Consider the following 115343-nt stretch of genomic DNA (forward strand, 5'->3'; position numbering starts at 1 on the left):
GGGACACGGTCTGCGAGGTGATCAGGCGCCCGCAGTTGTAGCAGTGCGGCTTGCCGATCCGGGCGAAAAGGAGACGGAGGTAGTCGTAGATCTCGGTCACCGTCCCCACCGTGGAACGGGGATTTTTGCTGGTCGTCTTCTGCTCGATGGAGATCGCCGGGGAAAGCCCCTCGATCGACTCGACGTCCGGCTTTTCCATCTGCTCCAGGAACTGGCGGGCGTAGGCGGAAAGCGATTCGACGTAGCGCCGCTGCCCTTCTGCATAGATCGTGTCGAAGGCGAGCGTCGATTTGCCCGACCCGGAGATCCCGGTGATCACTACCAGCTGGTCCCGGGGAATCTCGACGTCGATGCATTTGAGATTGTGCTCGCAAGCACCCTTGATGATTATTTTGTCCGTTGCCATCGTGCTCCCACTACTGTATTCTTCTGGGCCGTCGCGGCCAGCCTCCTAATATAACACATATCCTCATGAAATTGACGAGGTTTCCCGAAGCCCGCGTCATTCAAGACGTTACGGCTCCCGAAGGTCACAACTGCGCGCCGGTACGCGGCAGGGGAACGGCCCCCGGGATGGCCCGGGAGGGAATCACCATCCCCCCCGTGCTATTTGCTTTCAGTTTTCCCCCTATCTGCCGATACGTTGGTTGAGTCGCATCCGGCGACCCCGTCAATTTCTTCAGCGAGGTAAATCAATGTTCCGCCGTATCTCCGTCCTTATGCTTGCCGTGACCCTGGTGCTCCCCGTATCCCTCCAGGCACAGGACCAGCCGGCTCCCGAGCCGTCCAATGCCCAGGAGGCCCAGGCGCTCAAGGAGACCGACCACAAGCTCCACGCGCTCGCCCATCCGGAGGCTGCCGCCAAGGAAACCAAGAGCCAGCCGGCGGCGAAAAAGAGGGTAAAGGCGTCCTACAAGAAAAGCGCGCTGCGCAAGAAGGGAAAAGGAGCCAAAGGCCGGAAGATGCGGAAGAAGTCGGCGGGCCAGCCGGCGTCCGCCCAAGGGCGGATGAGCCAGGCCCGGGTCCGCGAGATCATGGCGACCACCCGCGACTTTTCCGGAGCCGACCTGACCGGCCTCAACCTCGTCGGCATGGACCTGCGCCAGGCCAACTTCAGCAGGGCCAAGATGCGGCAGGCAAACCTGGAGCGCGCCGACCTCTCCGAGTGCGACTTCGAGCTCGCCGATCTCAGCCAGGCGAACCTGCGCAGCGCCTCGCTGCACATGGCCCGCATTCACGGCACCGTCCTGGACGGCACCAAACTCGACGGCGCCATCTGGGTGGACCGGACCGTATGCCGCAGTGGCTCGGTCGGAAAGTGTCTGGAGTAACGCCAGCCCCCCCGCCCATACCTTCTTTTCCGGCGTCCGAAGGGATCAGCTGAGTCCCTCGGACGTTCCGGACCCGCTGCCAAGATTTTTGCTGGTAGCTTCTTTACCCCCTCCCCATTTCCCCCTGCCGTGACGCTGCATTCCCCGTTTTCCCCCACCCCCGTGGCTGATTTTTCTTTCAACCCTGCCGATCATAGGCGGAGCCCCCCATCCAGTCAACATCATGATTTCACAGGCATTTTGCCAAAGGCCACGCAGCTGGCATTTTTCCTGTAACTACTCTAAATACCGCGGTCCCGAGGCCGGCGGCGGCCAAAGGTGAGCCCGACCGCAATCGTTCGGGCATCGACACCTGCGGCACAGCAGACGGCGTAGTGCTTTGCCGCGGTCGATAGGAGAAAGAGAATGGAACGTTTGCCCGTGGAAGGATGCCTGCTTTGGGTCGAAGACAACGAGATCACCCGGCAGTCCGTAGTCACCGCGCTGGCCCACAGCTTCCCCGCCCTGACTGTCGTCAGTGCGAAAAACGGTGCGGAGGGCCTGGAGCTTTTCCGCCGTCACCACCCCGACCTGATCCTGACCGACCTGGATATGCCGCGGATGAACGGCATCCAGATGGCCCGCGAGATCAGAAGGTTGGGCTTTGCCGGAGAGATCATCATGGTGACGGCACGAAGCGAGCCCGAACTGAACAGCATGCTCGGCAAGGACGGCATCAACTACGTCATCGCCAAGCCGATACTGCTCCGCGAACTGCTGATCGCGGTGGCCCAGAGGTTGCCCTCGTCATTACATCAGAAGCTGGCTTCTTGAGATTGATGGAAGGGCCTGCAGGAGGCGCTGGAAGATCACCGTACCGGGACCCGAGCCGGCCGGCATAACCACGATCTCACCCTCACCGCTTCTTTTCCCGTAGCTCGCCACCGATTAAGGGATCTTGCTTCCCTTGCTCTTTTTCACCTTCAGGCGGACGTTGAAAGTCTGGCGCTTGAGCCCGAGCATGGTGGCGGCGGTTCCCTGGTTGCCGTTGGCCGTCTTCAGCGCCAGCCGCACCAAAAGGTCCTCCGCCTCCCGCAGGGTCGGGAAGTGCCCCCAGATCTCCTCGACGAGTCGCTGGGCGGCCGCGTCGTTGCCGGCCGGGACCGTCGCCAAAACGGCAGGCGGGTGCCCGGTCGTCATCCCGGCGCGAAAGGGCGCCTGTGAGATCATCCTCCCCTGGCAGCGCGCCACCGCGTCCGACACCATACCCTGCAGTTCCCGTATATTGCCCGGGAAATGGTAGGTCGCGAGCAGCTCCAGGAGCTCTTGCGGATAGCTGGGGGGAGGGGTGCCGAGCCCCTCGGCGGTCCGGGCGATGAAGTGCTCCAAAAGAAGCGGTATGTCCTCCTTGCGCTCCCGAAGCGGGGGGAGCGCCACGTGGTGCACGTTGAGACGGTAGTAGAGGTCGTTTCGAAACTTGCCGGCGGCCACCAGCTTTTTCAAATCGCGGTTGGTGGCGCAGACGATGCGGGCCTCGCTGCGACGCGGGGTGTCCGCCCCGATCGGGTAGTATTCCGATTCCTGGAGCAGGCGCAAAAGCTTTACCTGGGATAGCTCCCCCAGGTCCCCGATTTCGTCCAGGAATAAGAGCCCTCCCGCCGCCCGGGCGATCAGTCCCTCGCGCGGCTGGTCCGCACCGGTGAAGGCGGAGCGCTTGTGGCCGAAGAGGGCGTCGGAAAACATGGCATCGTCCAGTCCGGCCACGTTGATCGCCACGAGCTCTCCCGGCGAGCCGACCAGGCGGTGCAGGGCCCGGGCCACCAGCTCTTTCCCGGTCCCCGATTCCCCGGTGATCAGGACCGGCTGCGGGGAGCGGGCCAGGACCTCGAGATACTGGAACAGCGAGCGCATCTTACGGCTGCGGGTGACCAGGTCGCTAAACGCCTCCGGATGGTCCAGGCGGTCCTGAACCAGGTGATCGCGCAGGTCGTGGACCTGGGCCATCATCGCCTTCCACTCGAAGGCCTGCCTGAGCACGGTCAGGAGCCGCTCGTTCTCCACCGGCTTCACCAGGTAATCGAAGGCTCCCAGTTTCATACATTCGACCACCCGCTCCGGCTCGTAGGCCGCCGTCACGACCACCACGGGGACCTGCGGAAAGCGCTCCCTGAGCTCGGGGAGAAGCTCCATGCCGTTGGGCTGGGGCATGAAAAGGTCCAGGATCACGACGTCCACGGCGCCGCCGGCCAGGTGTTCCAGGGTACGGCGGCTGTCCGACTCGGCGACCACCTGTTTCACCCCGCTGAGCTTCAGGGTCGCGGTATACGATTTGAGGATCTGCGGCTCATCGTCGACGATGAGTACCCGTCCGGGGTCGGCAATTATCACAGTTCACCTCATGCGTTGGGATGGGCGGTTTCCGGGACCGGCGCCAGGCGGAGGGTGAAGACGGTCCCTTCCCCCGGAACGCTCTGAAAGTCGAGGGTTCCCCCGGCGTCTTTTACGATGTTCGCGCTGATGGCAAGACCGAGCCCGGTCCCCCCCTGGTCGAGCCTGGTGGTGAAGAACGGCTCCATGATCCGCTGCGCCACTTCGGGGGAGATACCGCATCCGGTATCGGCGACCTGGATCAAAACCTGGCCGCTGCCCGGATCACACGAAGTGGTAACCCGGATCTGGCCCTGCGGCCCGGAGAGGGCCTGCGCCGCATTGGCGATCAGGTTCATCACCACCTGCTCCAACTGCAGCCGGTTCCCTCTGACCCGCGGCAGCCCCTCACCCGGCTCGATGCGGAAGTTCCGCGTGTAGCGGGCCACGTAGTGGTTGAGGATGGCGCAGGCCAGGGAGACCACCTCGTTCACGTCCACCGGGACTTCGCTCCCGGTCCGGTCGTCGCGGCCAAAGCGCTTGAGGTTCTCCACGATGCTGCTGATCCGCTGCGCCCCGTCCAGGATGCCGTCGAAAAGCTCGGGGAGGATGCCCCTCATCTCACCGTAGGAACTCTGTCCCACCGGGAAGTCGCCGGTTTCCCGGTAGCGCTCCTCGAGCAGCGGCGCGATGTCGTCCCACGCCCCCTTGAGCAGGCGCGCGTTGAGCATGATGTAGTTGCTCGGGTTGTTCACCTCGTGCGCCACCGAGCTGACCAGCATCCCCAGCGAGGTCATGCGGTTCGCGTGGATCAGGCGTCCCTGCATCTGCTGGGCTTCCTCCTCGAGGCGGACCCGGCGGGTGATGTCGTGGAAGGTGGTGTAGAGGATCTTCTCCCCGCGCAACTGCACGACCTTGCCCCGGAAGGAGAGCAGGCGCTCGGTCCCGTCCGGCAGCGCCAGGGTCAGCCGCGGGATCTGCAGGTCGCCGCCGTGGTCCCGCAGCTCGTCAAGGGTTTCCTGCAGGGTGTTGCCGCCATCGCGGCTGCAGAACCGGGTCACCCCCCGGGCGCGGCAGGTATCGCGATCGCAGTCGAAGATGATTTCGGCCGCAGGGTTGACGTCCCGAATGGCGCCGTCGCTCTGGGAGAAGAGGATGATCCCGTCGTCGTTTTGCTCGAAGATCCTCCGGAAGCAGTCCTCGCTCTCCGAGAGGGCCTCCTCCGCCTTGCGCCGCTCGGCAGCCTCCTGTTCCAGCCGGGCGACCGCAGCGGTGAGTTCCTCGGTGCGCCGGGCGACCTTCTCTTCCAGGGCTTCCCGGTGACCGAGGAGCTCCCGCTCCTTGCCCCGGTAGTCTTCGAGAAGCTGCAGCAGCGGTTTCTGGACCGAAAAGTAGAGGATGGGAAAGAGGATGGTGACCAGGGAGGTGGCGTCGATAAAGTTCGCCGCGACGACGGACAGCTGCGGCATGCGGGACAGGGCGATCATCACCGCCATCTCGATGGCGAAGACGCTCAGGATGAGGATTGCCATCAGCCGGATCGGGGCGAAGATCAGCTTGGTGCGTTCCGGGCGGGCGGCCGCGGGTTGAGAACTGCTCATCCTCTCCCTCCTTCCGCAATCGGAGATCGTAATTGCAAAAAAGCCCCGGAAATTTCTCCCCGGGGCTTCTGGTTTAGGTCATCTCGGATCGCTCGCGCGCTCGGACAACTTAGATTTTGACCACGTTGGCAGCCTGCAGACCTTTCGGTCCCTTCTGGACTTCGAAGGTAACCTGATCGCCTTCCGCCAAGGACTTGAACCCGTCGCCCTGGATCGCGGAGAAATGCACGAAGACATCCTCGCCGTTATCCTGCTCAATGAACCCGAAACCTTTGCTGTCGTTAAACCACTTCACTACACCTTTTGCCATTACTGCGTTCTCCTTGATGCTTCTTCCTGTTTACTGTTACGTGCCTTGAGGTCGAAAAACCCCGGCCACTGCTTGATGATAAGCAAGTGGCCGGGGAGGTGTCAAGCTAATTACTCCTCGCCGTACTTGAGGTCGGCCATCTTCTTGTAGAGGTCGAAGCGGCGTGCGGTGAGGATGGTGGCGCGCTCCATGAGGGCCGCGGCCGCATCAGGGTTGTTCTTCTTGAGCACGCGGAAGCGGTTCTCGCCGTAGCAGAACTCCTCCAGGGAGATCGACGGATCCTTGGAGTCGAGCTGGAGCGGGTTTTTGCCCTGCTCGGAAAGATCCGGGTTGTAGCGGACCAGCGGCCAGTGACCGCAGGCAACCGCCTTCTTCTGCTCGTCGACGGCGGTGGTCATGTTGATGCCGTGGGCGATGCAGTGGCTGTAGGCGAGGATCAGCGACGGGCCGTCGAAGGCTTCCGCTTCCATGAACGCCTTGACGCACTGGGCCGGGTTGGAGAGGGCGACCTTGGCGACGTAGACGTTGCCGTAGGCCATGGCGATCATCGCCAGGTCCTTCTTGGCCTGCGGCTTGCCGCCCGCGGCGAACTGGGCCACCGCACCCATCGGGGTGGATTTGGAGGCCTGGCCGCCGGTGTTGGAGTAGACCTCGGTGTCGAGGACCAGGAGGTTCACGTTCTTGCCGGAGGCGATGACGTGGTCCAGGCCGCCGTAGCCGATGTCATAGGCCCAGCCGTCGCCGCCGACGATCCAGACCGACTTCTTGACCAGGTAATCGGCCAGGGTCTGGAGCTGCTTGGCGGCCTCGTCGGTGCGGCCGGCGATCGCCTGCTTCAGCTCGGCGACGCGGGCGCGCTGCGCCTCGATGCCGGCCTGGGTGGACTGGTCGGCACCCTTGATCGCCTCGATGAGCCCTTTGAGCTTGTCGTCGCAGTTGCAGGAGCAGCCGCAGCCGGCCAGCCGGTCGAGGAGCTCGAGGGCGAACTGGTTGTGCTTGTCCACCGCCAGGCGCATGCCGAAGCCGAACTCGGCGTTGTCCTCGAACAGGGAGTTGGACCAGGCCGGGCCGCGGCCGTCGGCGTTCTTCGCCCACGGGGTGGTCGGCAGGTTGCCGCCGTAGATCGAGGAGCAGCCGGTCGCGTTGGCGATGAGGGCGCGGTCGCCGAAGAGCTGGGAGAGGAGCTTCAGATACGGGGTCTCGCCGCAGCCGGCGCAGGCACCGGAGTACTCGAAGAGCGGACGGACCAGCTGGCTCCCTTTCAGGGTGTCCAGCTTGATCAGGGAAGGATCGGTCTCCGGCAGCGACAGGAAGAAGTCGTAGTTGGCGGCTTCCTGGGCGCGCAGCGGCGCCTGGAACTGCATGTTGATCGCCTTCTTGTTCGGGTCTTCCTTGGACTTGGCCGGGCAGTTGTAGACGCAGGCGCCGCAGCCGGTGCAGTCTTCCGGAGCAACCTGGAGGGAGCACTTGAGCCCCTTGAACTCGTTGCCGCGGGCGTCGGTGGACTTGAAGGTCGCCGGGGCGCCTTTGAGGGCGGCCGGATCGTAGATCTTCATCCGGATGGTGGCGTGCGGGCAGACGAAGGAGCAGATGCCGCACTGGATGCAGAGCTTCTCGTCCCAGACCGGGATGTCGACCGCGATGTTGCGCTTCTCGTACTGCGAGGTGCCGGTCGGGAAGGTGCCGTCAGCCGGCATCTTGGAGACCGGGAGGTTGTCGCCGTTGCCGGCGATCATCATGGAGGTGACGTCCTTGACGAAGGCCGGGGCGTGGGCGCCGACGACCGGCGGCTTTACCAGCTTGCTGGTCGCGGCGGCGGGGACCTTGACCTCGAAGATGTTCTCCAGGGCGGCGTCCACCGCCTTGTTGTTCATCTCGACGACCTTCTCGCCGGACTTGCCGTAGCTCTTCTTGATCGCGTCCTTGATCGCGTCGAGCGCGGTCGCCAGCGGAATGATCCCGGAGATCTTGAAGAAGGCGGTCTGCATGATGACGTTGATGCGGGCGCCCAGGCCGAGCTTCTCGGCAAGCGCGATGGCGTCGATCACGTAGAACTTGAGCTTTTTCTCGATGATCTCTTTCTGCACCTCGACCGGCATGTTGTCCCAGACCTGCTCCTTGTCGAACGGGGAGCAGAGGAGGAAGGTCGCCCCCTGCTTGGCCTTGGCGAGCATGTCGTACTTCTCGAGGAAGGAGAAGTTGTGGCAGGCGACGAAGTCGGCCTGGTCGATCAGGTACGGGGAGCGGATCTCGTTCTTGCCGAAGCGCAGGTGCGAGGTGGTGACCGAACCGGCCTTCTTGGAGTCGTACACGAAGTACGCCTGGGCGTTGTTGTCGGTCAGCTCGCCGATGATCTTGATGGAGTTCTTGTTGGCGCCGACGGTGCCGTCGGAGCCCAGGCCGAAGAACATCGCCGAGTAGGTGCCGGCGCTCTCGTTGGAGAAGTTCGCATCGTAGGGAAGCGAGCAGTCGGTGACGTCCTCCTCGATCCCGATGACGAAGTGGTTCTTCGGGGTGTCGAGCTTGAGGTTGTCCAGGACCCCCTTGGCCATGCCCGGGGTGAGCTCCTTGGAGCCCAGTCCGTAGCGGCCGCCGACGATGACCGGGTAGCTCTTGAACGCGGTTTTACCTTCGGCCATCGCCTCGCCGATCGCGGTGCGGATGTCGAGGTAGAGCGGCTCGCCCAGGGAGCCCGGCTCCTTGGTGCGGTCCAAAACGGCGATCTTCTTGACGCTCGCCGGCAGCACGGCAGCGATCGCGTCGACCGGGAACGGACGGAACAGGCGGATCTTCAGGACCCCGACCTTCTCACCTTTGTTGGTGAGGTTGGCGACGGTCTCCTGGAAGCAGTCCGCGGCGCTCCCCATCACCACGACGACGCGCTCGGCGTCGGGGGCACCGACGTACTCGGCGACGCGGTACTGGCGGCCGACGACCTTGGCGAAGCGGTCCATCTCCTCCTGGACGATCTTGAGGCAGGCCGGGTAGTACGGGTTGACCGTCTCGCGCCCCTGGAAGTAGACGTCCGGGTTCTGGGCGGTACCGCGCATGACCGGGTTGTCCGGGGAAAGGGCGCGGGTGCGGTGGGCGGCGACCAGCTCGTCGTTGACCATCGCCTTCATGTCGTCGAAGGTGAGTTCCTCGACCTTCTGCACCTCGTGCGAGGTCCGGAAGCCGTCGAAGTAGTGCATGAAGGGGACCCGGGCGCGCAGCGTCGCCGCCTGGGCGATCAGCGCAAAGTCCATGACCTCCTGGACGTTGTTGGAGCAGAGCATCGCCCACCCGGTGGAACGGGCGGAAAGAACGTCGGAGTGGTCACCGAAGATGTTCAACGCGGCCGCCGAGATGGCGCGGGCCGAGATGTGGAAGACGGTCGAGGTGAGCTCGCCGGCGATCTTGAACATGTTCGGGATCATCAGGAGCAGACCCTGGCTCGCGGTGAAGGTGGTGGTCAGTGCGCCGCCCTGGAGCGCGCCGTGGACCGCGCCGGAGGCGCCCCCTTCGGACTGCAGCTCGACGACAGTCGGGACGGTGCCCCAGATGTTCTTCTGACCGCGGGCGCTCTTCTCGTCGGAGATCTCACCCATGACCGAAGACGGGGTGATCGGATAGATGGCGATGACCTCGTTGGTCGCGTGCGCCACGTGGGCTGCGGCAGTGTTGCCGTCAATGGTTACCATTCTGCGGGACATTCATTTCCTCCTGTTTTGGATTAGCGGATATATGAAGCCTGAAACGACCTGATATGCATGCTGCTCAAATTAAACGGTGTCTCACTCGCGCCTCTACAGCTCCGAACGCCCTTCGACGGCCCGCTGGACCGTGGCCGCGTCCACGTACTCCAGGTCGCTGCCGATCGGAATCCCGTGCGCCAGCCGGGTGACCCGGATGTTCAGAGGCTTGATGAGCTTCGTCAGGTAGAGGGCCGTGGCCTCTCCCTCGACGGTAAAGTTGGTGGCGATCAGCACCTCCTTTACCCCTTCCGCGGTGAGACGCTCCAAAAGCTCCGCGATGCGCAGATCGGCGGGGGTAACGCCGTTTAACGGGGAGAGCGTCCCCTGCAGCACGTGGTAGCGCCCTTTGAAGGCGCGGCTCCGCTCCAGGGCCAAAAGGTCCTGGGGCTCCTCCACGACACACAGGGTGGAGCCGTCCCGGTCGCCGGAACAGATCCAGCAGGGATCTTCCTCGGTGATTGCGAAGCAGACCGAACAGAAGCCGACTTTGGCCGCAACCTGCTTGAGGCTCTCGGCCAGGGCTTCGATGTTCCCGGGGGATTTCAGCAAATGGAAGGCAAGCCGAAGTGCGCTTTTTTCACCTACGCCGGGGAGTTTTTTGAGCTCGCCAAGGAGCCTGGTCAAAGAGTTCGAGAACTGTAGCATATTCCTTCAGCCGATAAAACAAGTTTTTAAATACCAATTTAGGTCAAAAAAATTTAGGCGGGTCAACCGGGGCGGGCACCTCTGTAAATGCAGAGTAGCCCGCCGCCGGAAGCCCGCCGCGGAGACTTACCGGCGTTTGATTAGAAAAGGCCGGGAATGCTCAGTCCGCCGGTGATCTTGCTCATTTCCTCGGCCATCGCCGCATGGACCTTCTTGAGCGCCTCGTTCACCGCGGTCATCACCAGATCCTGCAGCATTTCCACGTCTTCCGGGTCCACCGCTTCCTTCTTGATGGTGAGGGAGAGGATCTGGTTCTTGCCGTTGACAACCACCGTTACAGCGCCGCCGCCGGTGGTTACCTCGGCGGTTTTCTCCGCCGCCTCTTCCTGCAGTTTCCCCATTTTCTGCTGCATCATCTGCGCCTGCTTCATGATCTGCGCCAAACCTTTGGACATCGTTTCCTCCGCTGGGAAGCGCGGCCGAACCGGCTCCCCTGTATGTATTTATTTAATATGCTACCGAACGGTATCAGTGAGCAAACGTGATCGCCTCCCTTTGCGAAGGGGGGCTGGGGGGGAATTTGCCTCTTACACAGCCCAGGGAAGCCCCATCCTCATCCTGTCCCTCTCCTGGAAGCAGAGGGGGCGCGAGGATCAGCCCTGGCCGTTGCATAAGGGAAAGGCGGAAATAATAAACAGTTCTATCCTTCCTGCGGCCCTTCCTGGGGGAGCTCCTGGGGGAGCTCCTCCACCTCGGCGATCTCGCCGTCGAAAAGCTCCAAAGCCGCGGCCACCAAAGGATGGGCCTCGGCTTCGGCCATCAGGACCCGCTTCCGCTCGGCGTCCTCAAGGCTTTTTTTTTCCGAGAGGCTCTGGGGCGCGTCGGTTGCGTCATCGTCCAGGGCGACGATCTTGAGGGTCGGCTCAACCCCGAAGTGTTCCAAGGCAAGCGCCTTGAGTTCCCGCTGCTTGTCCAGGTCCAACAGTGTTTTCAACTCGAAGCTCCCCGCGGCCCCGCCGATCTCCAGGTGCTTGCGGGAGATGCTGAGGGGACGGACCTGCTCCAGCAGGGAGGCCGACAGCGGCTTTTTCACCTTGACGAAGCGGACCAGGCTCGCCCAGAGGGCCTCGCCTTCCAGACCCTCGACCGCGCTCCCTGCTGAAAGGGCAGCCGACTGGCCCGCTGGCGGGGACTGGCTCCGCAGGTGCCGGTCCCCCTCATGGGGAGCTGCCGGTGCAGCCGCCGGTGCGGCGGGAGCTTGGGATGCGTAGGCCGGTGCCGCCGGACGCGGCGGGGCGGCGGGACGGGGTACGGAACGTCCCCCGGCGGGTGCGGCGGGAAGGGCACCCCCCTCCAGCGCCTGCAGCCGGGCCAGGATCTCCTGAACCGGAACCGCGGGGCGAAGCTGCGCCATGCGCAAAAGGGCCAGCTCCAGGATCAGCCGCGGAAAGCTCGCGTGCGCCATCTCCCCCTCGGCCTTCAAGAGGACCGCCAGGTGGCGCTGCAGCTCGTCGAGATCTTTTCCCTGGGCCAGCCCGGAAAGCTCCTCCAGCTCACCCTCGGAAAGCTCCAAAAGCTCCCCGTCGCCGCGCAGTGCGGTCAGGATGGCGAGGTTTCTAAACTGGTCGATCAGCTCCTGGCAGAACTGCCGCATGCTGTAGCCGAAGGAATCGACCCGCGCCACGACCTCCAGGGCTCCCCGGGGCTCGTTGCCCAAAACGGCGCGGCACGCCTCGATGAGGAGCCGGCGGTCCACCACCCCGAGCAGGTTCGCGACCACCTCGTCCTCCACGGTATTGCCGCAGAAGGCGAGCACCTGGTCCAGCGTGGAGAGGGAGTCGCGCATGCTCCCGTCCCCCTTGCGGGCCACCAGGGCGAGCGCCTCGTCGCTGATCGCGACCCCTTCCTGGTCCACGATGAAGCGCAGCCGCTCCACGATCCGGGTCAGCGCGATCCGCTTGAAGTCGAAGCGCTGGCAGCGGGAGAGGATGGTGATCGGGACCTTGTGCGGTTCGGTGGTGGCAAAGATGAACTTGACGTGGGGGGGGGGCTCTTCCAGGGTCTTCAACAGGGCGTTGAAGGCGCTCGTGGAGAGCATGTGGACTTCGTCGATGATGAAGATCTTGTAGCGGGAGCGGGAGGGGAGGTACTTGATGTTCTCGCGCAGCTCACGGACGTCGTCGACGCTCGTGTTGGAGGCGCCGTCGATCTCGAAGACGTCGACCGAGTTCCCCTCGGTGATTTCGAGGCAGGCGGAGCAGGTGTTGCACGGCTCGGTGGAGGTGCCGCTTTCACAGTTCAACGCCTTGGCGAGGATGCGCGCGGAACTGGTCTTCCCCACCCCCCGGGCGCCGGTAAAGAGGAATGCGTGGGCGACCCGCCCCCCCTCGATGGCGTTTTTCAGGGTCCGGCTCACGTGCTCCTGGCCTACCAGGTCGCTGAAGGTCTGGGGGCGCCATTTTCGGGCCAGCACAAGATAGGACAAGGGGACGTACCTCGTGAAACGGTTGGAGCGGAAGGGGAAAGGAAGGGGGTTGCGGAAAGAGCTGATAGCTGGGCACCCCCGCGGCACACGGGGGCGGTTGCTGCCGCTGCTTCCTTCCGGACCTGACGGGGTTCACAACCTTCCGTTGCGCGGGACCCAGCTATCAGGTCTATCCGCAAGGAGTAATTTTATTATGGCGGAGAGAGAGGGATTCGAACCCTCGGTACGCTATTAACGTACACACGCTTTCCAGGCGTGCTCCTTCAACCACTCGGACATCTCTCCACAGGAAGCCAGATATATACTATGCACGCTCCTCTTTGTAAAGCGTTTTCTTTAACTAGAGAGTTTCGCCGACCCCCGGCTTCTTTCTTTCAATGATCGAGCGGAGCAGACTCTGCTGTTCCTTCTGCTGCAACATCTGCTTTACCATGAGCTCGCGGACCGACAGGAGCTCCTTTTTGAGCGCTTCCGCGTTGCGCACCAGGTGCCGCGCCCGGGGATCGCTGCGGACGTAGGGGGAGAGGAGATTTACCGCCTCCCCGATCTTGCGGCTCACCAGGACCCGCTCCCGGTAGTCGTCCAGGGCGCCGGTCTTGAGCCTTTCTTCAAGGGCATCGAACTCCGCCGCGAAGTAGTTCAGGACGTCGGAGTATATGGCGTCGTTGTCGTTCATGGTTGCACCTTTGATCTGCTTTTTGCGCTGGGACATCAGTTCCATGACGTAGCTATTCGGCACGATTTCTTTTTACTTAAATGAGTTTTTTCCGTGCAAACAAGATTTTCCCCGGGCGATGCTGGACGAACCGGCCTCCGTTTTGCTATCCTCACTCCCTGGCACAAAAACCTTGTCTCGATCACCCCCCGGAGAAGATGACCCAGAAGAACTCCCCCCAGTTGGACCGACTGCACGCCCTTTTAACCGGGGAACAGGCGCTGGTGAGCGCCCCCGCCCTCGAAGGGAGCGCCCCCGCCTATCTGCTGTCGCAGCTGTTGCGCGAGGGGTCCCGGCCGCTGCTCGTCATCACCTCGGACCAGGACGCCGCCGACGAATTGGCCGCAGAACTCCGTTTCTATGCGGACGACCCGGCGACGGTGCTCCCGTTCCCCGCCTGGGACGTCGCCCCCTTCGAGGGGGGATCGCCCCACCCGGATCTCACCGGCGAGCGGCTGAACGCCCTCTTCGCCCTTTTGGAAGGAAGGGTGCGCGCCCTGGTCCTGCCGGTGGCGGCCGCGCTGCAGCGGGTCCTCCCGGTTCATACCCTGGGCGAGGTCTCCCACTACCTGGTGACCGGGGAGGAGGTCGCGCGGGAGTCGCTTTTAGAAAAGCTGGTGAAGTTGGGCTACCTGCACGCCCCGCTGGTCGAAGACCGCGGCTCCTTCTCGGTGCGCGGCGGCATCCTCGACATCTTCCCTCCCGACCTCCCCCGCCCGGTCCGCATCGAGTTCTTCGGCGACCAGGTGGAAAGCATGCGCTTTTTCGACCCGCTCACCCAGCGCTCCCTGGAGCCCCTTTCCGAGCTGGTGCTGCTCCCCTCCCGGGAGGTGGTCCTCTCCGAGGAGGTGCTCAAGGCCTTCGCCCCGCGCCTGAAGCGGCGCTGCGACGACCTCGGCATAGCGGCCGACCGGCGCCGCGAGCTCCTCGACCAGCTGCAGCACGCCATCTACCCCCCGGGGGTGGAATACCTCCAACCGCTGTTTCACCCCGATCTGGAAAGCGTTTTCGACCACGCCAAGGGGGCGGTCCGGGTCCTGGTCGATCCCGCCGCCATCGAAGACGAGGTGGCCCGCCTGGAGACCGCCGTCGCCGACGGGCTGCGCCGCGCCGAACTGCGCGACGCCATCGTCTGCGACCCGAAGGAGCTTTACCTTTCCCGGCAAGCGTTCCAAACCGCCCTGGAGGGAGGGGCGCGGCTCTTGTTCCCGCGCCTGGAGCTTGCCGGCGAGGGGGGAGAGCGGGTGCTCTTCTCCTGCCGCGGCAACCAGGATCTGAAGCTCGAGCACGGGGCCGAAGGGGAGCGGGCGCTCGCCCCGCTCGCCGAAAAGCTCAAGACCGAGCTCGCCGCAAAGAACCGGGTTATCATCCCCTGCCACCAGCCCGGCCAGGCGCGCCGCCTCTTTGATCTCCTCTACGGCTACGACCTCCCCCTGGAGATCGCCGAAACCCGCTTCCCCGACGCTTTGGCCGGCGAGGGGCTGGTGCAGCTTCTGATCGGCGGAATCTCGCGCGGCTTCCGGCTCGCCGAGGAAAGAATCGCGGTCATCGCCGAGGAGGAGATCTTCGGCAAGCGGGTCAAGCGGCGCGGCATCTCCGAGGCGCGCAAGAAGCAGCTCCTCACGTCGCTCGCCGAACTGCGCCCCGGCGACTACATGGTGCACATCGATTTCGGGGTCGCGCTCTACCGCGGCCTGGAGCACCTCTCGCTCACCGGCCTGGAGGGGGACTTCCTCCTTCTGGAGTACGCCGGCGGCGACAAGCTCTACCTTCCGGTGGACCGGATCAACCTGGTGCAGCGCTACGTCGGCACCGAGGGGACCGAACCGCGCCTGGACCGGCTCGGAGGCGCCGGCTGGGAGAAGGCGAAGCAGAAGGCACGCGCCCAGGTCCAGGAGATGGCCGCGGAGCTTTTGAAGATCCACGCCGCCCGCGAGGTGCAGGAGGGGTACCGCTTCTCCCCCCCCGACGAGACCTACCGCGAGTTCGAGGCCTCGTTTGCCTTCGAGGAGACCCCGGACCAGGCGCAGGCGATCGACGACGTCTTGACCGACATGGAGAGCGCGCGCCCCATGGACCGCCTGGTCTGCGGCGACGTCGGCTATGGCAAGACCGAGGTCGCCATGCGCGCCGCCTTCAAGTCCGCCATGGACGGCAAGCAGGTCGCCGTCCTGGTGCCGACCACCGTGCTCGCCCAGCAGCACGCCGAGAGTTTCTCCGCCCGGTTCAAGGAGTACCCGATCCGGGTCGAGATGCTCTCCCGTTTCCGCAGCCGCGAGGAACAGAAGCAGGTCCTGGAAGGGGTAAGGACCGGCGCGGTGGACGTCGTCATCGGCACCCACCGGCTGCTCCAGAAGGACATCACCTTCAAGGATCTGGGGCTCCTCATCGTCGACGAGGAACAGCGTTTCGGCGTGACCCACAAGGAAAAGCTCAAGCAGTACCGCGCCGTGGTGGACATCCTCACCCTGACCGCCACCCCGATCCCGCGCACCCTGTACATGTCGATGATGGGGATCCGGGACCTCTCGATCATCGACACGCCGCCGGTGGACCGGCTCGCCATCAAGACCTACGTCTCCCGCTTCTCCGAGGAGCTGATCCGCGAGGCGGTCCTGCGCGAGATCCGGCGCGGCGGCCAGGTCTTCTTCGTGCACAACCGGGTGCAGTCCATCGGCGCCATGGCCGACGAACTGAAGCGGATCGTCCCGGAGGCGCGCATCGCGGTGGGACACGGGCAGATGGATGAAAAGGCGCTCGAGAAGGTGATGCTCTCCTTCATGCACGGGGAGTCGAACCTCCTTTTGTGCACCACCATCATCGAAAGCGGCCTGGACATCTCCTCGGCGAACACCCTCATCGTGAACCGCGCCGACACCTTCGGGCTCTCCCAGCTCTACCAGCTGCGCGGCCGGGTCGGCCGGAGCAAGCAGCGCGCCTACGCCTACCTCCTCATCCCCGGCGAGGGGGCGATCACCCCGGACGCCCGGGAGCGGCTCAAGATCATCCAGGACATCTCCGATCTCGGCGCCGGCTTTAGGATCGCGACCCACGATCTGGAGATCCGCGGCGCCGGCGACCTGCTGGGCGCCAAGCAGTCCGGCGACATCGCGGCGGTGGGCTTCGAGCTCTACATGGAGCTTTTGGACGAGGCGGTGCACACCATGAAAGGGGAGGGGATGCCGGACCGGGTGGAACCGGAGATCAAGCTCAAGGTCCCCGCCTTCATCCCCGAGGCGTACGTCAAGGACCCGAACCAGCGCCTCATCATCTACAAGAAACTCACCCAGCCCAACGACGCCGCGGAGATCGACGACATCGCGGCCGAGCTCGTGGACCGTTTCGGCCCGCTGCCGCTCGCGGCCACCTACCTTTTGGAGGTGATGCGGATCCGGGTCCTGCTGAAAAACCTCCTGGTGAAGGAGATCGAGGTGACCGGCAGCGAGCTGGTCCTCTCCTTCCACGAACGCACCCCGGTATCCCCCGACGCCATCATGGCCCTTCTGCACAAGGAGAAGGGGAAATACCGCTTCACGCCGGACTTCCGGCTCTACGTCCGACTGCGCGACAGCTCCAGCGACGGCGTCCTCGCCGAGGCCAGAAATCTCTTGATAAGCCTGGGGTGATTATGCTAGCGTCTATCGGATTGGAACTTACTTACCCAAGATTAAAAGGAGCTACCGTGCATCTTAAGAAAACCTTGTCGTTACTTGCTTTGGCGCTGTGCGTCACCGGCGCGTCCGGCTGTGGAAAGCAGGGGGGAGAAGCCAAGTCGGAATCCCAGAAGGGGGGAGCCGTCCTGGCGGAAGTGAACGGTACCACCATTACCGAAAATGAATTCAACAAGGAACTCGAGACCCTGCCCCCGTATCTCAAGCCGATGACCGAGACGCCGGAAGGGAAGAAGGAAATGCTCGACACCATGGTGGTGCGCGAACTGATCCTGCAGCAGGCGTCCAAGGACGGGGTCGACAAGAGCCCGCAGGTCGCCGCGAAACTGGAAGACCTGAAGAAGCGGGTGATCGTCGAGGCGTTTTTGAAGAAGAAAGTCGAGGAGTCGGCCAACATCAGCGATGCCGACCTCCAGGCCTACTACAAGAAGAACCTGGACAAGTTCAAGACCGGCGACCAGATCCACGCGAGCCACATCCTCGTGAAGACCGAGGGGGAGGCGCAGGCGATCCAGAAGGAGCTGAAAAACGGCGCTGACTTCGCGACCCTGGCCAAAAAGCACTCCATCGACGGCGCCGCCGCCAAAGGTGGCGATCTCGGCTGGTTCGGCAAAGGCTCCATGCTCCCGGACTTCGAGAAGGTCGCCTTCTCGCTCAAGGAAGGGGAGACCTCCGGGATCGTGCAGACCAAGTTCGGCTACCACATTATCAAGCTGACCGGCAAGCGTAGCGCCGGGGTCCGCAGCTTCGAAGAGGTGAAGGACCAGCTCAAGCAGGCGCTTCTCCCCGAGAAGCAGCAGGAGGTCTTCAAGAAGCTCAAGGAGGACCTGAAGAAAGGGGCCAAGCTGAACGTCCACGAGGATGCCTTGAAGAACTTGAAGGGCAAGGCTCCCGAAGAGGGGAAAGCCGAGCCGGCGGCCCTGCCGGTAACCAAGCCTTAAGGTTCCAGCACACGAACGGGCGACGGCCGGACCTTGGTCCGGCCGTTTCCTTTATCACCTGAAAGAGAAAACCCACATGGCAAAGATTCTCACCGGCATCACCCTCCTCGTCCTGGCCTGTTCCCCGGCGCTCGCCCGCGCCGAGGTCTTAAGCGGCGTCGCAGCGATCGTCAACGACGAGATCATCACCACCCACGAGGCGGACAAGGAGTACCAGCAGCTCCTCAAGGATCTGGACAAGGCGCCGGCGGCCGAGAAGATGGGCTTTTCCCGCAAGGTGGTCCTGGACCGGCTGGTGGACAAGAAGCTCATCGAGCAGAAGATCCGGGAACTGGACATCAAGGTTTCCGACGACGAGGTGCGCGCCTCGGTCGAGGACGTGAAAAAACAGAACAACCTGACCCAGGAGCAGCTCGAAGCTGCCCTCACCCGCCAGGGGCTCACCTTCGACAAGTACAAGGTGCAGCTCAAGGAGCAGATGGAGCGGCTGCGGCTGATGAGCCAGGAGGTCCGTTCCAAGATCCAGGTGGGCGAGAAGGATGTGCGCGACTACTACGAGGCGCACCGCAAGGACTACGGCCAGGAGGAGGTCTTCCGCGCCCGCCAGATCTTCTTCAAGATCGACAAGAGCGGCGGCGCGGCCGAGATGGTCCGCGTCGAAGGGATCGCCTCCAAGGTGCTTGCCGAGGCCAAGAGCGGCAAGGACTTCGCCCAGTTGGCGATGACCTACTCCAACGATCCCTCGGCGGCCAAAAACGGCGGCGACCTGGGTACCTTCAAGCGTGGCGACATGCTCCCCGAGCTCGCCGAGACGGTCGCCAACCTCAAGCCGGGCGAGGTGAGCGCCCTGGTACTGAGCCCCGCCGGGATGCACATCATCAAGCTCGAGGAAAAGAGCTTGAGCCAGGGGAAACCGTTCGAAGAGGTCAAGGCCGACATCGAGGACCTGCTCTACAAGAAGAAATCGGACGAGCGCTTCTCCCAGTGGGTGAAGGACCTCCACGCCAGCGCGGCCATCGAGATCAAGGAAACGAAGTAACCAGGTAACGACGGGCAGAAACGAAAGCCCCCTCCGGTGCATCCGAAGGGGGCTTTTTATTTTGGTTCTTCCGTGAATTCCGGGGAGCCGGGCTAACGTTTCCCCGAAAGAGTGGGCGCAGCTCTCCAATGAACAAGGGGACCGGCGCCTTCGGTGCCCGTCCCCTTGATTCGCGCCAGGAATGGCGCTCCCACAGCTTTTAACGCTATCTTGCCTACTGATTACCGCCCGGAGCCGGGGGGCACCCCGTGCCCAGGCGGAGTTGAATGTTTTTTACAGACCTTCCTTGGCGAGCTGCTCCAAAAGTTCGCGCTGGGCGGCGGTCAGCCGCTCGGGCACCTGCACGCCGATCTTCACGTACATGTCGCCCCGGACGCCACCCCCCTTGGGGAAGCCGAGCCCCTTGAGCCGGATCTTGGTCCCGGGCTGGATCCCCGCCGGGATCTTGATCCGTTTCGGCCCCTCCATGGTCGGGACCTCGATCGCCCCCCCGAGCGCCACCTCCGAGAAACGGACCTCGCGGTTCAAAACGATGTCGTCCCCCTCCCGGGTGAAATGCGGATCGCTTCCCACGGTGACCGTCAGGTAAAGATCCCCCGCGGCGGCGCCGCGCCCGGCGCCCCCCTTGCCGGCGAGCCTGAGCTTGGCGCCGCTCTCGATCCCCGCCGGAATCTTCACCGAAAGCTCCTCGCGCTTGCCGTCCCGCATGAAGGCGACCCGCTTGTCGGTGCCGTCGTAGGACTCGCGGAAGGAGACCTTCACGTCCATGTTGTAGTCTTCACCCTTGGCGCGGCCCATGCCGCCCATACCGCCCATCCCCCCCATGCCGCCGGCCCCGCCGCGGTTGCGGCGCATGGCATCGCCGAAGATGCGGGAGAAGATGTCGTCGGTACCGTAACCCATGTCCTTGAAGATGTCCCCGACGTCGAAGCCGCGGAAGATGTCCTCCTGGGAGAACTTCTGGTGGAAGTTGGACGAGCCGAACTGGTCGTACTGCTCCTTCTTCTTCGGGTCGGAAAGGACCGCGTACGCCTCGTTGATTTCCTTGAAGCGTTCCTCCGCCTCTTTATTCCCCGGATTCTTGTCCGGGTGGTATTTAACGGCCAGTTTCCGGTACGCCTTCTTGATCTCCTCGACCGAGGCCCCCTTTTTCAGACCGAGTATTTCGTAGTAATCCTTTTCCGCCATGATAGTACGTCCTTTCAAGTCATTGGTTTCCCTGAATGTAATCTGTGGGTCCTCCCTTGTCAACCGTTGTAAACAGTTGACAAGGCGCGAGCTAACGGCATATAAACACGATCGTGATGGATGGTCGATAATTAATACAGTCTGAAACGGAGTGTGCCGGATGAAGAACTACGATGTGGTGGTGATCGGTGCTGGAATCAGCGGGTTGAGCCTGGCACGCTACGCCCGGGAGGCGGGGCTGGAAGCCCTCGTCCTGGAACGGGCTGAGCGCAGCGGCGGCTGCTTCCATTCCCACCGCTTTGCCGACGGCTTCTGGCTCGAGCTCGGCGCCCACACCTGCTACAACTCCTACGGCGGACTGATCCGGATCATGGAATCGCTCGGCATGATGGGCGAGATCGTCGGCCGGGAGAAGGTCTCCTTCAAGATGCTGGTCGGGGATCAGATCTGCTCCATCACCTCCCAGCTCTCCTTCCTGGAACTCTTCACCTCGGCCTGGCGCCTGTTTTCCTTGAAGAAGGAGGGTGAGAGCGTCGCTTCCTACTACTCCCGCATCGTCGGGGCCAAGAACTTCGAGAACGTCTTCGCCCCCGCCTTCAACGCGGTCATCTCGCAGCGGGCGAACGACTTTCCCGCCGACATGCTCTTCAACAAGCGCCCCCGCAGAAAGGACGTCATCAAAAGCTACACCCTCAAGGACGGACTCTCCTCCATCACCGACCGGATCGCGGCCGGGCTCGAGGTGGTGACCGGCGCCGAGATCACCCGCGTGGCCAAAAACGGCGACGGCTACGCCATCGAGCTCGCCGACGGGCGTGGTTTCGAGGCGAAACGCCTGGTGCTGGCCACCCCACCCCCCGATGCCGCCCGGCTTTGCGCCGAGGTCGCACCCGATGCGGCGGCGGTCCTGCAAGGGATCAAGGTCGAGGAGATCGAGACGGTGGGGGTTGCCGTCCGCAAGGAGCTGCTCCAGGTTCCCCCGATGGCCGGTCTGATCGCCATCGACGACAGCTTCTATTCCGCCGTCTCCCGCGACACCCTGCTTGACCCCGGCTACCGCGGCTTCAGTTTCCACTTCAAGTCGGGACGGCTGGGGCACGAGGAGAAACTCCTGCGGATCGCCCAGGTGTTGCAGGTGAAAAGGGACGCGCTACAGCAAAACGTGGCCCGGGACAGCCGGCTCCCCTCCCCGGTGGTCGGACACCACCAGCTCATCGCGAAACTCGACCGGGCATTGGCCGGCCAGAACCTATTCGTGACCGGGAACTACTTCGCCGGGATGGCGATCGAAGACTGCATCGTGCGCTCCGGCAAGGAGTTCCAGAGGCTTTCCCAAAAGATTTAGGGTCAGACCGACCAGAGATAGGCACCGAGCAACAGCGCCCCACCGCCGTAAAGGGCCACCCCGAGCGGGCTGGAAAGCGCCACCAAAAGGTCGCGCCGGGACGGCAGCGAACTGTAGGCGAAGAGATAGACGGCAAGGTAGCGGAGCAGGGTGCAGGGAAGATCGTCGGCAAACCAGCGCCCCCACTGGGTGAAGACGAAATATCCGGCGAGGTTGAGCCCCAGCGGGGCGAGCGCCGACGGGAGCGCCGAGATGGGCCCCGGGTTGCTGATGGTAACCGATCCCAGGATCCATCCCCCCTCCGGCTCGCGACGTGGCAAGATGGTGAACCCGACCGGGCGGCCGCCGGTTACCGCGGCAACCAAAAGGTGCGACAGTTCGTGCAGCAGGGTGCCGGGAAGCGCCCAGATGATCTGCCAGAGGGCTCCCGCCCTCCCGACCTGCGCCTGCAGCACCGCCAGGCAGATCACCACCAGGATCCCGGCGAAATGGTACAGCGGCTCTCCCCCCAGGGGAGCTGTGAAGCCAGCGTTCATCCCGTCCAACCTTTCCCGAAAGTAAAAACCGCTGCAGCATAGCCGATTTGCCGGCAGGCGGCAACCGCTACTATGTCCTGGCACTCATCACCTTGGAGGTATTCCATGTCCCTGGAAGGTCAAGCCGCACCGCAGTTCCGCCTGGAAGGAAGCGACGGGAAAACCCATTCCCTTGCCGACTGGGCCGGAAAAACCCTGGTCCTTTTCTTCTATCCCAAAGACAGCACCCCGGGTTGCACCAGCGAGGCGGTCGGGTTCCGCGACCTGCACCCGCAGTTCGAGCAGCTGGGCGCCGCCGTGGTCGGGTTGAGCAAGGACTCGCTCAAGTCCCACGCCAAGTTCAGCGAGACCTACCAGCTTCCCTACCCGCTCCTCTCCGATCCCGACACCTCCGTCCTGGCCGCCTACGGCGCCTTCGGGGAGAAGGTCATGTACGGCAAGAAGACCGTCGGCACCATCCGGTCCACCGTAGTCATCTCTCCGGAGGGGACCGTGCTCAAACATTGGGCCAAGGTGGCCAAGGCGTCGGAGCACCCGACCCAGGTTCTCGAATTCCTGACCGGGCTCACCAGGGGCTGACGGCAACGAGCGCACCGATGGATGACCGCCAGATCCTGGAACGGATATTTCGCTCCGCAGTTGCCGCGGTTGATCCCTATCGTGCCTGCCTACCGCACCTGGAAAAGGTGCGGGAACGGCTGCAGACCGGTGCGTTCCAGCGGGTGGTCGTGGCGGGGTTTGGCAAGGGGGCCCTCCGAATGGCGCGGGCGGCCGAAGCGATCCTCGGCCCCGCCATCAGCGCCGGCCTGGTCATCGTCCCGCACGGCAGCGAACGCACCGATCTCCCGCAACGGATCGAGGTAGCCACGGCAAGCCACCCGCACCCCGACACCGCCGGCGTCGCCGCCTCGCGCCGCATCGTGGAGCTCGCGGCCGCGGCGGACGCCAACACCCTGTTCCTGCTCCTGGTCTCGGGGGGCGGGTCCGCTCTTTTCACCACTCCCGCACCCGGCATCACGCTCGAGGAAAAACAGGAGACGGCGCGGCTTTTGATGCTGGCCGGAGCCGATATCTTGGAGCTGAACACGGTGCGCAAGCATCTCTCCACGGTAAAGGGGGGGCAGTTGGCCCGGATCGCGGCACCGGCCACCGTGGTGGCGCTCCTTCTTTCCGACGTGGTCGGCGACCGCCCCGACGTCATCGCCTCCGGCCCCGCCAACCCCGATCCTACCACCTTTGCCGATGCCCAAGCGGTGCTGGAAAAGTACCGGCTCACCGATCGGGTGCCGCAGGCGGTCCGGCAGCGCCTGATCGATGGGGCGGCGGGGCGCATCCCCGAGACCCCCAAGCCGGGTGATCCGCTCTTCGCCCGGGTCACCACGGTCATCGCCGCCGGCAACGGCACGGCGCGCACGGCAGCAGCCGCCGAGGCACAGGCCTTGGGGCTCTTGGTCCAGGTAACCGAAGCACCGGTGACCGGGGAGGCGCGCGTCGCGGGCCGGATGTTGGCAGACCGGGCTCGGTGCCAACGGGCGCGGCTGGCGGTGGATCGGGGGCTTTGCCTGGTGAGTGGCGGGGAAACGACGGTGACGGTCGTCGGGAAAGGGAAGGGAGGGCGCAACCAGGAGCTGGCGCTCGCTTTTGCGCTGGAGGTCGCCGGGGAGGGAGGGATCACCCTCCTGTCGGCCGGCACGGACGGGATCGACGGTCCGACCGATGCAGCCGGAGCCATAGTTGACGGCGCCACGGTTGCTCGCGCGGGGCGCGGCGCAATGGACCCCGCCGCGCGTCTCGCCGGCAACGACGCCTACCCGTTCCTTGAGAAAGCGGGGGCGCTTTTCAAGTGCGGTCCCACCGGGACCAACGTGATGGACCTGCAGTTGATCCTTGTGCGTCGGGATCAGTCGACGTAGTTGTCGCCGGTTTCGGCGTCAAGCACCTTGAGCAGCGTTTCCGGAGTGTAGGGGTACTCGGTCTTGAAATCGACGTCCTCGGCACCCTCGGGGGGGGTCCACCGGACCACCCAGTCGTCGCCCGATTTGGTCCGCGTCGCTTTCCCCTTGCTGCGGCTCTCCACCGCCCGCCACATCTCGTCCATCCCGATCAGTTCGAACCCGCTGATCTCGGTTCCGTAGGCATAGCCGTCCATGAACCGGGTCACCAGGTCGAAGTCGATGAAGTCCTCCTCATTGCGCCACCACTTGATGAACATCCGCTCCGGATGCTCCCGCCGGTCCGTGTCGATTTTCTTGATCAGTTCGTAACCCTGCATGGCCTACCTCCCTTACGCCCCCTGCCCAGGGCTGACCTGTTGACCATACTGGCAGGTATTCCAGGAAGCAGCATCGCAGTGCGGCGGCGTCTCGATCCGCCGCATCATTCCACCACCTCGAGCACCCCGTGCATCCCCTTGTCGCGGTGGCTTTCGAAAAAGAGGAGCTTCTTGTCGCAATAGAAGGTGAAAACGCCGGTTTTGCGCGGGGTGAAGGCAAGCACCGTCGGCTCCTCGGTAAGCTTGGCGCTGACGTCGATCCCCGCTTCGGGGGCCTTCAAGACGATGTCGTGCGGCGCCAACCCCGGTTCCTTCCTTACCTTGAGTTCGACGGGAAGGTTCACTTTCACGACGATCCGGTCCGGATCGAAGTAGTAACTCCCTCCGGTCATCGCTACCCGCTGCACACCGTCCGGGTCGAGCGTCGCGATAACGGTGCGACTGACGTGCGCGACGGCAAGGGTCGCGGTAACGCAGAGGGAAAAGATCAGCAGCAGAACGTCTCTCTTTTTCATGGCCTCTTCTCCGTTCCGGCAAAGAGCCGGAAGGACCTGAGACAGACAGTACCTTGCCATTACACTGTCATTGTATCATACCATTGCCGATACCGTACTGTCACAAGACCCAGGTACACTCACTCCGTCCTCAACCTCCTCTGTATGAACGGTTACGGAATGAGCACTAGCTTTCCGAAACTGCTCGTCTCCAATATCTCGTGGTGGGCCCGTGCCGCGTCCGAGAGCGGGAAATCCCGGCTTACCACCGGCCGCAGGGTCCCGGTCTCCAGTCCGGCAATAAAGGCGGCGTGCATGCTGCGGCTGTCGGCCTCGCTCAGCCCGAACAGCGTGATCCCGACGATGGAGCGCTCGTCCCCCAAGAGTTCCCGCGGATCGATCTCGACCCGGCCCCGGCTCCCGATGACCATGACCCGCCCCCCGCGCGCCAGGATCCCGAGGTCGTGGCTCAAGTTGACGTTGGCGAGCATCTCCAGGATCAGGTCCGCCCCCCGGCCGCAGGTCGCCTCGCGCACCTGTTCCAGGTGGCCGGGATCGTGGTGGTTCAGGGCGACGTGCGCCCCGAGCTCCTGGATCTGCCGCAGCCCCTTCTCCGATCCGGCCGTGGCGATCACCCGCAGCCCCGCCGCGCGCGCCAGCTGGATGGCGGCCGTGCCGACTCCGCCGCTGCCGCCGTGGATCAGGACGCTTTCCCCGGCGACGGCGTGCCCCCTTTGGAAGAGGGCCCGGTAGGCAGCGCCGTAGGGAACGCCGATCGCGGCCCCCTGCGCAAAGTTGACCCGCTCCGGCAGCGGATGGGTCTGGAATTCGCGGCACAGGACCTTTTCCGCATAGGTACCGGTCAAAGGCCAGGAGAGGTAGACCCGTTCCCCGACCTTGCGGTGCGTGACCCCCGCCCCGACCGCCTCCACGATCCCCGCTCCGTCGATTCCCGGCGTATACGGGAGCTCCGCCCGCCCCGCATACAGGCCGGACCTGATGTAACAGTCCACCGGGTTCACCCCGGCGGCGCGTATCCGTACCAGCACCTCACCCGGCCCCGGCACCGGATCAGGGATCTCCTCGATCCGCATGACCTCGGGCTCGCCGAGCTGGCGCACGATGATGGCTTTCATACCTTTTCCTCCTGTGGCCCGGGGTTCGCGTAGATCAGCCCCCGGCTTCCTCTATTTTGCGCCCGTGGCCGATGCCAGGGGGAGAAAAAAAGGTTGAAGTTTTACCGGCTCCCAGTAACCTATGTGTCAATCTAAAACCCAAAAGAAGGATTTACTCATGAGATACGCCGTCTCGCTCCTTTATTTGCTTGTCATCATTGGCACCGCAACGCTCCCCGCCCCGGCCCGTGCCGGCGAAGGGAGCTGGGAGTACGTCGGCGGGCGCGGTGGGATCAATGCCACCGGGAAGGGCGCCCTCCGCGAGTACGAAGGGTTCGTCGCCTATCTCCTGCCGTGGGGGCTGGGCGAACATGGCGGCTGGCGCCTGAATACCAAGGCCAACGGCTCGATGGGAATGCTGCAGGGGTCCGGCCGTTACGGCTTCATCGCCACGATGGGACCGGGGCTGAGCCTGGAAAGCCCGGGAGTGCCGCTCGAACTCGACGGGGGGGTGAACCTCGCCTTCATCTCCCAGGACGTCTACGACGGACGGGACCTCAACGGCAATCTCCAGTTCGTCACCCACATCGGGCTGAACCTCAGGGTGGCCGGCCCGATCGGCGTCGGCTACCGGTTCCACCACATGTCCAACGCGGACCTGAACGGCCGGCAGAATCCCGGGGTGAACATGCACCTGTTCAGCGTCATCTGGTATTTCGACAAGTAGTTTCCTCCCCCCCCTCGTCCGGGCTCCCGGACGCCCCCGCCTCACGGAATCTGGTGACAGATCCTTTCTTTGGTTATAAGATGCAGGCCCGACCGCACCGACACCTGCCCAAGGAGGGAGAGATGATGCCAGAGCATTTCCGCGCCTTACTGGTCGAACAGGATTCCGCCGGCAACTTCACCAGGAAAATCACCACCCGCCGCCTCGATGAATTGCCCGCAGGGGAACTGGTGCTGCGGGTCCACTACTCCTCGGTCAACTACAAGGATGCCCTCTCCGCCCTGGGGCGCCCCGGGGTTACCAAGCGCTACCCCCACACCCCCGGCATCGACGCCGCCGGAGAGGTGGTGAGCTGCAGCGACGGCTCCTTCGCCCCCGGCGATGCGGTCATCGTCACCGGCCACGACCTCGGGATGAATATCCCCGGCGGCTACGGCGAATACGTCCGGGTCCCTGCCTCCTGGGCCGTCCGGCTCCCCCAATCGTTAACCCTCAAAGAAAGCATGATCCTCGGCACCGCCGGACTCACCGCGGGACTCTCCCTCTACCGTCTGGAACAGGCGGGGGTGACGCCGGAGACCGGCGAAATCCTGGTGACCGGCGCCACCGGCGGGGTGGGGAGCCTGGCGGTTGAGCTTCTGGCGCGGGCGGGGTACCACGTGGTGGCGGCAACCGGGAAACTCGACGAAGAGCCGTATCTGCGCGGGCTCGGGGCCCGGCAGGTGATCGGGCGCGACGAACTGCTGGCCGGGGCGGAGCGCCCGCTGCTCAAGGAGCGCTGGAGCGGGACCATCGACGTGGTCGGGGGGAGCCTGCTCGCCGCCGCCATCAAATCGACGCGTTACGGCGGCACCGTCACCTGTTGCGGATTGGCCGGGTCCCCCGATCTTCCGATCAACGTGTTCCCGTTCATCCTGCGCGGGGTGACCCTGGCCGGGATCGATTCCGCCGAAGCTCCCGCGCCGGCACGGGCCGAGGTGTGGCAGCGCCTGGCAACGCGCTGGAGACCGGAGCGCTCGCTGGCGTCGGCCGAGCTCTGCCCCATGGAGGCGCTCGAGGAGGTTTTCCCCGCCCTTCTCTCCGGCAAGCACCGCGGGCGCACCGTAGTGAGCCTTCTCCCTTAAAAAGCGCATCTGCAGGAGGTCCGCGCCGTGAAGCTGGGCGAAGCACTGATCCAGGCAGGGAAACTGACCGCCAGCCAGCTCGAGGAAGTCCTCAAGGAGCAGGCCATTTTCGGTGGCAAGTTCGGGACCAACCTCATCGAGATGGGTTTTATCGAGGAGGAGGCGCCTCCGGAGCGCCCGACCGCCAGGCCATCGCCGAGCTCATCATGGAGTACGCGACGCGGCAGTGCAGCCGGGTCGCCCTGTTCCTTTTGAAACGGGGGAAGGCAGTCGGGTGGCTGGCGCAGAGCGCCGGGGCTGCCGTGCCCGGGTTCCATTTACTCGAACTGCCGCTTTCCGAGGCCCCACTCTTTGCCCGTGCCGCCGAGCATCGAAGCTGCCTGCTCGGCTTCGGCGGCTCCCCGGAGATCGCCCGGGTGCGGGATGTACTGGGGGGAGGCGGGCCGGACGAGATCCTGGTGGTTCCGCTGGTGATCCGCGGCAGCACCGTAGCGCTCCTGGTCCTGCAAGGCCCCCCCGGAGTGCTCGGGCCGAAAGCGCTGGAACTGCACCGTCTGATGGAAAAGGCCGCCCTGGCCTTCGAGATCCTGATCCTGAAGAGCAAAATATTGATGACGTGAGGGATTACCGGCAGACCAGCAAATAAACAGCAGCTGTTAAACAGATTCTTTTGCTAACCGACACCAATAAAGTAGTTTTTTGTTTTTTATTTTTGTGTTATCAGTGGACATCTCCGCCTTCCGGAGACTCCATTAATGAACTCACCGCCATCACGGCCGGTATTGTCGCGTACGGTATACAATAAAGTTTCCCGGAATCCCGCTCCAGTATTGACATGTAAAGGTTCTACGCTACATTAGGGTGGCCCCTAACGCCAGTCATCTTAATGGGAAAGGAACACATGCCGGTCACCGCGGAACAAGCCGAATTGCTTCCCCTCGCCATCTACACCTTCATCGCCGTTTTCCTCATCGGCGCGCTGCTTGCTGCCGCCTATTATCTTGGGTCCCGCAAACACTTCCGCGACAAGGAAATTCCCTACGAATCCGGGATCGTTCCCACCGGATCGGCACGTCACGCCTCTCAAGTCCCCTTCTATCTGATCGCCATCTTCTTCATCGTCTTCGACGTCGAAGGCGCCTTCATCTTCACCTGGGCCACCGCCTGGGATCGGCTCGGCTTCCCCGGCCTGATTCACATCACCGTCTTCATCGTAGTCCTCATGCTCGGCCTCGCCTGGCTCTGGATCAAGGGGGGGCTCGACTGGGGTCCCTCGGCGGCGCGCAAGGGGAGGCAATGGCCGACCTGACCGCCCGCGAACAGCACATCAGACAAAACCATGTTCCCGCCGCAGCGAAGGATGATCCGGTTGCGGCGGCTTTAATTTTTCCGGAGCCGACTTGAACGAAGAAATCCCCAACAACATCATCCTCGCCTCCCTGGACGACATGATCAACTGGGGTCGGGCGAACTCGCTGTGGCCCATGTTCTTCGGGCTCTCCTGCTGTTTCGTCGAGATGATGACCTCCTTCACCTCCCGCTACGACGTCTCGCGCTTCGGCGCCGAGGTTTTGCGCGGCACCCCGCGCGAGGCGGACCTCATGGTGATCGCCGGGACGGTCTTCAAGAAGATGGCTCCGAGCATCCTGAGGCTTTACAACCAGATGGCCGAGCCCAAATGGGTGATCTCCATGGGGAGCTGCGCCAACTCCGGCGGGATGTACGACGTCTACAGCGTGGTCCAGGGGGTGAACCAGATCCTCCCGGTCGACGTCTATGTCCCCGGCTGTCCGCCGCGCCCCGAATCGTTCCTGCAGGGGCTCATCGAGCTGCAGCAGAAAATCCGGACCCAGGAGCGCCCGGCCCGCCCGGTCCTGGGGCTTGAGGGGGGCACCCAAGGGACCACGGCCCCGATCCTGGTCGACACCGTGACCAAGTCGCGCGACACCCGGGGCACCGGGATGGAGGCGATCGCCATCCGCGGCAGCGAGATGCAGCACCCGTACTTCGCCGCACCGCGCTCCGATGAGATGTGGCGCCCCCCCCAGCCCAAGGTCGACTTCCCCGACTTCAAGCTGGACGGCGAGTTGGAAGCCGCCTTCGGCAATGAGGTCCGCTACGACCGCGATGCCGCCGACATGCCGACCTACCGGGTCCCGGCCCGGCTTCTCCCGGAGGTGCTGCGCCACCTGAAGACCCGGTCGGTGAATCCCTTCCGCCGCCTGGAGGACATCGCCTGCGCCGACGAATCGATGCGCCGCGACCGGAGCCGCTTCGCCGACTTCACCGTCAACTACCACCTGACCTGCTTCGACACCCCCGGACGGATCCGGATCAAGACCGAGCTGGACGGCGCCTATCCGGAGCTCCCCAGCGTCACCCCCGTCTTCCCGGTGGCCAACTGGTACGAGCGCGAAGTGTTCGACATGTTCGGCCTCACCTTTTCCGGGCACCCGAGCCAGCGCCGCATCCTGATGCCCGACGACTGGGAAGGGCACCCGCTGCGCAAGGAGCACCCCTCGCGGGCCACCGAACTCCCCCCGTACACCTTCGAGGAAGCGCACCGGCACCATGCGGTCCCCGCGGGGGACTTCTTCGACCGGGTCGACGAGGAAACCCTGGTCCTGAACCTGGGTCCCCAGCATCCCGGCACCCACGGGGTCATCCGCTTCATCCTCAAGCTCTCCGGCGAAGAGATCGTCGACATGGACACCGACATCGGCTACCACCACCGTGGCGCCGAAAAGATCGGGGAGCGCCAGAACTGGCACCAGTTCATGCCCTACACGGACCGGATCGACTATCTCGCCGGAGTGCAGAACAACCTAGCCTACGTGAACTCCGTGGAGACCCTCTGCGGCATCAAGGTGCCCGAGCGGGCGCTTCACATCCGGGTCATGCTCGCCGAGCTTTTCCGGATCGCGAACCACCTGGTCTGGCTCGGCACCTTTGCCGCCGACATCGGCGCCATGACCCCGGTCTTCTACACCTTCACCGACCGGGAGAAGATCTTCGACGTGATCGAGCTGGTTACCGGCGGCCGGATGCATCCCGCCTGGTTCCGGATCGGCGGTGTCGCCGAGGACCTCCCGCCGCAGTGGAAAGAAAAGGTGCAGGCGGTGCTGGATTGGCTCCCTTCGCGGATCGACGAGTATGACCGGCTCCTCACCGAAAACCCGATCTTCAAGGCCCGCCTCAAGGGGGTCTCGGCGCTCACTCTGGACCAGGCCCTGGAATGGGGGATTTCCGGGCCGAACCTGCGCGCCTGCGGCTTTGACTGGGACCTGAGGAAGAAAATGCCCTACCAGGGGTACGACCGGTTCCGGTTCGAGGTGGCCATCGCGGAAGGGGGGGACTGCTTCGCCCGGTACCTGGTGCGGATGGAGGAGATGCGCCAGTCGATCTCGATCGTCCGCCAAGCGATGGAGGGGATGCCGGACGGACGCTACATCTCCGACGACTACCGCTACGTGCTCCCCCAGAAACGGGACACCCTGAACGACATCGAGAGCCTGATCCACCACTTCGTGAACTCCACCCGCGGCATGTCCCCTCCCAAAGGGGAATGCTACGCGCCGATCGAGGCTCCCAAGGGAGAGAACGGCTATTTCGTCGTTTCCGACGGCATCCATACCGCGTACCGGATGCGGATCAGGACGCCGAGCTTCCCGCACATCCAGGCGCTGCCGATCATGAGCCGCGGCTGGCTGGTCTCCGACTTTTTGGCGATCATCGGGTCGATCGATTTCGTCCTCGCAGACCTGGACCGGTAGAGCGGGCCTGATAAAGCGAGCACCGCAGAGGTCGCCAAGGTACGCAGCGGGAAGATTTTTGAACTGAGCGTTCCTCCTTCCCGCGCGGCAGCACGAGCCTGCGGCAGACAAGGTGAGTGAGAGCAGGAAAATAGGGACTGGCACCAGTCGGAGCCCGTCTCCTCCAAAACAGTTACGGAGCAATTACTGACGATGATTTCGGAGCAGCTCAAAAAATCCCTGCAGCAGCGGGTCGAAACGGCGATCACCCCGCGCGAGGCGGCGGTCGACGTGATGAAGGAACTGCAGCGGCACTACGGTTGGCTGACCGACGAGGCGGTGGGCGAGGCGGGGGAGCTGCTCGGACTCTCCCCTTTGCAGGTCGAGGAACTGGCGACGTTTTACGAGAAGATCTATCGGCGCCCGGTAACGGGAAAGCTGATCCAGGTCTGCGACTCGATTTCCTGCTGGAGCGGCTGCTGTGACGGCATCATCGAGCATCTCAAAAAGCGGCTCGACGTGGAGCTGGGAGGAAGCAGTGCCGACGGGAAGTTCACCCTGGTCCCCTGCTGCTGCCTCGGCCGGTGCGGCGACGCCCCGGTGATGGTGATCGGGGAGACCTTCTACGGGAACCTCACGCCGGAGAAGGTGGACCAGATTTTGGAAAAGGAACGATAAGATGCGTCACGGCCCCCCCTCCTGACCGCAAACTCCCTCTCCTTGAAGGAGAGGGAGTTTGCGGTCAGGAGGGGCAAAATGCTGCTGATAGCCATCCTCCCTCGCCAAAAGCGTCCCCTCCCCTTCAAGGGGAGGGACAGGGTGAGGATGGGGTTTGATGCTTGACAGGAAAACATAGATGGAACAGGTCCTCTTCAGACATAACCGCCCCGACCGCTCGGTCACCTTCGAGGAGTACTGCGCCGAGGGGGGCTTCGACGCGCTCAAAAAGGCCCTCACCGCAATGACGCCGGACGAGGTGCAGCAGACCGTGATCGACTCCGGCCTGCGCGGCAGGGGAGGGGCGGGTTTCCCTACCGGCAAGAAGTGGTCGTTCGTGCCGCGCAACCTTCCCGGTCCGCGCTGGCTGATCTGCAACGGCGACGAAATGGAGCCGGGTACGTATAAGGACCGCGTGCTCCTGGAAAAGAACCCGTTCAGCCTCATCGAGGGCGTAACGCTGGCAAGTTACGCCCTTGGTGTTCGCCACGCCTTCATCTTCCTCCGGCGCGACTACGAAACGGCCGCGGCGAACCTCCAGGCGGGGATCGACGCCGCAAAAAAAGCCGGGCTCCTCGGGGAACGGATCCTGGGGACGGAGTTTTCCTGCGACATCGATCTCCACCTCTCCGCCGGTCGTTACATCTGCGGCGAGGAAACCGCGCTGATCAACGCATTGGAAGGCAAACGCCCCAATCCGCGGCAAAAGCCGCCGTTTCCCGCGGTGAAAGGCCTTTGGGGCGGCCCGACGGTGGTCAACAACGTGGAGACCCTGGCCAACGTCCCGGCCATCATCGCCAACGGCGCGGCCTGGTTCAAGGGACTCGCCCGCAACCCGGAAGGGGCCGGGACCAAACTCTTCTGCGTGAGCGGCTCCGTAGTGAATCCGGTCTGCATCGAGCTTCCCATCGGCACGCCGCTGCGCGAGATCATCGACCAGGCCTGCGGCGGATTGAAACCGGGAAAGAAGTTCAAGGCCTGCATTCCGGGCGGCGCGTCCACCCAGTTTCTCTCCGAGGCGCACCTGGACGTCCCGATGGACTTCGACCCCGTGGTCAAGGTCGGCTCCCGCCTGGGGAGCGGCGCCATCATCGTCTTTGACGAGGGGCACTGCCTGGTGGAGGCGACCCTCAACCTGATCAAATTCTTCGCCCGCGAATCCTGCGGGTGGTGCACCCCGTGCCGGGAGGGGCTCCAGTTCGTCAAGGAGATCCTGGAGCGGATCGAGCGGGGGGGAGGGGAAGAACGGGACCTGGACCTGCTGCGCGACCATACCCGGTTTCTCTCCTACGCCTTCTGCGCCTTCGCCCCCGGTGCGATGTCCCCGCTGGACGGCCTGCTGGCGAACTTCGAGGACGAGGTGCGGGAGCACATAACCAGGAAACGTTGCCCCTTGAAGGGGTAATCAAGAAAGATCCGGCCGATCGGTGCCGTCCGACCGATCCTTCCGAAGAAGGTCCCTCATGCCGAAGCTGATCATCGATGACATAGAAGTGGAAGTCCCCGCCGGGACCAGCGTGCTGGAGGCCGCCCGCAGCGTCGGGATCACCATCCCGCACTTCTGCTACCACCCGGCCCTCGCCATCGCCGCCGCCTGCCGGCTTTGTGCCGTCAAGATGCTGGACGGCCCGGTGAAAGGGATCCAGATGTCCTGCGCGCTCCCCGCCCAGGACGGCATGGTGGTCTCCACTACCGATCCGGATGCGCTCAAGATGCGCAAACTGGTCATCGAGTGGCTCATGATCAACCATCCCCACGACTGCCCGGTCTGCGACGAGGGGGGCGAGTGCCTGCTGCAGGATTTCACCATCGCCGGGGGCCACGGCATCCGCCGCTACCAGGGGAAAAAGCGGACCCACGTGAACCAGTACCTGGGCGAGGGGATCTACCACGAGATGAACCGGTGCATCCAGTGCTACCGCTGCGTCCGTTTCTACCAGGAGTACGCGGGAGGGACCGACTTCGGGGTCACCGGCTGTGCCGGACGAGTCTACTTCGGCCGTTTCGATGACGGGCCGCTGGAGTCCCCCTTTTCCGGCAACCTGGTCGACATCTGCCCGACCGGGGTATTCACCGACAAGACCGGACGCTTCCGGGCCCGTTACTGGGATTACCAGTACGCCCCGTCGATCTGCCCGCACTGCTCGGCCGGCTGCAACCTGTCTCCCCAGGCCTACCACCGCGAGGTGATCAAGATCGTGGCGCGCCGCAACGACGAGGTGAACGGCTGGTTCATCTGCGACCGGGCCCGGTTCGACAAGAGCGATCTCAACGATCCGCTCCGACCGCGCCAGGCGCTGGTTGACGGATCCCCCGTCGAATGGGAAGCCGCCCTCAACGCCCTGGCCACCCGGCTGCGGGAGTTCGTCCAGAGCCACGGGGCCGACAGCCTCGCCCTGGTCGGGTCGACGCGCCTCTCGCTGGAAGCCGGAATCCTGCTCGCCGAGCTGGCGGCACGCTACAAGGGCGTTCGCCTTTGCTACTTCATCGACCCGGCCGAGGCGCAACTGAGCCTGTCGAAGGTGGAGTGGGTCCCGGCCGGGATGGCCGCATCGCAGGCGGAGCTTCGCGAGGCGGACTTCATCGCCATCCTCCCGTGCGATCTGATGGAGGAGTCCCCGATGATCGCCCTGGCGATCCGGCAGGCTTTCGTAAAGGGGGCGAAGGTTTACCTCGTGGCTCCGCATCTGACCGCGCTTAACCTTGAGCGCCTCCCGTTCCAGGTACAGGTGGTTCCGGAGCTGGCAGATGTCCCGTTGGGCGAAGCGAAGCGGGGAATAGTCGTAGCCGGTGCCGGGTTCGCTGACCTGAAGGGGTTGGAGGCAGTCCCGACCGGAGTCAAGTTCGTCCTGCTCCAGCCGGGACCGAACAGCTTCGGCGCCGCACTCCTTGCCCGTGAATACCGGGCGGTCCCCCTGCGGGAGGCGATAGCTTCCGGCAAGGTGAAGGGAATCCTGGCCTTGGAGACGGACCTCCCCGAAGAGCTGCGCCAGGGACTCACCTTCTTCGCCGCCGCCGACTGGCGCAACAACGGGGCCGCCGAACCTGCCTCCGTCTTTCTCCCGACCTCCGCGTGGGCCGAGACTGGGGGGACCTGGATCAACTACGAAGGACGCGCGCAACGCTACCGGCAGGCATACAAGACCGGCCTGCCGCTGCGCGGCCTTCCCGCCCGTTACTATGGGAGCCAGGAAGCGGAGCCGCCGGCGCATCCGCCGCGGGTGCACCGGGCCGTGGCGCCCGGTGGCGATACCCGCAGCGCCTGGATGCTGGTTGCCGAGCTGATCTTCAAGCTGACCGGCGAGCCGGCGGCCGAACCGTACGCCGGGAAATGGGCGCCGCTCAAGCACATCGACCCGGAAGGCCCGGGGATGAGGCTTCCGGCAGAGCTACTCGCAGGATGAGGCGTTAGCGTCAATCATCTATGACAATCGTCCCTCCCTTTGAAGGGGAGGGAGCCCCTTCTGCCAAGGAGGGGGTAACAATGGATCTTCAATGACCTGGGACGCCATCGACATAGGGCTCATGCTCGCCAAGATCGCCGTGCTCTTCTTCATCATCCTCACCCTCGCGGCGTACCTGGTGCTCGCGGAGCGGCGTATTCTCGCCTGGATGCAGGACCGCAAGGGGCCGAACCGAGTCGGCCCCCAGGGAATGCTGCAGCCGCTCGCCGACCTGATCAAGATGCTGACCAAGGAAGACCTGATCCCGGCTGCCGCCGACCGGGTTCTATTCGCCGTTGCGCCGGCAATGGCCTCGATCCCCGCCATCTTGACCTTTGCCATCATTCCGCTGGCAGCACCGGAAACCATCTTCGGGCACCGGGTCAGCATGCAGGTCACCGACCTCGACGTCGGCATCCTCTTCTTTTTGGCCCTCTCCGCCATTGCCGTGTACGGGGTCGCTCTCGGCGGCTGGGCTTCCAACTCGAAGTACGCGCTTTTGGGGAGCATCCGCGGGCTGTCCCAGCTCATCTCGTACGAACTCTCCATGGGACTTTCCATCGTCCCGGTGGTCATGCTCGCCAAGTCGCTGCGCATGTCGGACATCGTGAACGCCCAGGCGGAGATGCCGTTCATCGTTTATCAACCGCTCGCCTTCGTGATCTTCCTGGTGAGCATCCTCGCCGAATGCCGCCGCATCCCCTTCGATCTTCCCGAAGCGGAGGGGGAGCTCGTCGCCGGCTTTCATACCGAGTACTCCGGGATGCGCTTCGGGCTTTTCTTCGTCGGTGAGTACATCAATATCATCGGCCTGGGGGCGCTCGCGTCCCTGTTCTTCCTGGGGGGATGGCGCGGACCGCTGCTTCCCCCGATCGTGTGGTTCTTCGTCAAGGTAACCGCTTTCTCTTTCTTCTTTATCTGGGTTCGAGGGACGTTGCCGCGACTGCGTTACGACCAGCTCATGCACCTGGGATGGAAATTTCTGACACCGCTTGCGCTGGTCAATATTCTCGTCACCGGGTGGTGGCTTTCCCTGCGATGATCCGACGCCATCACCGCAACTCAGCAAGAGGAGGGATCTGTCAATGGACAAGATGATGGCAGGGGGAGCTGGAGAGAGAATCACGCATGTTGACACCATCGACCGGTACGGACACACGTCACTGATGGTCGCGGCCCGGGAGGGGAATTTGGCGGAGGTGAAAGCGCTGCTGGAACGGGGAGCCGACGCCAATGCCCGCAGCGACAAGGGGAAAACTTCCCTGCATTACGCGGCGGCCAACGGCAGGGCCGACGTGGTGCAGGCCCTGATTCAGGGCGGAGCGATGGTCGACGCCCGCGACCGCGACGGCCATACCCCGCTCATGCTTGCCGCGAACTACGGCTGCGACCAGACCATCCGGACCCTGCTCCTTTTCCGGGCGGACCCCTTCGCCCTGTCCAATGCCGGGAGCACCGCTTTGGCCTATGCCGAACAAAACCGACACCCCCAGACCCTGAAGATCCTGATCGACGCGCTGAAACCGCAGTGATTATCCCGGGGTGAGGAGAAAAGATGTCCCTTCTCAGCGACATACAGGCGATTTTGACCGGGCTGGCGATCACGTTCAGCCACATCTTCCGGAAGCCGGTCACGGTCTCGTACCCGGAAGAAAAACGCCCCATGCCGGAGCGGTTCCGCGGCAGCATCGTGCTGACCCGCGATCCCGACGGTGAGGAGAGGTGTGTTGCCTGCTATCTCTGTTCCGGCGCCTGCCCGGTCGACTGCATTTCCATGGCCGCCGCCGAGACACCCAATGGACGCCGCTACGCCGCCTGGTTCCGAATCAATTTCGCCCGCTGCATCCTCTGCGGGCTCTGCGCGGAAGCCTGTCCGACGCTGGCGATCCAGATGTCCTCGGAAATGTTCCCCTGCAAGCGGGACGTGATGAACATGCTGTACGAGAAGGAAGATCTCCTCATCGACGGGACCGGAAAAGACCCGAATTACAACTTTTACCGTCATGCCGGGATTGGCGTCGTGACCCCACGCGGCGCCAATCCCGACGAACATCCGCCGGTGGACGTGAGAACGATCCTGCCGTAAACCAAATGCCGTTCAAAGTTCAGAGTTCAAAGTTGAGGGTCTGCTGTTACGTCGAGTATGGGCAACACTTTCACCAACTCACGCCTTTAACTCTGAACTCTGAACGACCTAAACTGCTTTTTCCCTGGAGCACGATGGAAACGATTGTCTTTTACATACTGGCTGCGGTGACGCTCGTCGGCACCGTGCTCGCCATTACCGCGCGGCAGGGGGTCCACGCCATCGTGTACCTGGTCACCTCGTTCTTCGCGCTGGCGCTGATCTTCTATCTCCTCGGCGCGCCGATGGTCGCCTCGTTCGAGGTCATCATCTACGCTGGCGCCATCATGGTCCTGTTCCTGTTCGTCATCATGATGCTGGACCTCGGCAAGCCGGAAAAGATCCAGACTCCCAAGCTTTACGACTGGTGCCCCGCCATCCTGCTGCTGGTGGTCATCACCGGGTCGATGGGCGTCCTCGCCTCCCGCGCCGCTACCCCCTTGAACGCCTTCGCCGGGATCTCGGTGCAGGAATTCTCCTTTACCCTGTTCAAGCGCTACGGCGCCGCCATCGAGATCATCTCGATGCAGCTCCTCTTCGCGCTGGTCGGGGCTCTTTACCTCGGGAGGCGCAGATGAGCATCCCGCTGGAACACGTCATCATCCTCGCGTCCCTGCTCTTCGCCATGGGTCTGGGCTGCACCGTGGCCTGGCGCAGTAACGTGATCATGATGCTGATCGGAATCGAGATCATGCTGAACGCCGTCATGCTGGTCTTCGTCGGAGCCTCCGCCCGCTGGGGGGTCGCCGACGGCCAACTCTTCGCCCTGCTCATCATGGCGCTCACCTCGGCCGAGGTCTCCCTCGCGCTTGCCATGGTGGTCTACCTGCACCGCCGCAAAAAAACCGTGAACACCGACGTGTTCGACAGCATGAAGGGGTGACCGGATGAAGCTCTACCTCGCCATCATGCTCCTGCTTCCCCTGGCCGGCGGACTCACCTCCGCGCTGGCAGGCCGGCTTTTGCCGCGCCGCCTGCTGGAATTCCTGATCTGCGCCACCGTCTGGGGGGGCTTCGTCTGCGCCGCCCTTGCCGCGGCATCCTATACCGCGCCACTGACGGTGAACCTCGCGCCCTGGATCACCGCCTTCGACCTCGGCGCGCCGCTCTCGCTCTACCTCGACCCGCTCTCCCTATCCCTCGCGGTGATGGTGACCTTCGTCTGCGGCCTGATCCACATCTACTCGGTCTTCTACATGGCGGAGGAGGGTGACTACCCGCGCTTCTTCGCCCTGCTGAACCTCTTCGTCTTCGCGATGCTGACCTTGCTTTTGGCGGAGAACCTGCCGCTTCTCTACCTGGGATGGGAGGGGGTCGGCTTCTGCTCGTATCTTTTGATCGGTTTCTGGTACCAGGACAAGGCCAACGCCGATGCCGGACGCAAGGCATTCATCACCACCCGGATCGGCGACACCGCCCTGGTCATCGGCATCGCGTGGCTGTTCCAGCTTTTCGGCACCTTCTCCATGGTGCAGCTAAACGGCATGGCCTTCCTGATCCCGGGCGGGGTGGTGACCGCCATCGGGGTCCTCTTTCTGATCGGCGCCATGGGAAAATCAGCGCAGGTCCCCCTGCAGGTCTGGCTTCCCGACGCGATGGCCGGCCCGACCCCGGTCTCGGCCATGATCCACGCCGCCACCATGGTCACCGCCGGGGTGTACCTTTTGGCCCGGATGTTCCCGTTCTTCGGCGGCTCCGCCGTGGTCACCTCGGCCATTGCCGTCACCGGCGGCATCACCGCCTTCTACGGCGCCAGTTGCGCGGTGGCACAGCGCGACCTGAAGCGGGTCCTCGCCTTCTCCACCATCAGCCAGATCGGGTACATGATGCTCGGCGTCGGCGCCGGCGCGATCACCGCGGCTACCTTCCACCTGCTGGTGCACGCCTTCTTCAAGGCGCTTTTGTTCCTCGGGGCCGGCTGCGTGATCACGGCGATGCACCACGAACAGGACATCTTCAAGATGGGGGGGCTGCGCCGCTCGCTGCCGGTCACCTTCTGGTGCTTTTTGGCCGGCTCCGCCTGCCTTGCCGGCATCCCGCTCACCGGCGGTTTCTTCAGCAAGGACAGCATCATCGGCGCGCTCTGGCTCAAAGGGGTTCCCCTCTACCAGGCGCTCTACGTGCTGGCGCTCATCACCGCGCTCCTGACCTCCTTCTACAGCTTCCGGCTGGTCTACCTCGTCTTCGGCGGGGAAACAAACGCCCATATCCACGGCAGCCGGGAACTCAAGGTCATGGAACTGGTCCTGGTACCGCTCGCCCTGCTCGGCCTCTGCGGCGGGGTGCTCGATCTTCCCGGCTACCTGGGCGGCGGCTTCCTCGGGCACTTCTTTGCCAACCTCGCCGGGGGCAAGGCCGCCGAAGCGCCGCAGGCAACTGAAATCGTCCTCCAGGCCATCGCCGGAGCGCTCGCCCTGGCCGGTCTTGCCGCGGCGCACGTTGCCTTCTCCGGCAAGGCCCGGGCGAAGCGGATCGCCGAGGCGGACAACCCGTCGGCACTCACCTCGTTCCTCTTCCACGCCTGGCACTTCGATGACCTCTACCGCTTGCTTTTCATCCGTCCCTACGCCGCCCTTTCCGGTTTCCTCTGGCAGCGCATGGATGAAGGGGTCATCGACGATTCGCTGGACCGGTTGGCGCAGGGAGTCGGCGCCACGGGTACCTGGTTCGGACGCTGGACCGCAGGAAGAATCTCCTTGTATATCGTCAGTTTCGCAGCGGGGGGGGCCGCCATCCTCGGCTACCTCGCGTGGGTGACACTTAGTTAATCCCGACGGGCCCGGCCCGGACCAATGGACACGCCGCCATGATCAGCCATCACCTGCTAACCCTTCTCGTGTTCCTCCCGTCGCTGGGGGCGCTCCTCATCCTCGCGGTGAGAAAAAGCGACGCCCTGGCACGTCTGGTCGCCCTCGGCTTCGCCGTGGCGGAACTCGTGCTGTCGGGCTATTTCTTTACCCTCGACACGGTCCACACCCTCTATCCCGCCCCGGCCGGCTTTTTCCAGTACGAGAACGTCCATTGGATCGACTTCTTCGGGATCCGTTACACGCTCGGGATGGACGGGATCAGCCTTTTGATGGTCGCGCTGACCGCGTTCATCACCGTCATCGGGGTCGGGGTTTCCTGGCAAGGGATCAAGGAACGGGTGCCGCTGCACTTCGCTCTGCTGCTCCTTATGGAAAGCGGCATCCTGGGCGTGTTTCTCGCCCTGGACCTGTTCCTCTTCTACCTGTTCTGGGAAGTGATGCTGATCCCGATGTTCTTCCTGATCGGGATCTGGGGACACGGCCGGAGGATCTATTCGGCGGTCAAGTTCTTCCTCTATACCTTCCTGGGATCGCTGCTGATGCTGGTGGCGATCATCACCATCTTCTTGATGCATGGCGCGCAGAGCGGCACCTACAGCTTTGCGCTGGTGGACCTGATCGGGACGAAGGTACCTTATGACGTGGGGCTGTGGCTCTTCGCCGCCTTCCTCCTTGCCTTTGCGATCAAGTTCCCGCTGTTCCCGCTGCATACCTGGCTTCCCGACGCCCACACCGACGCCCCGACCGCCGGCAGCGTCATCCTGGCCAGCCTGCTGCTGAAAACCGGCGCATACGGCCTGGTCCGCTTCGGCTATCCCCTCTTCCCCGATGCCGCCCGCGCCTTCACCCCGTTGATCTATGCGGCGGCGGTCTTCGGGATCTCCTACGGGGCCTGGATCGCCTTCGCCCAGAAAGACATGAAGCGCCTGGTGGCCTATTCGAGCGTGAGCCACATGGGCTTTGTCGCGCTGGGTATCGCCGCCTGGAGCCCGATTGCCCTTTCCGGGGCGATCCTGCAAATGGTGAACCACGGCGTCACCACCGGTGCCCTCTTTGCCTTGGTGGGGATGCTGGACGAACGGACCCACAGCAGGGAAATCGATACCTACGGCGGCGTTTGGGGCAAGGTCCCGGCGCTCTCCTTCTTTTTCCTGCTCTTTTGCATGGCGTCGGCGGGGCTTCCCGGCCTGAACAACTTCGTCGGCGAGTTCCTGGTCCTGATCGGCACCTTCAAGGTGGCGCCGCTGCCGGCCGGTTTCGCGTTTTTGGGGATGGTGCTGACCCTGGTCTACACCGTGCGCCTGGTTCAGGAGATCCTGTTCGGGAAAGAGCGCAAGCCGCTGGTGATGCACGATCTGAGTCTGCGGGAAGGTGGGATACTCGCGGTGTTGGCGGTGGGTGCGGTTTACCTCGGCGTTTCGCCGAGTCCGCTGCTGGAGCTGGTGAAGGGGCCGGTGGCGCTGCTGGTGGGGGTTAAATAATTACCGGAGTCGCTCGGACCGATCCGTCCGATCCGACTGATCCGTCCGATCGGACCCGGCGGAAGCAGTAGTCAGCGAGGAGTTCTTGATGTCGGTAGCCGATGTCTTATCTGTCATGCCTTTGATACTGACCGGCGTTGGTGCGCTGCTGGTGCTCCTTTTGGGGCCGTTTCTGCAGCGCGGCCTCGTCTATTGCCTGGCCGTCGCCGCCGGTACCGCGGCCGGCGTCTGGGGCGCGCTCTATCCGGCATCCTACACCCCCGCCATCCCCGGCATCTCCTTCTCGCCCCTGGCACGCTATCTCGTTCCGATCTTCTGCATTGCCGGCGTCCTCACCCTGCTCTACTCGCATGGGTACAACGACCGGCACCGGATCGAGGGGGAAGAGTACCCGGCAACAGTCCTCTTCGGGCTCTTTGCGATGTGCGTGCTTCCCTGCGCCACCAATCTCCTCACGCTCTTTCTCGCCCTGGAGTCGATCGCCTTTGCCTTTTACATCCTGGTGGCCATCGACCTGAACCGCGCGGAGTCCGGCGAGGCGGGTCTCAAGTACCTTCTTTTCGGCGCCGTCGCCGCCGCCTTCACGGCTTTCGGCATTTCGCTCATCTTCGCGGGGAGCGGCTCGCTGGAGCTTTCCGCCGCGCTCGACTTCCGCAACCGGGCCATCATGTCCGCAGGATGGGGGATGATCCTGATCGGGATCGCCTTCAAACTCTCCCTGGTTCCGGGGCACCTCTGGACTCCGGACGTCTACCAGGGCGCCCCCGCTCCCGTTGCCGGGTTCCTTTCCACCGGCTCCAAGGTGGCTGCGGCCGCCTTTTTGCTGCTGCTTTTAGGGGTTGCCGCTCCGGCCCGGGAGCTGCACGTCCCGCTGTTTGCCCTTTCCCTGCTCTCCATGGTGCTGGGAAACCTCGCCGCCCTGCGCCAGAACAACATCAAGCGGATGCTCGCCTACTCCTCGATCGCTCACATGGGGTACCTCACCCTCGCCCTGCTCACCGGGACCCGGGACGGGTATGCCGCAGTCCTTCTTTACGGCGCCATCTATACCGCGATGAACCTGGCTGCCTTCGGCGCCATCGCCGCGCTCTCCGGCGACGAGGAGCGGGCCCGCATGGAGGAATACTCCGGGGTCGGCTACAGCGCCCCCTTCCGGGCCGGAGTCCTGGCCCTTGCCATGATCGCCCTGGCCGGCATTCCCCCCACCGCAGGCTTCATGGGCAAGTTCTTCATCTTCTATTCCGCGGTGAAGGGGGGCGAAATCGCCCTGGCCATCATCGGCATCATCTCCGCCGCAATTTCCGCGTACTTCTACCTGCGAGTCGTCGTCCATCTCTACATGCGCCCCGCCGAAACCACCCCGCCTCAACCGGCTTCCCCGGCCGAATCGGCCGCCCTCTTCCTGAGCGCCGCCGCCATCGTCGTAATCGGGGTCTTCCCCAACGCGCTGCTTCATTATCTTGGGACGGTGCTGCGGTAGCACTCACGGCAAGAACTAACGTGCGGTCGGCTGAACGTGCAGAAGCGGCCTCCCCGCCGCGAATTGTCCCCTGAGGTAGCGAGAGGAGTGTCGTTTCTTGTATGACTGACGACGGTTCACCTTTTCTGTGGGAACGCCATTCCCGGCGCCATCCGCCGGAGGCGGCGCGTTCCGTTTCGATTATCGCGCCTGGAAAGGCGCTCCCACAGGGTAAGCAGCAACGTGCTATCCCATGGGCGGACCCCAGGAGGAGATATTCCGACGCGGCAGGAACGTCGCTCCTACCGCGATGGCTGCTTCGGTCTTGAGGTATCGGGAGGTCAGGATAGGGAACATCGGGGTAACGAGCGTAAGCCATCTCCAGACGCGCCGCTCTTGAGGGTGAGTGGGTCAATAAAATGAAAAGGCCCGCCATAAATGGCGGGCCTTCTTTTCAGACTGTTTCTGGGTTCCCTTTTCAAGGGGGTGGTTCAGCGGAATTTTCCGTTGAACGTGCACTGCGTCAAGTTGTGAGAATCCTTTGCGGTGGAGTTATGTCGATAATGGCTACCTCCTTTGTAAGGGATTCTGCTTCCCTTGTTGCTGAGTTAACTATACCACCCTGTTTTGCTGTTTTACAGTCTGTCATAAAATTTTTTTCCGTGTATAATGCAGTGGTTTTCCCCTGGGAAGCGGCGTCCCCACACTCACAGTACCGCTCTTGTTACTGCGCGCAAAGCTTTTCCAGTAAGGAAAAATTAATCTTCTTTGCGTAGGCCATCACGTCTGCTTCAGAAGCCCCGCTTTGCCCCTTCACAGAGAGCAGCACTTTATTAGCAACTACCAACTGTAGATTCTGCTCGCCTCCCTCCTGTTGCAGCATCCCCCGATAGGTACCGACCTTGATGCTTTTTCCGCCCGCCGCTCCCATGTATGCCGGGTTCTGAATGAGCATCACCAGGGAGGCAATGACCGGGGAATCCTTGATCAGATCGATGTGCACCTCGGGTGAACCATCCTCCCCACGAGCTTCTTTTACATAGCGGCGCGACGAGGTAATGCCGCCCCCCATCATCGCCGCTCCGGCGGCGCTTGCTTCGGCCGCTTCGGCCTTCCATCCCGTCAGGGCCTCCGGAAAGATGTTCTTCAGTTGGTCACCCTGCTTCATCCTGATCTGTTGCGCCGCAAGATCGAGCTCCGAGGCGGCCTCGCTGAACTGTCCCTGCTTGTAGAGCTTCACCGCCTCGTTGATCTGGTTCACCAGCTCGTCTTCGGCCAGGGCCGGTGTCGCCAAGGCAAGGGCGCATACGGCACCCAGCAGCTGTCTACGTCCGATTCTGAACACTCTCATTCGATCGTCCTCCTTCTCTCAAAGTTACCCATTTGACCATTCGGGATGAACAACCACCAACCAAAGATAGCAACAACGCGGCGTGCACTGACTCAGCGCCGCGGCAGAGACATTGTACTTGGTTAATGGATCGATACAACTTTTATTATGAGGTTCCGGTGCCGGCATCCGATACATCAGTGCCAATCCATCTGCCAGGCGATTGACATAGCTTTTGCCGCCGGCTTCACTCTTGTGGTACACTCGGCCTTTGGCCAATTCCACCAAACCTGCGATTACGCATTACAGACGGAGAAGACTCATGGCAAAAGAACTGTACGTCGGAAGGATCTCGTACGAGGCAACCGAGGAAGACCTGAGGAAATTGTTCTCCGTCTCCGGGACGGTGACCTCGATCCACCTGATCACCGACCTCAAGACCGGCGAGTTCAAGGGATGCGGCTACGTGCGGATGTCGACCGACGCCGAGGCCAAAGACGCCATCGCGACCTTGGACGGCGCCCTCCTGATCGACCGGAGCATCACCGTCTCCATCGCCAAGCCCCAGAAAATGCTCGCCAAAGGCGGCGGAGCTCCGTTTCGCCCGAAGGGACCCGGAAAAGGGGCGAAAGGTGCCCCGGCCCAGACGGGCGCCAAGAACCCGGCGGCCAAGGCCGGTGCCACCCGGAAGCCGCGTTAACCGGTTCCTTCCCCTTCAACGGGGAGGTTAGGAGGATGGGGGTACCTCAAGCCACAGCCCCCCATCCGCACCTAGCCTCTCCGTCAAGGAGAGGGGATTCGGTCTCGTCAACCGCCGACAGAGAAACACTCCGCAATGATTACCTCTGAAATGATCAGCAACTTCCCCTCTTCCCCCGGGGTCTACTTGATGAAGGGGAAGGACGACACGGTCCTGTACGTGGGGAAGGCCCGCAACCTGAAGAATCGGGTCCGCGCTTACGTGGGTCCCGGCGACACCCGGCTGCACATCAGGTTCATGGTGCATCTCGTCGAATCGGTGCAGTTCATCGTCACCGATACCGAAAAAGAAGCGCTGATCCTCGAAAACACGCTGATCAAGAAGCACCGCCCCCGCTACAACATCAACCTGCGCGACGACAAGACCTATTTCTCGCTGCGTCTGGATTTCAAGGAACAGTTCCCCCGGCTTACCATCGTGCGCAAGGTCCCTGCCGACGGCGCCCGCTATTTCGGGCCCTATTCCTCGGCGCACGCCGCGCGCGAGGTCCTCAAGCAGATCTACAAGATCTTCCCGCTGCGCCACCACCCGCTGGCCGCCTGCCTGCGGCGCGGCCGCCCCTGCCTTTACTACCAGATGAAACAGTGCTCGGCGCCCTGCTTCGGCAAGATCACCGCCGAGGAATACGGAGAGCTCGCTCGGGGCGCCGCGCTGTTCCTGGAAGGGAAAAACACCGAAATCGGCAAGATCTACCGGGACCGGATGCTGCAGGCATCCCAGGAAGAGCGCTTCGAGGAAGCGGCACGGTATCGCGACCTTCTGCGCGCCATCGAGGTGACCGTCGAGCGCCAGAAGGTGGTGGCGGGAAGCGGTGATGCCGACGTTTTCGGGATCTTCCGGGAAGGCGACCGGGTCCAGCTCGCGCTGCTCCACATTCGCGGCGGCGCCCTCACCGGGAGCCGCTCCTTCTGCTTCGACTGGGAGATGGAGACCGAGGAGGGGCTGGCATCCTTCCTCAACGAATACTACGACCAGGACGCACCGATCCCTCCACAGGTGCTGGTACCGATCCCGATCCCGGAACCGGCCGCGCTGGAGGAGCTGCTCAGCGAGAAATCGGGCAAGAAGGTCACCATCCATGCGCCGCAGCGCGGCTCCAAGCTGGAGCTGGTGAAACTCGCCCAGAAGAATGCCCAGAGCACTGCCGAGGAGACCAAGGCGCGGGAGAACGCGAGCAGCGACCTTCTCGACGACCTGGCCGACAAGCTCGACCTGTCCCGTCTGCCACGCCGGATCGAATGCTACGACATCTCGAACATCCAAGGGGAATTTCCGGTCGGGAGCCGGGTCGTCTTCATCGACGGCAAGGCGGACCGCTCGCTCTACCGGCGCTACCGGATCAAGACCGTGCAGCAGTCCGACGACTTCGCCATGATGCGCGAGGTCCTTTCCCGCCGTTTCAAGGCGGATAACCCGGAGGACCCGCCCGACCTCATCGTCGTCGACGGCGGCATCGGGCAGTTGAACGTGCTTCGGGCGGTGCTGAAGGAGCTGGAGATCGAAGGGGTGGAGGCGGCCGGTCTGGCGAAGAGCCGCGTGACGCGCGAGATGGAATCGGCCGAGCTGCAGCGCAGCGAGGAGCGGGTATTCCTCCCCGGGCGGAAGAACCCGGTGGTCATGCGGCAAAGCTCCGCGCCGCTCTTGCTGCTGGTGCGGATCCGCGACGAGGCGCATCGGTTTGCGGTCACCTATCATAAGAAGGTCCGGAGCAAAGAGCTCACTTCATCGGAACTGGAGGGGGTTGTGGGGATCGGCGAAAAGCGGAAGAAGGCGCTCCTCACCCACTTCGGGAGCCTGAAGGCGGTGAAGGAAGCAAGCGTCGAGGAACTCGTGAAGCTGAAGGGGATGACCCTGGGAACGGCCAAGGCGCTGTGGGAGAAGCTGCACCAGGAAGGGTGAGTGGGGGCTCTGTCGGAGCGCCCATCATCCGCCGGGGGAGCGTTACAACCCGCGCGGCGGGTTGATCGCGCCTGGAAAGGCGCTCCCACAGGGTACGTCGGTCGCGCCTCAGGGCCACATAAGCAAAAAGGGGACAGGCTCCGAAGGTGCCTGTCCCCTTTTTGCTTACCTTTTTAGCGACTTACCGCCCCTTCTTCAATTCCTGGAGGATCAGCTTCGCCACCGCCTTCAGGGTCTCGAAGACCCCTTCGCCGGTCATGGCACACGCCTCGAAGTCGGGAACGTTGGTGGGGTTGAGTTCGCGGCGCAGCTCGTCGACGGGAAGAACGTCCGGAAGGTCGCGCTTGTTGTACTGGATCACGTACGGGATCTTGTCCAGGTCGTACCCCTGCTCGGCCAGGTTGGTGCGCAGGTTCTCCACGCTCTCCAGGTTGGCGTCCATACGCTCTTCCTGGGAGTCCGCCACGAAGACCACCCCGTCCACCCCTTTCAGGATCAATTTCCGGGAAGCATCGTAGAAGACCTGGCCGGGAACGGTGTAGAGGTGGAAACGGGTCTTGAAGCCGCGGATCTCGCCGAGGGCCAGGGGGAGAAAGTCGAAGAAGAGGGTCCGTTCCGTCTCCGTCGCCAGGCTGATCATCTTGCCTTTCGCTTCCGGCGCCGTTTTCTGATAGACGAACTGCAGGTTGGTCGTCTTGCCGCAGAGCCCGGGCCCGTAGTAGACGATCTTGCAGTTGATTTCGCGGGAAGCGTAGTTGATGAAGGACATGAACCGTTCCTTTTGGTTACCGGAAGAGTTTGTCGATGTCGTCGTCGGTGATCTCGGCAAAGGGGAATTCGCTCTCCCCCTTCCGAAGCATCTCTTCGTTCTTCTCGAAGAGCGGGAGGAAGATGCCGGCGAACTCCTCGGAAGCCTTTCTCACCCGGAGCCGGACCAGCCCGAGCGAGGAGCGCGAGTCAAAGAGGACCACCAGGATGATCCGCCCCGCCACGATGGAGATATGGAGATGATCCCGCTCCCCCTCGTGAAAGAAGACCGAAAACTCCTTTTCCCCGATCAGCTTGGCCAACCCGCCGGTCGCCGCGATGCTCCCTGCCGTGAGCGAGGCGAGCGCCGTGGTGTCGATGCGCGCCGTGTCGCCTACCCCAACGATGAGCTGTCCGTTTTTGTCGACCAGAAAGACCGAAAGGGCGTTCGCGTCCCTCAGGAGCTTCTCGGCGACCGCAGTTAGCTGCGTATATTCCTCATCGTAGATCACCATCGGATGAGACTCCTTGAGCGGGGGTGGCGTGGCGACGGCAGCGATTTTTATAACAAATATAAGGGCTTATTGCAAGGAAAGGCGTTGGGACACCCATCCCCGACAGACGATGACTCCACCCCTCTTTGCGAAGGAGTGGATTTACCTTTCCAATCATAAGAGCAAATCCCCTAAATCCCCCTTTTTCAAAGGGAGAGTTAAAGGCCTACCAGAGGAAACGGTCCTAGATCCCGGCGATGCCGCGGGCGGCGGAGAGGAGTTCGGTCACCGTTGCCATGTCGCCGGCCTCACTGTAGAGCCTGAGCACCGGCTCGGTCCCGGAGGGGCGGATCAAAAGCCAGGAACCGTCACCGAAGATGAACTTGAACCCGTCGCGGAAGTTTTCCTTCACTACTTCCCGCCCGGCGATCTTGCTCATGCCGCCGGCCGCGAGCTTCGCCACCAGATCTTCCTTGGCCTGCTTCTCGATATGCAGGTCGATCCGGTTGTAGAAGAAGTGGCCGACCTCGTCCATGGTCTCTTCGAGGAGCTCGCGCAGTCCCTTCCCGCTCATCGCCATCGCTTCCAGGAGCAAAAGCCCCATCAGGATGCCGTCACGCTCCGGAATGTGCCCCTTCACCCCCAGGCCGCCCGATTCCTCGCCCCCCATCAGGATGTCGTGCTCCAGCATCAGCTCACAGATGTGCTTGAAGCCGATCGGGGTCTCGAAGATGGGGAGGTCGAACTTCTCGGCGAGAAGATCGATCATCCGGGTGGTGGAAACGGTCTTTACCACCCCGCCGCGCACCCCTTTCCGCTCGTAAAGGTGCCGCAGCAACACGGTATAGATCCGGTGTGAGGAGAAGAACTCGCCGGTCTCGTCGACGGCCCCGATACGGTCCGCGTCACCGTCCAGAGCCAGACCGACCTTGTATTCGCCGGTGGCGACCAGTGCGGACAGGGCTTCCAGGTTCTCAGCGATCGGTTCGGGGGGATGCCCTCCGAAGGAAGGATTTTCGGTGCCGTGGATCTCGGCGATTCCCGGGATCAGCTCGGGGAGGTACCCGCAGCCGGCACCGAACATCGGATCGACAACTGCCGGGATCTCCGCATTGCGGATCGCTTCCAGGTCCACATACCGACCGAGTTGGGCCAGGTACGGGACACGAAGGTCGATCACTTCTACCTCGCCGGTGTTCATCGCCTCGCGCAGCGGCTTGGAAACGATCTTCCGGGATGCGGCCTGGTTCTCGGCCACGATCTGCTCCAAAAGCTTCGTGGTGGCCGGCCGGGCGGAGCCGCCAAAGCCTTCCTTGATCTTGAACCCGTTGTAACGGGGGGGATTGTGGCTCGCGGTGATCATGATGCCGAGGCCGGCGCCGCGCTCGAAAACGGCCCAGGAAACGGCAGGGGTGGGAGCAAAACCGTCGGAGAACCATACCTTGATGCCGTTTCCCGCGGCGATTTCGGCGACCCGCTCGGCAAACTCATGGGAAAGGAAACGGCGGTCGTAGCCGATCACGATCCCGCGGTCGGCGAGATCTTCTCGGCGCATGTAGTCGATGGTCGCCTGGGCTACAACGGAGAGATTTTCAAAAGTAAAGGTGTCGGCGATAACGCCGCGCCAGCCATCCGTTCCGAATTGAATCTGCAACTTCGATAACCCCCGATAGATAGATTAAGGACCCGTCATTTTCTACTGTGGCGGCGTATCTGTCAACCATTAGTTGCCGGGTCCGGTGAGGGTTGACCGGCCAACGGAATTCGCTTATAAAAGCTGAGCGACATCAAATGAAAAAGGAGGAACCGAAATGTTCAGAAAAATGCTGCTGGCCCTGGTTGTGGTCGTGTCCCTGTGCGGGAGCGCCTTCGCCGCCGGGAAAAACCCGACTGCGGTGATCGACACCAATCAGGGCAAAATCACCATCGAGCTTTTTGCCAACCAGGCACCTTTGAGCGTGGCTAACTTCATCGACTACGCCAAAAGCGGGTTCTATGAGGGGACCATCTTTCACCGCGTCATCCAGGGATTCATGATCCAGGGCGGCGGGATGACCGCCTCGATCACCCCGAAGCAGACCGGGCGCCCGATCAAGAACGAGGCGGGGAACGGGCTGAAGAACGACCGCGGGACCGTGGCGATGGCACGTACCGGTGTTGTCGACTCGGCTACCGCCCAGTTCTATATCAACGTGGTGAATAATCCCTTCCTGAATCACCGCGACAATTCCCAGCAGGGTTTCGGCTATGCGGTGTTCGGTAAGGTCATCTCCGGGATGGATGTCGTCGACAAGATCGCCGCGACCCCGACCGGTGTGCAGCAGGGGATGCCCGACGTCCCGCTTACCCCGGTGGTGATCAAGTCGGTAACCATCCACAAATAAGCGTTTTTCCTGGATCGTTGAGAAAAAAAAAGGGCTTCCTCATAAGCGGGGAAGCCCTTTTCCTATGTAGCATCTACTACCTGTGGGAGCACCATTCCTGGCGCGAAGATGAACATTTGCCCCCATCCTCACCCTGTCCCTCTCCTTGAAGGAGAGGGGACGCTTCGATCAGGGAATTGGGAAAGTTGGGCAAATCATCCCTTTATCTTTGGCGCCGGGTGTTTAAGAGCATCAGGTTCCCGATGGTGAAGAAGATGGCGCCGATCAGGGCGGCGGGAGCGCCCGGCTCGCGGTGGATCTCGAAGAGGGCGGCCGGAGCCTCCATCATACCGACTTCCTTGATATAGATGCCGTACCCCTTGTGGAACAGGGGGTGGTTCGGGCGCACTTCGCTGCGCCGGCCGTCGGGGAACCTCAGGATGGCAGCGTAGGAGGTCATCATGCCCATCGCGCCGGTGGTCCCACCGATCTGCTCCACGGTGAGCCGCTCGCCGTCGGGAAAATAGATCCCCCCGCCCTGGATGACCTGGATCGGCTGCTTGAATCCGCCATAGGCCGAAATAAGATGGGCGAGCACGATGGCGAGAAAGCCGAGGTGCATCAACTGCGGCGCCAGGCTGCGTCCCTTGCGCAGCGCGTCGAAGCCGCAGACGATGGTGTTGACGACCAGGACCGCGATGAGAGCGACGCAGATCCAGAGCCACCAGGAGAAGGAAACCGGCGCCTCACGCAGGAACATGAAAAGCGGCATCTCGTTGAGCCCGCCCCCCTCCGCGGCACCCCGCGAAAACGAGCCGATCGCGAGAAACGCCATGACCAGGCAAATGAGCCAGAGCCCGAGATTAAGAGAGCAAAGCTTGTTGTAGAGACTTTTGAGCATCAAGGGGCTCCCCCGCCGGTCTGATCAGACCGATCGGACGGATCCGACGGATCGGTCCGATCGGACCCGGCGGAAACAGTTACTAAAAGCTGTGCGAGCTGCGCATGAGCATGCTGACGCCGAGATAGGTAAACAGCGTCACCAGGAACCCGGCGATGCCGATCCAGGCAAAAGCCTTGTCCCACGCCGGCCCCTTGATCCTCAGGTGCAGGTACATGGAATAGTAAAGCCACAGGATCGAGGTCCAGAGCTCTTTGGCGGTCCAGAGCCAGTAGGTCCCCCACGCATAGTATCCCCAGATTCCCCCGGAGATCATCGACAGCGAGAACATCGTGTAACCGACCAGCGCGGCCCGGTACTGCAGGTCGAGCAGGTTCCGCCCGCCCCCGTTCAGGTACATCCCCCCCAAAAGCGCCGCTACCCCGAAGAGCGCATAGGCGAAAAAGGCAAGGGCGACGTGGAGCTCGAACCAGTAGGTATCGAGCACCGGAGGCAGCGGCATGTTGAGAGTCGGGAAAGGGAGCGACAGGAGCGCGAACAGCCCGGCCATGAGACCGCACCCCCAGGAAAAGGAGCGGTTACCGCGCAGCTCCCGGGAGAAGACGAAGGGAATGGACATGAGGGCAACGGAACAGGAGAAAAACGCGAGGGTATCCTGCGGCCCGATCAGCGGCAGCCGCCCCAGGGTGAGCCCCCGGCCGGCGAGGTAGACGAGTTCCAAAGCCAGCCCGGCAACGAGCAGGGGCCAGCGGAAGGAGCCGAAAAAGTACAGCGGGATACAGGCGTAGTAAACCCAGATCATGATGTTTCCATTACAAGAAGGACCTTGAACTCCCCCCTTTGGCAAAGGGGGGCTGGGGGGGATTTGCCTTTACGTGCTGCCGCATGTGGCCCCGACGAAGGAAGGGTTCCGGCAGCGCCAAGATCCCGTTATCTTTAGGCAACTTTACTTGTAGTTCTTGCGACGGAACAGGCCGGTCTTGAGCGAGGAGATGCGGTCCAGGAAAAGATACCCGTCGAGATGGTCGATTTCGTGCTGGATCGCCACCGCCTCGAACCCGGAGGCGCTGATTTCCTGCCTTCCCTCGGGGCTCTCGAAGCGGACGGTGATGTCGGTGGCGCGCTCGACGTCGCCGGTGTAGTCGGGAACGCTCATGCAACCTTCGCGCATGGTCGCCGCACCGCTTCTCGCCACGATCTCGGGGTTTACCATCAACAGGCGGCCGTGGTTGTTGTCCTTGCCGTTGCGGCTTTTGGAAACGTCCACCACGCAGACCTTGAGCCCCACTCCGATCTGCGGAGCGGCTACGCCGACCGAGCCCGGTCCGGCCAGCATGGTGTCCACCAGATCGGTCAGCAGTTCGGTGACCGCCGCGTCGATCCGTTCGACGGCAGCGGCCGGGGTCTTCAGGATCGGGTCGGGATAAAGGACGATAGGGCGAACCGACATCTTACAGCGCCACCGGTGTGATGAGTCGCACGGAAATTTCCACCTTCAGCTCCTGCTTCAACCCCGCGAAAAGTTGGGTGACCTCTTCTACCGACATCCCCTCGGGGAGCGCCGCCTCGAGGATCAGAACGTAGACCGGCTCGGCGGGGCTCCCGATCAGCTTGGTGTTGAGATCGGTGATGTTGACCTGCCGGTCGGCAAGCTCGCGGGTGACCCGGTAGACGATCCCCGGCTTGTCGGAGCCGTACACCGAAACCAGGCAAAGCTCTCCCATCGGCTCCTGGTACTGGACCTCATCCACCTTCAGATTCCTGATGAAGAAAGAAAGACCGCCGCCGCTGAACTTGGTGGCGAACTCCGCCTCCAGGGTCTTCTTGGAGAAGGGCTTGACGTGGGAGACGATGAGGATCATCGCATACTCGCCGCCGAGCATGGTGGAACTGGAGTCTTCGACGTTGCAGCCAAGACGGTAGAGGACCTCCGCGGTGTCGGCCACGATGCCCGGGCGGTCCTTGCCGATAATGGTCACGGCGAAATGGGAAAGGTTCTCTTTCAGTACGGCATTCATCGTCGGCACCCCCTGGGTTATGGAAAACACGGCAATGGATTCTTGGTGGGTAAACCTTTGGCTCCCCCCTGTGAAAAAGGGGGGCTGGGGCGGATTTGCCGTTGCAAAACCTTAGAAGCAACTCCCCCTAAATCCCCCTTTTTCAACGGGGAGCATAAACCTGCGGTACGAGGTCACAGCTTGTTGATGAAGACCTCGCGCGGCTTGCTGGTGCCGTCGGAGGGGCCGATCACCCCTTCCTGCTCCATCTTCTCGATGATCCGGGCCGCGCGGTTGTAGCCGATCCGAAGACGCCGCTGGATCATGGAAATGGACGCCTGCTTCGCCTCGGCAACCAGCGCCAAGGCGTCGTCGTAGCGCTCGTCGATTTCGTCTTCCTCGTCGCCGCCCCCCTTGTCGCTTCCTTCCTTCATATCCAGGATCGACGTCTCGTAGACCGGCTTCCCCTGTTTCTTCAGGAACTCGACCACGCGCTGCACCTCGGCGTCGGAAACAAACGCCCCGTGGGCGCGGAGCATCTTGGAGGTCCCCGGCGGCAAAAAGAGCATGTCCCCCATCCCCAAAAGCGATTCGGCGCCGTTGCAATCCAGGATGGTGCGGGAGTCGATCTTCGAGGAGACCTGGAAGGAGACCCGCGCCGGGAAGTTCGCCTTGATCAGGCCGGTGATGACGTCGACCGACGGGCGCTGGGTGGCGAGGATCAGGTGGATGCCGGCGGCACGGGCCATCTGCGCCAGGCGGGCGATGGACTCCTCGATCTCGCGGCCGGCAACCATCATGAGGTCGGCGAGCTCGTCGACGATGACCACGATGTAGGGGAGATGGCCGTGCTCCAGTTCCTCTTCCTTGGCCAAAAACGCCTGGATCGCCGCCTCGCGCTCCTCCATCTCGTCGATCTCTTCCGGCTCCTCGATCTCCTCCACGACGACCGTCTCGCGCGCCTTGTTCTCGGCCGCCTCCTTCTCGCAGCGCTCCAGCTCCCGGTTGTAGGAGTCGATATTGCGGACCCCCTTGTCCGACATGAGCCGGTAGCGCCGCCCCATCTCTTCGACCGCCCATTTGAGCGCCAGCGCCGCCTTCTTCGGATTGGTGACGACCGGCAGCAGCAGGTGGGGGATCCCCTCGTAGACCGAAAGCTCCAGCATCTTCGGGTCCACCATGATCAGGCGGACGTCCTTGGGGGTGGAGGTATAGAGCAGCGACAGGATCATGGTGTTGATGGCGACCGACTTACCGGAGCCGGTGGCACCGGCCACCAGCAGGTGGGGCATCTTGGCGAGATCGGTGACCAGCGGGTTGCCGGCGATGTCCTTGCCCAGCGCCATCGGAAGCTTCATCTTGCCGCGGTGGAACTCTTCGGAGTTGAAGATCTCCTTGAGCGAAACCATCTCCCGCTCGCGGTTCGGCAGTTCGATCCCGACCACCCCCTTGCCGGGGATCGGGGCGACGATGCGGATGGAAAGCGCCTGCAGCGCCATGGAGAGGTCGTCGGAGAGCCCCGCGATGCGGCTCACCTTGATGCCGGGGCCCGGCGAGAATTCGTACATGGTGATGACCGGGCCGGGGCAGATCTCCACGACCTCCCCCTCGACGCCGAAGTCCTTGAGCTTCTTCTCGACCAGGCGGGCGTTCATGGTCAGGACTTCCTTGTCCTGCTTCTTCACTCCCTCCGGCACGGGATCGAGCAGCGACAGGGGCGGGGTCCGGTAGTCGCCGTCGCTCTTGATGAACTCGAACGCCTCCTGCACCGGGGCGAGTTTCTTCTCGTCCTTTTTCTTCTCCTTCTTGGCGGCCGGGGCCGGGACCGGAGCGGGGGCCGGGGCGTTGCGGATCACCGGCGCGGCGTGGGTGACCTTTTCCCCCTTCAGCTCGTCCGCGAGCTTGCGGTTCAGCTCCCGGCGCTCCTTGGCCTGTTCCCAGCGCTCCCGCGTCGTTTTCACCCACCAGGAGGCGAAGAGCACGAAGGAGAATCGGGAAAGAAGCATCGCGGAGGTAGCCAGCATCGGGAGCAGGATCAAAAGCGCCCCGAAGGTGCCGAAGGCCCGCTTCAAAAGGGAGGCGAAGCCGAACCCGATCACGCCGCCGGTCGGGACGATCTGGCTGAAGATCTCCGTTTTTTGCAGGGTGAAGCCGAACAGGCCGGCCAGGGAAAGGAGCAAAAGGCCGAAACCGACCGCTTTGTAGGGCTTCCAGCGCACTTCCTCGAAGCGGAAGTTGCGGTAGGCGAGGTAGAGCAGGGTCCCCGGGAAGAGGTAGGAGGCGAGCCCGAACAGCTGGAGAAAGACGTCGGCCAGCTGCGCGCCGAAGCGCCCGCCCCAGTTATGGGTCTCGATCTTGAGCGAAACGCTGTTGAAGGAGAGGTCGTCGCCGTTGAAGGAGAGGAGCGCCGCGGCGAGGAAGAGCCCGACCACGGACAGACCCATCCCCTTCATTTCCTTGCTGAATTTCTGTTTCTTCTCGGTGATCTCTTCTGTCGTCATGGCTTGTCCTACATCTCCAGGATCAGGGGGAGGATCACGGGGCGCCTCTCGATGGTCTTGTTGAAGAAGCGACGCAGCACGCGGCGCACTTCGAGCTTCACTTCACTCCAGTCGGTCATGACTTCCGGGTTCACCAGGGCGAGGGTGTCGAGCACCACCTTTTTCGCCTCGTCCAGGTACTGCTGGCTCTCATCCTCGAAGACGAAGCCGCGCGAGACGATGTCCGGGCCGTAGATGATCTCGCCGCTGCCCTGGTTGATGCCGATGATCACCACCACCATGCCGTCCTCGGAGAGGTGTTTGCGGTCCTTGAGCACCACGTTGCCGACGTCGCCGACCCCCTTGCCGTCCACGAAGACCCGCCCGGTTTCGACATGGTCGGCGATGCAGGCCTCCAGCCCGGAAAAGACCACCACGTCGCCGTTTACCGCGAGGATGGTCCGCTCCTTGGGAAGCCCCACCTTCTGGGCGAGCTGGGCATGTTTGACCAGGTGGCGGTACTCGCCGTGCACCGGGACGAAGTAGAGCGGGCGCACCAGGTTGTGCAAAAGCTTCAGCTCTTCCTGGCTCGCGTGACCGGAAACATGGACCTCGGAGACCTTCTCGTGGATCACCTCCGCGCCGCGGCGGTAGAGGTGGTTCATCAGGTCGGCGATGGTTTTCTCGTTGCCGGGAATGAAGCGGGAGGAAAGGATGACGGTGTCCCCCTCCTCCAGCTTGATCTGCTTGTGGTCGTCCATCGCGATCCGGGTCAGCGAGCTCATCGGCTCCCCCTGGCTCCCGGTGGTGATCATGCAGATCTCGCTCTTCTCCAGCCGCGGCAGCTCCTTCAGGTCGATCAGGAGGCCGTCCGGGATCTTCAGGTAGCCGAGCTCGCGGGCGATCTGCACGTTGGCGATCATGGAGCGGCCGTTCAACAGGATCTTGCGCCCGGTCTTCTCCGCCGCCCAGACCACCTGCTGCACCCGGTGGACGTTGCTGGAGAAGGCGGCGACGATGACCCGCCCCTCGCAGCGCGGGAAGATCTCCTCGAAGGCGTCGCCGACCAGGCGCTCGGAGAGGGTATACCCCTCGCGCTCGACGTTGGTGGAGTCCGCCATCAGTGCCAGGACCCCCTCCTCACCGTAGCGGGCAAAGGTGGCGAGGTCGGTGAGCTCGCCGTCGACGGGAGTCTGGTCGAGCTTGAAGTCGCCGGTGTGGATCACGACCCCTTCCGGGGTGCGGATCGCGAGCGCGCAGCCGTCGACGATGGAGTGGGCGACCCGGATGAACTCGACCTCGAAATTCTCTCCCAGTTCCACCTTGCCGCGCGGCTTCACCACGCGCAGGTCGGTCTTCGTGTCGAGGTCGTATTCCTTGAGTTTTTCCTTGACCAGCCCAAGAGTGAGGGCGGTGCCGTAGATCGGGGGATTGAATTCGCGCAGGATGTACGGGAGGGCGCCGATGTGGTCTTCGTGGCCGTGGGTGAGGAGGATGCCGCGGATGCGGTCGGAGCGTTCCCTGAGGTAGGAGATGTCCGGGATGACCATGTCGATCCCGAGCATGTAAGGCTCCGGGAACATCAGACCGCAGTCGATGATGATGATGTCGTCGCCGTACTCGAAAAGCGACATGTTCAGGCCGATCTCTCCCAGCCCGCCCAGCGCCAGGAACTTCAGCCCTTCGCTGGGAATATTCGGAATAGCAATGCTATTGGGTTCTTCTTCCACGTAGTTTCCTTAAGTAAGCGCCCGCGTGAGGTGGCTGAAACGTCAACTCCAGCTGAGACGCTGCCGCGTCGTCCCCTTTCGTTCCAGGGTCGCGCGTGAGCGCGAGCATGCGACGGAGAGGGTGAGGATGGGGTTGCCCCCTAGCGTCCGCCCTGCAGCTTGACCAGTGCGGCGATACGGGCGTCGCACTTGGCGATCCAGTCTTTGCCCGGCTGCGCGAACCAGCGCACCCCGTAGAAGGAGCTCCGGAGCGCCCGGTAGGCAACCAGGGCGCGCGCCGTATCGCGCTGCTGCTCCATCAGGGTCCCCAGTTGCCAGAGCCGTTCCGCGGACCGCTCCACGACCGAACTTCCCGGCGTGTACATGTGGATCGCCGCTTCATAACCGGCCACGGCACCAGTGAAATCCTCGGCCTTGAACGCCTGGTTTCCCTTGTCGAATTGGACGTGCTGCCGGTAGAGGGTGTTCGCCCACAGGAAGATGATCGCGATGACCGCCGCGACGGCGATATTCAGCGCTATGGTTTTTGCCTTGTCCATGTACCTTCTCAGCTTTTGAAGAAATTCGGCGCCATGAAGAGCAGGGTGCCGAGCAGGGCGACCGAGATCCCGACCAGGACCATCAGCGCCGCCACGATGTCCAGCGGCCGCTTCAGCCGGTGGGATGCCGGAAGACCCCAGGCGACCAGGGCGATGCCGACGGCGATCATGAGCAGATACGTTGCAGCCATTTCAGGGAGCCTCCAGTCGGGCGGTGACCGCCTCACGCACGCGCTCCAGGAGCACGTCTTCCTTCTCACCGGCCACCGGGATCGGGTCCGAGAAGGTCACGTGGATGGTGCCGGGATTGAGCTCAAGGGTATGCGCGGGATTTGCCCGCCGGCTCCCGTTGATCGTGAACGGTACGATGGGAACCCCCGCCTTGGCCGCCAGCAGGAAGGCGCCGCGCTTGAACGGGAGCAGGTTCCCGTCCGTGGACCGGGTACCTTCGGGAAAAATGACCACCGAGGTGCCGGAAGCGATGCGGGCGGCCGCCTCCTTCATGCTTTTCAGCGCCTTGCGCCCGTCGCTGCGGTCCAGGGGAACGTACCCCGCCCGCCGCATGGCCCCGCCGAACACCGGCACCCGGAAAAGTTCTGCCTTGGCAATCCAGGAAAAGCGGCGCGGGATCGCGATGCTGAGCACGTGAATGTCGAAGTTCCCCTGGTGGTTCCCCATGTAGATCACCGGACCGTCCGTGGGGATCTTATCGGTCCCGTCCACCACGAGGCGCACCCCTGCGGCCTTCACGCAGCCGTAGCTCCAGAGGCGGGCCCAGGCGTGGGACCATTTGCCGCTGCGGTCGACGAGTCCGGCGAGCACGGCACCGATGCTGCAGAAGAGGGTGTAAGGGATCAGGAAGATAAGGTAAAAGCGGCCAAGCCACATATATGAACTCCGTAGATAAATCCTCGCCAAGTTACTTTTTTTTACGGTGTGAGTCAAACCAAATCTAGGTTACAAGCGGGATGAAGGGGCTGGAGCGGGTATACAGGAAAAAAAACGGCTGAAGGCGGATCTTTCCTGGACTCTCTCCAAGGTCAAATCCGCCTTCAGCCGTTTTTGAAGCACCCCGACACTCGGGCTGGAGGAGCGACATTCCTGTCGCGATCATCGGCGCAAGGTCGCGACAGAAATGTCGCTCCTTGAATAACGGACGGAAGCTGCCTTTCCTGTGGGAGCGCCCGTCCACGCCGATGATCAGGCGAAGCACATCCGGTACCCCCAGAAGATCCCGCCACCGACGATGACGAACAGCACGATGTGCTTGAGGATGAGCATCTTGCGCCGGGTCTTCTCGACATCCTCGCCGAAGAAGTTGTCGACGTAGGTAAACGAGCGCATCCCCCCGGTGGCGAAGATGGTGACCGCGGCACCGACGCAGTTCCAGAAGAAGAACCGCTGCACCGCCAGGATCACCGTCGCCAGCTCGGGAGACTGGACCCGGTAGCGCTGCAACAGATAGATGGCGATCAGGTCGGAAAGCCAGTACCCGGTGGCGAAGTCGTGGATGAACCCGTTGAGAACGATGGCGACTTTTTTCACAGCTTCCATGGAAGCGATTCCTCCTTTGAGTCCAGGTGGTTTTCTGCACGGCGATCCCCTCACCCCGCCCCTCTCCCGGAGGGCGAGGGAGGTAGTGGATAAGGATCTCCCGTTCCTACATTTCCCGTTTCAAATCCTCGATGTTCTTTCGGACGGTGCGGCTTTTGGGAGCGAACTGGAGAGCCTGGTAGAAGGTCGCCAGTGCCTCCTGCTTCCTTCCCATATTCCACAAGGCACTGCCGAGGTTGTTATAGATTCTCCCGGTCGTTTTGCGGGACGGCCCCAGCGCCAACGCCTGGCGCAAATGTGCTTCCGCGCCGCTGAACTCCCCGCTCTGCAGCAGCGCGCTGCCGTAGGAAAACTGGCATTCCGGGTCATCCGGGCGCAGGGCTGCTGCCAGTTCGTGCTGCTTCACCCCCTCCGCAATCCGCCCCTGACGCAAAAGTTCGTCGCCCAGATTGTGCATCATCACGTAGTTGCCGGAGGTCCGGGCAATGGCGGCACGGAAGAGGGTTTCGCTGTTGCGCCAGAGACGAGCCTGGGCGTAGGTTGCCGCAGCCAGCCCAAGGAGCACCGCACTGACGACGACAGTGGCCGCCCCCCGCCTGCTACCGATCCACTTCTCCGCCGCAGCAACCACCGCGAGGAAGACGCCGATGTGGGGGATGTAGGTATAGCGGTCGGCGAGCGCCTGGAATCCGACGTGGACGATCCCGATAATCGGCAGCAGGGTAACCAGGTACCACAGAATCCCGAAGGTAATCCAGGGGTTCCGGTTGCGCTGAATGACCGCCAGGGCCAAAAGCCCCAAAAGTACCAGGATCGCCCCGACGATCTGCCCGGCAGGGATCTCTGCCGGGAACAGGTACAAAGGGGCAAGCCCTGCCGGCCAGACCGTCTTCACCAGGTAGAGCGCCACCGAGCGTACCGCGTTGGCGAGGTTCATTGCCACCCCGGGATCGACCCCCATGGCGGTCGCTCCGGAGGTTTTCTGCGCCAGAAAGGCCATTACCGAGGCAACGCCGGAGAGGAGAAAGAACGGTACCTTCTCGGCCAGGACCCGCGCCAGCCGTTGCCGGTCCAGCCGCCGCAGCGGCCACCAATCCAAAAGGAGCAGAAGCACCGGCAAGGTCACCGACATCGATTTGGCCAGTAGAGACGCCGCGAAAAAGGCGAGCGTGCCGAGGTAGCTGCCCCGGCGGGGCTCCCGGGCATACCGCTCGTAACCGATGAGAGCCAGGAGCATGAAAAAGGTGCACAACACGTCCTTGCGCTCGGAGGCCCAGGCGACCGATTCCACATGCAAGGGGTGGAGGGCGAAAAGTCCGGCGGTGATCGCCGCCAGCTGCGGGGCCAGGTTCAGCCGCCGAAGCAGCCGGAACAACAGCAGTACATTCAGCACATGGAACAGCAGGTTCATCGCATGATGGCCGGCGGGGTTCACCCCGAAGAGGGCGAAATCGATCTGGTGGCTCACCCAGGTGAGGGGATGCCAGTGCCCCTGCGCCATGGTGGTGAAGGCATCCCGGATCGCCTCCGGGGTAACCCCCCGGTTGACCAACGGATTTTCCAGCAGGTAGTAAGGGTCGTCATAAGCGACAAAATCGTTGCCCAAGACCGGGAAGTAGGCGAGCAGGGTAACCAGGACCAAGGCGATGACGTAATATCTGCTGACGCCAGCGGTGCTGTCGGCGGTCATCCGCAGGGACGAGTCGGCAGCCCCTGATGCGTCCTTCATTGCTTTTGCTCCGTAATTTCCCGGCATCGATCAGGCCTTTGGCTTTTTCACCCACAGCTTCACGGTGCGGCGGGCGTTCTCCAGGACGAACCGCACCGGGTGCTCCGCCGTCAAGGAAATGTTGTAGCTGCAGGTGTAGCAGCAGGGGGACGCCCCGGAACAGCTGCGGATCCGCTCCGACTGGGTCTTCATCCGCGCCAGGGCCGCGGCGGCCGATTCCTGGCGCAGGTCGGCGCAGGTGGGGAGATCGATGCAGGGGGCCAGTTTGCCGTCCGAATGCAGGTCGACGAAAAGCTCACCCGCCCCGCACGGCCCCATCGGCCGCTGCAAAAGGTAGCCGGCGGCCTTTTCATAGAAGCCGCTGTACTCCCAAAGCGGTGCCCCCTCCTTCTTGAGCCGGGAAAGTTCGACGAACACGGTCGCCATCTCCCTCAGTTCTCCCGACGAGGCCCGAAACTGGGGATGGTCGGCGCGGTGCTCGAAACCGCCCCCGAGGCTGACCGGGAAGACCGAAAGGAAGAAGCCGCGAGCCCGGGCGTAGCGGATCATGTCGAAGACTTCCTGGTAGTTGAGCCGGGAAAGGGTCATGTTGAGCTTGACCGGCTGGGGGGGCGGCGCGGCGGCGATCCGGTCCAGGGTGTTAAGGACGTCGGGCAAGAGGTCGCAGCCGCGCAGGGCCCGGTAGGTGTCCCGGCGCAGCGAGTCGAGGCTCACCGCCAACTGCAAAAGCCCCCGCGCATCGGAAAGGCGCTCGATCTGCTCGCCGGTCACCAACGTCCCGTTGGTGGTGAGGGTGTAGAGGAAACCGAGGCGGTCCAATACCTTGAACACCTCGAAGAGGTCCGGACGCAGAAAGGGTTCCCCGCCGGAAAGCTCGCTCACCAGGAAGCCGCAACGCCTGAGGTCGGTGAAGATCCGCTCGATCTCGGCAAGCGGGAGGTCCTCACCCTCGTCGCGCCAGATCGAGCACATGGGGCAGGCCTCGTTGCAGCGGTTGGTGACGTTGAAACTCACGAAGGTGGGCCTGCGCCGGTGCATGCGCAGGGCGACCCTGGCTTTTTTAAGGAAGCGGACCAGGTGGGTCATGGGCCGACCGGGAAGGTGTCGAGTCCACGGAACGGGACCGCGGTGAGGTAATGGCCGAGCGGGTTGAGTCCTAAGACGGCGTAGTCGACGGCAGAGGTGATCGAGGTGACCGGATGCCGGAAACCGGCGGAGTGGCCGGCGCCCCCCCGGCGAAAAACGGAATGGGAAACGGTGCGGATGTCGAAGGGCGGGGCCGGGCTCCGCAACGTGCCGGTCCCCCTTCCTTTCCTCAGGATCACGGAATCGGCGCGACCGCGTGCGGGTGCCCCTTGGCCGCCTTGACCGTCCGCATCAGCTCGATCACCTCGGGGGGCATCTGCTTCCCCCCCTCGCTCAGAGCCGTCTTCATCTGTCCGGCGAGATAGGAGTGGTGCACCAAAAGGTCGAGGACCGAGAGCATGAACTCCTGTTTCCAGGGGGATAGCTGGTGCAGGTTCTGGAACTTGTGCATGAAGAACTTCTGGGAGGCCTTGCCGAGTTCGGTTTCGAGCTCCTTGAGCGTCATGTTCTTCGGCTTGATGACCGGCTCCACCAGGTTGTATTTGCGGTAGTCCTTGGTGGCGACGTACGGCTCAAGCTGGGGATAGAGCTCGGCGTAGGGCCAGGGCGCGATGGCAAGGAAGAACCCCATGTCCGGGTTGTAGTGCTTGGCCAGCTCGATCGTTGCGGCGATGGATTCGGGGGTATCGTCCGGCATGCCGAGGACGAAGGAGGTTTCGGAGACGATGTCGGCGTTGTTGATGATGTCGATCGCCGCCTTGGACTGCTCCACCTTGGTGTTCTTGTTGAAGAGATCCAGGGTCGCCTGCTCGCCCGCCTCGACGCCGACGTAGATGTGCTCGACCCCGGCCTCGCGGTACTTGTCCATGATGTCCGCATCGCGCAGGATGTCGTCCACCCTGGTTTCCATGAGGAGCTTCACCCCGACCTTGCGCTCGATCATCAGGTCGAGGATCCGGACCCAGCGGTCCCGGTCCAGAGTCGGGATCTCGTCGGAGAGCATCGCCACCTCGACCCCGTACTGGTCGCGCAAAAGCTCCAGCTCGGCGACGAAGTTCTCCGGGGAACGGGCCCGCCAGGACTGGGCCCAGAAGAGCTGCTGCGAGCAGAAGGAGCACTTCTCCATGCAGCCGCGGGAAGAGGAGACGATGGCAAGCCGGGCGTTGTTCTTGGCGCGGTAGCTGTAGATCGGCCACTCGACGAGGTCCCAGGCCATCGGGAGCGAGTCGAGGTCGGCGATCGGGGGAGCCTTGGGAGTGACCACGACCTTGCCGTCCTGGTAGAAGGCGAGCCCGGGGACCTGCGCCGGATCGGCGCCGGCGTTGAGGCAATCCAGGAGCTTCACCAGGGTCACTTCCCCCTCGCCGCGCACCACGTAGTCGACGGTGTCGTGCTCCGCCTTCAGGATCTCGTCATAGCAGAAGGTGACGTGGACGTTGCCGTGCACGGTCACGACGTCGGGGTTGATCTTCTTCGCCAGCGCGGTGAGTTCCAGGGCGTGAGCCACCGAGGCGGTGTAGGAGGTGGTCGCCACGACGTCCGGCTTGAAGGCGCGGATCCGCTCCTCGATCTCGGGCCACTTGTGCCAAAGCGACATCGCATCGTAGTAATCGACCTCGTAGCCTGCGGCGCGCAGGGCTCCGGCAATGTAGACGAAACCGACGTTCAGCCATGTTCCGGCGGATTCAACAACGCCCGAGTGGTAGGGCGGGGTAATGAGGGCGACGCGGCGGATCTTCATGCATGCTCCTTGCAGGGTTTCCGGCTGCAACGGGGACAGATTGGACAGGTGCGGCAACGGCGGTAACCGGATCAGCGGCTGGAAACCGCTGTCGGAAAATTGTGCCGCATTTTCCGCGGCTGTCTAATGAAAATGTAAGGCTGGGGTTACTTAGTCAGGCTCATCGTTCATTCAATTGGCGTCCGGCAACCGATACCGCCCTCTCCCACCGGGAGAGGGCCGGGGTGAGGGGACGTGCTACGCAGAACCTTCCCTCACCCGGTGGGAGAGGGATCCTCCGAAGATTGACGCTGATCGGCTTGCGCACTGCTCACGGTTCATTGCGCGTCGATTCACCGTTCCCGGTACAGCTCCTTGCTCTCCCCCTGGCGGTTCAGGGCGTTTTGGAAGAGCTGGTCCCCCACCAGCGGCAGCCCGAATCCCTTCCCGATCGCGAGCGGGAAAAGGACCAGGGAGACCAGCGCCACGGCGGCGAGGTACCCGGGAACGAGGTAGCGTCGGGCCCCCGTGCTTGCGGCCGGCGCCAGCCGGTCCAGGGCGAAGGGGACCAGGATCGCTACGTAGGGGAGCACCACCACCCCGGTATTGAACCAGATCGGACGGTGCACCACGGCCATCGGCCCGTAGGAGAACAGCAGCAGCCCCACGAGGACCGTCAATCCCTCCGAACGCTCCCGCCGCGCCGCGCGCACCAGCAACAGGAAGGCGGGAATCACCGCCAGCCAGACCAGGGGGTTCGCCACCGCCATGAGCACGGTCAGGTCCTCGCGGAGGTTGGGCTCCCGCGCCGGGCCGGACTCCGGCAGGTGAAAGATGAAGTCCTCGTGGCTGATCCCCGGGACCAGGAACCACTGCCAGGCCTTGTGGTCGCCGTAGATGAGGTCCTTGTACCCGGTGTGAAGCTTGGTCTCCCGGTACATGCTCTGCTGCAGGGCGGGCCACTCCTCCAGCCGGTACCCGCGCTGAAACCAGGGATAGAAGGACGCCAGGTAGATGGTCACCGGAAGGATGCCCAGGGCGGCGCCGATGAAGAAAGCCCGCGCCGCGCCTGCCGCGCCCCCCTTCCAGGAGCGGAAGAGCCGGTAGCAGACCAGCCCCCCCATGACCGCCAGCTGGAAAAGCGCGCTCCACTTCGAGGCGAGCCCCAAGCCGAACATCGCTCCGGCAACCAGCAGCCAGGCGGGGCGCTCCCGGTCCAGGTACCGGTACACCGCCAGGATTCCCGCCAGGGGGAAGAAGGCGAGGTAGATGTCGTTGATCGCCTGGCGCGAGTACTCCACCGCCAGCGGTTCCACCGCCCAGATCAACGCGGCCGCCAGGGAGACCCGCAGGCTCCCGGCAAGCCGCCGCGCTACCGCGTAAATGAGCGGGGTGCAGAGGGTGCCGAGGACGAGGTTGAGGCCGATCGTCCCGACCACGCCGCTGCCGAACGCCTTCAGCATCCCGTAGGCCAGGATGTTGCGCAGCGCCGGGTGGTTCCACATGGTCGGTCCGAGCTGCCCGGACTCCATATAGTTCACCGCGGAAAGGAGCACCGCCTGTTCGTCGGCCGTGGGCAGCTGCGACCAGATGCCGTAGAGCCGGAAGACCAGGGCCACCAGCGTGATCCCCGCCACCAGCAGCCAGGTCCGTTCCCCCGCCCGTGAGCCGCCAACAGCGTGGGAGCGCCCTTCCGGGCGCGCTGCGCCGGCGCTGGTCCCGGAATGGTGCGAAAGCTCCACGCTCATCTCCCACCCCGCTCAAGCAGCCTGGCGAACTCATCCAGCGCCCCGCGCTCCCCTGCGGTCACCTCCGGGTTCCCGGTGTCGTCGCACAAAACCGCCGCGTCGGTCTTCACCCCGGCCCGTTTGAGCCGCGCCACCAGTTCCGCCGGGGTCGACTCCTTGAAGGCGGAGGCGGCGACGTAGAGGAGCACCGGCTCCCCCGGGGCAAACAGCCGCTCCCCGGTCACGAACCAGCGCGGAAAGCCCTGGTAGGTCAGGTAGATGGTCCCGTCGCCCAAGCGCACGTTCTTCGCGTTCTTAGCCTGCTCCCGCGCCTCCTGGAAGGCGGCCGGCCCCAGCACCGCGATCACCCGCCGGGCCACCCCCTGGAGCGCCGCGACGTACAGGAAGGTGCGCCGGTCCAGGAAGTTCTTCTCGACGTGGTCCGCGGTCCGGTACACCGAGAGCGGGTAGTTCCGCCGGGGATCGTCCTGGCCGAACTGGTTGGGATCGATCCGCTCCCACCCCGAGGCGACGTAGAGAACGGTCCTCCCGTGATACCCCCGCTCCCGCCAGAAGCGGTAGGCGGCTTCCGGCGTGGCGAGCCGGACGACGCTCGCCGGGGCGACACCTGCCGCGGCGGCGACACCGGATTTCCGGCAGGAGGCCCCGTAGCGGTCCAGGCCGACGCAGACGCCGGCAGCGACGAGGCAGATCAAGAGCCCCAGGCCGACCAGGCGCGCGTTGGAAACCGGGGCGGGATCGCTCACTGATTCACCTTGCGGTGACCGGGCGGCAGCGGGATCTCCGGCTTCGTACCCTCATGGGCCGGCTTGATCACCCGCGGGGCGGCCTTCTCCTCTTTGTCATTGGGGGCATAGGCGACCGAGTCGGTGATCACCCAGCGCGGTCCGGTCTTTTTCAGGGTGAAGGTCATCTCGTAGACAAAATCCTTCTCCTTGCCGGTTTCCTTGCCGGTCTTGATGTCGGTATAGGCGAAGTCCCAGAGCTCGCGGGTCCGCACCACGAAGGTATCCGGCTGCACCCGCTTCACGCTGGTGAAGTCGATCTTCTTCATCTCGGAGAGCATGCGGACCTGCCCCTCCCCGATCGCCGCCATGTGAAAGTACGCCTTCTCGGCCTGGTCCTGGGTGGCGACCTCGACCAGCCGGCTCATGTTGAGGATCCGGTATCCCTCGGCCACCAGCTGATCGTAGCGGATGACCACCTGGCGCACCTGCTCCTCGTCGGTCCCGGCGGGGGTGTAGGCCTGGTACTTCCCTGGCACCGCGGGGGGCGGAGCCGACAGCCGGTTCTCCTTTTTCGTGTCGTTGCACCCCGGCAAGAGCAGCAAAAGCAGAGCTGCGGCGGCAAACCTTCTCATTTGAAATACTCCGCGTGGATGGAGGATTCGAACAGGGGAGTCAAAAACAGCGATACCAGCGTGAGGGCGAAGCAGACCACGTAAAGCCAGGCGGCGCCGTCCCCTTTCCAGCCGAAGAAACGGCGCAGGTGCAGGTACATCCCGAAGACCCCCCAGGTTACCAGCGACCAGGTCTGGACCGGGTCCCAGTTCCAGAAGCTCCCCCAGGACTGGTAGGCCCAGATCGAGCCGGCGAGCATCCCGATGGCCCAGAAGGTGAAGCCGAAGCCGGCAAAGCGGTAGGCGTAGATGTCGATCCCGGCGAGATCGGGGAGCCGGCGGGACAGCCGCTGCAACCGGCCGCGCCGGATCAGGAGGTAGAAGGTGGAGAAGGCGAAGGCGATGATGATGGCGGAAAAGGCGATCTTGTAGAAGATGATGTGCAAAACCAGCCAGACGCTGCGGAAGGTCGGCGGGAGGGTCTTCATCTCCGGGTTCAGGAACAGGCCGAGCGCCACCAGGATGAAGGTCGCCGGCAGGACCGCGATCCCGACCCCTTTGAGTCGCGGGTAGGGGATGGTGAAAAGGAGAAAGGCGGCCAAAAGCACCCAGGCGTTGGAGGAGAGGACCTCGAAGCGGTCGATGTAGGGGCCGTGCCCCACCATCCGCCACCAGATCAGGATCCCGATCCCGTGCAGGATCAGTCCGGGTATCGCCAGCCGCAGCCCGATCCGGGAAAGCTTCTCCCGCTCGAAGAGCTGCCCGTAGATGAACAACACCGTCGCAACGACATAGACGACCACGGCACCCCAGTGGATGCCGGTAACCAGCGCAAACGAACCCTTCATCAAGCTTCCTTTTTCCGGCCGTCCCCGGCCAATGCCTCGAATTCCTCACGGTAAAGCGGCGCGAAGCGCCGTACGAAAAAACGGACCAGGGTCCGGTCCCGCTCCTCACGGACCAGGACCTCCCGCGGGATCAGGCAGTAGGAGCTCAAGACCCCAACCAGGATGATGGCGAAGCCGGCGAAGATCCCGGCTGTGCCGCGGCTGCCGTCCAGGAGGATCTCCCCCCACCACTGCACCGAGGTCAGCTTCACGCTCACCGGACCGAATTCCTTGCGCTCCCCCGGGTTGATCTCCGCCTCGCCCAAAAACCGCTTCCCCTTGATCAGACGCAGGGTCAAAAGCGGCGCGCGGGCCTCCATCGTCCCCTTTTCGCGGTCCGGGACGAACTTCCCCTTCACGATCAGGTCGGTACCCGGGACCGGGAGTTCGGCGTAACCGGGGCTTTTGCGGCTGGCCGGGTAATGGATCATCAGCTGCATCTTCCGGTAATCCCCCGGCAGGGCGATATCCAGATTGAAGGCGAGCCCGTACGGGTTTCCCTGGTAGACCAGGAACCTGCCGAAACTGGACTTGTCGGAAAGCCCCACCGCTACCCGCTGCGGGAGGTCGCCAGGGCGTTCCGTGAAGTAGAGTTCGGAGCTCAGGGACTGCAGCTTGTCGTTGCCGTAGAACCGGGGTTCGACCCGGGTCAGGGTCACCGACTCCGGCAGGCGCGGCTGCACCGGGAAAAGTCCCTGCTTTACCGCCACGTTATCCGGGGTGAGCCGGGTGACCTCGTCGCCGACCAGTCGGACCAGGACCCGGTGCTGGGTAACCACGTAGACCAGCGAGAAAAGAACGGCGATCACCAGCCCCAGGTGCAGGAGGAAGCCCCCCCAGTAGCCTAAACCGTGTTTGACGTAGCGCTGGACCGGTCCCGAGGTCGGGAACTCGTTGTAGCCGGCCTCGGCCAGCCGCGCCGGGAGCCCCGGCCCGTCGGCCACCTCACGCCACTCCCCGTCGGTGCCCGGTTCCCGCCGGGTGAGCGCCCGGACCGCGCCGAACTGCTCGATGGTGGAAAAAAGCAGCGACACGGCAAAGACCAGGACCAGGGCAGCAAACCACGGGGTGGTGACGACGTGGTCCAGCCCCAGCTGGCCCAGAAACCCGAGCGGCTCGGGAAGCGACGTCACCCAGGCGGGGATCTTGCCGTCGTCGCCGCGCTGCGGGATGAAGATGGCGATCAGAAGCGCCGCGGTGATCGCCAGAAACAGCGCGATGACCGTCGTGCGGGCGGTCAGGAATTTTACCGGCCTCATGGCTACCTCTCCGAAAGTGCCGATAAAATACCAGATTTGTCCGATTTGCGCCAGATAAAATGGGGTTTTGCGCCGGTGGCCAAGCTGAAAGAGCCGGGGGGTACCCGGCTCTTTCAGGTGTTGCTATGCAGGACCTGCGGTTACCAGGCTTCGCCGCCGGAGGCGCCGCCGCTGTGCTCGGAGCAGGAGCTGCCGAAGTTGCCGCTGTAGCTCGCCCCCTTGACGGTGACTCCCGTTTTACCCCACGCCTTGAAGAGCGGCGTGCTGGAGCTGGTCCCGGAAGCGCGGTAGCGGGCCGGGGCGTTGGTGGTCTGCAGCAGGCGGGAGATCTTTCCGCCGTGCGGCACGCGGATGTGGCAGTTGGCGCACTGGGCCGGGCCGGAGGTGTTGCTGTGCTGCTCCGGGAAGCTCGCGGCCACGCTGTGGAAGCTGTTGGTACCGCTGATGGTGTGGCAGTTGAGGCAGAAGAGGCCGTCGTTGGTGCCGCTTCCGGTGGTCAGGGTACCCACCGAGCGCAGGGTACCGCCGGTGCTGGTTCCGTTGTAGGACGCCAGGGTGTAGGGCCAGGCCTTGTTGGTACCGGTCAGCATCCACTTGATCGAGGAGCCGTGCGGACCTTTGCCGCCGGTGCTGGAGGTGGCGTGGCAGTCGGAGCAGGACATCACCTGGCTGCCGACGTTCTGCCAGGCGGCCTGCATCTTGGCGGTGGTCAGGGCCCGCGGGGCCGTGGAACCCACCTGGTTGTTCAAAGCCACCACCACCGGGTGCGCCGAGCCGTTGTTCGGGTTGAACTCGAGCGCGAGGTTGGTGAGGGCACCGGCGTTGGTGTAGCTTGCGTTGTTTACGTCCGGGGTGGTCCCGGTTCCGACGGCGGCGTGGCACTTGAAGCAGATCTGCCATTCGCCGGTGGCGCCGTTGGAGGGGATGCTCGCCGAGGCGGTAGCCCCGCCCCAGGAGGTGGTGCTCCAGGTCATGCTGCGGCCGGTGGAGTTGGAGAGGTTGCCGGCGATGACGCCCGAGGCGTAGGTCTGGGAACCGGAACGGAGCGAGTGCATGCTGTCAGTCGCGTTGTTCTCGTCACCGTGGCAGTCGAAGCACTTCGCGGTGACGTGCTTGTTGGTGAGGGCGAACTGGCCGCTGATGTCCTTGGTCGACTTGTTCGGGTCGGTCGAGGCGGCGTTGTGGCAGTTGAAGCAGTAGGCGTTCGGGTTGGTCACGTCGAAAGCGGAATCCTGCAGCATGTGGGTCCTGCCGGAGGCGTGGCCGTTGTACTTCGGATTGGTGGTGCTCCCGTCGGTCCCCTTGGAGTTGCCGTGGCAGTTGAAGCACTGCATGTACACCTGGTGCGCCCCGCCGGAGGCCGGCCAGTACTGGTTTACGTTGGTCGGAGCGGTGAAGTCGTTGCTGGCGGTAAACGGTGCCAGGGCGATGTTCCCGAGCCGGGTGGCGCCGTCGGCGTCGTGGCAGGAGAGGCAGACGCCGGCGGTGGCCGGAGCCGTCGCGGCGGTGCCGTCATAGACGACCTTGGCGCCGGTGTCGGCGTTGGCCAGGGCAACGCTCACCCCGTCGCTGTAGCTCCGGTGCGACGAGGAATCGTGGCAGACGGTGCAGGTCTTGGAGCTGATGTCGGCAAAGGTGCCGTGTCCGGACATGTTGGTGAAGAAGTCGCCGCCGTTGCCCACGATCTGGCGCCGGTAGCCGTTATTCCCCTGCGCGGTGGCGTGGCAGGTCTTGCAGGAGGGGATGAACCCTTCATTGTGGGCGTGGCAGGTGGTGCAGTCGACGGTGCCGTTGTGGTCAGCGCCGGCGTTGTTGAATTTGTGATGCGCGGTCCGGGCGTGGCAGGCCTCGCAGACGTTGGTCGAGGTGGCGTGCTGCCCGTCGTTGCCCATGGTGGTGGCCGGGTTGTTGTAGACGATGGTCACGCTGCTCGCGCCGTTGGAGCTCCAGTTTTCCAGGGACGGAGTCTGGATCGAGGTGGCCACGAGTTTTGCGTTGCTGGTCTGGTTGTTGTGGCAGGTGGAGCAGGTGAAGGCCCCGTACTTGCCGCCGTCGATCCCCCACCCCTGGGCCCACTTGGCGGAGAAGGTGTTCTGGCTGTTGTGGATCAGCGCGTTCGCCCGGGTCGGTTGGGTGAGGGCGACCTGCGGGTTGCCGATGACGCCGTCGGCGTCGCTGAAGTTGACCTGGAAGTAGTAGAGCTTGCCGGCACCGTCGGCGCCGCCGGCCAGGTTGTTGAAGTTGGCGGTGTAGACCCCGTTGGCCTTGGTGGCGGTCACCGTGCCGAGTTCGTAGCCGGAGGTGGCGCCGTAGGATACGGTGCAGCTGCCGTCGTTGTCACCGTCGCCGGAGTAGGCAATGACCATGGCGATCGAGGTGTCGGTGATTCTGGTGAAGGAGACGGCGCCGGCGATGGTCTTGCCGGTGAGGGCGATGGTAAAGGAGCCGCCGGTGATCTTGCCGCCGTCCGGGTTCACCAGGGTGACGGTCTGGGCGCCCAGGGCCGCGTTCGGATCGATGGTGACGTTGGCGGTCAGCTGGGTGGCGCTCACGTAGGTTGCCGAGTTCATGGTCACCCCGGTCCCGTTGAACTGGATGGTGACCCCCGGCTGGAGGTTGCCGCCGGTGATGGTTACGTCGGCGGTGTCCCCCTGGCGCAGGGTGGCCGGGGAAAGGCCGGTCAGGCTCGGACCGCCGTTGATGCTGAGGACTCCGGTCCCGGTGCCGGTGCTGGTTCCGACCGTGACGGTGATGTCGCGGTTGCCCAAGGTGGCGGCAGGATCGGCGGTCATGCTGATGGTTATGTGGTTGGCATCGACGATGGTCGGGGTGCCGAGGCTGATTCCGGTACCGGAAACCGCGACGCTGGCGCCGGCGGCAAAGCCCTGGCCGGTGATGGTGACGGTCTGCGTCGCCCCTTGGGCCAGGGCGGGCGCGGCGGAGAAGACCCCGACCGGGCTGACGGTGAAGACGCTGCTCACCGAGCGGGTGCCGCCGTCCGGGTTGGTGATGGTGACCGAACTCGCCCCGGCGGTGGCGTTGGAGGCGATGTTGATGTTTGCGGTCAGCTGGGTGGAGCTCTGGTAGGTGGTGCTGTTGACGGTGATGCCGGAATTGCTGAAGCTCGCCACCGCCCCGCTCTGGAAGTTGGTGCCGGTCAGGACGACGTTGAGGCCGCTGATCCCGGTGTAGCCGTTATTGGGCGCCGCGGTGAGGGTGCTCCCCGGACGCGAGGTGAAGGTGATGGTGGTCGTCGCGGTCTGGGTATCGGGGTTGGTGACGGTGAGGGTCGCGGTACCGGTTGCCGAAGTGCTGACGTTGACCGCGACGTTGAGGGTCGTGGCGTTGACGTAGGTAGTGGTGACCGAAGTCACGTAGCTGCCGGAGAAGCTGACCGTAGAACCGCTGACGAAGTTGGTGCCGGTGATGGTGAAGGTCTCGCCCGTCGCCCCCTGGCCCAGCGTTGTCTGGGTAAGGGAGGTGATGGTCGGCGTCACCGCCGGGTCCACCGCGGTGAAGAGGTTGCTGGCGCTCACCCCTACCCCGGCATCCGGGTTGGTAACCTGGATCTTCCTCCCCCCAAGCGTTGCGTTCGAGGCAACGGTGACGTTGGCGGTGAGGCTCGTGGAGCTCACGAAGGTGGTGGAGTTGACGGTGACTCCGGCGTCATTGAAATAGGCGACCGCCCCGGAGGCGAAGTTGGTACCGGTCACGGTGACGTTGCCGGTCCAGCCCAATTTTCCGTTTACCGGCGATGCTGCCGTCACCGTCGGCGCCGCGGTTACCGTGAACCCGCTGAGCTTGGTGCCTGCCGAGGTGTCCGGATTGGTGATGGTTACGTCGCGAACCCCGGTCGCTGCCGAACTTGCCACCGTCACGTTCGCGGTGATGGTAGTGGCGTTGACGACGTTGGTGCTGCTTACCGTGACCCCGGTGCCGCTGAAAGAAACCGTTGCTCCGCTCTGGTAGTTGGAGCCGGTAATGGTGATGGTCTGGGTCCCCCCCTGTCCGCCGGTGGCGGGGCTGATGGTGCTGATGGTCGGCCCGTTGGGGTTGATGACCGAGAAGAGGTTCGCCCCGGTCGCCACGCCGTTGGCGCCGGTGACGGTGACGGTGCGGTAGCCGTAGGCGGCGGCCGCATCGATGCTGATGTTGGCGGTCGCCTGGGTGGCGCTCACGTAGGTGATGTTGTTGACCGTGATCCCGGCCCCGAAGTTGGCGGTGAGGGTGCCCGAGGAGAGGTTGGTCCCGGTCAGATTGACGCTAAGGTTGCTGGTCCCGGGCGCCGCGCTGGCCGGTGCCGCTGCCGTCAGGGTCGGAGCGGACTTGAGGCTCATCGCCGACATCGAGCGCAGGGCGGTGTTGCTGCTGTTGACCGTGTGCTGGGAAGTCGTGGTGCCTGCGGTCGAATCCGAACCGATCGTGGTGCTCACGGCGTACTGGCTCCCCGAGCTGTTGGAGCCGGAGGCGGTGAAGGTGGAAGCCCAGTTGGTGGCCCAGGTGCCGACGGTCCGCGCGGTGGTGCTGCCGGTCCTGGTGAGGTTCACCACTTCGACCGCCTGGTCCCCGCTGCCGATGGTGAGCGCGGTGGCAAACGGGCCGATGGCCGAGGACGACGTTGCGCCGCCGTTGTAGTTCTGCGAGTTGGTAATCGGAGAGGCGGACTGGTCCACGCCGGTATAGACCGCCGCCATCACGTGGTTGTAGGCGGAGGTGCCGCCGGTGACGGTGGCGATCAGCGTGGTACCGGTCGCCGCGGCGATGTTGGCGTCGTTGAGATAGAAGAGATAGGTGTGCTGCTGCGCGCTGGTCGTCCCGTCGCCGACGGCCTGGGTCAAGGACTTGCCGCCGTAGGTGACCGTGCAGGTCTGGGTTGCGGCGGCGGTGATGGTCGAAGAAACGGCAACCACCAGCATCCGGTTGCTGTTTGCCGCCGGGGTGATGGCGTAGGTGTACCCGCCGGCGACCGGGAACGACGTCCCGCCGTAGACGGTCGACCACCCCTGGGTGGCGACCGGCGTCGCGTCACCCTGTCCGGGGTGGTAGAGCCCCTGGTACATGAAGATGCTGGTCAGCAGGGTACAGACCAGAATCAGGGTGACTTTGGCCTGCCACCCCATCCCCTTGATTTTGCTTCTGATTGCTTTTCCCATAATTCTCTGCCCTCTTGTATGTCAGCGGTGAATTTTGATCGTATCGGGTGGCCGGCCGGGGTTACCCGGCCGGCTCCATCCTACAGGGTCGAGTGGCAATCCACGCAGGTGAGCTTGGCGTTCCAGTTCGGGCTCTTGCCGTTGTGGCAGGCGACGTTGGAACAGTTCTTCCCGGTGGCATCGAAGCTCGCCGAGCTGAGCGGCTGCTTGCTGAAGTCGTAGGAGCCCGCCCCGGCCTTGTAGGTGGTCCGGGTCCAGATCGAGGAGTACTGCCCGAAGCTGAGCGGCCGGACCTGCGCCTTGCTCACCATGTTGATCCCCTTGAAGGCGACTTCCAGGGTCCCGTTCAGGTGGTGGGTCTTGTCGACGGTCGGGGTTCCTTTGGGTCCGGTCGCGGGGTTGCCGGCTACGTGGCAGGAACCGCAGGTGGCATTGTTGTCGTTGTTGAAGTTGGTCACCGTGACACTGTGGCAGAGGTCGCAGTTGATCGTGGTCGACTGGGTCTCGTCGCCGTGGCCCAGGATCAGGTTACCGCTGGCGTCGGTGATCTGGTTGTAGTGGATCCCGACCGCGTGGGCGGCGTGGGCACCGGTTGCCGGGGCGTTGCCGTGGCACATGGCGCACCTGTCACCGGTGTAGGCGGCGGCGTTGTACCAGTCGGGGGAGGTGGCGTAGGCGAGCGGGCCGCCGACCCGGCCGTTGGAGTGGCAGTAGGCGGCGGAGCAGGTGACGCTCACCCCGGAGGTCCCGGCGATGCCGGAGCCGCTCTGGCCGACACCGGAGATGATCGCGGTCGGGGAGTTCTTGGCGCGCAACGATCCGGCCGCCGGATCGGCTACCAGGGTCACGTCCACTTTCCCGTTTTGGTGGCTGGCCGGATCGGTCGGGTGGCAGTTGGCGCAGCCGAACTGGTAGGCGGCCGCGGTCGAGTTGTTGGAGGTGTAGCCGTAGAAGCCGACCGAGTCGAGCAGGCTGCCGATGTGGGCCTGGTGCGCCCCGGTGAGGTTCGGGTGGCACGACTTGCAGGTGAGCTTGGCGCCCCAGACCACGTCCCCGTAGTGTCCCATCCCGTCCGAGTGGCAGGAAACGTTGGAACAGGTCTTGGTAACCGATGCGTAGCTTCCGATCGGCTCGTAGGCGAAGACGACATCCTTCACGCCGTTGGCGTGCTTTTGGGTGCCCGGGATCAACGCGGTGTTGCTGGCCGCCGTGGCGCTGTGGCAGGTCACGCAGCCGATCGACTTGGTGACGATGTGCGTCGTGTGGCTCCCCGAGGTGTTGGCGTGGCAGCTCGTGCAGCTTGCGCCACCCTTGGCGTAGTCGGTGACGCTGTCGACGGTGGCCTGGTCGATGAGCCCCTGGTTGAAAAGATCGGTGACCGCGTCGTTGATCTGGCCGGTGACCGAACCGTTATGGTAGACGGCGTCGATGGAATCCACCAAAAGCTTTCTCGCGTAAGCGCCGTTGTGGGCGTAGGCGCCCGGCTCGGCGAGGAGCAGCTTGTAGTTGAAGGCGGCACCCATGTTGTTCGCGCCGGCCTGTCCGCTCCCCCAGTTGGTGTTGGCGAAATAGGGGTAGTTATCGGTGTAGGCGTACCCTTTCTGTCCGAGCACGAGCTTCAGGATGTTGAGGGTGTTGGCGTAGCCGGTCTTGCTCCCGTTCAGGAATCCGGTGGTCAGGGTGGCGCCGTGGCAGTTGCCGCAGACCGCGCTCGTCGGTACCGAGGTGACGGTTCCGTTGGCATCCTTGGCAACCGCCTGGTAGTAGTGGTTCTTCACGCCGTTTTCAACCGGCATGTGGCAGGCGACGCACTGACCGTCGTTGCCGGTGTTGTTGAAGTTCGCCATCCCGATGGTCCGGTGGCTGTTGGTCGAGTAGAAGGAGTAGGTCTGGCCGAAGCTGTAACCGGTTTTCCCGTTGAGGGTCCCCCCGGCGGAAAGATAGTGCGGCGCGAGGTACGCCAGGTTGGTGAAGTCGGCGCTGCCGACCTTCGCCTGGATGCCGTTGCCGGTGTTGCGCCCGCTGTGGCAGTCAAAGCAGAGGTTCGAGGCACCCGCTTCCCGGTTGGTCCAGGCAAGGTCGCTGTAGGGACTCACCGGCTGCACCACGCGGGCGGTGCCGTTACTGATGTCGCTGTGGCAGGCGCGGCAAGTGATGACTTCCTTGGTCTTGTCGGAAGCGTCGCCCCATGCGGCAGTCACCTTACCGGTGGAGTAGGCAACGAAACCGGTAGTCGTGTGGCATTGGACGCAGCCGCTTCTGGTCTTGAAGTCGTACTCGGTGAAGGGAGCGTCGGTGACCGCGGCATGTGCCGAGGAATACCACTGGTGGCGGACCGTCTGGTTGGTGGTTCCGGAACGGTGGCAGTCGGCGCAGCTGGCACGCGAAGTGACGTACGAAGCCGGGTACTTGGCGCCGGTCATGTTGTTGTAGTGCACCGACGGCATCGCGGTCCCCGCGGCCGAGAGGTTGTGCGGATTGTGGCAGGTGGTGCAGGCGGTGGTGCCGATGTCCAGGAGGTGGTTGGGAACGGAGCCGCCGTTGTCGTAGTGGCAGCCTCCGCAGACCGAGGCAGCGACGGCCGGGTTATGCGGACCGCTCACGTGGCACGAGGCGCAGGCCACACCGTTTGCCTTGTGGGCCGAGGTGGCGTAGCCGGCCGGAATCGTGGCGCTGTGGCAGTTCACGCAGAAGTTGGCTCCGCTGGCGTTATAGGTGAAGGTGGTAGCACTGACGCTTGCCGGAGTAACCGATCCGGGGTGTCCCCCGGTGCCGGCCCCGGCATGGCATCCGGCGCAGGTGACGCTGGAAGCCTTGTGGGCGGAGGCGGACCAGTTGCTGAAGAGCTGGGTCCCGCCGATCCCGTTGGCGGTATGGCAGAACTGGCACTGGTTCTTCGCCGCACTGATCCCGGAAGCGACGACGTTCACCGTCGCCAGGCTCACCATGGCGGGGTTGTTGTCCGATTTGACCTGCACGGTGAACTTGTACTGTCCCGGAACCGACGGCGCGACGAAGGAGGGGGCGGCGCTGGTAGCGCCGCTCAGGGTGAGCGCGGGTCCCGGAGTGACGACGGTCTGGATCTTCCCGTTCACCGTCTGGTACGAGACCGTGTTGGCCGGGCCGGAAACGTAGGTCCAGCTGTAGCTCACCCCGGTCATGTTGGTCGTGGAGACATTGAGGCTGACCGGTGCGCCGACGATCGCGTTCTGGGGCATTACCTGGTTGATGAAAGGAGTATTGTTTACCGCCGTCGCCTGCAGGTCGATGTCCTGCGAGAAGACATAGCCGGCCGGAAAGGTTACCTTGACCGCCTTTCCCGCCCCGGGGGCGAGGTTGGTGTGGGTGATCGTCGGGTCGTTGGGAAGCCCGGGAATCCCGGTGATCTGGTACCCGCTGGTCGGCGTGTAGGTGAAAGTGATCGGGGAGGAGAGTTTGTACCCTACCGTGACCCCGCCCACCGAAGAAGGAGTAACGTGGTAGCCGACCACGCTGGAAGCGCAATTCCCGCTTTGGTCAATGGGGCAGATTTTGAGGGCGGACGCGATGAAGGATGCGGTTACCGTCTGGTCGGTGCCTCCGGTGAGGTAAATGGTCGGCCAGGATGAAACGGTGCCTTCCTCGGCCGGGCTCAGCAGCGGAGTGGAGTTCACCACGATGTTGCGGATCTTGTAGCCGCCATCCGGCACGACCGAGACCGCGAACTGGCCCGAAGAGGTGTACGAGCGGTAGATGGCGCCATCTCCGACCCGCTGACCGGACTTGTTGGCCGAGGTCATGGAGCCCCCGCCACTGCGGACCTGGGTCTGGAAAAACCAGGAATCGGCATTGGCCTGGACCGGCAACAGGCAGCCCAGCATGATGACAAGAATCTTCCTCAACATAATTCCCCCTAAAAAATTTCCTTTGAATCGGACCGAAAAATCGCTCAATGCATCGATATCGTGTTGCCGGCTCAGCGGCAGCTGTTTCGTCGTATCACCGGATGGCGCCGCCGGTTTCCCGGTGGTGGCCTCCGTGGCGGAGGCAGGTGGTCGCCCAGGTAAGGCAAAATTTGTGCCGCCTGCACGACGTGCGCAGGGGGGATCTTCGCCGCGAAATGGCCCGGAAACGCCCCGGGCGGTCGGAAAAGCGCCCCCCCTACCGGTGGGGTCGGCACCGGCAGCCGAACGTTTCGTCAGGCCCCTCCCTACAAAAACTTCCTGTCATGTCGAATTGTTAACCGAGTTAACGATGGGCGGGACCTATGGGATGTATCGGTCCTAAAGATGGAGTGAGGAAAGCGCGGCCACCGCTGCTGAGCAGCGAAAAAAAGATGGCGGTGGTGAAAGAACCGACCGCCGCGAAACCTGCGCGGTCGTATCGGTAACCGTCCGGTAAAACCGATCTAAGTCATTTCCAACGCAAATATTACCGAAAAGGTGAGGTGGGCCGGGAGCCGGAAAAGGAGGAGACGCGATTTGCCGTAACGCTGGCAACGGAAAGGCACGGCAAAGGTAACGAATTGGCAAGCGAGGGATTATAGCCTGGGGTTTACCTGCTGGGGGAAAGAGAGGGTGACGGTGGTACCGCGCCCGTAGATGCTTTCGATGGCGATGTCGCCGCCGTGGAGGTTCATGATCGCCTTTACGATGGCCAGGCCGAGCCCGGAGCCGTGCGGCTTGTTGACCTCGTCGGGACGGTAGAAACGGTCGAAGATCCGCGGGAGGTGCTGAGGAGGGATGCCGGTGCCGGTGTCCTTGACGGCGATGTTCACCGTCCCGTTGGGCAAAACCCAGGTTCCGACCGTGATGCTCCCGCCGGAACCGGTATACGCGAGGGCGTTGCGTAAAAGGTTGCTGAGTGCGCTGCGGAAAAGATCGGGATCGGCGTGTACCGTCGCCATGCCCCGGACCGCCAGGTCGACCCCCGCCTCCCCCGCCTCCTCGGCATAGTAGTCGAAGAGGTTTTCCAGCTCCTCGGTTACGTCCAAAGGCTGCAGGATCAGGTCGTACTGCTGGATGTCGGCCCGCGCCAGAAACAGCATCCGGTCGATGAGCCGGGACAGCCGGCCGCACTCCTCCAGGCTCGAGGCGATCACCGCCCGGTAATCGTCGGCCTGGCGCTCCTTGGAAAGGGCGATCTCGGCAGTGATCATCAGCGTGTTGATCGGGGTGCGCAGCTCGTGGGCCAAATTGGACGAGTAGTGGGAGAGCTTGTCGAAGGACTCTTCCAGCCGCGCCATCATCGAATTGAAGGAGTGGGCGAGGGAGACCAGCTCGGTGGGGAGGGGCGCATCGTCGATGCGGGTGTCCAACTGGCGCTTGGTGATGCTGCGCGCGGTGCGGGAGATGTCCTCGAGCGGCTGCAGTCCCAGGCGGACCACGAAATAGGCGCAGGCGAAGGCGAAGATGGTCCCGGAACCGACGAAGAAGAAGAGCGCGTAGCGGAGCTGGGTCCCGAACATCTGCTCTTCGCGGGCGCTCAGCGCGACCTGGAGGGTGCCTCCCCGGCCGGAAAGCGGGTTTTCCGGCGCCGGCACGCTGGCTAAAAGGTAGTAATCCCCCGCCTCGTTGCGCCAAGGCATCCCCTTGACCAGCGAGGCCTTGGTTGTGAAGACCCCGACGGGAAGCACCCGGCTCATCCCCGGGCTTTCCCGCACCACGGTCCCCTGGGCGTCGATGATGCGCAAAAACGGCCGCATCGTGTCGGGCTCGAAGATCTGGGTGTTGAGCTCCTGGTCGATCAGCTCCCGGCCGTCCGGCTGGCGCAGCATCGCCTGAACCCCGGCCACCTCGTCCATCAGTTCGGCGACGTCGTGCTTGCGCTGCTGGCTCACCCGGCGCAGGTAGAAAAGCGACCCGAAGAGCGCGTAGCTTATGAAGACGGCGGCAATGTGCAGAAGGGCCAGACGCCTGGCGATCGACCAGCGTCTACTCCCCCGCCAGCTCCCGGTCTTCCAGAACATAGCCTACTCCCCGAACCGTGTGGATCAGCTTCTTTTCGTGGGGGCCGTCCACCTTGGCCCGCAGGTTCCCGATCTTCACGTCCACGATCTTCATGTTGCTGTCGAAGCCCAGGTTCCAGATCCGCTCCGCGATGCGGGCCCGGGAGAGGACCTCCCCCTGGCGCCGGATCATGAGGGACAAAAGCGAGAACTCCTTGGGGGTCAGATCGAGGTGCTTGCCGGCGCGGGTGGCGCGGTGGGCGAAGAAGTTGACCACGAGGTCGGCGACCCTGAGCTCGTCGTGCTGCAACGCCTGACCGCGGCGCAAGAGCGCCTGGATCCTCGCGATCAGCTCGGCGAAGGAGAACGGCTTCACCAGGTAATCGTCGGCGCCGCTGCGCAGCCCGGTCACCCGGTCGGTCACCGAATCGCGGGCGGTAAGGACGATGACCGGGGTGGCCACCCCCGCGGCGCGGATCCTTTTCAGCACCTCGAACCCGTCGATGCCGGGCAGCATGAGGTCGAGAATGATGAGGTCGTACTCCTTTTTGAGCGCAAGGGCAACGGCGTCCAGGCCGTTGCTGCAGACATCGGAAACGACGCTCACCTCGGAGAGCCCTTTTTGGAGCTGGGCCGCGGCCCGCTCTTCGTCCTCAACCACCAGAAAATACATCCAAACCTCCTGACCTTGGCACCACCGCCCCGCCAAACCCTGTCGCGATAGTAGCAGCAGAGCAACGAATTGTGCAACTTACTTAGCCGTAAGTTGGCGCTTACGCGGCATCCGCCAGAGCAAACCGGCGTTTTGACTGGTTCTGGCCAACCCACGTGGCAGAGCGGACGGCACTTTAATGAGAATGATGAGCTTCCCAGCAAAAAGCGGGCCATTGTCATCGGGTATTCCCCACAGGCATGGTCCTCCCGGAAGCCCGAGCCGCCCTAAGTTCTTCTCCGGCTCTGGCCCGTCGGCGGAGGCCGGAAGTTTGCCCCTGCATGCCGCAGTGAGGCCGACCCGGATTCTCCTTAAGAGGAGCGCCTCGGCTGATATTGGCGTCCTCACCAAAGGCGACACTCACTTTAGCGGCCCGGCAACCATCTAGTTTATGCTTACTCCTCTGCTCGAAAAGGCCCGACACTCTGCGGAGGAAATGCGTAACAAGAAGAAGGTAATCCTCCTGAACGGTTCTCGGCAATTCCTGAACCAGTGATACTACTTTTCTCGATTTGACAATTTTAACGAAAACCGTCATAACATCTCCTGACAGAATCCACTCAGAAACGAGGCAATAACATGCGAAACGATGTCCTCGTAGTTGTCGCAAACGATGCCGATGATGAGGCTCTTTTTCTCAAGACAGTGAAGAGCATCGTTCCTTTTCCGGTAGTATTCGCCCATGACGGGGCCGAAGCACTCGACCTGCTGCTCGGAACCGGCGCATACGCGGGAAGGGAGTTCGTCTCCCCACTGATGGTGTTGCTGGACCTGAACGTCCCGAGAGTCTGCGGACTCGATGTGCTTCGCCGGTTGAAAAGTGATCGCCGCACCAAGGAAATACCGGTCGTCGTTTGGACCGCTCTGAACAATGAGAGCGTCATCGACGAGAGCTACCACCTCGGTGCCAACAGCTTCGTAACCAAAGACATCAACCGGGAAACGAATCTGGACAAGCTGAAAATGACCCTGGAATACTGGATGAAGATCAACCTCCTCCCCCCGGCGGGCCTGCGTCGCGCCGCTTTCAGCTGAACCAGCCGGCCATCCGGAGAAAGCCGACGGCGTTTCCCCGGTCCCTCCCCCCATCGGCACGCGTTCCGTTGACTCCCCTGGCGTAACCTCCGAGCCCGAGCCCAAAGCGGCACCCGGTAAAGGAGCTGCCCCCCTCAGCCAAACGGGCGGGGGCAGGTATCCCTCCTGCACCATGCTTTTCTTGCCTGGATTCATCCCCTCCCCGAAAGTCAACCGAGGTTTTGGATGAGTCGCGCGCCTGCCGCGCCGTGGTCTGCTTCAGGAATGGGAGAAAAGGTGCCGGGAAGCCCAAAGCGATGCTTCCAGCCGCGTCGACAGGTGCAGCTTCTTGAAGATCCGATGCAGGTGCGTGCGCACCGTCTCGGGGCTGATGAACAAGTGCTTGGCAATTCCTTTGTTGGAGCACCCCTCCGAGAGCAGATACAGGATCTCGGCTTCGCGCTTGGTCAGCCCGTTGGGAAACTGGGGAAGGGTCCGGTGTGGCATCAGGCCTCGGCTGCAATCGATGAGGCTTTCCGCCAGCGTCTTGCGCGATGCCCAAAGCTCCCCGTGGAAAATCGCCGAGATCCCCTTGATCAGCACCTCCGGGGTGTCGTCCTCGTAAAAAATCCCCTTGATCCCGTACCTGATGGCGCTGCGCTCCACGTCGCTGCTCCGTTCCAGGTTGAACAGGGCGACCGCCCAGTCGACCGGCATCCGCTCCAGTTCCGCGGCAAGCGCGGCCTCGAAGACCTTTCCCTGCAAGGAAACGGCATCGTGGAGCACGAAGATCCCGTTCGGCTCCTCCTTCTCGACCTGCTCGGCCAATTCCACTTTTTCAATCGGAATGCAGTGCCAATCGGTGTGGTCTTCGATGTAGGAAGCCAGCACCGCGTTCTGGAGCATTTTCGGGCCGATGATCAGGATATGGTGGTGAAAATCTCTCATAGCTTCCACCTCGAAAGGAGCACACCATTCTCGCACTCATTTTAAACTGAGAATACAACAACTGTCGTATATGCAATAACAGTTCGGGTGCTATTCTATTGCAGGCTTAACTATAAATCATTCAGGAGGTTACCCATGAAACTCGTAATCGGTACGTATCTCAGGATGCAGGAAGCCAGGGAAAAGATGAAGTCCATGCTGAAAGAAGAGAAAGGGGCGACGATGGTTGAGTATGCTCTGATGGTTGCACTGATCGCGGTAATCGCGATGGCCGGAGCCAAGCTTCTGGGCCAGGACATAAACTCTCAATTCAACACGGTCGCCGGCAAGGTCGCATCTCCCTAGAAAGACTCAAACCATCAGGTGCACGCAGCCCAAGGGGCGCAACAACAAGAGGAAAGGATCACCTTTCCTCTTGTTCGTTTTTCGGCTCTTTGGTGCCGGTGCAGATGGCCTGTTTGCCTAAGCAACTGCCGCGACAAGATGCGGAAGAAACCGCTAGAACTTGTTGGTGTCCCGGAAGACGTGAGCCGGCAGCATCAGGCGGAACCCCAGGGTCCCCACAAAGGCCATCGGGCGGTAGGTACCTACCTTGCCGTTGGGCCCGGTAACGTCCCCGTCAAAAGGAAAAATCCCCCGGGCTTCGCCGGTGAATGCAATTCCGGGAGTGAGGAAGTAGTCGAATCCCAGGTTGACGTGCCCCCCTTCGGTCCATTCCAGGTCGTAATCCGCACCCGAGACGTGCTTCAGCTCGCCGGTGATGAAGTCCACGCCGCCTCCGACGTAAGGAACCAAATGCTCTGCCGGCAGGAAGCGGTACTGCACCCCGAGCGAGACGTCAGTGAGCCTGGCCTCGTATGCCTTGGCACCGCTGATCTCCACATCCAGTCCCGGTACGTGGGTCACGTCGATCTCGCCGGCGAAATTGCGGCCCAGGCCGAAGATGATTCCCCCGCCGGCGGCGACGCCGGGATTGGAATGGGTGGTGCTGCTGACGAAGTCGTCTTTCAACGGGACCAAAGCCCCGGCCTTTGCGGTGATGCCGAGCCTGCCATCCAGGCTCTCGGCCGTCGCGGGTTTCGCTGCAGCAAGCAGGACCAGAAGAAGCAGTAACGACTGGCGGCGCATATTCCCTCCTCATGGCATCATTTCGGGACGAATGGTCGGTTGCGAGAGGTAACTACTGCTTGTTGTTGGTGATCATGGCGACATAGCCGCCGTAGCTGAAGAGGTCGGTCGCGATTTGCGCATACGGGTCCGGCGTCGTGGCGCTGTACACCACCGAGCAGCTGTCGCTGGCACCGATGGGGGGGGTACTCATCATGATTTCCGCGCTGAAGATGCCGAGACCGGTATCGTCGGTGAAGACCGTCTGGGTCGTTCCTCCCGGAACCCCCAGGGATACGGCACAGTCGTTGCCCATGACACCCACGACTTGCAGGGTCACCGGCACATGGGTCCGCTTTACCCCGTTTTTATCGAGCACATCCACGGTCACCAGTTGCAGGATCCCATAGTGGGGCATGAGAACGGGATCGACCGCGGTCAGTTGAATCTGGAGCGGATTCATGCTTCCGTCCGGATCGCTTGCCTCTTTCGTGGTGATGAATTCTACGTAGTTGCCCGTGCTGCGCACTACCGTGAACATGCTGATGCCGCTCACGTTTTGGCCGTTGATGGTGGTCGATGCCTTGAGAATGACGCCCTTGTTCGCCGTGGTGCTGTTGGCGGTGAGGATCGAGATCGCCTTTCCATCCGAGGCAGTGGTGACCACCGGCACCGGAATGGTTACCGACGGGGTATCGGCTGCCGTCGGGAGGACCTCCTCGAACTGCACCGGCTGGCCCGCAACCGGATTGCCGCTGCTGTCGGTAAGGGTGGCGGTGGCGATGACGGTGCCGTTGGCTCCAACCGTCGTCCCGCCGGTGCTGCCGACGGCATTCAAGGACATGGAGTAGTTTAAAAGCGTCCCGTTGATGGTGAAGATCCGGACCGAGTTGACGTCCTGGCCATCAATCGAAGTGGACGCTCTCAGGATGACGTCCTTTCGGACCGTGGTGCTGTTGGCGGTGAGGAGGGCGATGGCCTTTCCTTCGGATGTGGTGGTGACTACCGGGGACGGAATCGTTACCGATGGAGAGTCGGCAGGATTTAGGAGGACCTCCTGGAACTGCACCGGCTGGCCCGCCACCGGATTGCCATTGCTGTCGGTGAGGGTGGCGGTGGCGATGACGGTGCCGTTGGAACCTACGGTCGTCCCCCCGGTGCTGCCGGCGGCGCTCAGCGACATGGCGTAGTTGAGGACGGTCCCGTTGCCGGTGCTTACCGGCTGATTTTGGGCGAAAGGGTCACTCACCCCCCCCGGGTCGCCGCCCGAGCCGCCACAACCGCCTACCGGCAACAGCGCGAGCATCAAAGTGATGACCAACCGATATCTCGATGCCATCTTGACTCCCTCCTTTTTGCCGACGGTATCCCCGATCCCTGCCCGGGACTCACGGCTTGTATTCCTTCCACACCAGCCCCGTTTCCCCATTGTATTTGGTCACGCTCTCGGAATCCTCGATGCTGCCGGTGAACGGGCCGTCCTCGTCCCAGAGCACGCCTTCGGGCATGAGGACCTTCACCAGCGAGTTGTCTCCGCCGATCGCCCGGGTCCCCACCGGTTTCACCTTCTTGCCGCCGCGACCGGTGATCGTCAGGGTACAGGCCCCCTCGCCGGCGGGCTCCGCTCCGGCCCGGAAATCGTAAACGCCGTCGGCGGCGGTATCGACGACAACCTGCAGTTGGTCGTTATCCAGCGCGACCGACCGGGGCCGAAGCTTGGTCTTGCGGCTCGCCTCTGCTGCGGTCATCCCGCGGTTGTGCCGGCTTTTCGGATAATCGCGAAAGATGACGTAGGGTTTCACCTCCCGGCCGGCGATCCCCTTGCTGCGGATTTTCAACACCAGGTCTCCGTCCAGGGCGACCGCCGGAAACGCCCGGAGCTGATTCGGCGGTGCGGTTCCCGGACCCGCCGCAGCCTCGGCCGACCGGACCGGATCAACGTGGACCGGCTTGGGTAGCGGCGCAGCAGCGGCTGCCGGTGCGGGCAAGGCCGCCGGCCCCTTGGGCGAGGCGGTGACCTGGCGGGTGGCTCCCGACTCCGCTGCCGGCACAACCTGGACCGGTGGCGGGACGGGGAGTTGGCGCGGCCCCAACTTCTTCTCTCCCGATGCCGGGGGGGCCTTTCCTCCGGGTGATTCTTCCCGGCGGGTAGCCGGCACAACCGGTGCGAGAGCGGCGACCGGCCTGGGAGGCGGCACCCGGCGCTCCGGAGGCGAATCAGGGGCCGCCGCTTGAGGCGCCGTTACCGTCAGGGGCTTTCCCCGTGCCGGCCGCGGCGGCGGCACCGGAGCGGTCGCAGTGGTCGCCACGGCCGCAACGGTCGCCACGGGCACAACGGTCGCAACGGTCGCAACGGGCGCAACGGGCGCAACGGGCGACGCCTTCGATTCGACCGGTGCCTGGTGGCGCACCAGCCGCGCAGAACTCTGCGCCGAGAAGATGGCCCGCGACTGGGGGGGCGCCGGTCGCGGCGTCTGCTGGAGGGCCGCCCGACGTGCCGGCGCTGCAGGTGCTTCGGTCACCGCAGCGGGCGGGCCCTCCGGCGCCGGACTCAGCGGAGCCATCATCTCATCCGGGTCGCCTCCCGGATCGGTGGTCTCAGCGGCGGCGACCGCCCCATTCTCCCCGACACGCGGCATGGCTTCGCTGGCCACGGCCGGTGCCGCAGTCTCGGCAGTCACCGTCTCCGGCGGCGGTTCGACCGCCTGGAGTGCCAACCCGGGGTCCAGCCAGATCACCCCTTGCTGGCGGGACCAGTCGTCCAGCAGCAGAGCCAAAAGCAGCAGGTGCACCAACGAAGACCAAAGCCCCGGCCAAAAAAAATCGTGGATCGAACAACGGCCCTGGGTGCAGTGCATGGGTGGCCTTTCGCAAAGCCGCGGCAGCCCGAGCGGGCCGGTGCCCGCCCTGGGTCACGGCTTGAAAATCTTGGCAATCTGGAATACCGCCGGCGTCAACATCACGATGAGCAGGGCCGGAAAGATGCAGAAGGTCAACGGGAACAGCATCTTAACGGCCGTTTTGGAAGCCCTTTCCTCGGCGAACTGCTTTCTCCTCAGCCGCAGCGAATCGGAGAAGGTCCGCAAGGTCTTGCCCAGGCTGGTACCGAATTTTTCCGTCTGGATCAGCATGGTGACCAGCGACCTTACGTCGTCGACCATGGTTCTCTCGGCCAATCCCTTGAGGGCCTCCGGCCTCGGCTTGCCGGCCCTTATTTCCAGGATGGTGAGGATGATCTCCTTGCACAGCGGGTTTTTCGCCTGGTAGAAGCTGTCTGCGGTCCGCAGCAACGCCGCATCCAGCCCAAGGCCCGCTTCGACGCAAACCGTCAACAGATCCAGGACGTCCGGGAGGGTGTGGAAGATCTCTTCTTTGCGGGCCTTTCCCCGGCGGCCGATCCAGAAGGTCGGCAGCAGAAAACCGCCAATGGCACACCCCGTAGCGATGGTGACCGCGTCAGAGCCGAGGGGCCGCCCTTGGGGCAGAACGAAGAGGAGCAGGTAGATGCCCGGTAACACCATTGCCAGCAGCAGCTTCATCCCCAGGAAGATGTACACCGCCTGCGGTCGGAAACCGGCAGCCATCATCATGCCGCGGTAACTGCGCAGGTCCGAAGGCTTTACCCGCAGCCGCTCCCCCATTTCCGCGAGGTAGAGCTGCCAGATGTTCTGCGTCGCGACCAGTGCCGGGGTTTCCTTCTCCTCGGGCATGAGCCCTGCCACCCGCCGGTTCAGGGTCGCGTGTCTCCCGAGGTAGCGGTAAGCCCCCGTGCCGGCCAGGACGGCGATGCTCAGAAATGTGGCACAGCAGATCAGGGTAAGCACGGCTTCCCCTCCTAGATGCGGATGTCGATGACCTTTCTGATCAGGAACAGCCCGACGCACTGCGCGACTGCCGCAAAGACAAGTGCGATCTGGCAGAAGCGTTCGGTAAAGAAGAGTCCCATGTAGGCCGGGTTCATGATGTAGAAGACGGCAAAGAGCAGGATCGGCATCGCGATCAGGACGTAGCCGGACAGCCGCCCTTCGGCAGTCACCACCTGCACCTGTTGCCGTACCTGCAGGCGGGATCGGATGGTTTCGGCGAGTTTGTCCAGGATCTCGGCGAGGTTTCCCCCCGTTTCGCTGCTGATCCGGATGATGGTGACGAAAAACTGCAGATCCAGGCTCTCGATCCTTTCCGGCAGCGTCGCCAGGGCATCGACGATCCGAACCCCGAATTTCTGCTGCTCATAGGCAATCCTGAAGATCCCGGCGGCGGGTTCCGGCAGTTCCTCGCTCAAGAGCTCGATGGCAGCGGTCAGGGAATGTCCGGCCCGCAACGAGCGGGAGATCATGGTGAGTGCATCCGGCAGTTGCTCGGTGAAGCGACGTTCCCGGCTCCTTTTTTTCCAGGCGAGAGCGAACTTGGCCCCCCATACGGTTGCCACCCCGCCCCCTGCCGCCAAAAGCAGGTTTCCCCGGGCCGCATAGAGAGCGAGTGCCGTTGCTGCTGAGGCAGCGGCGGTCGCCAGTACCACTATGGGCGGCGCGATCGGGATGCCGGACCGTTCCACGAGCGTCGTCACCCGCTTCATCAGGGGCAGCTTGATGAAGAACCGGTGCCCCCAGTTCTCCCGGCGCACCAGCTCCGGGTCCGGCTGAGGTTCCGGCTCCCCTTGCCCCATCCGCCGCAGGCGCCCTTTGAGGATGGCGGCGGGGGACCGCCGGGCCTCGGCCAGTGCCAGGCAGCCGGCATAAGCCGCCGCAAAGACTGCGGCAAAGACCAGAATCGCTGCCGCCGTCATGACTAGCTCCTCCTGTCGAAGATCCCGGGGGGGAGATCAAAGCCGTACACCTTGAAGCGGTCGGCGAAGCCGGGCCTGAGGCCGGCGGCCCGGTACTCGCCGACCACCCGCCCCTCCGCGTCAACGCCCTTCTGGTCGAACAGGAAGATGTCCTGCATGACGATGGTGTGGGATTCCATCCCGGTGATTTCCGCGATCTTCACGATCTTTCTCGAGCCGTCCGGGAACCGGACCAGATGGATCACCATGTCGATCGCCGAGGCGATCTGTTCCCGGATCGCCCGCTCCGGCAGGTCCAGCCCGGTCATCATGACCATCGTCTCCATCCGGGACATCGCGTCGCGGACCGTGTTGGCGTGGATGGTGGATATGGAGCCTTCGTGACCGGTGTTCATCGCCTGAAGCATGTCGAGCGCCTCGCCGCCGCGCACCTCGCCGAGGATGATCCGGTTCGGCCGCATGCGCAGGGCGTTTCGCACCAGGTCGCGCTGGGTAACCTCCCCGGCGCCCTCGATGTTGGCGGGACGCGTCTCCAGCCGCACCACGTGGTCCTGCTTGAGCTGCAACTCCGCCGAGTCCTCGATGGTGACGATCCGCTCGTCCTCGGGGATGAACTCGGAGATCATGTTCAAAAGGGTGGTCTTGCCGGTGCCGGTCCCGCCGCAGATGAGGATGTTGAGGCGTGTTTTCACCGCCCCCTCGATCACCCGCGCCATCCGCTCGTCCAGAGAGCCCAGCGCCAGCATGTCCTTGAGCTTCATCCGGAACAGCCCGAAGCGACGGATCGACAGGGCCGGCCCGTCCAGGGCCAGGGGTGGAATGATGGCGTTGACGCGGGAGCCGTCGGGGAGGCGGGCGTCCACGAAGGGGCTCGATTCGTCGATCCGGCGTCCGATGCGGTGGACGATGCGTTCGATGATCTGCAGCAGGTGGCTGTTGTCCCGAAAGACGACGTCGGTCTTTTCCAGCCGCCCGCCCCGCTCCACGTAGGTGTTGTGGCAGTTGTTGACCAGGATGTCCGAGATCTCCGGGGAAGCGAGGAGGGGCTCGATCGGCCCCAGGCCGAAGGTCTCGTGCTGCACCTCGACGACGAGCCGCTCCTTTTCCGGTCGGCTGAGCGGCACCCCCGCCTCGGAGATCAGCATCTCGATGACGCGTCCGATTTCGCCGGCCAGTTCGTCACTGCGCAGCAGCTCCAGCTTGGTGAGATCCACCCGCTCGATGAGCATGCGGTGAATGCGGCATTTCAGATCCTGGAAGGAAGGGCCGCCGGCTTCGGTCGCCGCGGTCGGCTGCTCGTTGAAGATCATAGGAATCTCCTGAGGGTTTTCGTTTCGGCCGGCGCGGCAGTGCCGGTCAGCTTCCGGACCAGTTCCTCCAGGGATCTGGCCACCGGTGATCTCGGGTTGTCGATTACCAGCGGCACCCCCTTGTTGATGGAGGCAGTGACGTCGGCGGCGCCGTTGGGGATCGTCTGGAAGACTTTTACGCTGAGGACCTTTTCTCCGTCAGCTACCTTGATCCCCTCCCTCGGATCGTGGCGGTTCACCAAAAGCTTGATCCGCTCTTCCGCCCCTGCGGCCCGGGCCAGGGCGGCCAGGTAGCGCTGGGCGTTTCTCAGCGCGGGAAGGTGCAGGACGGTGTTGAACAGGATTCGGTCCGAAGCCTGGAATACCGCCAGGTTGCACCCCGCGGCCGGTCCGCCGGTGTCGATGATGGTGTACTCGTAGTGGGTCTGGAAATACCGGATCACCTCGTGTACCAACTCCGGCGCCACGAGGTCGGCTTCTTCGAGCTCGTCCGGAGCATTGAGGACGTCGACCCCGCAGCCATGGGATACGGTGATGCTCCTGAGAAAATCGGCGTCCAGGGCACCGAGCTTCGGGGTCGCGCTGGCCAGGGTATAGCGCGGGGTGAGGTCGAGAAAGGCGGCGACGTCCCCCGCATGAAGGTTGAGGTCGAGGAGCGCGGTCCGCTTCCCCTGGGCCGCGAGCAATGCCGCCAGGTTTACCGCCACCGTGGTCGTCCCCATCCCCCCGGACGGGTTGTACACCGAAATGACCGATCCCTTGGTCTCCCGGGTCCCGGCCGCCGCGGCCCATACCAGGGACACCTTTTCGACGGCCTGCGCCAATTCGGCCGCCGCCACCGGTTTGGTGAGGTACTCCCGGGCACCGGCCCGGATCAGGGTGAGGATCCAGTCCGGGTTTTTCTCTGCCGCGGTCACGAAGACGGCGGTGCGGGGAAACCGCGTGGCAAGGTACCTCGTTTCCTTCTCCCCCTGGTCGACGTTTTTGAGGTCGAGGATGACGATGTTGGGGGAGTTGGTCTGCATGATGCGCATGCCCTGCTGCAGGTCATCTACGGCAGCGAGAAGGCGCACGTTGGCGCCGGAGCTCTTGAGCGCACTCTCGATGCTGTGCTGTACCTGCGGATCGTTGCCGATCAGGATGGCCGACAGTTCAGTAGTCATGTGATAGTCCATTTCTTGGCGGCTCATCGGGCTATTGGGCCATTACCGGCTTGTAGAGCGTGACGTTGGATGGCGAGCCCCCGGTCCCGAAGGTGGAAGGCGCGGTGGTGATACTCGTGAAATAGCCTTTGACGTAAGGTGCCGAGCCGGAGGCTACATCCGTGATATGGAAATAGGCGAATCCCACGATGGGTTGAAATCCCTTCTGGGTCAGATCGGTTGCATCGACAATCGGCAGGTACACATCCTGGTTCAGCCACGCACTCCTCGCAGTCTGGAAGACCGAGTTTTCTTCTCCCGGCTGGAGATAGATCTGATTTCCTACTGACAGTGAGCTGTCGTTTCCGTTTTGGATCAGCTTTTTCTCGCCACTGGCACTGTTGTCGATCTGGGTAAGCGAGGTCCACTGGCCGGCCGGATTGCACGTGGTACTTCCCACCGAGTACGCCGAAGTGATGGTGATTTCGCCGGTCGGAAGCGTGGCACTTGGCGTAAAGATGGAATCGGTCATCGGCTTGCAGATCGCAAACGGGAAAACCGTATGGGGAGGCACCGAACCGGCGTAGAACTTCTGCAGCACCGCCACCGCCGGTCTCGACTTCACCGGCGCGCTGTTCACGTTGAAGATCTTCATGAAGGTCGTGCTCACCGGCCCCTGGTTCTCCGTTCCGGTCCTGCTGACGGTGACCTTGACCGCCGGGACGAATTCCGCACTCAATCCGGTGCTGGTAGTAGGTAATAGCGGGGTATTGTCGGAAGGCTTCCAATTCTTGTTCCAATAACCGTACTCCACGTTCGCGGAGTCCAGCTTGGTGTCGTCGGAACGGTTCTGGCTGACGAAGTCCGCCGCCTTACTTTTGGCGATATCCCACTGCGGTTGCGATGCCGCGGTTATCGGCTGTTGGTACAGGTTCGCCGCGCCTGCCAGAGCCGAAGCGTCGGCGGCATTTTGCAACTCGCCCCGCACGACGTGGGTGTGCCCCAGATCGATAACCATTCCAGCCATCCCCACCAGCACCACGAGGGTGACCGAGACGTAGACGATCATCATTCCCCGTGCATTGCGGACCGGCTTTATTTTCCCAGTGGCATCCATTGCAGTTCCCTCTCTTGTTCCGGTGTCAGCGGTCTGTCGGTCGGCAGCGGCACCTTCGTTCCGGGGACGCTCGGCGACACCAACCTCGGCGTAATGAAGAAGACCAGCTCCTTCTCCTGCAGGTCGTTTTGCGTGGAGCGGAAAAGGGCTCCCAGGACCGGGATGTCACCCAGTATCGGGATCTTGGACATGGTTTTCACCTGCTGCTCCTGGAGCAGACCGGCGAGTACCAGGCTCTCTCCGTCCTTGAGCTGCACCCGGGTGCGGACCTCGCGGGTGTCGATGATCGGGTAGCCGTTCACCGCCAGGGTGCCGGAGATGCCGCTCACCTCGGCGGGGTCGATCTTCAATGAGATGAGGCCGTTGTCCAGCAACTCCGGCCTGAAGTTCAGTTTCACCCCGACGTCGATGAACTGGATCGAGGTGGCGGAGAGGGCGCCGACGCCGGAGACATAGGAAAAGGGGATCTTGCTGCCGGCAAGGAACTTGCCGACCTGCCCGCTGCGGACCAGAAGATTCGGCTCCGCGAGTACCTTGGCAAGGCTCTTCGTCGAAAGCGCCTTCAGGATCGCACCGATGCCGGGTTTGAACACCGAGACCCCCGCCTGGAAGGCGTCCAGTCCTGCGTCCTTGACACCGTTCAAGGCGCCGATGCCGGGGGCGTTGCCGGCGATACCCTGGTTCCCGTTCAAAGGGTTCAACGAACCGTTGGGGAAGGGGGCCGCGCCTGCCAGGTTGATGAATCCCTCCCCTCCCGCCCCCTTCACCAGCGCGCTGATGCCGAGCGAGGCGAGCGCGCTCTTGTCGACCTGGGCCACCTTGACCTCCAGGAGCACCTGCTGCGGGTCCATTACCTGGATCAGGTTGATGACCATCGGACTATCCTTGCCATTGCCTGGAAGCTTTGGCGAAAGGTCCTCTCTTTCCGTATTGGGGGCGACCGCCTGGTAGGAGGCCTGGCTGTTATCCAGCGGCTTTTCCGGTTCCGGTTCTTCTCCGCCGCCCCCCTCGTTTTTCGCTGCATAGGCCTGGGCCAGCTTGAGCGCCTTTTTCGCCGTGTAGTCGTGGCGCACCTGCCCGGAGATGACGATGGTGTCGTTGGCGTAGTCGACCGTGACGGCGTCGTTGGGGCACAGGACACCGTTGATCTGGTCCTGAAGCAGCATGACGTCCCCTTTGACCCTCAGGTCGAAAAAGGTCGTCTTCCCCCCCTTCTCCCAGACGATCAGGGTCGTCGTGCCGATTTTTTTGCCGTTCACCTGCAACTGGGTGGGAGAGATGACCACCAGTTGCGCGATGTCCGGGGCGGCGACGGAGACCCGCTCCGTCGGCCTTTGGAGGTTGAGCAGCACGCTTTTGTGGACCACCACCTCCGTGGGCACTCCGGCCAGGGCCGATACCGGCCCGCAGCACAGGAGCCAGAGGACGAGCCCCCCCCAGATCCCTCCTTTAGTCAGGCACTGTTTCATCCTGTCACCTCTCATTTCATAGTGATCGGAAATGCGGAGCTATTCGTGGGCGAATTCCCGCTTGGACTTACTCCCTCCGTTGATCACCTCCACCGTGAAGAGCTGGGGGGGGGCGGCCACCTTGACGACTGGAGGAGGCGCCGGTCGGGCAACCACCTCACGCACCCGCTTCACCACCACCGGCTTGACGACAACCGGAGCCTCAGTGACCCCGAGCGCCTTGGCCACGCTGGCCCCCTGGGTCGGCACCGCGGCGACATCCACCATGTTTCTCAATAAAAGCTGGAGCGATCCCTTCTTGGCACCTACGATCAACCTTTCCGCCTCGTCCGGGACCAGGTCCAGGGTAACCGTGGGAACGACCGTCGGCTTGCCGTCTTTTTGTTCGGTCACCTGCCCGCAGGCAAGGACGGGGATGTTCTGCAGGATGATCTTACTCAACTGATCTTCCTTGTCCGGCTTGCCCGGGCGCGGGGTGGTAAGGACCACGTCAACCCTGCTGTTGGGGGTGATGAATCCGGCCACGCCGGCCACCTCGTTCACCGAAACCGTTACCGCGCGGTGCCCTTCCGGGACCATGTAGGTCATGATGCCGGTACCGGCACCCTTGAGCGGCATCAGCTTCGTCTCGGTGATGACGTCCCCCGGGGCGATCTGCCGCACCGCCACCCGCCCCAGCAACCGCTTAGGATCGGTGCAATAACCCGACGGAAGGGCCTCTTTAGGCCAGGTCGCCAGTTTCACCGACCCGGGTTCAAGACGGGCGCCGACCGGCACGTCGGCAGCCGCGGTGACGATGGAGACGCCGGAAAAGGCGCCGGAACTGTGCTTTTTCAGGTAATCCCGAACTTGCCAGGTCGCGGCTCCGCCCAGGATCAGGGCAACGACGGTTGCGATGGTTGCTGCACCGGGTCGATTCATCCTTGCCTCCGAACTTAATTCTCCCAGCGCATGGTTGCCTGGGTAGTGAGGTTGATGTTGTTCAGCTGGGGGATGAGCTGCGGGACCACCGTATTGAACGGACAGGTGACCTGAACGGTAACCGTGCAGTCCGTACCGGGAGGGCAGGCCGTAGTGATCCCCCCGGTGCTCGTGGAGGTTGTTGCCTGGACATTGGCGAACGGAGCAAGCTGGGTTACCCGGGCCTGGATCTTGGCCTCGTCGATCGGGGCCGGGGTCACCGAAGCCAGCCGCGCCCCTTCCCGCGCTGCGAGGTTCAGCGTGTTTCTCATGTACATGACCCGGCCGAACTCGATCGTCCCGAACAGGATGAGGAGCAGCAGCGTGATTGAGATGGCCATCTCTACCAAAGCGGAACCTTTTTCGCCTCGAGCAGTCATTGACTTCTACCTCTCCAGTCTCTCATTAGTTGAACGGTGGCGATTCGGGTCATTAGTTTATATTAACGATCAATGCCGTCAACCGATGCCGGCAGCTACTTCTTCCCGGGCCAAGGGTATCTCTCAACTGATCCATCGCGGCGTCTCTCCGATACAGTGGGGAGCGCCACCGGAAAGGCACAAAGAGATCAGGGACAATGCGAATGAGGTTGAGGCCGAACGGCCAAAGCGCGTTGTACCATCAGCTGATCCAGTACCGGGAAAATCAGGGCTACCCATAAGGGGAAAACCGAGGACATCACCAGGTAAGGATGAGGATGCTCAGCGCAAACGGCACTTCCGGTCCGTTAACGTCTCGACAATACGGGACTCCCTCGATATCGCAGGGGCGGGGCCGCCGCGCCCCTGCCGCCCGGCTGGCGCCCAGCCGGTCGGATCCGCCGGCGCGCTCCCTGGAGAAAAGGAGGTCCTCCTTTGGCACGGCCATCGTGGCCGGAAAGACTGATCGTTCGCGGGGAAATTGATGAAGGTCCTGGGAGTTTCTACTCAGAGAGGTCGTGGCTTGGGCGGGGGCAAAGTCAGGGATTTTACTCTAATGACAAACGCGCCGGTTTGAAATAGCTTTATTGGCAATTGTTAATCAGGTCAATTTTGGACCCGCCTCTCCTTGGAAGCTCATTGCCTCCGGTCCAGACAGTCGCGTTCCCCAACAGCTTGGACGAAGTGCAGGAGGTCGGCATGGCACTGGGACAAAACGGTTTCCTTCTGCAGCGCGGGGACTTGGTAAAGGTGGTCGGCTGGGACGACGGCGGGATTCCGCTGGGCACCGTGGCGCCGGTGCGGGAGGTTTTGGATGAGGGCCGCTGCCTGTTGCTGGGTGGCCGGCTCGAAAGGTACGTCCACCGGTCCCGGGTCGAGGTCCTTTCCTATGCGAGGTAGGGGATTTGCTTTGGTCAAAGGGGAACGGTCATGTCCCATTTCCATTCTCGGTGCGACATCTACCGTTTTTGCATCAGGATGCAGGGGAAAAGCCTGGAAAGTGTTTGCAGCTCGATCCGCTACGAAATAGCCACGCTCCGGGGCGACCTCTCCGGCTGCCGGCTTGCCAGCGAGGTGCGGCGCACAGCGACGCGCTACCTGCAGGAACTCGAAGTCCTGCTGGATGTCCTGTTACGGGGCATGCTCCCGCTGCGCTGCACACCGCAGTTTCTCAACAGCGTCGGCCCTCTGCTTAATCAGTTCCCGATCCGCATCAGCGAGGAGCGCGCCGTGCAGGTAATCCCGGTTGCGGGTCCGGCGGAAGGAGGGATCGACAAGGCAATGGGGTTTCTCAAGGAACTGGCCGGTTCCACTGTTACCGCCAGGTATTTTTTCCAACGCATCGACCTTAAGCTGCCGGCACCGCTTTCGACCGCGGATCAACCGGTGCCCCTGTCGAAAGTGGCCACGCTCACCAAAGGCCTGGACCGCCGATTTCCCTTCTGGCTCTTTTTCGTGACCCAACAAAACGGAACCTTGAGGCAGCTTTTGCAGTTCATTGCCCGGATCGATTCGGTCAAAGGTGCTCACGGCAGCGACCGCCTGATGGAGCTGCTGCAGGAGAAGTGGCTGCCGGCCCTGAACTGCATGTGCCGCTTCGCAGGCTTTGCCGAAACCGACATCGCGCATCTCCTTCGCCAGTGCATCGAGTACCTCTTTCCGCCCCGCCCTGCTCTGCGCGCATCGAACCGGCCGAATCGGTTCCTGGCCAAGTGATGCGGAAGGCGTTTTTGCGGAGGTGCCTCGGTTGGAACCGCAAACGAGGAGTCGTCCATGGAAACCACCGTCCCCACTCCCACGTCGGGTGAAACAACACTGCTGTATGTGGATGACGACGAAGACACCAGGAGAATGATCGGCACCATCTTGCACCGCCGCTACAAAACGGTGCAGATACTTTTCGCCGGTGACGGCATCGACGCATTGTTGAAGGTGGTCGAGCGTTCCCCGGACATCATCCTGCTCGACATTTTTTTGCCCTGTCTCGACGGGTTTACCCTGGCCAAGAAGATCCTCACCGACAACCGGGAAAGCAAGGTCGTCGTGGTGTCGGGATGCAGTGACCCCGTCGTCGTCGACGGATGTCTGGCTCTCGGAATCGCCGGCTACGTCAGCAAGCCGATCTACTTCCCGGATTTCTTCCAGCTGCTGGACGAGTTGATCGGGATGGAGGAGGTGGGCCCCTGAAAGGTCAGGAGGGGATCGGCAGGCTTAGTTCGGCAGTCGTCAAACCGGGGCGGGAGGTGATCTTGAACCATCCCTCCGCCAGCGAAATCCTCTGCTTGATGTTGGCCAGGCCGAACCCCTTCTTGGCGTCGGGGTGGAAACCGACCCCGTCATCGGTGACCAGCAGGTGGGCAAAGGGACCCCGCTTCCTCATCCGGACCGTTACCGTTTTCGCCTGGGCGTGCTTGACGATGTTGTTCAGCAGCTCCCGCACGCTCTGGTACAGAAGGATCCTCGTCTCCGCAGGGAGGTCATTGGGAAGGGTCCCGTTTATGGTGAAGGTAAAGCGGTGTTCGCTGGAAAGGCGTCCTCCCAGGCTCGCCAGTGCCTCGGCCAGCCCCACCTCGTACAACAACGGAGGGCTGAGATCGTAGCAGATATCCCGGATCTCGGTGATCGCACTTTCCAGGATCTGGTCGAAGGAGGCGATCAGTTCTTCCGCGGTCGCGCTCCGATCCTGCATGTTGATTTTGAGCTGAGCCAGGGCCAGGTTCTGCACCACGTTGTCGTGCAGTTCCGTCGAGATCCGGCGCCGTTCCTTCTCTTCGGTGTAGTTCATCTCCTCAACGAGATTTTTCAGGCGTCGGCAGCTCGCTTCGAGTTCTTTTTCCAGCTGTTCCCGCTCCGCGAGCACGTTCATGAGCTCCTGGTTCATCGAGCTCAGATGGTTGTTGATATCGGCAATGAAATAGGCACGCTCCGCGAGCCGGGACTCCAGTTCCCTGTTTTTCTCGAGGATGCTGCGTTCCCGCTTTTTCGACTCGCTCAGGTCGCAGATGATTCCGGCCAAGCCGACGGTGCTCCCGGAGTGGTCCCGTAACGGAGTGCAGCTGATCGAGACCTCCTTTCCGGAACCGCCGTCCTCGGGAAGTACGGCCTCGTAGCGAAACGGTGCTCCGTCCGCCAGGAGGCTGGATTCGGCGTCCGCCGGGGGGTGGCTGAGCCCCTTCGGCCAGCGGGGCGCTGCCGCGGAGACGACCGAGGGGTCAAGGTCCCTCGCCAGCCGGTCAAAAGCGGCATTTCCTCCCAGAAACCGCCCGGTGGCATCCTTGCCAAAGATCGGGCAAGGAAGTGCGTTGAGGAGGCTGGAGAGAAACCCGGGAAGAGCCCTCGCGCCCCCGAATTGGCGGCAGGCCGCGGCATCGAGACTGCCGCGGGGTGAACGCGATGGAGCACAGGTTTCAGCTCCGGAGGTGGGTGAGGTCGGCAAGTTTTTCGAATTCTCTTGGAAGCGGGTCTTCGTTGTCATAGGCGATCCCCGGGATTCTCAAAGGTCGTTGCGGACTGTTTCCGTTTTTCTTTCAACCAGGATGTTGGCTGCCACGGTATAGCACGGATTAAATTAAAAATCTATTAACAAATTCAGGCAATGACCGCCAATGGTCCGATGTAACGGCATTTTGTATCGGCAAATACGATCTCTGCGACGTGGTATTACCAATAGATTAATTCTTATTGAAAATTTATTTTTTATATTGTAATTACTGAGAGTACTTTATCCGGTTAACGGGCGCTCTGTCACACATCTGCGACACCGGCTCGTTTTGCTCTTCGGAAATGGTTCATCCCAACAAAAACTGCTGTGGTCTGGACGACGTGAGACTGCGGAGGGAGGCGTTATGCGTGTTCTACTTGCCGACGATCACTGTATGATTCGCGAAGGTCTGCGGTTGCTGCTGGAAAAAGAGCCGGACATCTCGGTAGTTGCCGAGGCCGATGACGGGACCTCGGCAGTGGCGGCGACCATGGAAGTCCTTCCCGACGTGGCGATACTCGACTTGAGCATGCCCACCATGACCGGAACTGAGGCGGCGCGGGCGATCCGGGAAAAAGCGCCCCAAGTGGAGGTGGTACTGGTCAGCATGCACAGCGACCGATATTACGTCCTCGATGCCTTCAAGGCCGGGATCCGGTCCTACATCCTCAAAAACGGCGCCTCGAACGAACTGGTGGCGGCGGTACGCGCGGCCGCCAACCACGAGTCCTACATCAGCCCCAAGATAAGCGACTTGATCATCTCCGGGTTGATCGGCGGGGAGGGCCGCAAAAGAAGCGACGAGTTGCTGACCCCGCGCGAGTACGAAGCGTACCGGCTGCTGGCGTCCGGAAAGAGCTGCAAGGAAATCGGGTTTGACCTGGGCATCAGCCACAAGACCGTGGAAACCTACCGCCAGAACGTGATGAAAAAGCTGAACCTTACCAACATCGTCCAGCTGGCTACCCATGCCCGGGAGGAAGGGCTCCTCGCCACCCCCTGATCCGAAACAACAGTCATCGATCCAAAGCCGGCCCGCATGTTGCGGGGCCGGCTTTTTTTTTGGGGAAAATCCCCCGAGCGGGGTCCCGGGCGGGAAGGCCAGCCTCCCGTTTCGGAGGAGCCGCCTCCAGCTATCTTCCCACCCCCGGATCCAGGTTTTGCTGGTGTTGGCTCCGGTGACGCTGCGAAATGACTGCGGAATTGTATTCGATGACATTTTTCTAATATTTGAAATAATGGGTCCCCGGCCGGTTGTCGCGTCGGTCACCCATCGCCTTGAGCCGGCTAAGGCAGGCGTGCCGCGTGCAGTCATCGGCGGTCCTGCTTTCCCTGCTCCGTTCTCCCACACCGCCGTCTCCCGGAGCAAACCCGAGGTGATCCATGCCAGGCTCCCCCCCGTCACCCTTAAGCAACTATTGTTTGTCATGCGTCATCGCCGGCCAGCCTTTCGCCGCCCGTCTCTCCCTGGTTTTGCAGGTTCTGATCCGGCCCAACCTGATCGAGCTGGAGTCACCTCCCGAGGGTGTCGTCGGGCTGACCACCTGGCGCGGCCAGGTAATCCCGGTCCTCAAGACTGCGCAGAAGCTGCTCGTGCCGGCACCGGCTCGACAGGAGGCCCGACTGGTGCTGGTAGTGAAGCAGGGATCGGACGTGGCCGGTATCGCCGTCGACGAGGTCAGGGGACTGTTCCGGGTAGGGGGAGTCCCGTTGCGGCCACCGAGCCTGGAGGAAGGGGTCGCGGTGAACCTGACGGGGCTGGGCGGCCTGGTGACTCCGGTCGGTGGGCAGCAGAGCTTGTGGGAGCTGAATCTCGACGCGCTCTGCACGTTCACCACCCCGTTTGCTACCGCTTACGAGGCCATGCGGGTCTCCGAAACGGCGGAGGCACCCGAACCGCAGAACGATCTGTTCGTCACCTTCGAGGTGGAAAACGTCGAGTACGCGTTGCGCCTGGCCTCCCTGCGTCGGCTCATCTCGATCAGCAGAATCAGCAACGGCAGCGATCCTGCCGGGGAAAGAATCGAGACGATAACCGACGGCCCGGGGGCCATCCCGCTTCTCGACCTGCGTGCTCTCTCTTCAGCCTTCCCCTCCCACCAGCCCATGGATGATCCCCTGCCGGCCGACGTCGCCGAAGGAGACGCAGCATCCGGTGGGGCCGGAAACCTGCCGGGGCTCGTCGGTGCCGTGTGGTCGCAGCTGCGCAAAAGCGCCCGCGAGTTGCTGCACCCCCACGCACACGATACCAACGCGGCCGGTCCCGGTGCCGTTCCGGAGGGCGCGCCCGGTGGGGCGGAGGCCGAGCCGCAGGAGCAGGATGCCGGCAGGATCGGAACGGTCCTGGTGCTGGAAAAGGAGTTGAAGGTAGTCGGCATAGCAGTTGAGCGGCTGACGGGTCTGATCCGTGGGGCCAATGGGGGCCCGGGGATGAGGAAAAACGGGGTACTCCTCGTCAAAAGCAGCCAAAGTGGCAAGCCGATCCGGATGCTCGACGATTCCTGCCTCATCGACAGGGAACTGCCGGTAACTCGCACCGGCAAGGGGCCGTACGCTGACGGCAGAGAAGAACGCCACTGAAGGAAGCGGAGGCGCGGATGTCATTCTCCCCGATCTTAGCTTTGTTGCTCCTGGTTTTGATGTCGGCGCCGGCTTTAGCGGATGAAAGCGCGGGGTTGCCGCAAGAGCTGCGTGAGCTGCAAAGTGGCGCCGAGCAGGGGGACGCGGCAGCACAGCGAGTGCTGGGCAACCTCCTGCTTCAGGGCCAAGCGCTGCCGCGCGATCCGGCACGGGCGGCGTATTGGCTGGAAAGGGCCGCCAACGCCGGCGATCCGGTTGCGCAATACAATCTGGCAGTCATGTACGAGCGTGGGGACGGCATCATGCCGGACGTGGACCAAGCGCTGCGCTGGTACCGGCAGGCAGCCCGGCGGGGTAACGCGGGAGCGCAGCGGAACCTGGGCCATCTCTACCTACGCGGAGAAGGGGTTGCCGTGGACGTGGGCGAAGCGGGGCGGTGGTACTCCCAGGCCGCGGCGCAAGGGGACGCGATCTCCCAGTACAACCTTGGGCTCATGCACGAGCACGGTTTTGGCGTGGCCCAGGACTTAACCGCCGCGTTGGCCTGGTACCTGCGCGCCGCTGAGCAGGGGCATCCCCTGGCCCAGTGCAACCTGGGGAGCATGTACGCCCGGGGCGATGGAACGGGCCAGGACCTCGGCAAAGCCCGGTACTGGTACTCCCGCGCAGCAGAGCAGGGAGATGCCAAAGCGCAGAAGAACCTCCGCGTCCTTTCACAAGCCGCTGCCGGCTCAAAAGCCACTCTCACGAGATAACGCCCCCCCACCAATCGCCCCGGCCCGGTAGCTTGCGGACGCGGGCCGAATTTCGGACTGGTGGCGAAGGGGAGGCTGTTGGACTTAAGCATCCATGGAGGTCATCGGAAAGACGCAGGAAACTCAGTAAACCACGTTTGGAATCCGGGTAGACCCAACTGACCAGCCACCAAGCATGCCACTCAGAAGGAGGGAACGACCATGAAAGCAGGAAGTTTGTCATTGTCGGGCGTTGTCGGGCTGCTGTTTCTCTGCGGCGGCGCATGGGCCGCCCAGCCGGATAAACCACCGTGCGGGACCAGCGGCCCACTGAAAGGGACCGATCTCTCACCAGCGGCCTACAGCTATTCCGAGAGCAGCGCCGGCAATCAGACGGCTACCTTCACGGTCTCGTCGCCGCCGGTAGATTCCACCGGTGCCTGTGACGGATCACTTCCCCCGGTCTACGGTAACGGGGACAGTGGCTCTGAGATTTGGGTGGACGTCAAGGCAACGGAGGTTTACCCCTCCGGCGATTTGGTTCTGACCCCTGCCCAGCAGGCCTCGTTGCTGGCAGCTTTCTCCTTCGAACCGCCGTCATTTTTGCTGAACCAGCCGGGCCTCGGTAACCAGACGGTCGTCGTGAAGTTCACCAACATCGATCTCCCTCCCGGGCAGTACGACGTAAACATCCAGGCCAAAATGGTGATCCCGGTCCCGGAGAAGGGAATCGGGGTGGGACCAGTCAACAAGACGTTTACCGTTACGGTGCTGCCGCCGCAGCAGACGGCCCTGGATACTCTACCTCCCGAGGTCCAGATAATCGCCCCTTCCAGCGGAAAGTTCCTCCTCAACGCCCCCCTGCATCTGGAGTTCACTGCCTACGCCCCCTTGGAAAGCGGGGCAGGAACCGGGGTATGGGCAGCGCGGGCTTACAGTACCAGCTGTGCCGTAGCGAACCAGGTCAAACAGGACCTGAGCAAGGAGTTAACGGTTTACCCAACGCTCCCGGTCAATGCAGGCGTCACGGTCACTGCCACCGACGACACAAACGTCGGGGCAATCGGCACCTTCATGCTCTATGCTGAAGCTGACGATAACGCAACTCCCCAGTATCATACCGGAACCGAGATGACGTCCTTTACCGTCGGGGTCGGAATGACACTGTTGCCGCCGGTAAGTGTCGTTGGCCGCCAGTTCCCCACCGGCAGTACCGTTCCCATCAAGTGGGCCCTCACCGATGCAAACAGCGCCAACCTCTCTCCGTTTTCCAGCATCATCGTGACGGTGACCCCGCCATCGCCAGGCGTTCCGACCGAATACCTGGCCGGAGACGGAGCCGGCGCGATTAGATGGGAGGTCGACTCCAACGGGAAAGCCACTCAGTACCTGGTGAACTACCCGATTCCCAAGGATTTGTCGGGAACCTATACCGTCGCGATCTATGTTGAAGATATCTGCGGCGAGCCGGCAAAACAGGGAGAATTCCGGTTCACCGCCGTGAACAAGGGGAAGTAGCCGGGTAGGCGAGAAACAGGGGGGCCGCGACAAGCGGCCCTTTTTTTTGGGGAAATGTCTCTCAAAAGAGATCCGGCCTGATCCCCCCTTGATAATGAGGGATGGGGGATTTGCCCTTCTGATGGTGGCTCCCCCCCTCGACCGTGGCATGCTCGCATCTCGCCCGCCCCCCTTGAACAAGGGGGGCAGCGTCTTACCGACGAGCTCCGATCAGCTATGTGTGGTGCGGCTTTGCCGATCAACTTCTCCCCGGGATTTTTTCTTTGAGGTAGAGGCAAAGTAGGCTAAGATGTTGCGACTTCGGCGATCCTCCCGGATCGGCACTGATAATCATTACTACCGCACCAGCAAGGAGATACCGTATATGGCCAGTTTGAACAAAGTGATGCTCATCGGAAATCTGGGCAAGGACCCCGAAGTCCGCTACACCGCCGGCGGGACCGCCGTCGCCTCCTTTTCCGTCGCCACCTCGGAGAAGTTCAAGAACAAGAACGGCGAGTGGGAAGAAAAGACCGAGTGGCACAACGTGACCCTCTGGGCGCGGCTGGCCGAGATCGCCGGGGAATACCTTTCCAAAGGTAAGACCGTCTACATCGAGGGAAGGCTGCAGACCCGCAAATGGCAGGACAAGGACGGCAAGGACCGCTACACCACCGAGATCGTGGGCGAGAAGATGCAGATGCTCTCCGGCAAGGGTGAAGGCGGCCAGGGAGGCGGAGGCGGTGGCCGCCCCGCGGCACGCCCCAGCTCCCAGGGCCAGGGTTACGGCGGCGCCCCCCAGTACGAGGAGCCGACCTTCAACCCCGACGACGAGATCCCGTTCTAACGATACAAGAGAGACCGAACAACAAAGACGGCAGCCGAAACGGCTGCCGTTTTTGCGTTTTAACCACCTTCGTTGTCAACTGCGTAGGCCTGCCCCCGCCCGCACCACTTCATCGGCGATCAGGAGCGGCAGGCAGCTGCCTGTCTTTAAAGCGGTGTCGTCCGGTTCACTCGTCCTCGCAAGTGCACGGGGTCCCCCTGCAGATGCTCGGGGACCTGTTGCCGATGCACGTGGTCCACCTGCAAGTACAAAGGGACCATCGGCAAGAATTTGGGGACCATCTGCGGGAACAACGAGACCACCTGCAAGTGCACGGGGTCCCTCTGCGGATGCTCGGGGACCTGTTGCCGATGCACGTGGTCCACCTGCAAGTACTGAGGGACCATCGGCAAGAATTCGGGGACCATCTGCGGGAACAACGAGACCACCTGCAAGTGCACGGGGTCCCTCTGCGGATGCTCAGGGACCTGTTGCCGATGCACGTGGTCCACCTGCAAGTACTGAGGGACCATCGGCAAGAATTCGGGGACCATCTGCGAAAACAACGAGACCACCTGCAAGTGCACGGGGTCCCTCTGCGGATGCTCGGGGACCTGTTGCCGATGCACGTGGTCCACCTGCAAGTACTGAGGGACCATCGGCAAGAATTCGGGGACCATCGGCAAGAACTTGGAGACCATCCGCGAACGCAACGAGCCCCTCTGCAAACGCAAGAGGTACCGCTACGGCTGCCGAAATGAGGATGGTGGTCGAAGCATTTTAATTTCGTCGGTATTGAATCGAGGTTTTGTTGGGGTATCTTATCAGGCATCGTCATCATTAACCTACGCCAATGGAGGATCGCAATGACAGATGTTCTTGATTTTCTCGACCTGAACTTTTCCCGCTTTGCCCACGACAATCTGCACATGCGCGGAGGGAGCATCGCCGACCTTTTGATGGTTCACCCGGTGTTCCTAGAGCAATTACCTGAGGTCGTGGTCCCTCCGCAAGAGATCAAGCAGTTGGCCATCAAGTTCAGGGACCTGGTGAACGCGGCCGCCAAAGGGGGCAGCGACCGGATCGTCGAACGCAACCAGGCGCGGGAGGAGCTGATCATTGCCCTCACGATAGCCGGACATTACCTCGAGATGGTGGCGGTAAAAAGAAACGACCTGACCCTCCTGGAAAACAGCGGTTTCCGCATGAAGAGCAGGTACGGTGCCCGGACGATCAGCACCGACCGGGAGCCCGAACACGTCCCGGTCATCACCAAGGTGAAGCGGGGCAAGAAATCCGGTTCCTTTGTGGTCCAGGCGAAGAGGCACCCGGGGCGGGTCGTGTACGTTTTGTCCGTCTCTACCGGGGACCCGGTCGATGAATCGTCCTACCGCGAATTGGGGCACTTCCTCCAGTGTCAAAACGAGTTCAACGGTTACGAGGCAGCGACCAAGCTGAATTTGCGGCTGCAGTACGACATCAATGGCAACCGCAGTGACTGGTCGGCCCCGGTCACCTATATCGTGACCTGAACCCTCGATGTCGGCCCCTCCGGCAACTCCGGAGGACCAAAGAGAGTGCCAAAGGGATCAAGTCTCTACGATTGGCGTTTTGGTGACGAAAAGCGAGAGGACAACAAAAGACGGCAGCCGAAAGGTCTGCCGTCTTTTTTGTTCGGGCCGCCGCTCTTTTGCGCTCGGCGGCGAGCGCCAAATGGGGTATGGTGTCTCTACTTTCCCCACTTCATAGTCCAGGAGTACCCATGGGCATCGCGCCCGTCGCTTCGAAAATAACCCTCCCTGAGCGGGAAAGACCCTATCCGTCCCTGCTCGAATTCCTGCGGGAGCGGTTTCCCCGGGTTCCGGGGGAGATCTGGGACCGGCGCCTGGCGGAAGGAAAGCTGCTCGACGAAGATGGCCGTCCCGTCGGCCCCGGCTTCAGCTACCAGCCCCAACGGACCATCTACTATTTCCGCGAGGTGGCGGAGGAGCGGGTTATCCCGTTCTCCGAGGAGATCATTTACCGGGACGAGCATCTTCTGGTCTGCTGCAAACCGCATTTTCTCCCGATGACCCCGACCGGGAGGTTCGCGGAGCAGTGCCTGCTCTCCCGGCTCCAAAGACGGACCGGCCTGGCGCACCTGGCGCCGCTGCACCGGCTCGACCGGGCTACCGCCGGTGTCGTCATGTTCTCCACCGACCCGACAACCGCCAAGCTCTACAGCAGGCTGTTTTTCCATGGAAAGATCCGCAAGCAGTACCATGCGGTCGCGCCGGCCCCGAAGCAGGACGGGGAGAGTTCCTGGCGGGTCGAAAACCGGATCGAACCCGGGGAGCCGTGGTTTAGGATGCGTGTGGTGCCGGGAGCGCCCAACTCCGTCTCCCGCATCGAGGTCGTGGAACGACAGGGCGATCTGGCGCTTTTCCGGTTGAGCCCGCTGACCGGTAAGACGCATCAACTCCGCCTGCACATGAGCGGGCTCGGGTTTCCCATCCTGAACGACCGGCTCTACCCCGACCTTTTGCCGCAACAGGAGGACGACTTCGAGCGCCCCCTGCAGCTGCTGGCCCATACCCTTTCCTTTGAGGACCCGTTATCGGGGGTGGAGCGGGAGTTCGTTTCGACCCGCCGGCTTTGCGCCGCAATCCCGACGAGCCGCAGTCATCCCCTTTGAAGAGCCGCAAGTTCAAAGGTTGGAGCTGACGTCCGTGCCTTGCCATATCTTGCACAGCAATGACATCTACCCGCTGTTCCCCCCTCCGCTGCTTAGCATCCCATCCTCGATGGTTCTGTATTCACCAGCGATGCCACCTTCCACCAGCGCGGCCGGAGAACCGGAGGCGGCACATCCTCGCCCCACACTCAAAGAAAAAATTTAACTTTTTTCCGGAGCTGCCGAAAGACACTTATGCAGGGAAACGATACTCAAGGAGAAGATCGTGAACAACAGAAAACACGAGCGGACTGACTGCCAAACGGAAGCGACGATTCACTACCAGGGTGAAGACATAAAAGGTGTCGTGGAAAACTTGAGCCTGAAGGGGCTGTTCGTCAAAACGGACCAGAAGATCAACGTGGACGAGCAGGTTGGTATTTCGGTCCACTTCTACGGTGCCGACGCCGATCTCTCCTTCAATCTCCAGGCTACCGTCGTCCGGGCCGCCGAAAACGGTCTCGGTTTCGGGTTCCAGAAGATCGACATCGATTCCCTCGCTCTCCAGAAAAAAGAACCGGCCCTGCAAGCACCGGCCTGACCTCCTTTTCAGTCTTACCAGATGTGCTCGCAAAAGACGGGAGTCGAAAGACTCCCGTCTTTTTTGTTTCGGAATTTCCCCCTGAAAGGGTGCCACTGCACGAAGGGTTGCGGCTGCCCGAGCAACATTCCTGTCGCGATCGTTCCTCTCGGAACGAATTAGGTAGCAGCCATACCCTGTGGGAGCGCCTTTCCAGGCGCGAACCGCCGAAGGCGGTGACAACGGCTGCCGGCACTTCGCACCTGGAAAAGACGCTCCCACCGTAAAATCGCGCTGAGACCCGTCCTTAATCCACTCGCTACCCCCCCCCTGGCGGCTTCGCCAAGGGTTTTCTCTTCCCTGACCTCCGGAAGGACTCCTGCAGACCAGCAAACCACGGCCGGCACCGGCTCTCTCAGCAACCGGGCCTGACCTCGGTGCCCCCCCTACTGCATGGAAACATCCACATAGTAGTTGGCGCGATTCCAGCTCTGGTTCGGGAAGCAGCTCGCGGTCCCGTAGCAGTAGACGCTACCGAGATTGGTGTCTCCGTCCACCGGAACGTGGAGCGGCGGAGCATCGACCGCTTTGGTGAAATACTGCTCGTCGGCACTGTAGTGCCCCACCTCGGTATGGTAGGAAATCACGTAGGTCTGGTTCGCGTTGATCTGGATCGCCGGCATGAAATAGACCTGCTGCCACCCGTACGCCGTTTCATCGGTGAAGGTCGCGGTAGCCAGGAGGTTCCCGCTGCTGTCCCAAAGGTTGCCGAAGTGGGTCCCGGTGTTGCCAAGGGCCTTGTAGAAACGAACCCCCGTGACTGTGCTGTTGAAGTCGCTTTTGAAGCGCACCCCCAGCTCAACCGGGCTGTCCCATCCCGAATCCGGCACCGCCGGAACCACCGAGGCGGACCAGATGGTGTTGGGTATGGTCATCGGCATGAAGGCGACGTCGACCCAGTAGTTGGTGCTGTTCCAGCTACGGTCCGGGAAGGTTCCGGCGGGGCCGTAGGCATAGACGCTGCCGAAACTGGCCATGCCGTCGGCAAGCGGATGCAGCGGCGGAATCTCCTGCCGCTCCGTGTCGAAGTAGTGGAGGTCGGCACTGTAGTGGCCTACCTCGGTATGATAGGAGGCAACGTAGGTGACGTTGGCCTGGATCTGGACCGGATAGCGGAAATCCACCTGCTGCCATCCCGTCGCGCTTTCGTTGGTGAAGGTTGCGGTGGCCAAAAGCTTCCCGCTGCTGTCCCACAGATTGCCCACGTGGGTTCCGGTGTTGCCGGCTCCCTTGTAAAAGCGGATCCCGGTAATGGTACCGTTCCAGTCGGAGCGGAATTTCACCCCGAGTTCCACCGCGCGGTCCGGTCCGGAGTCGGCCACCACCGGAGCAGTATCCGCCGACCAGATGCTGAACGGCTGGTTCACCTGGGTGACCACCGTGGCATCGGTCGCGGCGTCGTTAGCCGTGTTGACTTCACCGCCTCCCGACACGGAAACCGTGTTGATGACGGTAACCGGGGCATCTTTTGCCACGTTGACCCTGATGGTCACCGGGGGATAGCTCTGACCAGGGGAAAGCGGGTCGCTTCGGGTGCAGGATGCGGCGCTGTAGTTGCAGGTCCAACCGTCACCGTTGATCGCGGTAAGGCAGAGGCCGACCGGAAGCACATCGGCGATTTGAACCCGCTCGGTGGTCGGCGCGTTCCCCCGGTTGGTCACGGTAAGGGTATAGGCCAAACCGAGCTGCCCTTGCATGAAGTCCCCGATGTGGCTGCTGGTTACCGTCAAATCCGGGACTTCCATGGCCCGAACGGTCAAACTGCCCAACGAGCCGATAACCGACGGAGTCAAGGCGTCGGCTACCGTGATCGACTGAGTACCAGCGGTCAGGAAAATGACCGAAAAGGATCCTCTCCCGTTGGTAAGTACCACATCGGAAGGAAGGGTCGCCTGCGGATCGCTGCTGGTAAGGTGAATGGAGCCGTTATATCCCAATGCCACGGTGCCGGCATCGGTAAAGGCCGTCACCGCGAAGGTCGCTGCGGTTCCGGCCGTTATCTCGGCAAGACCGGATATCCCAAAGCCCGTTACCCCAAACCCCACAAAACTCTCGATTCTGTGGTTACCGTTATCGACGACGTAGATCTTGCTGCCGGCCGGGGTAACCGTCACCCCTACGGCTGCCAACATTTGCCCGTCGCCGCTTCCCGCCGAGCCCAAGGCTCCCACGAAATTGCCCACGGTATCGAATACCTGGACCGTTTGGCCGCCGGAGACGTACACGTTGCCGCACAGGTCAACGGCAACACCTTCCGGATGCGGTGAACTCCACTCGGCAAGAAAGTTCCCGTTTTGGTCCAGCTTCTGGATCTTGTTGTTTCCGGTGTCGGCTACGTAAAGATTCCCACGGTAATCGGTCCCTACGCCAACCGGGGATCTGAATTTCCCGGTGCCGGTGCCGGTGCCGCCCAGCGTGGCCAGGAGCCGCCCAGTGGGATCCAGTTCTTTAATCTGGCTGGGAGAGGTATCAACCACGTAGAGATTACCGTTGGGAGCCACGACGAGACCTGCGGCAGTCAACAAGTTGGCGTTCCATCTGGTCGCTAAGGTACCGTCGCTGCGATACTGGTAAATAAAACTGGCGTCGTTATCGGAGACGTAGATTTCACCACTGTGGCCGACCCCGATTCCCGTTGGAAAGATGAGGGTCCCGAACTGCTGCAGGAAACGGCCGGCGCTATCCAGCTTCTGGACCCAACCATACCAGCTGTCGGTGACATAGAGATTGCCGCTGAGATCCAAGGCGATGTCGATAGGGTTGCGGAAATACCCTGCGCCATAAAGGAAGCTGTCCCACTCGGCAAGAAAATCACCGCCGGCGGTGAAGAACTGGATCCTGTCGTTACCGGTGTCGGCGACCACGACCTTCCCCGTGCTGTCAATGGCAATTCCACGGGCCGCATTGAACTGCCCGGGCATCAAGCCGCCAGGCCTCCCCGAGCCGAACGTCCCCCACGAGCGCAGGTAGGTGCCGGAGCTACTGAATACGGTGACCCACGTAGCGACGACATAGACATCACCCTGCCGGTCGATGGCGAGCGCCTGCGGGTTGCTGCTGAACTGATCCGCAGCGGACCCCTGGCTTCCCCACTGACCAAGGTAGTTCCCGCTCGAATCGAAATACTGGATACGGTAGTTCCCGGTGTCGACGACGTAGACCTTACCGCTGGCATCGATCGCTACATCGGCGGGAAACCTGAATTGCCCGTTCCCGGTGCCGAAGGTCCCCCACTGGCTGAGAAAGGTCCCTGCATTGGTGAACTTCTGAATCCTCGCGTTCCTGCTGTCCGCGACATAGACATCACCTGCCGAATCGATAGCGATCCCTTCGGGTTGGTTGAATTGGCCGCTGTCGCTGCCTGGGCCCCCCCACTGGATCAGGAACCTGCCATTGGCGTCGAATTTCTGAACCCGGTGGTTGAATTCGTCGGTCACGTAGAGATACCCCGCAGGATCGACCGCGATATGGCACGGACTGGCAAACGCTCCGCTCCCCGAGCCGGGGCTTCCCCACTGCAGCAGCAGTTTGCCGGTGCTGTCATACTTTTGGATGCGGTTGTTCTGGGAGTCGACCACATAGTAGTTGCCGTCGCTATCGACCGCTACGCCGGAAGGACCGAACAAGTACCCTCCGTTGGGCGTTGCGAAGAGAAAGTCTCCCGGTGCGGCTTGCGTCTTGCCGGCAGCCAGAATGATGCAGGCCGCCAGGGCGAGAAGTAGCCCAACCATCCATCGGCACAAAACATGGACCAAAGCTGAGGTGACCCGTGATGGAACTGTCTGTCTGAGCATGAAGGACCTCCTTTTCACGATTGTGTTCCCCCAGATGATGGGGGTGGCGAGAAGAGAGTGCGGAGAAGATCGACAGGGCGCGGTGCGCCGAAAGAGGAGATGACAGGTGATACTGCAGAGGGCGGTGCCCGTACTGTAGTAGGGTTACCGATTTGACACCATGCCGCACTCACGTTCTGGACACAAAGGCCGGGTCCGCCACGCGATTTGATCATGGGCAGCCCGGCCTCCTTTGTACTTACGCCAAAGCTTCCTGTTACTCAATGCAACCCAGCGACTATGTCGCATGAAGCAACTTGTCCGGAATCGAAAATTGAATTAAGTAAATTGTAATTAGAGAATTCACGATGTCAAAAACTACGATGGAGGGCGCCACAGACTGTTCCCGCACCGGGGATACCGTGGCGCCCCCCGCATCCGTCATCGTTACTGCGGCACGATTTCGATTGCCGCGAAGTTCCATCGGTCGCTGGAGGGCGCGGTGCAGGAGAGGGTAACGGACTCACCGGCCGAAGCCGTCGGCGCGCTGCGGTACTGAACCCAGAAGGTATCCCCCACCGGCGCCAGGTACTCGGTCAGCTCCACTTGGCCTGCCGCGACCGTCCGCGCAACGGCATGATCCCAGTCATCGCCCACGGCCCAGACGATCGAGCCCGCTCGGGTGCTGGCCAGGGTGATCGTCGGTGCACCGCTGGCGGCGCTGGCGCTGGCCGCCGCACCATTGACGGTCGAGCTTGCCCCCCGGAACGCAGCCACGGTGATCATGCCGCACGCGGCCGACGTCTGCCGTCGTGCGGTAACGGTGACGTTGGTGAGCGCCGTTGTCGCCCGTGCCGTCCAGATCTCGGCGGTTCCCGCCTGGCCATTGGCCCGGGCCTGCAGGGTCCAGGTGAGGCTGCCGCCGGAGACGGAGGATATCAGCTGGCTCCCCGCACGATTGGGACCATCGGAGGCGATGAAGGCGACCAGGAACTCGTTCGGCTGAGCGGTGGAGAACCGGGGCGAAGTGATGGTGGTGGTTCTGTTGGACTGTTTGGTCGTGACGGCGACGTCGAGTACCGGAGCCGACGACGCCGCTGGGGTGGTGACGGTGGCCGATGTGGAATCGGCCGACACGTTGCCCGTCGCATCATAGGCCCGGACCGTGTAGCTGTAAGCGGTAGCCGGTGCCGCGGTCGCGTCGACATAGCTTGTGGTTGCACTGGTACCGATCTGGACACCGCCGCGCAGGATGCGGTAACCGGCAACCCCGATGACGTCGGTCGATGCGGTCCAGGCGAGGTTGACCACGGTCGCCGAGGCCGCGCTGGCGGTCAGTCCGGTCGGCACGGTAGGCGGCGTCAGGTCCACGATGACGGAAGCGCTGCGCGAGGCCGAGACGTTACCGGCGGCATCGGTCGCCCAGGCGTACAGGGTTTTCCTTCCTTCCGAGGCAAAGCTATACGCTGTCGGCGCGGTTATGCTCCAGGCAGCGCCTGGTGCGGGGCGGGTCGCCGACTCGGTGACGAGGTAGCCGGTGACGCCGATGTTGTCGGTCGCGGTGAACGAAGAGATCGCGACGGTGTACGAGCCGGAGGTGCCCGGGACGGTGAAGGCGGTGACGGTCGGCGCCGTCGTATCGGGAACGCTCACTACGACCTGCCCGGAAAGCGGCTGCGACACGTTACCCACCGTGTCTTTGGCCCAGGCGTAGAGGGTCTTGTTTCCCGCCGAAGCGAAGGTAAAGGAGGCCGGAGCCGCGGCACTCCATCCGGCCGCGTTCGCCGCCGGCGGGGTGGCCGATTCGGTGACCAGGTAGCCGGAGATCCCGATGTTGTCGGCGGCGGTGAAGGTGGTGATCGGCACCGTCAGGGAGGTGGCACTGGCCGGGAGGGTGAACGCGGTGACCGTCGGCACGGTGGCATCGACGAGCACGGTGGCGCTGCGGCCGGCCGAGACGTTTCCGGCGGCGTCCTTGGCCCAGGCGTAAAGAGTCTGGCTCCCCTGGGTGGTGAAGGTATAGGAGGTGGGCGCGCTGAGACTCCACCCGGCCGCGTCGGGCGACGGGACAGCGGCCGAGCCGGTAACCAGGAAGCCGGTTACCCCGACGTTGTCGGTCGCCGCAATGGATAGGGCAACGGTCAGCGAGGTCGAACTGGCCGGCAGCGTGAATGCCGTCACGGTCGGCGCCGTGGTATCGGCCGGGGGAACGGCCGAGTAGACCACGTCGACCCAGTAGTTGGCGCTGCGCCAGCTCTGGCTCGGGTAGCTGCTGTTGGTCCCGTAGGCATAGACGCCGTCCCCCCCGGCACTCCCGTCGGCCAGCGCATGCAGCGGCGGAGCATCCACCCCCTTGCCGGAAAAGAAGTACTGGTCGCAGCTGTAGTAACCGGCATTGGTATGGTAGGAGGCGACGTAGACGGTGCCGCCGGTTACCGGCACGGGGGTCGCGAAATTCACCTGCTGCCAACCGGAGGCGCCTTCACCGGTAAAGGTCGCGGTCGCCATCCGCGTACCGTTGGTGCTCCAGAGATTGGCCACGTGGGTGCCGGTGTTGCGGGCCGCCTTGTAATAGCGGATCCCCAGGACGTAGCCACTGGAGTCGGAGCGAAACTTCACCCCCAGTTCCACCGGGCTGTCCGGACCACTGTCCACGACCCCCGGGACGGCGCCGGCGGGCCAGATGGTCGAAAGCCCCGCCACGGCAATGCCGAACCCCTTCCGCGCCGTCTGCGCCGGGGTGCTCGCATCGGCGGCCTCTATGGTGAACGTGAAGCTCCCGGCGGCGGCAGGGGTGCCGGATAAGGTCCCTCTGCTCCGATCGAGGCTGAGCCCCGGGGGGAGCACTCCATCGGCCACCGACCAGGCGTACGGCAAAATCCCCCCGGTCGCGGCGAGGGTCGTCGCATAAGGCACGCCGAGTGTAGCTCCCGGCAGTACCGTCGTCGTAATGGCCAGCGGCTCGGCCTGGACCGTCAAGCTCGCCGTGCCGGTCACTCCCCCGAGGCTCGCCGTGATAGTGGCGGTCCCCGGCGCCACCCCGGTCACCAGGCCGGAAGCGTTGACGGTCGCGACCGCGTTGTCGGAAGAGGACCAGGCCGCCAGCGCGGTGACGTCGATGGGACCGT

Annotated in this window: 97 protein-coding genes, 1 tRNA gene and 1 other RNA gene (2 of these 99 cut by a window edge); 41 read left to right on the forward strand and 58 right to left on the reverse strand. The window is 63.0% G+C overall.

Going from position 1 to position 115343, the window contains the following annotated elements; translation table 11 throughout:
* Positions 1 to 406, reverse strand: the beginning of a protein-coding gene (gene uvrA / locus JFN93_RS13105) for an excinuclease ABC subunit UvrA (RefSeq protein WP_199384545.1). Its footprint begins 2423 nt before the window's first position; only the first 406 of its 2829 coding nucleotides appear in the window; the start codon lies at positions 404 to 406; its stop codon lies off the left edge, out of view.
* A 289-nt stretch (positions 407 to 695) separates the two neighbouring features.
* On the opposite strand from uvrA, the gene JFN93_RS13110 reads away from it, so the two are divergent.
* Both JFN93_RS13110 and JFN93_RS13115 read left to right on the forward strand, forming a co-directional pair.
* Complete coding sequence (locus tag JFN93_RS13110) at positions 696 to 1331, forward strand: pentapeptide repeat-containing protein (RefSeq protein ID WP_199384546.1); 636 nt, start codon at positions 696 to 698, stop codon at positions 1329 to 1331.
* Between the two features lie 405 nt (positions 1332 to 1736).
* Positions 1737 to 2144: a response regulator gene (locus JFN93_RS13115; protein ID WP_199384547.1), complete on the forward strand. Its 408-nt coding sequence runs from the start codon at positions 1737 to 1739 to the stop codon at positions 2142 to 2144.
* Between the two features lie 114 nt (positions 2145 to 2258).
* On the opposite strand, the gene JFN93_RS13120 is transcribed toward JFN93_RS13115, so the two are convergent.
* From JFN93_RS13120 to JFN93_RS13165, 10 genes are all read right to left on the reverse strand, one after another.
* Positions 2259 to 3698, reverse strand: coding sequence for a sigma-54-dependent transcriptional regulator (locus tag JFN93_RS13120; protein WP_199384548.1), 1440 nt, complete (start codon positions 3696 to 3698; stop codon positions 2259 to 2261).
* A gap of 8 nt (positions 3699 to 3706) precedes the next feature.
* Positions 3707 to 5278: an ATP-binding protein gene (locus tag JFN93_RS13125; protein ID WP_199384549.1), complete on the reverse strand. Its 1572-nt coding sequence runs from the start codon at positions 5276 to 5278 to the stop codon at positions 3707 to 3709.
* Between the two features lie 109 nt (positions 5279 to 5387).
* Complete coding sequence (locus JFN93_RS13130) at positions 5388 to 5588, reverse strand: cold-shock protein (RefSeq protein ID WP_199384550.1); 201 nt, start codon at positions 5586 to 5588, stop codon at positions 5388 to 5390.
* A gap of 110 nt (positions 5589 to 5698) precedes the next feature.
* Positions 5699 to 9280, reverse strand: a complete 3582-nt coding sequence (gene nifJ, locus JFN93_RS13135) for a pyruvate:ferredoxin (flavodoxin) oxidoreductase (RefSeq protein WP_199384551.1) — start codon at positions 9278 to 9280, stop codon at positions 5699 to 5701.
* Positions 9281 to 9373: 93 nt separating this feature from the next.
* Positions 9374 to 9967: a recombination mediator RecR gene (gene recR, locus JFN93_RS13140; protein WP_199384552.1), complete on the reverse strand. Its 594-nt coding sequence runs from the start codon at positions 9965 to 9967 to the stop codon at positions 9374 to 9376.
* Between the two features lie 140 nt (positions 9968 to 10107).
* Positions 10108 to 10422: a YbaB/EbfC family nucleoid-associated protein gene (locus tag JFN93_RS13145; RefSeq protein ID WP_199384553.1), complete on the reverse strand. Its 315-nt coding sequence runs from the start codon at positions 10420 to 10422 to the stop codon at positions 10108 to 10110.
* Between the two features lie 245 nt (positions 10423 to 10667).
* Entirely contained in the window at positions 10668 to 12452 is a 1785-nt protein-coding gene (dnaX, locus tag JFN93_RS13150) for a DNA polymerase III subunit gamma/tau (RefSeq protein ID WP_199384554.1), read from the reverse strand.
* Between the two features lie 63 nt (positions 12453 to 12515).
* Positions 12516 to 12614, reverse strand: an RNA gene (gene ffs / locus JFN93_RS13155) — signal recognition particle sRNA small type.
* Positions 12615 to 12646: 32 nt separating this feature from the next.
* Positions 12647 to 12737 (reverse strand) — tRNA-Ser (locus JFN93_RS13160).
* Between the two features lie 55 nt (positions 12738 to 12792).
* Entirely contained in the window at positions 12793 to 13191 is a 399-nt protein-coding gene (locus JFN93_RS13165) for a hypothetical protein (protein ID WP_328753929.1), read from the reverse strand.
* 134 nt (positions 13192 to 13325) lie between these two features.
* Here JFN93_RS13165 and mfd point away from each other — a divergent pair, with 134 nt between their 5' ends.
* The 3 genes from mfd to JFN93_RS13180 are packed head-to-tail and all read left to right on the forward strand — an operon-like array spanning position 13326 to position 18818.
* On the forward strand, positions 13326 to 16793 hold the full coding sequence (mfd, locus tag JFN93_RS13170; protein ID WP_199384555.1) for a transcription-repair coupling factor: 3468 nt from the start codon (positions 13326 to 13328) through the stop codon (positions 16791 to 16793).
* A 56-nt stretch (positions 16794 to 16849) separates the two neighbouring features.
* On the forward strand, positions 16850 to 17779 hold the full coding sequence (locus JFN93_RS13175; protein ID WP_328753932.1) for a peptidylprolyl isomerase: 930 nt from the start codon (positions 16850 to 16852) through the stop codon (positions 17777 to 17779).
* 58 nt (positions 17780 to 17837) lie between these two features.
* Complete coding sequence (locus tag JFN93_RS13180; RefSeq protein ID WP_268898822.1) at positions 17838 to 18818, forward strand: peptidylprolyl isomerase; 981 nt, start codon at positions 17838 to 17840, stop codon at positions 18816 to 18818.
* A gap of 273 nt (positions 18819 to 19091) precedes the next feature.
* Here JFN93_RS13180 and JFN93_RS13185 read toward each other — a convergent pair whose 3' ends face one another.
* Positions 19092 to 20006 carry a DnaJ C-terminal domain-containing protein gene (locus JFN93_RS13185; protein WP_199384708.1) on the reverse strand — a complete coding sequence of 305 codons (915 nt, stop codon included), beginning with the start codon at positions 20004 to 20006 and terminating at the stop codon, positions 19092 to 19094.
* Positions 20007 to 20166: 160 nt separating this feature from the next.
* Between JFN93_RS13185 and JFN93_RS13190 the strand changes: the two genes are divergently transcribed.
* Positions 20167 to 21351 carry a protoporphyrinogen/coproporphyrinogen oxidase gene (locus JFN93_RS13190; RefSeq protein ID WP_199384558.1) on the forward strand — a complete coding sequence of 395 codons (1185 nt, stop codon included), beginning with the start codon at positions 20167 to 20169 and terminating at the stop codon, positions 21349 to 21351.
* 2 nt (positions 21352 to 21353) lie between these two features.
* Here the strand turns inward: JFN93_RS13190 and JFN93_RS13195 are convergent, their stop codons facing one another.
* On the reverse strand, positions 21354 to 21887 hold the full coding sequence (locus JFN93_RS13195) for a hypothetical protein (RefSeq protein WP_199384559.1): 534 nt from the start codon (positions 21885 to 21887) through the stop codon (positions 21354 to 21356).
* Between the two features lie 105 nt (positions 21888 to 21992).
* Between JFN93_RS13195 and JFN93_RS13200 the strand changes: the two genes are divergently transcribed.
* Both JFN93_RS13200 and JFN93_RS13205 read left to right on the forward strand, forming a co-directional pair.
* Complete coding sequence (locus tag JFN93_RS13200; protein WP_199384560.1) at positions 21993 to 22466, forward strand: peroxiredoxin; 474 nt, start codon at positions 21993 to 21995, stop codon at positions 22464 to 22466.
* A gap of 17 nt (positions 22467 to 22483) precedes the next feature.
* Positions 22484 to 23800 carry a glycerate kinase type-2 family protein gene (locus tag JFN93_RS13205; protein WP_199384561.1) on the forward strand — a complete coding sequence of 439 codons (1317 nt, stop codon included), beginning with the start codon at positions 22484 to 22486 and terminating at the stop codon, positions 23798 to 23800.
* Here JFN93_RS13205 and JFN93_RS13210 read toward each other — a convergent pair.
* The 3 genes from JFN93_RS13210 to JFN93_RS13220 all read right to left on the reverse strand — a co-directional run bounded on the left by JFN93_RS13210 (position 23788) and on the right by JFN93_RS13220 (position 25789).
* Positions 23788 to 24159 (reverse strand): hypothetical protein, encoded by a 372-nt coding sequence (locus JFN93_RS13210; RefSeq protein ID WP_199384562.1) that lies wholly within the window; start codon positions 24157 to 24159, stop codon positions 23788 to 23790. The two genes, JFN93_RS13205 and JFN93_RS13210, sit on opposite strands and share 13 nt — an antisense overlap.
* Positions 24160 to 24263: 104 nt before the next feature.
* Positions 24264 to 24674, reverse strand: a complete 411-nt coding sequence (locus JFN93_RS13215) for a cupredoxin domain-containing protein (RefSeq protein ID WP_199384563.1) — start codon at positions 24672 to 24674, stop codon at positions 24264 to 24266.
* Positions 24675 to 24826: 152 nt separating this feature from the next.
* Entirely contained in the window at positions 24827 to 25789 is a 963-nt protein-coding gene (locus JFN93_RS13220) for an NADPH:quinone reductase (protein ID WP_199384564.1), read from the reverse strand.
* A gap of 157 nt (positions 25790 to 25946) precedes the next feature.
* Between JFN93_RS13220 and JFN93_RS13225 the strand changes: the two genes are divergently transcribed.
* From JFN93_RS13225 to JFN93_RS13305, 17 genes are all read left to right on the forward strand, one after another.
* Positions 25947 to 26495, forward strand: a complete 549-nt coding sequence (locus JFN93_RS13225; protein ID WP_199384565.1) for an acyloxyacyl hydrolase — start codon at positions 25947 to 25949, stop codon at positions 26493 to 26495.
* A 122-nt stretch (positions 26496 to 26617) separates the two neighbouring features.
* Entirely contained in the window at positions 26618 to 27619 is a 1002-nt protein-coding gene (locus tag JFN93_RS13230; RefSeq protein WP_328753935.1) for a YhdH/YhfP family quinone oxidoreductase, read from the forward strand.
* Positions 27620 to 27646: 27 nt separating this feature from the next.
* Positions 27647 to 27874, forward strand: a complete 228-nt coding sequence (locus tag JFN93_RS13235; RefSeq protein ID WP_199384566.1) for a hypothetical protein — start codon at positions 27647 to 27649, stop codon at positions 27872 to 27874.
* Complete coding sequence (locus JFN93_RS13240) at positions 27826 to 28239, forward strand: GAF domain-containing protein (protein WP_199384567.1); 414 nt, start codon at positions 27826 to 27828, stop codon at positions 28237 to 28239. The genes JFN93_RS13235 and JFN93_RS13240 overlap by 49 nt, the downstream gene beginning before the upstream one ends.
* Positions 28240 to 28520: 281 nt before the next feature.
* Entirely contained in the window at positions 28521 to 28928 is a 408-nt protein-coding gene (locus JFN93_RS13245) for an NADH-quinone oxidoreductase subunit A (protein ID WP_199384568.1), read from the forward strand.
* Between the two features lie 91 nt (positions 28929 to 29019).
* Positions 29020 to 31392, forward strand: a complete 2373-nt coding sequence (locus tag JFN93_RS13250; RefSeq protein ID WP_199384569.1) for an NADH-quinone oxidoreductase subunit B/C/D — start codon at positions 29020 to 29022, stop codon at positions 31390 to 31392.
* Positions 31393 to 31584: 192 nt separating this feature from the next.
* A complete protein-coding gene (nuoE, locus tag JFN93_RS13255; protein ID WP_199384570.1) occupies positions 31585 to 32049 on the forward strand; it encodes an NADH-quinone oxidoreductase subunit NuoE in 465 nt (154 codons plus the stop codon).
* A gap of 178 nt (positions 32050 to 32227) precedes the next feature.
* Positions 32228 to 33493, forward strand: coding sequence for an NADH-quinone oxidoreductase subunit NuoF (nuoF, locus tag JFN93_RS13260; RefSeq protein WP_199384571.1), 1266 nt, complete (start codon positions 32228 to 32230; stop codon positions 33491 to 33493).
* 58 nt (positions 33494 to 33551) lie between these two features.
* On the forward strand, positions 33552 to 35492 hold the full coding sequence (locus tag JFN93_RS13265; RefSeq protein WP_199384572.1) for a molybdopterin-dependent oxidoreductase: 1941 nt from the start codon (positions 33552 to 33554) through the stop codon (positions 35490 to 35492).
* A 91-nt stretch (positions 35493 to 35583) separates the two neighbouring features.
* A complete protein-coding gene (nuoH, locus tag JFN93_RS13270; protein ID WP_199384573.1) occupies positions 35584 to 36573 on the forward strand; it encodes an NADH-quinone oxidoreductase subunit NuoH in 990 nt (329 codons plus the stop codon).
* A 43-nt stretch (positions 36574 to 36616) separates the two neighbouring features.
* On the forward strand, positions 36617 to 37063 hold the full coding sequence (locus JFN93_RS13275; protein ID WP_199384574.1) for an ankyrin repeat domain-containing protein: 447 nt from the start codon (positions 36617 to 36619) through the stop codon (positions 37061 to 37063).
* A gap of 23 nt (positions 37064 to 37086) precedes the next feature.
* Positions 37087 to 37617, forward strand: a complete 531-nt coding sequence (nuoI, locus tag JFN93_RS13280) for an NADH-quinone oxidoreductase subunit NuoI (protein ID WP_199384575.1) — start codon at positions 37087 to 37089, stop codon at positions 37615 to 37617.
* 134 nt (positions 37618 to 37751) lie between these two features.
* Positions 37752 to 38234, forward strand: coding sequence for an NADH-quinone oxidoreductase subunit J family protein (locus tag JFN93_RS13285; RefSeq protein ID WP_199384576.1), 483 nt, complete (start codon positions 37752 to 37754; stop codon positions 38232 to 38234).
* Positions 38231 to 38539: an NADH-quinone oxidoreductase subunit NuoK gene (gene nuoK / locus JFN93_RS13290; RefSeq protein ID WP_199384577.1), complete on the forward strand. Its 309-nt coding sequence runs from the start codon at positions 38231 to 38233 to the stop codon at positions 38537 to 38539. The genes JFN93_RS13285 and nuoK overlap by 4 nt, the downstream gene beginning before the upstream one ends.
* Positions 38540 to 38543: 4 nt before the next feature.
* Positions 38544 to 40424 (forward strand): NADH-quinone oxidoreductase subunit L, encoded by a 1881-nt coding sequence (gene nuoL / locus JFN93_RS13295; protein ID WP_199384578.1) that lies wholly within the window; start codon positions 38544 to 38546, stop codon positions 40422 to 40424.
* A gap of 38 nt (positions 40425 to 40462) precedes the next feature.
* Positions 40463 to 41947, forward strand: coding sequence for a complex I subunit 4 family protein (locus JFN93_RS13300; RefSeq protein WP_199384579.1), 1485 nt, complete (start codon positions 40463 to 40465; stop codon positions 41945 to 41947).
* An 88-nt stretch (positions 41948 to 42035) separates the two neighbouring features.
* A complete protein-coding gene (locus JFN93_RS13305; RefSeq protein WP_199384580.1) occupies positions 42036 to 43427 on the forward strand; it encodes an NADH-quinone oxidoreductase subunit N in 1392 nt (463 codons plus the stop codon).
* Between the two features lie 703 nt (positions 43428 to 44130).
* Here JFN93_RS13305 and JFN93_RS13310 read toward each other — a convergent pair.
* On the reverse strand, positions 44131 to 44757 hold the full coding sequence (locus JFN93_RS13310) for a hypothetical protein (RefSeq protein ID WP_199384581.1): 627 nt from the start codon (positions 44755 to 44757) through the stop codon (positions 44131 to 44133).
* Positions 44758 to 45058: 301 nt separating this feature from the next.
* Here JFN93_RS13310 and JFN93_RS13315 point away from each other — a divergent pair, with 301 nt between their 5' ends.
* Together JFN93_RS13315 and uvrC are read left to right on the forward strand one after the other, a co-directional pair.
* Positions 45059 to 45436, forward strand: coding sequence for an RNA recognition motif domain-containing protein (locus tag JFN93_RS13315; RefSeq protein ID WP_199384582.1), 378 nt, complete (start codon positions 45059 to 45061; stop codon positions 45434 to 45436).
* A gap of 135 nt (positions 45437 to 45571) precedes the next feature.
* Complete coding sequence (uvrC, locus tag JFN93_RS13320; protein WP_199384583.1) at positions 45572 to 47395, forward strand: excinuclease ABC subunit UvrC; 1824 nt, start codon at positions 45572 to 45574, stop codon at positions 47393 to 47395.
* Positions 47396 to 47576: 181 nt separating this feature from the next.
* Here the strand turns inward: uvrC and JFN93_RS13325 are convergent, their stop codons facing one another.
* From JFN93_RS13325 to JFN93_RS13335, 3 genes are all read right to left on the reverse strand, one after another.
* A complete protein-coding gene (locus JFN93_RS13325) occupies positions 47577 to 48164 on the reverse strand; it encodes a GTP-binding protein (RefSeq protein WP_199384584.1) in 588 nt (195 codons plus the stop codon).
* Positions 48165 to 48180: 16 nt separating this feature from the next.
* A complete protein-coding gene (locus JFN93_RS13330; protein WP_199384585.1) occupies positions 48181 to 48657 on the reverse strand; it encodes a roadblock/LC7 domain-containing protein in 477 nt (158 codons plus the stop codon).
* Positions 48658 to 48880: 223 nt separating this feature from the next.
* Complete coding sequence (locus JFN93_RS13335) at positions 48881 to 50290, reverse strand: phosphoglucomutase/phosphomannomutase family protein (RefSeq protein ID WP_199384586.1); 1410 nt, start codon at positions 50288 to 50290, stop codon at positions 48881 to 48883.
* A 157-nt stretch (positions 50291 to 50447) separates the two neighbouring features.
* On the opposite strand from JFN93_RS13335, the gene JFN93_RS13340 reads away from it, so the two are divergent.
* On the forward strand, positions 50448 to 51020 hold the full coding sequence (locus JFN93_RS13340) for a peptidylprolyl isomerase (RefSeq protein WP_199384587.1): 573 nt from the start codon (positions 50448 to 50450) through the stop codon (positions 51018 to 51020).
* A gap of 202 nt (positions 51021 to 51222) precedes the next feature.
* On the opposite strand, the gene JFN93_RS13345 is transcribed toward JFN93_RS13340, so the two are convergent.
* The 23 genes from JFN93_RS13345 to JFN93_RS13455 form a co-directional block, all read right to left on the reverse strand.
* A complete protein-coding gene (locus JFN93_RS13345) occupies positions 51223 to 51900 on the reverse strand; it encodes a cytochrome C biogenesis protein ResB (RefSeq protein ID WP_199384588.1) in 678 nt (225 codons plus the stop codon).
* Between the two features lie 82 nt (positions 51901 to 51982).
* Positions 51983 to 52702, reverse strand: a complete 720-nt coding sequence (locus JFN93_RS13350) for a cytochrome c biogenesis protein (protein WP_199384589.1) — start codon at positions 52700 to 52702, stop codon at positions 51983 to 51985.
* 144 nt (positions 52703 to 52846) lie between these two features.
* Positions 52847 to 53350: a peptide deformylase gene (def, locus tag JFN93_RS13355; protein ID WP_199384590.1), complete on the reverse strand. Its 504-nt coding sequence runs from the start codon at positions 53348 to 53350 to the stop codon at positions 52847 to 52849.
* Between the two features lies 1 nt (position 53351).
* Positions 53352 to 53918: a glycine cleavage system protein R gene (locus JFN93_RS13360; RefSeq protein ID WP_199384591.1), complete on the reverse strand. Its 567-nt coding sequence runs from the start codon at positions 53916 to 53918 to the stop codon at positions 53352 to 53354.
* Positions 53919 to 54091: 173 nt separating this feature from the next.
* A complete protein-coding gene (locus JFN93_RS13365; RefSeq protein ID WP_199384592.1) occupies positions 54092 to 56398 on the reverse strand; it encodes a DNA translocase FtsK in 2307 nt (768 codons plus the stop codon).
* An 8-nt stretch (positions 56399 to 56406) separates the two neighbouring features.
* On the reverse strand, positions 56407 to 58107 hold the full coding sequence (locus tag JFN93_RS13370; protein WP_328753944.1) for a ribonuclease J: 1701 nt from the start codon (positions 58105 to 58107) through the stop codon (positions 56407 to 56409).
* A 140-nt stretch (positions 58108 to 58247) separates the two neighbouring features.
* Positions 58248 to 58646 (reverse strand): hypothetical protein, encoded by a 399-nt coding sequence (locus JFN93_RS13375; RefSeq protein ID WP_199384593.1) that lies wholly within the window; start codon positions 58644 to 58646, stop codon positions 58248 to 58250.
* Between the two features lie 8 nt (positions 58647 to 58654).
* On the reverse strand, positions 58655 to 58837 hold the full coding sequence (locus tag JFN93_RS13380; RefSeq protein WP_199384594.1) for a hypothetical protein: 183 nt from the start codon (positions 58835 to 58837) through the stop codon (positions 58655 to 58657).
* A gap of 1 nt (position 58838) precedes the next feature.
* On the reverse strand, positions 58839 to 59534 hold the full coding sequence (locus JFN93_RS13385) for a lysophospholipid acyltransferase family protein (protein ID WP_199384595.1): 696 nt from the start codon (positions 59532 to 59534) through the stop codon (positions 58839 to 58841).
* 312 nt (positions 59535 to 59846) lie between these two features.
* Positions 59847 to 60200 carry a hypothetical protein gene (locus tag JFN93_RS13390; RefSeq protein ID WP_199384596.1) on the reverse strand — a complete coding sequence of 118 codons (354 nt, stop codon included), beginning with the start codon at positions 60198 to 60200 and terminating at the stop codon, positions 59847 to 59849.
* A gap of 106 nt (positions 60201 to 60306) precedes the next feature.
* Positions 60307 to 61929, reverse strand: a complete 1623-nt coding sequence (locus tag JFN93_RS13395) for a tetratricopeptide repeat protein (RefSeq protein WP_199384597.1) — start codon at positions 61927 to 61929, stop codon at positions 60307 to 60309.
* Positions 61930 to 61959: 30 nt separating this feature from the next.
* Complete coding sequence (locus JFN93_RS13400; RefSeq protein ID WP_199384598.1) at positions 61960 to 63015, reverse strand: radical SAM protein; 1056 nt, start codon at positions 63013 to 63015, stop codon at positions 61960 to 61962.
* Positions 63012 to 63221, reverse strand: coding sequence for a hypothetical protein (locus JFN93_RS13405; protein ID WP_199384599.1), 210 nt, complete (start codon positions 63219 to 63221; stop codon positions 63012 to 63014). The genes JFN93_RS13400 and JFN93_RS13405 overlap by 4 nt, the downstream gene beginning before the upstream one ends.
* A 29-nt stretch (positions 63222 to 63250) precedes the next feature.
* A complete protein-coding gene (locus tag JFN93_RS13410; RefSeq protein ID WP_199384600.1) occupies positions 63251 to 64756 on the reverse strand; it encodes a B12-binding domain-containing radical SAM protein in 1506 nt (501 codons plus the stop codon).
* A gap of 332 nt (positions 64757 to 65088) precedes the next feature.
* A complete protein-coding gene (locus tag JFN93_RS13415; protein ID WP_199384601.1) occupies positions 65089 to 66483 on the reverse strand; it encodes a phospholipid carrier-dependent glycosyltransferase in 1395 nt (464 codons plus the stop codon).
* Positions 66480 to 67229, reverse strand: coding sequence for a hypothetical protein (locus JFN93_RS13420; RefSeq protein ID WP_199384602.1), 750 nt, complete (start codon positions 67227 to 67229; stop codon positions 66480 to 66482). Before JFN93_RS13420 ends, JFN93_RS13415 begins: the two co-directional genes overlap by 4 nt.
* On the reverse strand, positions 67226 to 67843 hold the full coding sequence (locus JFN93_RS13425) for a hypothetical protein (RefSeq protein WP_199384603.1): 618 nt from the start codon (positions 67841 to 67843) through the stop codon (positions 67226 to 67228). The genes JFN93_RS13420 and JFN93_RS13425 overlap by 4 nt, the downstream gene beginning before the upstream one ends.
* Positions 67840 to 68670, reverse strand: a complete 831-nt coding sequence (locus JFN93_RS13430; RefSeq protein WP_199384604.1) for a cytochrome c biogenesis protein — start codon at positions 68668 to 68670, stop codon at positions 67840 to 67842. The genes JFN93_RS13425 and JFN93_RS13430 overlap by 4 nt, the downstream gene beginning before the upstream one ends.
* Complete coding sequence (locus tag JFN93_RS13435) at positions 68670 to 69968, reverse strand: cytochrome c biogenesis protein ResB (protein ID WP_199384605.1); 1299 nt, start codon at positions 69966 to 69968, stop codon at positions 68670 to 68672. Before JFN93_RS13435 ends, JFN93_RS13430 begins: the two co-directional genes overlap by 1 nt.
* 140 nt (positions 69969 to 70108) lie before the next feature.
* The gene (locus JFN93_RS25795) at positions 70109 to 75121 is read right to left on the reverse strand and encodes an IPT/TIG domain-containing protein (RefSeq protein ID WP_199384606.1); all 5013 of its coding nucleotides are present in this window, start codon (positions 75119 to 75121) and stop codon (positions 70109 to 70111) included.
* An 80-nt stretch (positions 75122 to 75201) separates the two neighbouring features.
* A complete protein-coding gene (locus tag JFN93_RS13445; RefSeq protein ID WP_199384607.1) occupies positions 75202 to 79005 on the reverse strand; it encodes a CxxxxCH/CxxCH domain c-type cytochrome in 3804 nt (1267 codons plus the stop codon).
* A gap of 635 nt (positions 79006 to 79640) precedes the next feature.
* On the reverse strand, positions 79641 to 81068 hold the full coding sequence (locus JFN93_RS13450; RefSeq protein ID WP_199384608.1) for a heavy metal sensor histidine kinase: 1428 nt from the start codon (positions 81066 to 81068) through the stop codon (positions 79641 to 79643).
* Positions 81034 to 81720 (reverse strand): heavy metal response regulator transcription factor, encoded by a 687-nt coding sequence (locus tag JFN93_RS13455; protein WP_199384609.1) that lies wholly within the window; start codon positions 81718 to 81720, stop codon positions 81034 to 81036. The genes JFN93_RS13450 and JFN93_RS13455 overlap by 35 nt, the downstream gene beginning before the upstream one ends.
* Before the next feature lie 618 nt (positions 81721 to 82338).
* Here JFN93_RS13455 and JFN93_RS13460 point away from each other — a divergent pair.
* Positions 82339 to 82794 (forward strand): response regulator, encoded by a 456-nt coding sequence (locus tag JFN93_RS13460; protein ID WP_199384610.1) that lies wholly within the window; start codon positions 82339 to 82341, stop codon positions 82792 to 82794.
* A gap of 258 nt (positions 82795 to 83052) precedes the next feature.
* Here JFN93_RS13460 and JFN93_RS13465 read toward each other — a convergent pair whose 3' ends face one another.
* A complete protein-coding gene (locus tag JFN93_RS13465) occupies positions 83053 to 83721 on the reverse strand; it encodes a helix-turn-helix transcriptional regulator (protein ID WP_199384611.1) in 669 nt (222 codons plus the stop codon).
* A 135-nt stretch (positions 83722 to 83856) separates the two neighbouring features.
* Here JFN93_RS13465 and JFN93_RS13470 point away from each other — a divergent pair, with 135 nt between their 5' ends.
* Positions 83857 to 84066, forward strand: a complete 210-nt coding sequence (locus JFN93_RS13470) for a Flp family type IVb pilin (protein ID WP_199384612.1) — start codon at positions 83857 to 83859, stop codon at positions 84064 to 84066.
* A gap of 153 nt (positions 84067 to 84219) precedes the next feature.
* Here the strand turns inward: JFN93_RS13470 and JFN93_RS13475 are convergent, their stop codons facing one another.
* The 11 genes from JFN93_RS13475 to JFN93_RS13525 all read right to left on the reverse strand — a co-directional run bounded on the left by JFN93_RS13475 (position 84220) and on the right by JFN93_RS13525 (position 95992).
* Entirely contained in the window at positions 84220 to 84849 is a 630-nt protein-coding gene (locus JFN93_RS13475; protein ID WP_199384613.1) for an outer membrane beta-barrel protein, read from the reverse strand.
* 52 nt (positions 84850 to 84901) lie between these two features.
* Positions 84902 to 86167: an Ig-like domain-containing protein gene (locus JFN93_RS13480; protein WP_199384614.1), complete on the reverse strand. Its 1266-nt coding sequence runs from the start codon at positions 86165 to 86167 to the stop codon at positions 84902 to 84904.
* 49 nt (positions 86168 to 86216) lie between these two features.
* Complete coding sequence (locus tag JFN93_RS13485) at positions 86217 to 87623, reverse strand: hypothetical protein (RefSeq protein ID WP_199384615.1); 1407 nt, start codon at positions 87621 to 87623, stop codon at positions 86217 to 86219.
* A 117-nt stretch (positions 87624 to 87740) separates the two neighbouring features.
* On the reverse strand, positions 87741 to 88652 hold the full coding sequence (locus JFN93_RS13490) for a type II secretion system F family protein (RefSeq protein WP_199384616.1): 912 nt from the start codon (positions 88650 to 88652) through the stop codon (positions 87741 to 87743).
* An 11-nt stretch (positions 88653 to 88663) separates the two neighbouring features.
* Entirely contained in the window at positions 88664 to 89614 is a 951-nt protein-coding gene (locus tag JFN93_RS13495) for a type II secretion system F family protein (RefSeq protein ID WP_199384617.1), read from the reverse strand.
* Positions 89615 to 89616: 2 nt separating this feature from the next.
* Positions 89617 to 90924, reverse strand: a complete 1308-nt coding sequence (locus JFN93_RS13500; protein ID WP_199384618.1) for a CpaF family protein — start codon at positions 90922 to 90924, stop codon at positions 89617 to 89619.
* Positions 90921 to 92087 carry a response regulator gene (locus JFN93_RS13505; RefSeq protein ID WP_199384619.1) on the reverse strand — a complete coding sequence of 389 codons (1167 nt, stop codon included), beginning with the start codon at positions 92085 to 92087 and terminating at the stop codon, positions 90921 to 90923. The genes JFN93_RS13500 and JFN93_RS13505 overlap by 4 nt, the downstream gene beginning before the upstream one ends.
* 31 nt (positions 92088 to 92118) lie before the next feature.
* The gene (locus tag JFN93_RS13510) at positions 92119 to 93183 is read right to left on the reverse strand and encodes a pilus assembly protein TadG-related protein (RefSeq protein WP_199384620.1); all 1065 of its coding nucleotides are present in this window, start codon (positions 93181 to 93183) and stop codon (positions 92119 to 92121) included.
* The gene (locus JFN93_RS13515; protein ID WP_199384621.1) at positions 93162 to 94652 is read right to left on the reverse strand and encodes a type II and III secretion system protein family protein; all 1491 of its coding nucleotides are present in this window, start codon (positions 94650 to 94652) and stop codon (positions 93162 to 93164) included. Before JFN93_RS13515 ends, JFN93_RS13510 begins: the two co-directional genes overlap by 22 nt.
* A 39-nt stretch (positions 94653 to 94691) precedes the next feature.
* Positions 94692 to 95573 (reverse strand): Flp pilus assembly protein CpaB, encoded by an 882-nt coding sequence (gene cpaB / locus JFN93_RS13520; protein WP_199384622.1) that lies wholly within the window; start codon positions 95571 to 95573, stop codon positions 94692 to 94694.
* 14 nt (positions 95574 to 95587) lie between these two features.
* On the reverse strand, positions 95588 to 95992 hold the full coding sequence (locus JFN93_RS13525; protein WP_199384623.1) for a TadE/TadG family type IV pilus assembly protein: 405 nt from the start codon (positions 95990 to 95992) through the stop codon (positions 95588 to 95590).
* A gap of 738 nt (positions 95993 to 96730) precedes the next feature.
* On the opposite strand from JFN93_RS13525, the gene JFN93_RS13530 reads away from it, so the two are divergent.
* The 3 genes from JFN93_RS13530 to JFN93_RS13540 are packed head-to-tail and all read left to right on the forward strand — an operon-like array spanning position 96731 to position 98218.
* On the forward strand, positions 96731 to 96931 hold the full coding sequence (locus JFN93_RS13530) for a hypothetical protein (protein WP_199384624.1): 201 nt from the start codon (positions 96731 to 96733) through the stop codon (positions 96929 to 96931).
* Between the two features lie 30 nt (positions 96932 to 96961).
* Positions 96962 to 97747 carry a hypothetical protein gene (locus JFN93_RS13535; RefSeq protein ID WP_199384625.1) on the forward strand — a complete coding sequence of 262 codons (786 nt, stop codon included), beginning with the start codon at positions 96962 to 96964 and terminating at the stop codon, positions 97745 to 97747.
* Between the two features lie 57 nt (positions 97748 to 97804).
* A complete protein-coding gene (locus JFN93_RS13540; protein WP_199384626.1) occupies positions 97805 to 98218 on the forward strand; it encodes a response regulator in 414 nt (137 codons plus the stop codon).
* Positions 98219 to 98222: 4 nt separating this feature from the next.
* On the opposite strand, the gene JFN93_RS13545 is transcribed toward JFN93_RS13540, so the two are convergent.
* On the reverse strand, positions 98223 to 99467 hold the full coding sequence (locus tag JFN93_RS13545; RefSeq protein WP_199384627.1) for a sensor histidine kinase: 1245 nt from the start codon (positions 99465 to 99467) through the stop codon (positions 98223 to 98225).
* 409 nt (positions 99468 to 99876) lie between these two features.
* Here JFN93_RS13545 and JFN93_RS13550 point away from each other — a divergent pair, with 409 nt between their 5' ends.
* The 8 genes from JFN93_RS13550 to JFN93_RS13585 all read left to right on the forward strand — a co-directional run bounded on the left by JFN93_RS13550 (position 99877) and on the right by JFN93_RS13585 (position 108403).
* Complete coding sequence (locus tag JFN93_RS13550; protein WP_199384628.1) at positions 99877 to 100515, forward strand: response regulator transcription factor; 639 nt, start codon at positions 99877 to 99879, stop codon at positions 100513 to 100515.
* A 419-nt stretch (positions 100516 to 100934) separates the two neighbouring features.
* On the forward strand, positions 100935 to 102092 hold the full coding sequence (locus tag JFN93_RS13555) for a chemotaxis protein CheW (protein WP_199384629.1): 1158 nt from the start codon (positions 100935 to 100937) through the stop codon (positions 102090 to 102092).
* Between the two features lie 17 nt (positions 102093 to 102109).
* Entirely contained in the window at positions 102110 to 102847 is a 738-nt protein-coding gene (locus tag JFN93_RS13560) for a tetratricopeptide repeat protein (protein ID WP_199384630.1), read from the forward strand.
* 201 nt (positions 102848 to 103048) lie between these two features.
* Positions 103049 to 104344: a hypothetical protein gene (locus JFN93_RS13565; RefSeq protein WP_199384631.1), complete on the forward strand. Its 1296-nt coding sequence runs from the start codon at positions 103049 to 103051 to the stop codon at positions 104342 to 104344.
* Between the two features lie 364 nt (positions 104345 to 104708).
* Positions 104709 to 105170: a single-stranded DNA-binding protein gene (locus JFN93_RS13570; RefSeq protein WP_199384632.1), complete on the forward strand. Its 462-nt coding sequence runs from the start codon at positions 104709 to 104711 to the stop codon at positions 105168 to 105170.
* A gap of 845 nt (positions 105171 to 106015) precedes the next feature.
* Entirely contained in the window at positions 106016 to 106681 is a 666-nt protein-coding gene (locus JFN93_RS13575) for a hypothetical protein (protein WP_199384633.1), read from the forward strand.
* 230 nt (positions 106682 to 106911) lie between these two features.
* On the forward strand, positions 106912 to 107823 hold the full coding sequence (locus JFN93_RS13580) for a pseudouridine synthase (RefSeq protein WP_199384634.1): 912 nt from the start codon (positions 106912 to 106914) through the stop codon (positions 107821 to 107823).
* A gap of 265 nt (positions 107824 to 108088) precedes the next feature.
* Positions 108089 to 108403, forward strand: a complete 315-nt coding sequence (locus tag JFN93_RS13585) for a PilZ domain-containing protein (protein WP_199384635.1) — start codon at positions 108089 to 108091, stop codon at positions 108401 to 108403.
* 425 nt (positions 108404 to 108828) lie between these two features.
* Here the strand turns inward: JFN93_RS13585 and JFN93_RS13590 are convergent, their stop codons facing one another.
* Together JFN93_RS13590 and JFN93_RS13595 are read right to left on the reverse strand one after the other, a co-directional pair.
* Positions 108829 to 112236: a DUF4082 domain-containing protein gene (locus tag JFN93_RS13590; protein WP_199384636.1), complete on the reverse strand. Its 3408-nt coding sequence runs from the start codon at positions 112234 to 112236 to the stop codon at positions 108829 to 108831.
* Between the two features lie 426 nt (positions 112237 to 112662).
* Positions 112663 to 115343 carry the 3' portion of a DUF4082 domain-containing protein gene (locus tag JFN93_RS13595; RefSeq protein WP_199384637.1) on the reverse strand. The gene runs 1669 nt beyond the window's last position, so 2681 of the gene's 4350 nt are visible here — the last part of the coding sequence; its start codon lies off the right edge, out of view; it ends in the stop codon at positions 112663 to 112665.

This window comes from Geomesophilobacter sediminis (genome assembly GCF_016458275.1).
Classification (GTDB): Bacteria; Desulfobacterota; Desulfuromonadia; order Geobacterales; family Geobacteraceae; genus Geomesophilobacter; species Geomesophilobacter sediminis.

Coding starts and splice junctions, on each gene's coding strand:
- JFN93_RS13110 (WP_199384546.1), top strand. CDS start 696: ATGTTCCGCCGTATCTCCGTCCTTATGCTTGCCGTGACCCTGGTGCTC.
- JFN93_RS13115 (WP_199384547.1), top strand. CDS start 1,737: ATGGAACGTTTGCCCGTGGAAGGATGCCTGCTTTGGGTCGAAGACAAC.
- JFN93_RS13125 (WP_199384549.1), bottom strand. CDS start 5,278: ATGAGCAGTTCTCAACCCGCGGCCGCCCGCCCGGAACGCACCAAGCTG.
- JFN93_RS13130 (WP_199384550.1), bottom strand. CDS start 5,588: ATGGCAAAAGGTGTAGTGAAGTGGTTTAACGACAGCAAAGGTTTCGGG.
- nifJ (WP_199384551.1), bottom strand. CDS start 9,280: ATGTCCCGCAGAATGGTAACCATTGACGGCAACACTGCCGCAGCCCAC.
- recR (WP_199384552.1), bottom strand. CDS start 9,967: ATGCTACAGTTCTCGAACTCTTTGACCAGGCTCCTTGGCGAGCTCAAA.
- JFN93_RS13145 (WP_199384553.1), bottom strand. CDS start 10,422: ATGTCCAAAGGTTTGGCGCAGATCATGAAGCAGGCGCAGATGATGCAG.
- mfd (WP_199384555.1), top strand. CDS start 13,326: ATGACCCAGAAGAACTCCCCCCAGTTGGACCGACTGCACGCCCTTTTA.
- JFN93_RS13185 (WP_199384708.1), bottom strand. CDS start 20,006: ATGGCGGAAAAGGATTACTACGAAATACTCGGTCTGAAAAAGGGGGCC.
- JFN93_RS13190 (WP_199384558.1), top strand. CDS start 20,167: ATGAAGAACTACGATGTGGTGGTGATCGGTGCTGGAATCAGCGGGTTG.
- JFN93_RS13195 (WP_199384559.1), bottom strand. CDS start 21,887: ATGAACGCTGGCTTCACAGCTCCCCTGGGGGGAGAGCCGCTGTACCAT.
- JFN93_RS13200 (WP_199384560.1), top strand. CDS start 21,993: ATGTCCCTGGAAGGTCAAGCCGCACCGCAGTTCCGCCTGGAAGGAAGC.
- JFN93_RS13205 (WP_199384561.1), top strand. CDS start 22,484: ATGGATGACCGCCAGATCCTGGAACGGATATTTCGCTCCGCAGTTGCC.
- JFN93_RS13210 (WP_199384562.1), bottom strand. CDS start 24,159: ATGCAGGGTTACGAACTGATCAAGAAAATCGACACGGACCGGCGGGAG.
- JFN93_RS13215 (WP_199384563.1), bottom strand. CDS start 24,674: ATGAAAAAGAGAGACGTTCTGCTGCTGATCTTTTCCCTCTGCGTTACC.
- JFN93_RS13220 (WP_199384564.1), bottom strand. CDS start 25,789: ATGAAAGCCATCATCGTGCGCCAGCTCGGCGAGCCCGAGGTCATGCGG.
- JFN93_RS13225 (WP_199384565.1), top strand. CDS start 25,947: ATGAGATACGCCGTCTCGCTCCTTTATTTGCTTGTCATCATTGGCACC.
- JFN93_RS13230 (WP_328753935.1), top strand. CDS start 26,618: ATGATGCCAGAGCATTTCCGCGCCTTACTGGTCGAACAGGATTCCGCC.
- JFN93_RS13240 (WP_199384567.1), top strand. CDS start 27,826: ATGGAGTACGCGACGCGGCAGTGCAGCCGGGTCGCCCTGTTCCTTTTG.
- JFN93_RS13245 (WP_199384568.1), top strand. CDS start 28,521: ATGCCGGTCACCGCGGAACAAGCCGAATTGCTTCCCCTCGCCATCTAC.
- nuoE (WP_199384570.1), top strand. CDS start 31,585: ATGATTTCGGAGCAGCTCAAAAAATCCCTGCAGCAGCGGGTCGAAACG.
- nuoF (WP_199384571.1), top strand. CDS start 32,228: ATGGAACAGGTCCTCTTCAGACATAACCGCCCCGACCGCTCGGTCACC.
- JFN93_RS13265 (WP_199384572.1), top strand. CDS start 33,552: ATGCCGAAGCTGATCATCGATGACATAGAAGTGGAAGTCCCCGCCGGG.
- nuoH (WP_199384573.1), top strand. CDS start 35,584: ATGACCTGGGACGCCATCGACATAGGGCTCATGCTCGCCAAGATCGCC.
- JFN93_RS13275 (WP_199384574.1), top strand. CDS start 36,617: ATGGACAAGATGATGGCAGGGGGAGCTGGAGAGAGAATCACGCATGTT.
- nuoI (WP_199384575.1), top strand. CDS start 37,087: ATGTCCCTTCTCAGCGACATACAGGCGATTTTGACCGGGCTGGCGATC.
- JFN93_RS13285 (WP_199384576.1), top strand. CDS start 37,752: ATGGAAACGATTGTCTTTTACATACTGGCTGCGGTGACGCTCGTCGGC.
- nuoK (WP_199384577.1), top strand. CDS start 38,231: ATGAGCATCCCGCTGGAACACGTCATCATCCTCGCGTCCCTGCTCTTC.
- nuoL (WP_199384578.1), top strand. CDS start 38,544: ATGAAGCTCTACCTCGCCATCATGCTCCTGCTTCCCCTGGCCGGCGGA.
- JFN93_RS13300 (WP_199384579.1), top strand. CDS start 40,463: ATGATCAGCCATCACCTGCTAACCCTTCTCGTGTTCCTCCCGTCGCTG.
- JFN93_RS13305 (WP_199384580.1), top strand. CDS start 42,036: ATGTCGGTAGCCGATGTCTTATCTGTCATGCCTTTGATACTGACCGGC.
- JFN93_RS13310 (WP_199384581.1), bottom strand. CDS start 44,757: ATGAGAGTGTTCAGAATCGGACGTAGACAGCTGCTGGGTGCCGTATGC.
- JFN93_RS13315 (WP_199384582.1), top strand. CDS start 45,059: ATGGCAAAAGAACTGTACGTCGGAAGGATCTCGTACGAGGCAACCGAG.
- uvrC (WP_199384583.1), top strand. CDS start 45,572: ATGATTACCTCTGAAATGATCAGCAACTTCCCCTCTTCCCCCGGGGTC.
- JFN93_RS13325 (WP_199384584.1), bottom strand. CDS start 48,164: ATGTCCTTCATCAACTACGCTTCCCGCGAAATCAACTGCAAGATCGTC.
- JFN93_RS13330 (WP_199384585.1), bottom strand. CDS start 48,657: ATGGTGATCTACGATGAGGAATATACGCAGCTAACTGCGGTCGCCGAG.
- JFN93_RS13340 (WP_199384587.1), top strand. CDS start 50,448: ATGTTCAGAAAAATGCTGCTGGCCCTGGTTGTGGTCGTGTCCCTGTGC.
- JFN93_RS13345 (WP_199384588.1), bottom strand. CDS start 51,900: ATGCTCAAAAGTCTCTACAACAAGCTTTGCTCTCTTAATCTCGGGCTC.
- JFN93_RS13350 (WP_199384589.1), bottom strand. CDS start 52,702: ATGATCTGGGTTTACTACGCCTGTATCCCGCTGTACTTTTTCGGCTCC.
- def (WP_199384590.1), bottom strand. CDS start 53,350: ATGTCGGTTCGCCCTATCGTCCTTTATCCCGACCCGATCCTGAAGACC.
- JFN93_RS13360 (WP_199384591.1), bottom strand. CDS start 53,918: ATGAATGCCGTACTGAAAGAGAACCTTTCCCATTTCGCCGTGACCATT.
- JFN93_RS13365 (WP_199384592.1), bottom strand. CDS start 56,398: ATGACGACAGAAGAGATCACCGAGAAGAAACAGAAATTCAGCAAGGAA.
- JFN93_RS13375 (WP_199384593.1), bottom strand. CDS start 58,646: ATGGACAAGGCAAAAACCATAGCGCTGAATATCGCCGTCGCGGCGGTC.
- JFN93_RS13380 (WP_199384594.1), bottom strand. CDS start 58,837: ATGGCTGCAACGTATCTGCTCATGATCGCCGTCGGCATCGCCCTGGTC.
- JFN93_RS13385 (WP_199384595.1), bottom strand. CDS start 59,534: ATGTGGCTTGGCCGCTTTTACCTTATCTTCCTGATCCCTTACACCCTC.
- JFN93_RS13390 (WP_199384596.1), bottom strand. CDS start 60,200: ATGGAAGCTGTGAAAAAAGTCGCCATCGTTCTCAACGGGTTCATCCAC.
- JFN93_RS13395 (WP_199384597.1), bottom strand. CDS start 61,929: ATGAAGGACGCATCAGGGGCTGCCGACTCGTCCCTGCGGATGACCGCC.
- JFN93_RS13400 (WP_199384598.1), bottom strand. CDS start 63,015: ATGACCCACCTGGTCCGCTTCCTTAAAAAAGCCAGGGTCGCCCTGCGC.
- JFN93_RS13410 (WP_199384600.1), bottom strand. CDS start 64,756: ATGAAGATCCGCCGCGTCGCCCTCATTACCCCGCCCTACCACTCGGGC.
- JFN93_RS13415 (WP_199384601.1), bottom strand. CDS start 66,483: ATGAGCGTGGAGCTTTCGCACCATTCCGGGACCAGCGCCGGCGCAGCG.
- JFN93_RS13425 (WP_199384603.1), bottom strand. CDS start 67,843: ATGAGAAGGTTTGCCGCCGCAGCTCTGCTTTTGCTGCTCTTGCCGGGG.
- JFN93_RS13430 (WP_199384604.1), bottom strand. CDS start 68,670: ATGAAGGGTTCGTTTGCGCTGGTTACCGGCATCCACTGGGGTGCCGTG.
- JFN93_RS13435 (WP_199384605.1), bottom strand. CDS start 69,968: ATGAGGCCGGTAAAATTCCTGACCGCCCGCACGACGGTCATCGCGCTG.
- JFN93_RS25795 (WP_199384606.1), bottom strand. CDS start 75,121: ATGGGAAAAGCAATCAGAAGCAAAATCAAGGGGATGGGGTGGCAGGCC.
- JFN93_RS13445 (WP_199384607.1), bottom strand. CDS start 79,005: ATGTTGAGGAAGATTCTTGTCATCATGCTGGGCTGCCTGTTGCCGGTC.
- JFN93_RS13450 (WP_199384608.1), bottom strand. CDS start 81,068: ATGTTCTGGAAGACCGGGAGCTGGCGGGGGAGTAGACGCTGGTCGATC.
- JFN93_RS13455 (WP_199384609.1), bottom strand. CDS start 81,720: ATGTATTTTCTGGTGGTTGAGGACGAAGAGCGGGCCGCGGCCCAGCTC.
- JFN93_RS13460 (WP_199384610.1), top strand. CDS start 82,339: ATGCGAAACGATGTCCTCGTAGTTGTCGCAAACGATGCCGATGATGAG.
- JFN93_RS13465 (WP_199384611.1), bottom strand. CDS start 83,721: ATGAGAGATTTTCACCACCATATCCTGATCATCGGCCCGAAAATGCTC.
- JFN93_RS13470 (WP_199384612.1), top strand. CDS start 83,857: ATGAAACTCGTAATCGGTACGTATCTCAGGATGCAGGAAGCCAGGGAA.
- JFN93_RS13475 (WP_199384613.1), bottom strand. CDS start 84,849: ATGCGCCGCCAGTCGTTACTGCTTCTTCTGGTCCTGCTTGCTGCAGCG.
- JFN93_RS13480 (WP_199384614.1), bottom strand. CDS start 86,167: ATGGCATCGAGATATCGGTTGGTCATCACTTTGATGCTCGCGCTGTTG.
- JFN93_RS13495 (WP_199384617.1), bottom strand. CDS start 89,614: ATGACGGCGGCAGCGATTCTGGTCTTTGCCGCAGTCTTTGCGGCGGCT.
- JFN93_RS13500 (WP_199384618.1), bottom strand. CDS start 90,924: ATGATCTTCAACGAGCAGCCGACCGCGGCGACCGAAGCCGGCGGCCCT.
- JFN93_RS13505 (WP_199384619.1), bottom strand. CDS start 92,087: ATGACTACTGAACTGTCGGCCATCCTGATCGGCAACGATCCGCAGGTA.
- JFN93_RS13510 (WP_199384620.1), bottom strand. CDS start 93,183: ATGGATGCCACTGGGAAAATAAAGCCGGTCCGCAATGCACGGGGAATG.
- JFN93_RS13515 (WP_199384621.1), bottom strand. CDS start 94,652: ATGAAACAGTGCCTGACTAAAGGAGGGATCTGGGGGGGGCTCGTCCTC.
- cpaB (WP_199384622.1), bottom strand. CDS start 95,573: ATGAATCGACCCGGTGCAGCAACCATCGCAACCGTCGTTGCCCTGATC.
- JFN93_RS13525 (WP_199384623.1), bottom strand. CDS start 95,992: ATGACTGCTCGAGGCGAAAAAGGTTCCGCTTTGGTAGAGATGGCCATC.
- JFN93_RS13530 (WP_199384624.1), top strand. CDS start 96,731: ATGGCACTGGGACAAAACGGTTTCCTTCTGCAGCGCGGGGACTTGGTA.
- JFN93_RS13535 (WP_199384625.1), top strand. CDS start 96,962: ATGTCCCATTTCCATTCTCGGTGCGACATCTACCGTTTTTGCATCAGG.
- JFN93_RS13540 (WP_199384626.1), top strand. CDS start 97,805: ATGGAAACCACCGTCCCCACTCCCACGTCGGGTGAAACAACACTGCTG.
- JFN93_RS13550 (WP_199384628.1), top strand. CDS start 99,877: ATGCGTGTTCTACTTGCCGACGATCACTGTATGATTCGCGAAGGTCTG.
- JFN93_RS13560 (WP_199384630.1), top strand. CDS start 102,110: ATGTCATTCTCCCCGATCTTAGCTTTGTTGCTCCTGGTTTTGATGTCG.
- JFN93_RS13565 (WP_199384631.1), top strand. CDS start 103,049: ATGAAAGCAGGAAGTTTGTCATTGTCGGGCGTTGTCGGGCTGCTGTTT.
- JFN93_RS13570 (WP_199384632.1), top strand. CDS start 104,709: ATGGCCAGTTTGAACAAAGTGATGCTCATCGGAAATCTGGGCAAGGAC.
- JFN93_RS13575 (WP_199384633.1), top strand. CDS start 106,016: ATGACAGATGTTCTTGATTTTCTCGACCTGAACTTTTCCCGCTTTGCC.
- JFN93_RS13580 (WP_199384634.1), top strand. CDS start 106,912: ATGGGCATCGCGCCCGTCGCTTCGAAAATAACCCTCCCTGAGCGGGAA.
- JFN93_RS13590 (WP_199384636.1), bottom strand. CDS start 112,236: ATGCTCAGACAGACAGTTCCATCACGGGTCACCTCAGCTTTGGTCCAT.